The sequence below is a fragment of the Bacillus sp. FSL W8-0848 genome, from assembly GCF_038007805.1.
GTDB lineage: Bacteria > Bacillota > Bacilli > Bacillales > Bacillaceae > Bacillus > Bacillus glycinifermentans.
This window is the reverse complement of record NZ_JBBOYB010000001.1, coordinates 1259115-1374457: the sequence shown is the minus strand read 5'-3', so window position 1 is coordinate 1374457 and position 115343 is coordinate 1259115. Positions and strand designations below refer to the sequence as shown.

Below are 115343 nucleotides of genomic sequence, written 5' to 3'. Positions count from 1 at the left end.
TTCTCCAAAAATCTCAATCTGGCCATGGGTCGGTTTGATCAATCCGAGCAGCATTCTGATCGTCGTCGTCTTGCCGGCTCCGTTTCGTCCTAAGAAACCGTATATATCTCCTTGCTTTACGTGAATGTTAAGGTGATCTACAGATTTCTGCGTCCCGTACATTTTTGTGAGATTCGTCGTTTTTATGATTGTGCTCAATTAGGTTCACTCGCTTTCACTAACCTTATAGCTACATCTTAAACAGAAGGATTTAATTCCTTCTTAATCATTTCTTAATTATTTCTTAAATAAATGAAGATGGTTTTGTTTAGGAAGCGAAAAACCAAAAGTCGTCTTTTCCCAAGGGGTGCTTTCCGCCCAAATGGTTCCGCGGTTTTTTTCAACAAGGGATTTCGCAATGGCAAGTCCCAAGCCGCTGCCTTCACCCAGCTTTCTCGACCGATCTCTTCGATACATTCTTTCGAACACGTTTTCAATATCATGTTCCGGAATGCCCGGTCCCTTGTCCCAGACGAGAAGCTGATATTCACGATCAGTTTCCCTCAGCTCGATTCCCAATATCTTTCCTGCTTTTCCGTAATGAACTCCGTTTTTCACCAGGTTCTCGATGACGCGGATCAGACTCAGCCGGTCCGCCATGATGAAACATTTTTTTTCAGGTATGTGAACATTTAATTCAATATCATGCTTTTTGAGTTCAGGCAAAAAGTTAATCAGCGTCTCACGGACAAGTTCAGCCAGATCAAAAGACTCTATATTCAGCGGAATTTCATTCGCATCAAGCTTTGCCATGTTAAAGATTTCATCGATCAATCGCTTCAAGCTGCTGGATTTTTTAGAAAGAATGTTGAGGTATTCCTGTTTTTCTTTTTCTGAGGATGCGACTCCGTCTTTTAAAGCATCAATATAGCCGATGATAGATGTAAGCGGCGTCCTGATATCATGGGATATATTGGACAATAGCCTCTTTCTCGCCATTTCCGATTGTGCGGCGTCGATTTGGACCTTTTCCAGCTGTTCAATCAATTCATTAATCGAAAAAATGATTTCATTGAATAAAGGGTCGTCATTCGCAAGCAATCTTCTTCTTAAATTCCCGCTTGCCATGCGTTTCAGCTCGATATCCATCAGCTCCAGATGCTTGTTAAAGCGAAGCCTTGAAAGAAAGAGAACAGCCGTTGTTCCAAGCAGCAAAACGTACAGCATGATACTGAATACGCCTAAAGAACCGGTATTCATATTGATGAATAAAAGCCCGGCAATCGCTGCAAATTGGAGGATAAACAGCGGCAGCTTATGATCATTCAGCATCTTTCTCACCTGCAAACTTATAGCCGATTCCCCACACAGTCTGAATAAATTGCGGATTCGACGGATCGGCCTCTATTTTTTTTCTGAGCTTCCTGATGTGAACCATCACGGTATTATCGTCTTCTATGTATTGATCGCCCCATACGTTCCGAAACAGCTGCGTCTTCGTAAATACCTGGCCGGGATTGGAGGCGAAAAACTTCAGCAGTTCGAATTCCTTCGCCGTCAAAACGATTTCGCGTCCCCCTGCCGTGACGGAATATGTTTTCAGATCGATGGTTAATCCTTTGAATGCCATGAGCGACTTTTCATCAGTGCGGGACTCGCTGCTGCCCAGTATTAAAAACCGCCTCAGCAGGGCTTTGATTCGCGCAAGCACTTCGTTTATGCTGAAAGGCTTTGTAATATAATCATCAGCTCCCATCGACAATCCTAAAATCTTATCGCCTTCAAGATCCTTTGCCGTCAGCATCAGTATCGGAACATTCGTATGACTCCTTATTCTTCGGCAGACCTCCATGCCGTCGATTTTCGGCATCATCAAATCCAATACGATCAGGTGATAATGGTTTTGTTCAAATAATCGAAGAGCTTCCTCTCCATCAGCTGCCGCATCTACCTCATACCACTCTCTTTCTAAATATGTTTTCAATAAATCTCTGATTTCTTTTTCATCATCGGCTATGAGCACTCGAATGGGTTCCATCGCTTCACCTGCTTTATGTTTTTATTCTTTTAATCCATCTATATGTATATCCCCTTTTTATAGATGTAATCCCAGTGCTGCTTGTTTTTTGCAATGCTTCCTCTCTTTTCTTTGCTTTTCATTATAGCAGAGAGCCGAATTCTTCGTGAATGCACAAAAAAGGCATCCCTTTTCAGAAGGATGCCTTTTCTGCTTAAATTCTTACAGTCTTATTGACGATGTCATGAATCAATTTAGCGTTTTGTTCGAGAATATCAGGATGGGATTTAGAAATCATTTGCATATGTTCCCCAGCGCCTTGGATCACTGTAAACGCCTTGTTCGTTGCGTTTTTCCACATCATGAAATCGTCATTCCGAGGTTCTTTCACTGACTTGATATAGCTTATATCACCGTCAATTGTACCGGACGTTATCGTGTTCTGGACATATACATAAGACTTCATAATTAATTCAACCAAATAGTCTCTCATGAGCTTTTCTAAATCTTTATATTTCTCAAGATCAAATGTTTTATCGATCTCCTTCCTGTATTCCTCCTCTGTGAACTGATCTTTCTCCGTTTCTGTACGGTATCTTGAATCGATGATAATCAGATCTTCCACTTCATATCCTAGGCGGTTCAATTCTTTTGCCACATCAAATGCGAGCACGCCTCCCGACGAATATCCTATGAGCGTGTATGGCCCTTCCGCCTGAATATTTCTGATGATGTTCACGTATTTTTCAATCCGATTTTCAGATTGGATGAAGTTGAAGCTGTATACGGAATACTGATCCAAATGCTCGGCCAAGCCCATGTAGGCAATGCCCATTGAAGCCGCCGGCGGAAAGCAGAACAACGTTTTGCTGTTTTCTGCCGCGCTGCTCAGCTGTATGCAATCATCTGTATAGTCTTTTAACAATTGCTGCGCATTTTTTAAGAAGCCCGCCAGTTTTTGGATCGTCGGCTTCGCAAAAATGTCCTTAAACGGAACTCTAAAGCCCAGCTCTGTATAGAGTCTTGACACAAATGACATGACGTGTAAAGAGTTTGCCCCGATATCGAATAAGTTGGCGCTTATGCTGATCGGTTTGATGTTTAAGATGTCTTCCCATATGGCAGCAATTTTTTCTTCAAGCTCACTTGCCGGAGGCACGTAATCCGTTTCCGCTGCTGCATTTCGGTCTGGCTCAGGAAGTGCCTTCAAATCAACTTTTCCGTTTGGCGTGAGCGGCAATGTATCAAGCGTCAGCAAATAGGACGGAACCATGTAATCCGGAAGCTCTTTTGACAAAAACTCTTTTATTTCCGCTTGGCTGATTTCTTTTCTGCCTTTTTCCAAAACGACGTATGCGCAAAGGTACTGATTGTTGCTGTGATCCGTTTTTGCGGCAACAGCCGTTTCCTTTATATCCTTATGCCATAATAATCGGTTCTCTATTTCTCCAAGCTCGATGCGATACCCGCGGATTTTTACCTGGTGGTCGATCCGTCCTAAAAATTCGATATTTCCATCCGGCCGCAGCCTTGCGAGATCTCCCGTCCGGTACATCCTTTCGCCGGGCAAAAACGGGTTCGGCAGGAACCTTTCGGCCGTCAGCTCCGGCTTGTTCAGATAGCCTTTCGCCACTCCGTCTCCGCTAATATACAGCTCTCCGGCGATGCCGATCGGCTGAACTTCTTGTTGATCATCCAAAATGTAAAGCTGGACATTCCGGCCCGGCTTGCCGATAGGAACTGAAACATGGCGGTCCCGTTCGGCATCATATTGATAAATCATGCAGCCGACAACCGTTTCTGTAGGCCCGTACTCATTATAAATCTCAATCTTGGATTGGAACCTTTCAGAGATTTCTTTTGCCAGCTCGGATTTTAAATCTTCCCCGCCTACGATCAGCCGCTTTATGCTTGATCCGCTTCCTTCCAAATCTCTGACAAGGCTTAAATGCGACGGCGTCAATTTGACGATCCCGGCTTTCTTGTCCTTGAACACTTTTCTGATGATCGGTTCCCCGTCATCGCTATGCTGATAGACAATCACTTTATTGCCTGAAATTAACGGCGTAAATATGGATGTCACCGTCAGATCGAACGCAACTGATGAATAGAGGGCAAAATCGAGCTTTTCGCCTTGAACATAAACTTGGTCAGCCCATGTGATATAATTCACCAGTCCTCTTTGCCTGATCATCGTCCCTTTCGGTTTGCCTGTCGAGCCTGACGTATAGATGATATACGCGAGACTGTCGGGATCACCGGCCGGTTCCAGCCGATCGGCGGATAAGCTATCGAAGCCGCCGTCCAGATATACGGCTTCTTGGCGCTGCCCGATGGCGCCCGTCTTTTTGTCCACAAGGATAATTTCCGCTCCGCTGTCGTCAAGCATATACTCGATTCGCTCCTTCGGATATTCGGGATCAATCGGCAAATAGGCTCCTCCGGCCTTCAAAATCCCCATGATTCCGATCATCATTTCCAAGGAACGTTCTGCCATGATGGCAACGATCGTATCTGGTCCTGCCCCTTTTTCCCTGAGATATCTTGCGAGCTGATTGGATTTTTCATTCAGCTCCCGATATGTCAGCTTGTCATCTCCAAACACAACGGCTGTCAGCTCAGGGGTCTTTTCTGCCTGTTCTTCAAATAACTGATGAATCGTCTTGTCTTTCGGATAATCCGCCTTTGTATCATTAAACTGGTACAACAGCATATTTCTTTCTTCTTCCGAAAGGAGCTTGATTTCGCTTATCGTTTGATCTTCATTTTTAACAACCTGCTCCAGCACATGCTGAAGGTGTTTTTTCATGTTGTCGATGACTTGGTCATGATAAACATTTCCGTCATATGTGAATTTGACGGCTAACCGTTCGCCTGGAATTGCCACAATATTAAATCCGTAATTCGTTTGTTCTTCAGCATGAATTTCTTTATAAACAAAATCCATTTTTCCATCAGGCTCAAAGGCGCTCTGATCAATTGCATAATTCTCAAAAATCATCACATGATCCAAGAGATCTCTTTTTAACTCGCTCTGCGACTGTACTTCCGACAGATTCATGTAATTGTATTTGCCGCTTTCTAAAGCATCTGCCTGAACTTTCGTTACCACATCCCTAAAGCTTTGATTTCTGCCGGCTCGGATTCTGGTCGGTATCGTATTGATGAAAAGCCCGACCATTTTCTCTATTCCGTCTACTTGGGCATCCCTTCCCGAGATGACGGTACCGAACACGACGTCTTCGGTTTGGTTGTATCTTGCCAGCATAATCCCCCAAGCACTCTGCAATACCGTATGGACCGTCACGCTGTTCCGATTGGCGAGTTCTGTGATTCGGCGGGTCAATTCTGCCGGGAATTCAGCAACGGTTTCCTTTCTTTGATATTCTCCATTTCCGGTTTGGCTTCCTAAAACCGAAATGTGCGATTTTTCGGCAAATCCCGATAAATAATGCTTCCAATACGCTTTTCCTGCTTCTTTATCCTGTTCCTCGAGCCACTTCATATAATCGCTGTACGGTCTTCCGTCTTCAAGCTGAATCTCTTGACCGGCTGCTTTCTTATGATAGATGTGGAACAGCTCTCCCAAAATAATTCCCCTGCACCAGCCATCCAGCAGGATGTGGTGGTTTGTCCAAATGAACGTATAGGCGTCATCTGCGGTTCTCACAAGCGCCGCTCTGATCAATGTTTCTTTGCTTAAATGAAAACCTTTTTCCCTGTCTGCCTTGAGATACTGTTCAATTGTGAGCTCTTGTTTATCCGGACTTTGATGTCTTATATCAAGATACAGAAGATTTATCTTTCTGTCCTTAATGATCACGTTCCTCGGTTCATCCGTGATGTCGTACTCAACCGAAGCCCTTAATATTTCGTGCCGATTCATGATAGCATTGAAGCTTTCTTCAAACAGCCGTTCATCAATATATCCTTTCATATCGATGGCCATTTGTTCAAAATACGCTTTCGACTCCTTGTCTTCGAGCGCATGGAACAGCATGCCTTTTTGCATGTTGGCAAGCGGATATATTTTTTCGATTTCCATCCCCTTATATTTCCGTTTGATTTCCTCAAGCTGATGTAAGCTGATAGACTTGTCGCCGTAATCAGATGGCGTTTTTTCCGGCTCTTCTTTGGCTGCGCAGTGGCTGATGATGGTTTTAAGAGCTTCTTTATATGTTTCTGCAAAGGTGCTGACGATGTCTTCATCGAATACTTTCGCGTTGTATGTCGTTTGAATGGTCAACCGTCCATTAAACACAAGCGCGTTTATTTCCATCGGATTTTCTCTCGTGATGCCGTTTCCTATCGATTCTCCCGGCGAAAGCCATGATGAAGTAAATTCTTTGCTGTTGATGTCTTCATCAAGCTGCCCCAAATAATTAAACAAAATCGGGGTGTTTGCGCCTTTTATGAGATCTGCGTCCTTTGCTGTATATTTTAATATCCCGTATCCTATTCCTTTGTTTGGTACTTTTCTCAACGTTTCTTTGACTATTTTAATATTGGCGGAGATGCCTTTTTCCTCTCCCAAATCGATGAATACCGGATACTTGGACGTAAACCACCCGATCGTCCGGCTGACGTCGATGCCGCCTATCGCCTTTTCCCTTCCGTGTCCTTCCATGCTGATTCTCAAGCTTGTATGGCCTGTTACATCCCTTGCAGCTACGAGAAGCGCCGTGATCAAAAGATCGTTGATTTCGGTATGATAAGCTTGGTTTGTTTCCCTAAGCAGCTGCCTTGTGTCTTCTTCACCGAGTTCCGTATTTAATGTGCGGCTGTCTTCATATTTGAATACGCCGGCTGCTTCCTTCATTTCCAGGAACTCGATGTTTTCACTTAAGGCTTGACGCCAGTAGTCCTTTTCCTTCAGCAGCTTTTCCGTTCTTGAATAGTCTGCTATTTTCTGTGCAAATTCTTGATAAGAAGCCGTTTTCGGATAGAATTCTATTGTTTTTCCGGCTTCTAATCGGCTGTACCCAAGCGCTAGGTCTTCAAACAATATCCTCCAGGATATTCCATCGATGACGAGGTGATGGATCACGATCAAAAGGTGATCTCCTTCATCCGTTTTAAAGATCGCCGTTTTCACCAAAGGACCCTTTTCGATATCGATGCTTTGCTGGAGCTCCGTTGCCAATTGATGAACCTTTTGGCGCTGGTCTTTTTCGTGTGAGACGTCATATACGCTTAAATCAAACTGATGGCTGTCCGTTCCTCGGTTAAATTGAACGACCTTCCCGTTTTCTTGTTTAAATATCATTCTGAGAGCATCGTGGTGCTTTACTAATTCTTCAAATACCTGTTTGACCAGCCTCACGTTAAATCCGCTTTTTCTAAACAGCATCACCGCATGATTATAATGGTTTCTGCCCTGTTTGTTCTGCGCGAAGAATTCCTGCTGAATCGGCGTTAACAGAACCTCTCCCTCAACCGCTTCATAGGATGCCGTTTTGTCTGTTTCGGCCTTGGCATATTTGCTTAAAAACTTGATTTCCGGATTTGCAAATAAGTCCTTCATGTCAAGCGCAATGCCTTCTCTTGATAATCTCGAAATAATCTGCAGCGCTTTAATGGAGTCTCCGCCCAGCGCAAAGAAGTTATGGGTGATTCCTATCTTTTCAACTCCCAGAACTTCTTGCCAGACCTTGACCAGTGTTTTTTCCGCAGCGTTTCGCGGCGCTTCAAACGCAGCCTCTTGACTCATCTTTGGCTCAGGCAATGCGGCCGTATCGATTTTTCCGTTGGCTGTCAGCGGCATGCTATCAACCTGGACAATATATGACGGAATCATGTAATCAGGGAGTTCACCCTTCAGATAAGTTCTTATGTCTTCGAACGTCATGTTCACGTCTGACGTCACATATGCGCAAAGCTGTCTGACGCCGTTCTGATCCTCTTTGACAGCGATTTGGGCTTCTGTTATCTGTTCGTGTTTCAATATTGTATTTTTGATTTCTTCCGTTTCGATTCTGTAGCCCCTGATCTTAACTTGGCTGTCCATCCGGCCTGAAAGCTCGATGCTGCCGTCGCTTAACCGTCTGGCGAAATCTCCTGTCCGGTACATTCGTTCATTTGGCGCAAACGGATTTTCAACGAATTTTTCTGCCGTCAAATCAGGTCTGTTTAGATAACCGCCTGTCACTCCGTCTCCCGCGATGCACAATTCCCCAAATACGCCTTCCGGAACGGGCTTCATGTTTTGATCCAGTACATATACCTTCGTATTATGAATCGGAGCGCCGATGACCGGACGTTCTTTGAAGGAATGGAGGCGTTTTGAATCGATCATTTGAAAAACCGAGCCGATTGTCGTTTCAGTAGGTCCGTAATGGTTCATGATCATGTGATTCGGATATTGCTTTAAATAAGTTTCTACGTCTTTCGTGTTGATCATCTCTCCGCCCAAGACAACAAGCCTGAGCTTGTCTAAGGCATTTTCGGCGGAAAAGCCGGGATCATTGACCAAAATGTTAAATAGCGACGGTGTCAGCTTCATATAGGTGATTTCATTTTCTTTTATATACTTCAAGGCCCGATGTGCGTTTGTATAGAGCTCTTTCCGCGCGATATGCAGTTCGCTTCCGCTTAAAAGGGATGAGAATATGCTTGTATAGCCCAGATCAAACGCATAGGAAGACACCAGCATCGCTTTATCGTTTTCCTTCAGTTCCGCTTCCTTCATAAACCACGCTGTATAGTTCGCCGCATTGTAATGTTTTGCTAATACCCCTTTCGGTTTTCCGGTAGAGCCTGATGTGTAAATGATATAAGCGCTGCTGTCAGCCGCAGTGCAGGCAGACAAGTTTGACGAAGCATTTGTATAAATCGCGCCGTCATCCACATTGACGACCTCTCCGTTAAAGACGACGTTTTCCTTGACAGAGCCTTTGACAAGCAATATGTCTGCCCCGCTGTCACGCAGAATGTCATTTGTTCTTTTGGCAACCTGCTCCGTATCGATCGGCAGAAATGCAGCTCCGGATTTCAGCACAGCCAGGATGGAAATGATCATCTCAAGCGACGGTTCAACCATGATGCCGACTGCGGCATCTGCACCTGCTCCTTTTTCTCTCAGCAGCCTTGCCAGCTGATTTGATTTTTCGTTCAGTTCCCGGTATGTCAGCTTTTGGTCCTCAAATACCACCGCGGTTTTGTCAGGTGTTTTCTCCGCCTGTTTTTCGAACAGCTCGCTGATCGTCTTATCCTTTGGATAATCAGCTTGTTTTCCGTTGTGTTTATATAAAAGCCGATTCATTTCGTCCTGTGACAGCATATCGACGTCATGCAGCCGAATCTCAGGATCGTTTGTTAGAGCTTTTAAAATATTGGAAAAATGCCGTGCCATTCTTTCAATGGTCGCCCGCTTAAACAGCTTTGTGCAGTAGTTGAGGACGCATTGAATATTTTCGTCTGTTTCGGCCGCTGTCAGCGTCAAATCAAATTTTGATATATGCATGTCCGTTTTGAGCGGTTTAAACTTGAGCCCTTGAATCGCAAATTCATCGCTGTCAAAGTTTTGCAGAACAAGCATCGTATCAAACAGCGCATTTCTGCTCATATCCCGTTTGACATTGAGCTTTTCGACCAGTTCGTCAAATTGATAGTCCTGATTTTCATATGCTTTCAGCGCCGTTCCCTTGACTTCTTGTAAATAATCGGCAAATTTCATGCCGCCTTTTGGATAATTCCTCATGGCAAGCGTATTGAGAAACATTCCGATCACTTGCTTCATATCGCTGTGGTGTCTTCCCGCAATCGGCGAACCAACGACGATATCTTCCTGGCCGGTATATTTTGAAAGCAATGTTGTGTAGCCGGCCAAAAGCAGCATATACATTGTAACGCCGTATTCTTTCGCCAGCTTCCTCAGCTTGCCTGTTGTTTCGCCGTCGATTTCAAACTGAAGGATATCCCCTTCAAATTGGCGCTTTTGCGGCCTTTTATAATCGGTCGGCAAATTCAGAACCGGGACATCGTCTTTAAAGACATTAAGCCAGTATTCTTCCTGCCGTTTCATTTCTTCCTTTTGGTAAAATTGCTTCTGCCACTCGGAAAAGTCTTTATACTGAATCGATAATGGCGGCAATGATTTTCCCTCATACAACTCGGCCAGCTCATTAGTGAAAATGGCCATCGAAACGCCGTCGGAAATGATATGGTGCATATCGAGCATCATAATATGCTCATCATCGTTCACTTTTAATACTTCCGCTCTTAAAAGCGGGGCTTTTGCCATATCGAACGGCCTGATAAACGCTTTGATTTTCTCTTCGAGACGCTCTGTTCCCAATCGGCCGTACTTTACTTTAAAATCGACTTCTTTTTCGATCTTCTGCACAGGTTCACCGTCGGCCATAAAAATCGATGTCCTGAAGGCCTCGTGTCTTTGAATCAGCTGCCGGAAAGCCCCCTCCAGCCGCTGCACATCAAAACGTCCTTCAATTTTCATGACGAAAGGCATGTTATAAGAGATGCCGCCGCCTTCGATTTGGTTGAGGATAAAGAGCCTTCTCTGCGCAGATGACAGTGTGTAATGTTCTTTTTCTTCCGCTTTCGCAATCGATGCATACGGGCTTTCTTTTGTCGATTCGATAAATTCGCCTAAATCCTTTATCGTCGGGGTTTCGAATATTTGCCGCAAAGGGACTTCAACATTCAGTTCTTTATGCATTTTTGCAGCTAAAGCCGCGGCTTTGAGAGAATGTCCGCCAATCTCGAAGAAGTTATGGCTGATTCCGATTTTATCGATTCCTAAAACTTCCTTCCAAATCGAGACAAGCTTTTCTTCCGCTGCATTTCGCGGCGCTTCATACTCCGCTGGCGAGCTGACATAGCCGTCCGGTTCCGGAAGCGCTTTTCGGTCGATTTTCCCGTTTGCCGTAAGCGGCAGCCGGTCAAGCTTGACAAAGTACTGCGGAACCATGTAGTCCGGAAGTTCTTTCAGCAAATATTTTCTGATGTCTGATATGCTCGCTGTTTTTTCTGACGTGATGTACGCGCAAAGATATTTGCTGCCGTCTTGAGATTCTCTGGCAATGACTGCCGCTCTGTCAATGCCTTCATATTTAAGCAATTGATTTTCGATCTCCCCAAGTTCGATTCTGAAGCCGCGTATTTTGACTTGATGATCGATTCTTCCTAAATATTCGATGTTCCCGTCCGGCAGAAGTCTTGCGAGATCTCCGGTGCGGTACATTCTTTCCCCCGGAATAAACGGATTTGACACAAACATTTCGGCGGTGAGGCCCGGGTTGTTTAAATACCCGCGGGCCAGGCCTTCCCCGCTTACACAAAGTTCGCCTGAAGCCCCCAGCGGCATGACCTGCTGTTCGTCATCCAGAATATAAACTTTGTGATTGCTGATCGGCCTTCCAATCAGAACCTTTTGGTCACCTTTTCGCAATTCGCTCCATGTCGAACAAACGCTGTTTTCTGTTGGTCCGTATTCATTAAATAATCGAACGTGCGGAAGCTTTTCAAAATGCTGCTGCACCAGGTGCTCATTAAAGCCTTCCCCTGCAATCGTGACAAACCTCAAATCGTTCAGAGGATGCTCAATCGTATTTAACACATTTTGATAAAAGCTCGGAACGGCCAGCAAATTTGTCACTTTATGAGTCCGCAGCACGCTGATCAATTCATTGACATTCACTTTCAGATCTTTTATTAATACGAGCGTTGCCCCTGATAGAAGCGAGGTGAAAATATCTTCTACAGAGCTGTCAAATGAAAAGGACGGGACTTGCAGCGTCGTATCGGCTGCACTGTAGCCATACGCTTGTTTTCTCCAGCACAACGTGTTTACAATCGATTGATGATTGACCATAACGCCTTTCGGTTTTCCGGTCGATCCCGACGTATAGATGATATAGGCCATATCGGCAGAGCAGGCGGCATGCTGCAAATTCTCTGTGGCGCTGTCTTCTGTCAGCACATCTTTATTCATGTCGATGCAGGTGAAATCAACGTTTATTTGCTTATCCGCCTTTTTCAGCAGGATGTGAATCCCGCTGTCCTCCAGCATGTACTTGATCCGGTCTTCCGGATATTCCGGATCGATCGGCAAGTATGCTCCCCCGGATTTCAGCACCGCAATAATGCCGATGATCATTTCCATTGACCGTTCCGCCATTACACCGACGATCATATTAGGTTTTACGCCTTTTTCCCTTAACATCTTCGCTAATCTGTTCGATTTTACATTGAGCTCCCGGTATGTCAGCTTTTGCTCTTCAAAGACAAGTGCGATATTTTCAGGCGTCCGTTCCGCCTGCTCTTCAAACAGCTGATGGATCGTTTTGTTCTTTGGATAATGAGCGGCCGTATCGTTGAAATCATACAATATCATTTTTCTTTCTTTTTCCGGGAGAATGTCGATTTCGCTTATCTTCCGATTTTCATTCGTCACCACTTGCTCAACGGCTCTTTTGATGTGGCTTTCGATATTGCTGATGATTTCTTCGTCGTAGACATTTCCGTCATATGTTAAGACCAGCGTCAGCTGTTCACCCGGAGTTGCCGACATGCTAAAGCTGTAATTGCTTTGTTCTGCGGCGCTTATCCCTTTCACTTTAAAGCCTGTTTCCGTTAGGTTCTGTTCCAGGAGCTGCTCGTCAACTTCATAATTTTCAAACACAAGAATATGATCGATCAGATCCTTTTTTAAACCGCTCAATGCTTGAACTTCAGCGAGATTCATATAATTGTAGCGATTGCTTTCGATCGCTTCAGCCTGAACCGTTTTTAAGATGTCGTTGATGCCCTTGTTTTTTTCAAATCTGATTCTTGTCGGGATGGTATTGATAAACAGGCCGATCATGTCTTCGATTCCGTCTACTTTTGCTTCCCTTCCCGAAACGACCGTTCCAAACACCACATCTTCTATATTGTTATATTTCGCCAATACAAGGCCCCAAATGGTCTGAAGCACCGTATGAAACGTTACGCTGTTGCTGCCGGCAAATTCCTTGATTTGATGTGTAAGCTGTTTTGAAAAACTGATAACCTTTTCTTGTCTGTCATACCGCCCATTCTTTTTGCCGTTCTTAAATGCAGGAATTTGCGCTTGTTCTTCATACCCTTCTAAATATGTGCTCCAATATTGACGCGCTTCCTCTTTGTCTTGTTTTTCCAGCCATTTAATATAGTCGCTGTACGGCTTCGGTTCTTTTAATCGATATGCTTCTCCTTTTATCATTTTTTCATAGACTGTAAACAGCTCGCCCAGAATGATGCCGAGGCACCAGCCATCCAGCAGGATGTGATGGTGGCTCCATACCAGTTGATATGATTCGCCGTCTGTTTTGATCAAATAAACCCTCATCAGCATATCCTTGCTTAAATCGAAGCCTTTTTCCCGATCTTCAGCAATGTATCTTTCGATTAATCGAGCCTTTTGAGCAGGGCTGCTCTTTTCGATATCGCAATAGTAAAAATCGATTTTCCGATCTTCGATAATGATCTGCCTTGGGTCCTCAACGATTTCGTATTCAAATGAGGCCCTCAATATTTCGTGACGCTTCACGATCTCATTGAAGCTTTTCTCCAAAATATCCGGGTCAACATATCCTTCGATGTGCATAACCGTCTGCTGAAAATATGCGCTTGATGTGTGATCCTCAATGGCATGAAACAGCATTCCCTTTTGCATATTGGCCAGCGGATAGATCTTTTCAATTTTGGCGTCTCCGTATTTCCCTTTTATTTCTTCCAGTTCATCTAAGCTGATGTTCGTATCTCCATAGTCAAACGGCGTGCGTTCGCTTTCCGTTTGACTTGCGCAATGGCTGATGATTTTTTCAAGGCTTTCTTTATAATTTTCATTCAGCCGGTTGATCGTTTCTTTCGTGTATTCTAATTCATTAAAGGTTGTGTGAATCGTTAACTTATGATTAATGATGATGGAATTGATTTCGATTGAGCGGCCCCTTGCAATTTTTCCTCCGATGCTTTCACCCTCAGATAAGTCCGAGCCTGAAAATTCGCCGCGGTTAATGTCAGCATCGATTTCGCCTAAATAGTTGAATGAAATCTGCGCTTTTTCTTCATTGATTAAACCAGGGTCTTGCGCCGCATATTTTAATACCCCGTAGCCCATTCCTTTATTCGGTATTTTTCTCAAAGTCTCTTTGACCATTTTGATATTTTGGGAGATATCCGTTTCTTTGCCCAAATCGATAAATACCGGGTACAGCGTCGTAAACCAGCCGACCGTTCGGCTGATGTCAACGCCGTCCAGGACGCTTTCCCTGCCGTGGCCTTCCATCATGACTTTCAGTTTATTTTCGCCGGTCGTTTCTCTGACTCCTGCTATTAAAGCCGTCAATAAAATATCGTTGATTTCCGTGTTGTAGGCCCTGTTTGTTTTCCTCAGAAGGGCAGAAGTCGTCTCTTTGTCGAGTGTGATGCTTAATGTCGTGCTGTTTTCAAATGTATCCCTTTTTAATGATTTGATTTGCGGAATGAACGAACTTTCAGCCTGTGCAATACCGCGCCAATACTCCGCCTCGTTCAATAATTTGCGGCTCTTGGCGTACGCCTTTAATTGGCGTGCGAATTCTTGATAGGAATCCGTTTTGTATCCGATGCCGAGCGGTTCACCTTTTAATGCCTGATAGTACAATGTTTCAAAGTCTTCGAACAGGATTCTCCACGATACCCCGTCAACGACAAGGTGGTGGATGACAATCAAAAGGTGATCGCCCTCTTCTGTTTGGAAAATGCCGAGGTTCACCAGCTTCCCGTCCTTAATGGAGGATTTCTTTTGTATATCGGTCGCCAGCTCATGAACCCTTTCCGCTGTATTCTCTGTTCCTTTCAGATTGTGAACGTATAAACCGAAAAGATTTTCCTGATATTCTCTGTTATATTGAATGATCTCCCCGCCTTGTTCTTCATAGATCATCCTCAGGGCATCGTGATGCTCCATTATTTTATTAAAGGCTTCTCTCACGCTTTTTACATCAAAGCCGCCCTTTCTAAAGATCATAAACGACTGGTTGAAGTGGTCGATCTCTTCTTTGTTTTTCGCGAAAAACCATTGTTGGATCGGCGTTAATTCCGTTTCTCCTTCAACCGTTTCATAGGCTTTTTTCCGTTCGCTTCCTTTTTTGACGTATTTGCTTACATCTTTTATTTTAGGGTTCGCAAACAAATCCTTGATCTCAAGCTTCAGGTTCAGCCTTGACAGCTTTGATACGATCTGCAGCGCCTTTATCGAATCGCCGCCTGAGGCGAAGAAATGGTGGTTGATCCCGATATCCTGTGCTCCGAGAACCTCTCTCCATATTTCCACAAGTTTTGCCTCTGTTTCATTTCGCGGCGCTTCGTATTCCGCTCCAGTGTCGATGCACATGTCAGGTTCAGGCAGCGCTTTTCGGTCAACTTTATCGTTTGAAGTCAGCGGCAGCTTATCAAGCTTGACAAAATACGCCGGAATCATGTAATGAGGAAGCTCTTTCTCGAGCCATTCACTCACCTCTGTCGCTGTCATTTCTTTTTTGGAAACGAAATAAGCGCATAAATAATCGGTATTGTCTTTATCCGTTCTGGAAATGACAGCCGCTTCATCGATATCGTCATGCTTGAGCAATTGATTCTCGATTTCGCCGAGTTCAATCCGGTAGCCGCGAATTTTCACCTGATGGTCGATTCTTCCTAAAAACTCAAGATTTCCGTCAGGAAGCCATCTGGCCAGGTCTCCTGTTCGATACAGCCTTTCAGCAGGTACAAACGGATTCGGAATAAACTTTTCTGCCGTAAGTTCCGGTTTGTTTACATACCCGCGGGCCAGACCGCTCCCGCCGACACACAGCTCTCCGACGATGCCCGTCGCGACGGGCTGCTGGTTTTGATCCAATACATATACGTTTGTATTGGCGATCGGGCGGCCGATATGCGGGCGGCCATTTCCTTTGTAGACCCCCGCGGTTGCACAGACCGTCGTTTCCGTCGGTCCGTAAGCGTTGATAAACACCCGATTGCCGGACCATCTTTTTGCAAGTTCTTCGCTGCACGCTGAACCGGCGGATACGATGACTTTAAGGTTGTCCAACTGAGATTCATCCAAACTATTGAGAACCGTCGGCGGCAGGGTCGCATGCGTGATTTCATGATGGCGCAAAAAGCTTGTCAGCGGCTGTCCGGGCATCAGATCCTCTTGTCGGCCCAGAACCAAAGCGGCTCCGCCCGCCAGCGCTGAAAATATTTCAAATGCTGAAGCATCAAATGATAGGGAAGCAAATTGAACGACTCTGCTATCCGTCTTTATGTGCATCAATTCAATGACGGCATGAACCAGATTGCACAGGCCTTTTTGTTCGATTAATACGCCCTTCGGCTTCCCGGTAGATCCGGAAGTATAAATGATATATGCCAGGTCCCCGCCGTGATGAACATGAAGCAGACGATCCGCATCCTGCCTCGCGATCCGTTCGTCATGGATGTCTATTTTCATAAGGCTGGCATCTTTTATCAACGCCCGTTCTTTCATAAGCGCATCTTGTGTCAGAAGAACCTTCGTTTGGCTGTCTTCAAGGATATACTTGATCCTGTCTTCCGGGTATGCCGGATCAAGCGGCAGATAACCGGCACCGGCCTTCATAATTCCAAGGATTCCGACGATCATTTCAGGAGAGCGTTCCACCATAATTCCAACTGAGGTGTTCGGTTCTACACCTCTCTCTCTTAAAAATCTGGCCAATTGATTTGATCTTTCATCCAGTTCCCTGTATGTCAGCTTTTGATCGTCAAACACCAGCGCTGTATGGTCCGGCGTTTGTTCAGCCCGTTCCTCAAACAGCTCGCATATCGTTTTGTCTGTTGGAAAATCTGTCTTTGTATCATTAAAGTGATACAATAATTTGTTCCTTTCATCTTCTGACATGATCTCGATCTGATTCAGCTTGATGTCAGTATGATCCGAAATCCCCCTTAAAACGCGGACAAAATGCTTGGACATTCTTTCAATCGTTTCTTTTTTAAACAATTTTGTGCAGTATTCCAAATCAAACTCTATACCGGAGTCTTTCTCTATTGCCGATAATGTAAAATCAAATTTTGAAATATGAATGTCGCTTTCATATGTTTCAAACGTCAGCCCTTTAATATCAGCATCCGCATGATCAAGATTTTGCAGGACGAACATCGTATCAAACAGCGGGTTTCTGCTCATATCCCTGTTGAGATCGAGCTGTTCAACGAGGTCATCAAATTGATAATCCTGATTTTCATACGCTTTCAGCGCAGCTTCTTTTACATCTTTTAAATATTCGGCAAATGTCTTTCCGCCTTTTGGATACGTTCTCATGGCCAGCGTATTGACAAACATTCCGATCACATTCTTCAAATCATGATGCTGTCTGCCCTGAATCGGCGATCCGACGACCACATCTTCTTGTCCCGTATATTTTGAAAGCAATACCGTATACGCAGCCAGAAGAAGCATATACATAGTGGTTCCGTTGTTTTTGGCGATTTGATTAAGCTTCTTCGTCAATTCGGCGTCTATCCTAAAACCGATTCTGTCGCCTTCCACGCTTTGTATTTGCGGTCTCGGGAAGTCAGTCGGCATATTTAGGACAGGGATGTCATCTTTAAAGACATTCAGCCAATATTGTTTTTGTTTTTTGATCTCATCTTTTTGATAAAACGCTTTTTGCCATTCTGAGTAGTCCTTATATTGGATGTTGAGCGGCGCGAGTTCTTTTCCTTCGTACAAATCGCAGATCTCTTTTGTTAACACGCCCATGGAAGCGCCGTCTGAAATGATATGATGCATATCAAACATGATGATATGTTCTTTTTCATCAACCTTTAACACTTCCGCTCGAAAAAGCGGCGCTTTTTCCAAATCAAACGGTCTGACAAAGGCCTTTATTTTGTCTGAAATGCTACCAGATCCCAATTCGCTGTACTTGATACGAAAATCGATATGCTTTTCAATCTTTTGAACAGGCTCGCCATCCGCCATCAAGAAGGAGGTTCTAAACGCTTCGTGCCTTTCCGTTATTTTTTTCAATACATCCTCAAACCGGCGTATATCAAAGCTGCCCTTTACTTTCATTGTAAAAGGTATGTTATAGGACAAGCCGCTCTCTTCGATTTGGTTGAGAATGTATAATCTTTTTTGGGCGGATGAGAGCTGATAATATTCTTTTTCTTTCACCTTTTTGATAGATGAATAAACGCTTTTTTTCGTTGATTGAATAAACTCTCCAAGTCCTTTGATTGTCGGCGTTTTAAATATTTGCCTCAAAGGAACTTCGGTCTTCAGTTCCTTCTGGATTTTAGCCGTCATCGCTGCCGCTTTGAGAGAGTGGCCTCCCATTTCGAAGAAGCGGTCGTTAATTCCAATCTTCTCCACGCCTAAAATGTCACGCCACATCGCTGCCAGTTTTTCTTCCGTTTCATTCCTCGGCGCTTCATACTCCGTTTCCGCTGCGGCCGTTTTGTCAGGCTCCGGCAATGCTTTTCTGTCCACTTTTCCGTTTTTGGTCAGAGGCAGCTTGTCCAGTTTGACAAAATAGGCAGGAATCATGTAGTCCGGCAGTTTGTTTCTTAACCATTCTCTCAGCTCGTCGATCGCGATCTCGCGCTTTACCGTGATATAGGCGCAAATGTACGGGCGGCTCTCCTCGTCTTCCCTGACGGTGACGATCGTTTCACTGATGGCGTCATGCTTCTGAAGCTGGCTTTCGATTTCGCCGAGTTCGATCCGGAAGCCGCGGATTTTCACCTGATGGTCGATCCGGCCGATAAATTCGATGTTTCCGTCAGGCAGCCATTTCGCCAAGTCCCCCGTTTTATACAGCCGCTCGCCCGGGATAAACGGATGCGGGATGAATTTTTCCGCTGTCAGCTCTTCGCGGTTTAAATACCCTTTGCTCAACCCGTCTCCTGATATGCAAAGCTCGCCCGGAACGCCGATCGGCAGGAGACGGCCGCGTTCGTCCATGATCAGTGCCGATGTATTCGCAAGTGGGCTGCCGATCGGAATCGTATCGGCTTCTCCATCAATCTCGTTAATGAAATAATAAGTTGCGTACACCGTGCTTTCCGTCGGGCCGTACACGTGGATCAGCCTGTCTTTTCCGACGCGGTCGAGCACTTTTTTGGCGTGCGGAATCGAGACCCGCTCCCCGCCGAACAATATTTTCCGCAGATTGTCCAGACAGTCGAGATTGATATCGGCGAGTGTATTGAAGAGCGCCGTCGTAATGAACATCACGCTGACCTTCTCTTTGTCGATCACTTCTGCCAGCTCATGGATGTTCAATACCGTTTCTTTCTCAATCAAGACGAGCGATGCGCCGTTTAATAGAGCGCCGAAAATGTCGAACACCGATCCGTCAAACGAGTAGTTCGACAATTGGAGAATGACATCGTCGTGCCGAATGTCAATGTAATTGGTGTTCCGTACGACCCGGACGGCGCTGTAGTGCGGAGTCACCACGCCTTTCGGCATTCCCGTTGACCCTGAAGTGTATATGATATAGGCGGCGTCATCGGAACGATTTTCAAGGCCCAGGTTCTCTTTGCCGAAGCCGCTGAACGCATCCCCGTCCAGACGAATCACTTCAGCCTCACAGTCTATTCCGCAAGCGGCACCGCTGTTTGTCAGGAGGACGCCCGCCTTGGCGTCTTTCAGCATATAGGCGATTCTGTCTTTCGGCGTTTCGGGATCAATCGGCAAATACGCCGCCCCCGCCTTTAAAATCCCCATGATGCCGATAATCATCTCAAAGGAGCGCTCCGCGATGATCGCCGCAACAGAGCCTGCGCCAACGCCTTTTTGCCTGAGCAGTCTCGCTGCCTGGTTCGCTTTTTCATTCAGCTCCTTGTACGTCATGTTTCGGCTGCCGAACACGACGGCTCTGTGATCAGGCATTTTCTCCGCCTGTTCCTCAAATAGCTGATGGAGGGTCTTGTCTTTTGGATAATCGGTCTTCGTGTCGTTGAATTGGTCGAGGAGCATGTGTTTTTCTTCTTCTGACACAAGCTCGATTTCGCTTATTGTTTTCTCATCATGTTCAGCGACTTGTTCGGCGACCGCTATAATATGCTTTTCGATATTATTGATGATTTCTTCGCCGTAAACATTCTCATCGTAGATAAGCAAGAGCTTTAAGCGGCCGTCCAGTCCGGCGGAGATGCTGAAGCTATAGTTTGTTTGTTCTTCCCCGCCGACACTCTCCATTTCAAACCCTAAATCATTTCTTTGTTCAAACGCTTTTTGGTCTACGGCATAGTTTTCAAATACCATGACGTGATCGATCAAATCATGTTTCAATTCGCTCAGCGATTGAACCTCCGCTAAATTCAAATAATTGTAGCGATTGCTTTCCAATGCGTCAGATTGTGTTTTTCTTAACACATCTTTAAAGCTCTTGTCTCTTTCCAGTCTGATTCTGGTCGGGATTGTGTTGATGAAGACGCCAACCATTTTTTCGATCCCTTCTACCTCAGCATCTCTTCCGGAGACAACGGTTCCGAACACCACATCTTCGCTATTGTTGTACACTGCTAAAATTACGCCCCAAATGCTTTGCAAAACGGTATTGATTGTCACACGATTCCGATTTGCCAATTTCAAAAGGCCATTTGTGAGTTCTTCGGAACATTCAATTAATTTTTCTTTTCTTTTGGGCTGAGGTACACCGGAATGCGTGCTCAGCTTGGGAATCATCGTTTTTTGATCACAGCCTTCTAAATATTGCTGCCAATATTCCTTGGCTTCCTCTTTATCCTGGCTTTCAAGCCACTTGATATAGTCGCTGTATGGTCTAGGGTCCTCCAATTGATGCCTTTTGCCTTTTCGTTTCTTTTCGTAAATCGTAAAAAGCTCATCCAATATGATCCCAAGGCACCAGCCATCAAGCAAAATGTGATGATACGTCCAGATCAATTGGTATGAATCCTCATCCCTTCTGATGAGGCAGGCTCTCATCAAAGTTTCTTTGGCCAAGTCAAACCCCTTTTGTTTATCCTCTTGCAAATATCTTCTCAAAACATCGTCCTGATTATGCTGATCGCGGATATCACGGTATTCAAACTTTATTTTCCGATCTTTAATGATGACGTGTAACGGCTCCTCCAATTTGTAGGTAAATGATGCTCGTAATATCTCATGCCTTCCCATGACTTCATTCAGGCTGTCTTCAAATATCTGCTCATCTACATGGCCTTTTAAACCGATGATGAGCTGCTCAAAATATGCAGATGACGATTTGTCTTCCATGGCATGAAACAGCATTCCTTTTTGCATGTTTGATAACGGATATATTTTCTCAACTTTGGTTTTCATATCGCAATCTCAGCTCCTAGAATTCCTTTAGTTTTCGATATGCACATCATCAATGTCAGCGGCTGCTGCCGCGAAAGAAACCGGCAGCAGCACTTTTTTGCAAGGGGTGATGCAGAACCTTTTGTCAGGAAGTTCTAGCTGTCTACAGATTCATATTCATTCAATAATTCCTCAAGGTCTTGTAATGAAATTTTGTCATAACCGTAGTCTGAAGACGTTTTTTCAGTTTCCTGCTTGCTCATGCAATGGTTGATCACCGTCTGAAGACTTTCTTTGTACGTTTGGTTAAAATCACGAATGGTGTGATCGCCGTACTCACTCCGGTTAAACGTCGTGCTGATGATAAGCTGTTGATTGGCAACGACTGAGTCGATCTCAACCGACGCATCTCTTGCGCTTTTTTCCCCGATGCTTTGTCCTTTCGGGAGCTTCGATGATGAAAATTGCCCAGCCGCCGTATCATGATCGATCTCGCCTAAATAATTGAATAATATCGGAGGCCTTTCATCCTTCAAAAGCTCTTCGTCTTTTGACAAAAATTTCAGGATTCCGTACCCGATTCCGTTATTCGGTATTTTCCTCAAGGTTTCTTTCACCATTTTTATGGTCATGGACAATTCTGTTTCGTCTTCTAAATCAATGAATACGGGATATATTGAGGTGAACCAGCCTACCGTTCTGCTGATATCAACGTCCTGCAAAATGTCTTCTCTCCCGTGGCCTTCCATGAGAATTTTGAGCTTGTTTTCTCCCGTCATTTTCCTTGCCGTGATTAACAAAGCCGTTAACAGGATATCGTTGATTTGCGTATTGTATGCTTTGTGTACTTCGCCAAGCAGTTGTTCCGTTTCCGTTTCGCTCAAAAAAACGCTGAGCGTATTGCTGTTTTCATAGTTATCCTCTGCGCGTCTTTGTTTAGGGAGAAATGCCATCGTTCCTTTTGAGATGTCCCGCCAATAGTCTCTTTCTTTGAAAAGCTTTTTGGTTTGTGCATATTCAGCCAGTTTCTCCGAATACGTTTTGTACGAATCGGTTTTATAGCCGAGCTCAATTGTTTTGCCTTGCAATGCTTGACTGTAGGCGGCCTCAAAATCCTCGAATAAGATTCTCCAGGACACTCCATCTACGACAAGGTGATGAATCGCAATCAAAAGATGGTCGCCGTTATTTGTTTTGAAAATGGCCAGCTTCATCATGTTTCCTGCTCGGATTGAGATTTCTTTTTGAACGGCCGTCGCTGTCTGATAAACGATTTCCTCAAGGTTCGCTTCCGTCTTCATATCATAAACATACAAATCGAAGACGCTGTCTTCCAAACCTCGGTTATGCTGAATGATTTCGCCGTTTTTCTCTTTGTATATCATTCTTAATGCATCGTGCTGTTCGACTAGTTTGCGGAAAACCTTTTCGACGGTCTTTTCATCAAAGCCGTTTTTTCTGTACAGCATAAAAGCCTGATTGTAATGGTTCTGCTCTATTTTATTTGCTTCAAAAAACGCCCTTTGGATCGGGGTCAGCGGCGCTTCTCCTTGAACGATTTCGTTGTTTTGGCGCGCTTTCGCCTCTTTTTTTACGTATTTGCTGAGATGTTTGATGACAGGGTTGGTAAACAGATCCTTCACCTGAAGTTTGAGATCGGCTCTCGATAATCTTGAAACGATTTGCAGAGCCTTTATTGAATCTCCGCCGACTTCAAAGAAATTATCATTGATTCCGATTTTGTCCCTGTCGAGCACTTCCTGCCAAACCGCAGCCAGTTTTTCTTCCGTTTCATTTCGCGGCGCTTCGTATTCGATTGCCGATCGATCTTCGTCCGGTTCCGGAAGTGCTTTGCGATCGACCTTGCCGTTTGGTGTAAGAGGCATCCTGCTGATTTGAACAAAATAGGAAGGTATCATATAGTCCGGCAAATGATTGGACAAATATTCCCTTAGTTCATTTGCATGGATGTTCTTTTGGGCGACAATATAGGCGCACAGGTACTTGTGACCTTTGCCGTCTTCCCTGTCAATCACCACTGCTTCGCTTATATCCTGCTTACCAAGCAGCCGGCTTTCAATTTCGCTGATTTCGATTCTAAAGCCGCGGATCTTTACCTGGTGATCGATTCTGCCCAGGAATTCAACATTTCCGTCCGGCAGCCATCTTGCCAGGTCTCCCGTTTTGTACATGTTCCCGCCGTCGTCAAAGCGGTTTGGAACAAATCTCTCCTTCGTGAGTTCAGGGTTGTTAAAATATCCTCTTGCAATCCCCTCGCCCCCGATGTACAGCTCTCCATAAACGCCGACGGGCTGAGGGTTTAATGAGGAATCTAATATATAAAATGCGGTATTGTCCAACGGTTTTCCTATAGGGGTATTCGCTATGTCCGGGATATTCTCCAAGTCTTCCTCATAATAACTTGAATCAACGGAAGCTTCAGTAACACCGTAGCTGTTGATGATTCTCATGCTTTTTCCATACTGTTCGACAAGCCATTTATAATCTTTGATGGCACAGCTGTCTGACCCCATGATCAGCAGTTTCATGCCGGAAATATCCAGATGTTGATGATGGATATATTTCATAAAAGGAATCACAAAGCTTGGCGTCGATTCAAAAATATTAATATGATATTTTTTTATCATTTCGTATAATAGATTCATTTCCAGCTTCGCGTCATTTGGCACGATATACATCGTTCCGCCGTTGAAGAGACTTCTGCATAAGTCTCCGGCAAAAACATCAAACGATATGCTCGCCAGCTGCAGCAGGTTTACTTTAAATGTCTCTAATTCATAGTGCCTTCTCCAGTTGTAATGGGCATGAATAAGATTTCCGTGCTCCACCATAACACCTTTTGGATTTCCCGTCGTACCAGACGTATAGATGACGTATGCCAAATCGCCGGAAGAGTTGATGTGCTCCAGGTTGCTTCGATCAGAGGCATAGGCATCCGGTGAGCTCATATTCACGATTTCGCCTGCAAAGCTGATGCTGCCGATGAGGCGGTCTTGAATCAGCAATATATCAGCACCGCTGTCTTTGAGCATATATTCGATCCGCTCTCTCGGATACTCCGGATCGATCGGCAGATATGCGCCTCCGGCTTTTAAGATCGCCAATACACCCGTCACCATATCCAATGAACGTTCTGCCATCATTCCGACGATAGATTCCCGCCGAACGCCCTTTTTGCGCAAAGTTTTTGCCAGTTGATTCGCTTTTTCGTTTAATTCGCCGTAGGTCAATGTTTGGTCCTTAAAGACCGCTGCCGGAAGATTCGGTGTTTTTTCCGCCTGTTCTTCAAACAGCTTTGGCAAAATCCCTGTCGGATGCCCTGTCTTCGTATCATTAAATTGATAAAGTACGGCGTTCCGTTCTTCTTCTGAAAGCATATTGATTTCGTTTAATGTCTTTTCGGGATGATCTGAAATATCTTTCAATATATGAATGAAGTGCCCAGCTAACGTTTCTGCGGTTTCTTTTTTAAATAATCTCGTGCAATATTCCAGATGGAAGGCTACCCCATCAGCGGTTTCCGCCGCCGCCAAAGACAAATCGAATTTTGAAATATGGAACTCCATGCTGCACGTTTCTACATCGAGCCCTTCTATCTGCGGCTCAGCATCATCCAATGACTGCATGTCAAACATCGTGTCAAATAAAGCATTTCTGCTGATATCCCGTTCCAAATCTAATTTGTCTACGAGCTCATCGAACGGATAGTCTTGATTTTCATAGGCATTTAACGTATGTTCTTTTACTTCTTTTAAGTACTCAATGAATCTGCTGCCGCCCTTTGGATAATTTCGCATCGCAAGCGTGTTGACGAACATTCCGATCGTGTTTTCCACATCCTCATGGGTTCTTCCGGCTATCGGTGAGCCTACGATCACGTCTTCCTGTCCGGTATATTTTGAAAGCAGCACCGTATATCCCGCCAAAAGGAGCATGTACATCGTAACGCCGTTTTCTTTGGCGATTGTTTTCAATTTTTCGGTCAGCTCGCCGCCGATTTTAAATGCGAACCTGTCCCCTTCAAAGCTTTGCATTTGCGGCCTTGGATAATCGGTCGGCATGTTGAGAACGGGAATATCATCTTGAAATGTATGAAGCCAGTATTCTTCCTGTTTTTTGATCCTGTCTTTTTCATATGATTCTCTTTGCCATTCAGAATAATCTTTATACTGGATTTTTAAAGGCGGCAATGGCTTTTCTTCATATAATGCAGCCCATTCCTTCATAAAGATCCCCATTGACATTCCGTCTGAAATGATATGGTGCATATCAATCAGCAGGATATGTTCATCCTCGTTCACCTTGAGAAGCTCTGCTCTTAGAAGGGGCGCTTCTTCAAGGTCAAACGGCTTGATAAATCGATTCATACGTTCCTGTAGGCTTTGTTTCCCCAATTCGGCGGATGTGATTTCAAAGTTGACTTCCTCTTCTACCTTTTGGACGGGTTCGCCGTCCACCGTAACAAAGGATGTCCTGAATCCTTCATGTCTGTCAATTAATGCTTTGAAGGCTTTTTCAAGCTTTTCCTTCTGGAGCCTGCCCTTTAATTTCATTGCAAAAGGCATGTTATAGGCTGTTTGGCTGTCTTCGATCTGATTGAGAATATACAATCTTTTTTGGGCGGATGAAAGAGCGTAGTACGCCTTCTTCTCCGCTTGTTTTATGGCTGAATGAACCGTTTGATGTTTTTGTTTGATATGTGCTGCGATTTCTTTAATCGTCGGATGGCTGAACATTTCCTTCAACGTCACTTCCGCATTCAATTCTTTTTGAATGTTAGCGGCCAGCGAGAAAGCCTTCAGGGAATGTCCGCCTATCTCAAAGAAGTTATCGTTTATGCCGATCTTCTCCGTACCCAATACTTCCTGCCAGATCGATAAAAGCTTTTCTTCCGTCTGATTTCGAGGAGCTTCGTATCGCGCTTGTGCAAGCTCCCTTGCATCAGGCTCCGGCAGTGATTTGATATCCGCCTTTCCATTGATGGTACGCGGGATTTTGTCCAGCTTTACGAAGTGTGACGGCACCATGTAATCTGGAAGATTCTTTGCCAGCGATTTTTTGATCTGGTCGATCGTCGCGTCTTTGTTTTTTAGTGTGATGTAAGCACACAGATATTTATTTTTGCCGCGGTCTTCCCTGGCTATGACGATCGCTTCGTTGATATCGCCGTTCTCCAGCAGTCGGTGTTCGATTTCTTCGAGCTCGATCCGATAGCCGCGGATTTTGACCTGCTGATCGATTCTCCCTAAAAATTCGAGATTGCCGTCAGGGAGCCATCTCGCTAAATCCCCTGTGCGGTATAACCTCTCGCCTGAGGCATCCAATATAAAAGCCGTGTCTGTCAATTTTTTATTGTTTACATATCCACGCGCCAGTCCATCGCCGCCGATCAGCAGTTCGCCCGGAATTCCAACCGGCTGAGGCCGGCCGTATCGATCGGCAATATACACCTTATAATTGCTTAAAGGTCTGCCGATTGGAATGCCCGTTCTGGCGCGGTCTTCGCCGCTTAACTTATAATAAGTTGCGCAAACCGTCGCTTCCGTCGGGCCGTAGGAATTATAAACATCTGCGCCTTTTATGATGTTTTCGACATACTCATATTTTAAAACGTCTCCTCCGCTGATGAATTTCATATTCTGATGAAAGGCCAAATGTTTGTTTTTATCTATTTCATTTAATAACAGCGGGGAGCAGCTCACGAGTGTAACGCGATGCTTGTTGATGTTTTCCACCAGTTCATCTATGCTCGCATCGCCGATTTTTTTGCTGATCACAAGCCGTCCGGAATTTGCCAAAATCGGATAAAGCTCCTCGGAAAATGCATCAAATGAAAATGATACGACCTGGAGTACTGTATCGTTTTCGTGCAATGGAACCCTTTTCGTAAATGAATGAATATAGTTGATGACATTGCGGTGAGTCGTCATCACTCCTTTTGGCCTGCCGGAAGAACCCGAAGTATAAATGACATATGCCAAATCGGCGGCATCGTTTACACGCGGAAGGTTTTCTTTACTGAAAGACCCGGTGTCTTCAACGGTAATCAGCTGAAACCCCTCTGCTTTAGACTTTAAATGCTCCTGTGTGAAGACGGCATCAACGCCGCTGTCTTGAAGCATATACATTATTCTGTCTGCCGGATAGTCCGGATCAATCGGCAGATAGGCTCCCCCCGCTTTTAAGATCCCGATGATCCCGATGATCATCTCAAGGGAACGGTCTGTCATGATGCCCACAACCGTATCGGGTTTTACTCCGTTTTTTCTGAGCAGCCGCGCCAATTGATTCGATTTTTCGTTAAGCTCCCGGTATGTCAGATGCTCATCTCCAAATATGACCGCGGTATGATTCGGCGTTTTTTCAACGCGATCTTCAAACAGCCCGTTTATTGTCTGATGTTTCGGATAGTCCGTTTTCTCATGATTGAATGTATGTAATACCGTATGTTTTTCTTCTACAGACATCATGCTGAGTTCGCATAATGTCCGTTCGGGATGATAGACAGCGTCCTTTAAAAGATGTAAAAAGTGGCTTGCCATTCGTTTGATCGTTTCTTTTTTAAACAGTTTCGTACAATATTGGAAATCCAGCTTGATATGATCCCCGTGATGAACCGCCGTAAGACTTACATCAAATTTTGACACATCAAATGCAAAGCTGTATGGTTCAAAAAGCACTCCGCCGGCATCAAATTTAAAGTCATCAGCATTTTGCAGATCAAACATCGTGTCAAACAGCGGGTTTCTGCTTGTGTCTTTTATCAGGTCCAATTTTTCAACCAATGCATCAAATTGATAATCTTGATTTTCATATGCGTTTAACGTATGTTCTTTTACTTCTTTTAAGTATTCGGTAAATGTCATGTCGCCTTTAGGATAATTTCTCATCGCAAGGGTGTTTACGAACATTCCGATTGTATGTTTCAAATCGGCATGAGATCTGCCCGCAATCGGCGAACCTACAATGATATCTTCCTGTCCCGTGTATTTTGAAAGAAGGATGGTATACACCGTCAAAAGAAGCATATACATCGTAACGCCGTTTTCTGCCGCTAGACTACCCAGTTTTTCGGTCATGTCATGATCCAATTCAAAAACGGTTCTGCCGCCATCAAAGCTTCGGTTTTTTGGCCTCGCGAAATCAAGCGGCATATTCAAAACCGGAATTTCGCCTTGAAAAACATTCAGCCAATAATCTTCCTGCTTCTTCAGCCCGCCTTTTTTCTCGGTTTCTCTTTGCCATTCCGAGTAATCTTTATATTGCGTCACAACCGGGGATAATGGTTTGCCTCCGCAAACATCGGCCAGTTCTTTCATTAAAATTCCAATGGATACGCCGTCTGATATGATATGGTGCATATCAACCATCATCATGTGTTCGGCTTCGTTGACTTTTACGATTTCCGCTCTTAAAAGCGGAGCTTTTTCTAAACGAAAAGGTTTGATAAACCTCCCGATTTTCTCCTGAATGCTTTCTGTTCCCAATTCGCTGTATCGCAAATGAAAATCAACGTCCGGTTCTATTTTTTGCACCGGCTCGCCGTCGACCGTTTCAAAAGAGGTTCTTAACGCTTCATGCCTGCCGATTAACTGCCTCCATGCATGTTCAAGCCGGCTGATTTGAAAATCGCTTCTTATTTTCACCGCAAGCGGCATGTTGTATGCGATTCCGCTTGCGTCAAGCTTATTTAAAATAAACATCCTCTTTTGTTCCCTTGATAAAGGGTAGCATCCGTTTTTGGACAGCGGAGCTTTCGGAATGCCGTGCTCCTTTTTCGCGCCGTCGATTTCAAGAGCAGCTATGATTTCTTCTTTATGCTGCTTTATTTTTCGCTTTAATTCAGGGGTCAATAATTCCTGAGGGCCAATGATTCTGATTTTTCCTTGGTTATGATATAAGAAAATATGTTGCTTTTTTAATTCATTTATGAAGTCGATTATACTCATATCAATCATCACTCCATTCGTCAGACTTACGGTGTAAAATAAGCAGCTGTACAATCTATCGGCTGAGGATAGATTGTACAGTGCGGGTGAATCTCGAAAAAAGGTCCTTATGGTCAGTCTGAATATAATGACTCCATAAGCAAGTTTGCTCAGCAATCCGCCTCTTAAGGCCTATATTTCCTCTTCTGAGAACTCAATCGCATATGCTTCGCTAACCGCGTCGGCTTGTAATACGTAATATGCTAAGTTTTTGGCAGTCGGATTTTTAAAAAATGCACCGACGCTCATATTGATGCCGAAAGCTTTATTAATTGAATTGACCGCATGCATCGCTTTTAGCGAATTGCCGCCTCTTTCGAAGAACTGGCAAGAAATGCCCATCCGTTCTGTTCCCAGAACGTCTTGTAATATAGATAGGATTTGCTCCTCCACAAAGTTTCTCGGTGCTTCATACTCCGTTTCTGCTGCGGCCGTTTTGTCAGGCTCCGGCAATGCTTTTCTGTCCACTTTTCCGTTTTTGGTCAGAGGCAGCTTGTCCAGTTTGACAAAATAGGCGGGAATCATGTAGTCCGGCAGTTTGTTTCTTAAACATTCTCTCAGCTCGTCGATCGCGACATCCCGCTTTACCGTGATATAGGCGCAAATGTACGGGCGGCTCTCCCCGTCTTCCCTGACGGTAACGATCGTTTCACTGATGGCGTCATGCTTCTGAAGCTGGCTTTCGATTTCGCCGAGTTCGATCCGGAAGCCGCGGATTTTCACCTGATGGTCGATCCGGCCGATAAATTCGATGTTTCCGTCAGGCAGCCATTTCGCCAAGTCTCCCGTTTTATACAGCCGCTCACCCGGGATAAACGGATGCGGGATGAATTTTTCCGCTGTCAGCTCTTCGCGGTTTAAATACCCTTTGCTCAACCCGTCTCCTGATATGCAAAGCTCGCCCGGAACGCCGATCGGCAGGAGACGGCCGTGCTCGTCCATGATGAGTGCCGACGTATTCGCAAGCGGGCTGCCGATCGGAATCGTATCGGCTTCTTCATCAATCTCGTTAATGAAATAATAAGTTGCGTACACCGTGCTTTCCGTCGGGCCGTACACGTGGATCAGCCTGTCTTTTCCGACGCGGTCGAGCACTTTTTTGGCGTGCGGAATCGAGACCCGCTCCCCGCCGAACAATATTTTCCGCAGATTGGCCAGACAGTCGAGATTGATATCGGCGAGTGTATTGAACAGCGCCGTCGTAATGAACATCACGCTGACCTTCTCTTTGTCGATCACTTCTGCCAGCTCATGGATGTTCAATACCGTTTCTTTCTCAATCAAGACGAGCGATGCGCCGTTTAATAGAGCGCCGAAAATGTCGAACACCGATCCGTCAAACGAGTAGTTCGACAATTGGAGAATGACGTCGTCGTGCCGAATGTCAATGTAATTGGTGTTCCGTACGACGCGGACGGCGCTGTAGTGCGGAGTCACCACGCCTTTCGGCATTCCCGTTGACCCTGAAGTGTATATGATATAGGCGGCGTCATCGGAACGATTTTCAAGGCCCAGGTTCTCTTTGCCGAAGCCGCTGAACGCATCCCCGTCCAGACGAATCACTTCAGCCTCACAGTCTATTCCGCAAGCGGCACCGCTGTTTGTCAGGAGGACGCCCGCCTTGGCGTCTTTCAGCATATAGGCGATTCTGTCTTTCGGCGTTTCGGGATCAATCGGCAAATACGCCGCCCCCGCCTTTAAAATTCCCATGATGCCGATGATCATCTCAAAGGAGCGCTCCGCGATGATCGCCGCAACAGAGCCTGCGCCAACGCCTTTTTCCCTGAGCAGTCCCGCTGCCTGGTTCGCTTTTTCATTCAGCTCCTTGTATGTCATGTTTCGGCTGCCGAACACGACAGCTCTGTGATCAGGCATTTTCTCCGCCTGTTCCTCAAACAGCTGATGGAGGGTCTTGTCTTTTGGATAATCGGTCTTCGTGTCGTTGAATTGGTCGAGGAGCATGTGTTTTTCTTCTTCTGACACAAGCTCGATTTCGCTTATTGTTTTCTCATCATGTTCAGCGACTTGTTCGGCGACCGCTATAATATGCTTTTCGATGTTGTCGATCATGATTTCATCATAGACATTTCCATCATACGCCATTTTCAGCGCCAGCTTTTCTTCTGCTAGAACCCCTACAATATTAAAATCGTAGTTTGTTCGTTCTTTGCCATAAACGCCCTCTATTTCAAAACCAATTTCATCGATGCCGCTGAACATATGCTGATCAAAGGCGTAATTTTGGAAGACCATGACATGGCTGATCAATTCTCTTTTTAATTCGCTCAGTTCCTGAAGCTCTGACAAGTTCATATAATTGAATCGATTGCTTTCAATAGACTCGGCTTGTGTGGCCCTTAATACTTCTTTGAAGGTTTTGCCGCCTCCAAATCTGATCCGCGTCGGTATTGTATTAATAAACAGCCCGACCATTTCTTCAATACCGTCTACCTGAGCCTCCCGCCCCGATACGACGGTTCCGAATACGACTTCGTCCGCGTTGTTATATTTAGCTAAGACAGCGCCCCAAATGCCCTGAAGAACGGTGTTTATGGTGACGTTGTTTTGATTTGCGATTCTGGCCAGTTTTTTTGTAAGCTCTTTCGACAACGCAATGACTCTTTCTTTCTCGCCATATTCTCCCGAATGTTTGCGGCTTAATTTTGGCAGTTCGGTTCGGGCCTCATATCCCTCTAAATATTCCTTCCAATATTCCGCGGCTTCGTCTTTGTCCTGTTGTTCCAGCCATTTGATATAGTCGCTGTACGGTTTCGGCGTTTCTAACCGAGGGGCTTCGCCTTTCAGCCTTTTTCCGTATATTTTGAACAGCTCGCTTAACAGAATCCCCAGACACCAGCCGTCCAGCAATATGTGATGATGGCTCCAAATGAGTTGATATGAATCCTCATCTGTTCTGATTAGGCACACTCTCATAAGAGAGCCGCCGCTAAGGTCAAACCCTTTTTCTTTGTCTTCTTTCACATATTTTTCTAATAGCAATTGCTTTTGAGCATCTTCTGTTTCTTGAAGATCCCTGTACTCAAAATCTATTTTCCGGTCTGACACAATAACCTGTCTCGGCTCTTCTGCGATGTCGTATTCAAACGATGCTCTTAATATCTCATGTCTCTTGACAAGCTCATGAAAGCTTTCTTCTAACATGTCTTCATTTACATTGCCTTTTAATCCGATGACAATTTGCTGGAAATAGGCGCTTGATGTCTGATCTTCCAAGGCGTGGAACAGCATTCCCTTTTGCATATTGGCCAGCGGATAGATCTTTTCAATTTTGAAAGACCCGTACTTGTCCTCAATCGCCTTCAGTTCTTCAAGGCTCAAAGAGGCATCACCGTAATCGGAAGGCGTCAGCTCTATACTGTCTTTTCCGGCGCAATGTTCAACGATCTTCTCTAAATGTTTCCTATATGTTTGATTGAAATGATGGATTGTGCTTTGTTGATATTGTGCTTGATTGAATGTCGTATAGATCGTCAATTCGCCGTTTAAAACGATCGAATTCATTTCAATGGCTGAGTGCCGCAGGATTTTCCCTCCGACGCTTTCACCGGCGGAAAACGGCGATTCAGTAAATTCCCTTCTATTAATATCCTTGCTCATTTCGCCAAAGTAATTAAAAGAAATCGGCGCCTCGGCTTCATATAAGGCGTTTGGTTCATCGGAAAGATATCGTAATACCCCGTAGCCTATTCCTTTATTCGGTATTTTCCTCAAAGTTTCTTTGACCATTTTGATATTTTGGGAGATGTCCGTCTCTTCTCCCAAATCGATGAAAACCGGATAAACCGTCGTAAACCAGCCGACCGTCCGGCTGATGTCAACGCCGTCCAGGACGCTTTCTCTGCCGTGGCCTTCCATCATGACTTTCAGTTTATTTTCGCCGGTCGTTTCTCTGACTCCGGCTATTAATGCCGTCAATAAAATGTCGTTGATTTCCGTGTTGTAGGCTCTGTTTGTTTTTCTTAGAAGAGCCGAAGTCGTCTCTTTGTCGAGTGTGATGCTTAATGTCGTGCTGTTTTCATACGTATTTTTTTCCGTTTTTTGATTTCCGGGAATACATGGAGCCTCGGCTTTTGCTGCCTTCTGCCAATACTCCCGTTCCTTTGACAGCCTGCGGCTTGCGGCATAACGCTTCAATTGTGCAGCAAACGCTTGATAGGAATCCGTTTTGTATCCGATGTCGAGCGGTTCACCTTTTATTGCTTGCGCGTACAATGTTTCGAAATCCTCGAGTATGATTCTCCACGATACCCCGTCAACGACAAGGTGGTGGATGACAATCAAAAGGTGATCGCCTTCTTCTGTTTGGAAAATGCCGAGGTTCACCAGCTTCCCGTCCTTGATGGAGGATTGCTTTTGAATACCGGTCGCCAGTTCATGAACCCTTTCCGCTGTATTCTCTGTACCTTTCAGATTGTGAACGTATAAACCGAAAAGATTTTCCCGATAGTCTCTGTTATATTGAATGATCTCCCCGCCATGTTCTTCATAGATCATCCTTAGGGCATCGTGATGCTCCATTATTTTATGAAAGGCTTCTCTTACGCTTTTTACATCAAAGCCGCCCTTTCTAAAGATCATAAATGACTGGTTGAAGTGATCGGCTTCCTCTTTGTTTTTTGCAAAATACCGTTTTTGGATTGGAAGCAATTCCGTTTTGCCTGTAACGTTTTCGTTATGTTTATGCTCTCTCGCAATTTTCGTTATCGATTGGCTCAGGTCTTTTATTTTAGGATTTGCAAACAAATCCTTGATCTCAAGCTTCAAGTTCAGCCTTGAGAGCTTTGAAACGATCTGCAGCGCCTTTATTGAATCGCCGCCTGAGGCGAAGAAATGGTGGTTGATCCCGATATCGCCTGCACCGAGAACCTCCCTCCAAATTTGCACCAGCTTGTGTTCGGTTTCATTTCGGGGCGGCTCATACTCCGTTCCTGTGCTTGCATTGCCGTCATGTTCCGGGAGCGCCTTTCTGTCTATTTTGCCGCTTGATGTCCGAGGAAGATGATCAAGCTTGACAAAATATGACGGGATCATATAATCAGGAACCTCCTTTTCAAGGAATTGACGCATCGCCGCAATGGTCAATCCTTTTTGAGATGCAAAATAGGCGCATAAGTAGCTGTTTTGATTGTGATCTTTTCTGGCAATCACCGCTGCTTCTTTTACTGCCTTGTGTCTTAGCAAACGGCTTTCCACTTCACCGAGCTCTATTCTGTAGCCGCGAATTTTCACCTGATGGTCGGCCCTTCCTAAAAACTCAATATTGCCGTCCTGATGCCATATTGCCAAATCTCCGGTTTTATACATTTTTTTGCCCGGCTCAAACGGATGATCGACAAATTTTTCCGCCGTCAGTTCTGGTTTGTTTACGTATCCTCTGGCTACGCCTTCTCCGGAGATGCACAATTCTCCGGCGATTCCGATCGGCTGAGGGTTGTGATTCTTATCGAGAATATATATTTTCGTATTTAAAAGCGGTGTGCCGATCGGGACCGGTTTCGGCGCCGTTTTTCCGAATTCAATTCGGTATGAAGCGGCATCAACGCAACATTCTGTCGGTCCGTATACGTTTGTAATATTGCATTTCAGATTAGGAATCGTTTCATATAAACCATTGATCAGCTCCGGTGTTAGCGAATCTCCGCCTACGATCAATTCGAGAATGTCCAAATCCCGTTCCATCTTGTCCGCATGCGACAACATGTTTACATGGGCGGGTGTCATATCAGATACATGGATTCTGTTTTTCTCGTAAAATTCGATTAACCTCACGGCGTCAAAGCCCGTTTCTCTCGGTACGATGTAGAGAGTATGCCCAAGCAGGAGCGATGCAAAAATTTGTTTGACGGAGGCATCAAATATATATGGCGCGACCAACGCTATATTTAGGCGTGAATGATGACGGCGGTAAATCCTTTCATTCAGCCCCTGCACCAAATTATTGACGCTGTGATGCTCGATCATGACGCCTTTCGGCTGTCCTGTAGAGCCGGATGTATAAATGACATATGCTCCGTGTTGCGGCTTGGCAAGGTGCTTCAAGCCCGGTACAGATTCTTTTTGATTCAATTGATCAAGCCTGATGATGTCTCCATTAAAATCTTCACCCGGATGAGCATTGCCGGCCACGCACACCGTCTTGACGCGGCTGTCTTGCAACATATAGCTCTTTCTTTCCTCCGGGTACTCCGGATCGATTGGCAGATAGGCTCCTCCTGCTTTCAAAATGCCCATGATGCCGATCACCATTTCGATTGACCGTTCTGTGATAATACCCGTCACAACGTCCGGGCCTACTCCCTTTTCACGCAAAATGGAGGCGAGATGATCAGCTCTTTCCTTTAGTTCCCTGAAAGTAATCTTGTCGTCCCCAAAGACTGCCGCCGGATGATCAGGAGTCCTTTCCGCCTGCTCTTCAAACAGTTCCGGTATCGTTTTCTCTTTGCAGAACTCCCCGTCTGTACGGTTAAATTCATAGAGAATTTTGTGTTTTTCAGCCTCTCCCATTACATCCATTTTATTTAATTCAATATCCGGGTTTTCTGCCGCCGCCTTCAGTAAATGGATAAGGTGTTTTGCCAATCTTTCTATTCTTTCTTTTTTGAACAAAGCCGTGCAATATTCGACTTCCAATGTTAATCCGTCTCTTGATTCGCTTGCGTTTACCGTTATATCGAACTTAGAAATGCCGCGCTCGATCTCAAGCATCTCGCTTCTTAGCCCGTCTGCCGCGAACGGCTTCATTCCTGCCGTATGATACACAAGCATCGTATCAAACAGCGGATTTCGCGACATATCCCTTTCGATATTTACCTTTTCAACCAGCTCTTCAAATTGATAATCCTGGTTTTCATAAGCCGAGAGCGTGTTTTCTTTTACTTCGTTTAAGTATTCTCTGAAAGTCTTTTTGCCTTCAGGATGATTTCTTATCGCCAGGGTATTCACGAACATTCCGATAAGATGGTTAAGATCCCCGTGTTTTCGTCCGGCAATCGGCGTACCGACGATGACGTCTTCTTGACCGGTATATTTTGAAAGCAGCGTTGTATACCCCGCCAAAAGAATCATGTACATCGTAACCCCGTTTTCTTTTGCCATGTGCTGAAGCTTGCCGAACGTTTCTTTTTCGATTGTCAGCGTTACGGTGTCTCCTTCAGTACTTTGGGTCAGCGGCCTTTCATAATCTGTCGGCATTTGAAGTACCGGTATGTCGCCTTTAAATATATTCAGCCAGTACACTTCCTGTTTTTTCAGTTCATGGTGCTGAACGAATTCTTTTTCCCATTCAGAGTAGTCTTTATACTGGATATTTAATGGCGGCAGGTCTTTTCCTTCATACAATGCAGACAGTTCTTTCATAAAGATATCCATTGACACGCCGTCTGAAATGATATGGTGCATATCGAACATCATCAGATGCCGATTTTCATTCATTTTGATGACTTCTGCCCTGAAAAGCGGCGCTTCGTCCAAACGAAACGGCCTGATAAAACGGCTTATTTTTTCTTTGACGCTTTCTGTAACGTTAACGCTGTATGCCGTATGGAAATCGATCTCTTTTTCGATTTTTTGCACAGGTTCGCCGTCGGCCATGACAAAGGAAGTTCTAAACGCTTCGTGTCTTTTCACTATTTTTTGCAAAGCACTCTCGAATCGACGGACATCAAAATCGCCTTCAATTGTCATGGCAAAAGGCATGTTGTAGGCGACGCTGCTGCCTTCGATTTGATTGAGGATATACAGCCTTTTTTGCGCCGAAGAGAGACGGTAGTAAGCTTTGTCTTCCGCTTTCGCGATCGATGGATAAGCACTTTCTTTTGCCGAATCGATATATTCTCTAAGCCCTTTAATCGTCGGGGTTTCGAACATTTGTCTTAACGGCACCTTCACCTTCAGTTCTTGATGAATGTTTGCCAATAATGCGGCTGCCTTGAGGGAATGTCCGCCGGCTTCGAAGAAATTCCGGCTGATCCCGATATGTTCGATTCCTAAAGCTTCTCCCCAAATCGAGGCGAGTTTTTCTTCGGTTTTATCCCTTGGCGCTTCGTAGCCTTCATCCAATCCGCCCCTTCGTTCAGGAGCAGGAAGTCTGTTCTTATCCAATTTTCCATTTACGGTAAGCGGAAGCTGTTCAAGCTTGATAAAGTGCGCAGGAATCATATAATCCGGAAGGTCTTTCTTTAAAAAGCGCCTCATTTCTTCCGATGTGATTTCATTTTTGGCTGTTACTACATATGCGCAAAGGTAACTGTCATGACCTCCGTCCTCCCTAGCAATGACAGCTGCTTCATCAATATCTTCATACTTGAGCAGCCGGTTTTCGATCTCGCCGGGTTCAATCCGGTAGCCGCGTATTTTTATCTGCTGGTCAACCCGCCCTAAAAACTGGATGTTTCCATCAGGCAATATTTTGGCAAGATCCCCTGTGCGGTACATTCTTTCTTCAGGGGCAAACGGATTCGGTACGAATTTTTCCGCGGTCAGTTCCGGTCTGTGCAAGTATCCGCGTGCCAATCCTTCTCCGGCCAAGCAAAGCTCGCCGGCAGATCCAAGCGGGGAAAGCTGATTGTCCTGATTCAGGATATACGCTTTGACATTACTGATCGGTTTGCCAATCGGAATATTTTGATACGGCTTGTCTATTGTAAAGCTTGTAGAGACGACGGTATTTTCTGTCGGTCCATAATTGTTTACGATTTGATAGTTCTTTTCTTTAAAAACGTTTAATTTGTCTCCGCCCGTCAACAGCGTTCTTAACGAATGATTATCAAGCGCCGTAAATTGTTCGCAGACTTGAGTTGGCAAAAAGCAAATCGAAATATCGTGTTCATTAAAATATTCATTTAATTGTTGAACATCCAATCTTGTTTCCTGATTCAAGACGTGGACCGATGCTCCCGCCGTGATATAAGGGAAGAGCTCCCACACAAAGGCATCGAAGCTGATGCTTGCATAAATCGAGCTTTTATCGTTTTGAGCGATGTTATAGCATGTTTGATGCCAGCTGCAGAGATTCATGACGGAACGATGTTCGATCATGACTCCTTTTGGCTTCCCGGTTGATCCTGAAGTGTAGATCACATAAGCCAGATCCCCGCTTTTGTTTACATTGGCAATGTCAGCCGGGTCCTGCTCATCAATCATTTGATCCTGAATGTCAATGAACTCGATCGTTTCTGTCTCAAGCTCTTTGCCAGACGGATCATCAGTAAGAATCACGTTGACCTTGCTGTCATCAATCATGTATTTGATCCGGTCAATCGGATATTCGGGATCAATCGGCAAATAGGCCCCGCCGGACTTCAAGATTCCCATAATCGCAACGATCATTTCGGCCGAACGCTCCATCATGATCCCGACGAGCGAATCAGGCTGCACTCCTTTTTCCCTTAACAGACGCGCCAATCGATTTGCTTTTTCATTTAGCTGGCGGTATGTCAGCCGGTGATTTTCAAAAACCACTGCGGTCTGATCAGGCGTCCGTTTCACCTGCTCTTCAAAGAGCCGGTGGATGGTTTCCCCTTTTGGATAATCGGCCTGTGTATTGTTAAACTCCTGTAGGAGACATTGCTTTTCTTGACGTGAGATCATCTCTATTTGGTTCAGCGCTACATCAGGATTTGCCGTAATTTCTTTTAAAATCCCGATGTAATTTTCAGCTATCCTTGAGATCGTTTCTTCCTTGAATAAGTTCGTGGAATATTCAATATTCAAAATGATCTCTTGTTCAAAATCCAAAATGTTAAACGTCATATCAAATTTTGCATTGTCTAATTCAAAAATGATCGGACTGAGTTTTACACCGCCTTTTTGTTTCGTAAACATCCTGGCATCTTCCAGCACAAACATCGTGTCAAATAAAGGATTTCGGTTAGATTCCCTTTTGACTTCGAGCTTGCGGATTAAATCGTCGAACTGATACTCAGAATGTTCAAAGGCCGTAATCGTATGTTCCTTCGTCTGATTCAAAAATTCCGTAAAGCGTTTTGACGTGTCGATCTTGTTGCGCAAAGCGAGCGTATTGACAAAAACGCCGAAGACGTCTTGAAGATCTTGGTGCAATCTGCCAGCGGCAGCCGTTCCTACCACAATGTCCGTCTGACTTGTATATTTATTTAGAAGCACATAATATGCGCTTAACATCACCATATAGAGGGTAGTTCCCTTGTGTTTTGCCAATTCCCTTATCTGTTCAGACAGCTTTTGATCGATATGCAAATATACGTTGCTTCCTTCAAAAGCGTCGATATTCCGCCGTTTAAAATCATACGGAAAATCCAGCTTCGGCGGTAAGTCGCGATAAACATCAAGCCAGTATTCCTCTTGTTTTTTCATCGCGGCTGATTGATGAAATGTATGATGCCATTCTGCATAATCTTTATATTGGACGCCTGGTTCCGGCAGCGGCTCGCCGGCGTAAAGCTCCAATATTTCGTTCATTAGTATGCCTTGGGATGCGCCGTCAGCAACAATGTGGTGAAAATTAATGACCAGTATATGCTTGTCATCGTCGATTGTAATCAGCTTCGCCCTCATCAGAGGCGGCCTGCTAAGATCAAACGGCTTTGTCGATTCTTTGCAGTAAGCGCTTGTTACTTTCATTAAAGCATTTGCATCGGAAATGGCAGTGCCCACGCGTTCGCATTCCATCTTAAATTCGACATGATGATAAACTTTCTGAATCAGTTCATTGTTTTGGATTTCAAATCCGGTCCGCAAAATCTCATGTCTTTGCAAAAATGTGTGGAATGCTTGTTCAAGCTGAACCGGGTTGATCCGTCCTTCGACGAGAAGCGCCATCGGAATATGGTAGGCTCCCCTTTCATTCTCCATCATGGAAAGCATGTACATCCTTTTTTGTGTAGGAGATGCCGCATAATATTGTTTTTCTAAAGCCTTCTTGATAGGGTTTTCAACATGATTGTCTTCCCTCGTTTTCAAATATTGATCCAATGCGATGATCGTGTCATTTTTAAAGATTTCGCCTATCGGCATCTCAACATTCATTCGTTTATTGATTTCCGCAATGATGGATATGGCCTTCAGCGAATCCCCGCCCAGCTCATAATAGCTGACGTCTAGATTGATGCGGTTCAAGCCGAATATATCTTTCCATATCTTAAGGAGCATGGCCTGTGTTTCATTTTCCGGCTGCATCAATCCGTCTGCTGCGCCTTCATCTATCGTTTGCTGCTCTGCCAATTCTTGCAAAATCCGTTTATCGATTTTTCCGTTTACGGTTAACGGAATTTCGTCTATTTTTACGAACTTCGCCGGTATCATATAGTCAGGCAGCGTTTTTTGCAAAAATGCCTTTAGTCCTTTTTGGCTGACCTCTTTTTTTGCTACGACGAAAGCATATAAGTTTTTCACGCCGTCCCGGTTTGTATAGTCGATAACGGTGGTTTTGCTGATATCTTCATGCTTCAGAAGTGTATTTTCAATTTCCCCCAGTTCCACCCTGTATCCTCTGATCTTTACCTGGCTGTCTTTTCTTCCGAGGAATTCTACATAGCCGTCTTCTTTTAATACGCCGTGGTCGCCCGTTTTATAGATGTAGCCCAATTCCTGATGCCATAGAAATGATTTGTCCGTTTTTTCTTTATCATTAATATATCCCTCTGCCACCCCGGCTCCGCCTATGTACAGCTCTCCTTGTACACCGACAGGGCATAGCTGTTTATGCTGATTTAATACGTATATTTTTTGATTGGCTAAAGGCTTTCCATAAGGGATGCTTTTCCAGTCTTCTTTGATTTCATGAATGGGATAGTATATGGACCAGATGGATCCTTCTGTTGCCCCTCCTAAACTAATGACTTCTGTATTTTTATAAATTTTCTTTATTTTCCCGGGAAGCTGAAGCGGGATCCAGTCTCCGCTGAGCAGCACGAGTCTTAGATGATGGTTGCGTTCATCTTCACGATATAGATCAGCCGTCATTCCCATAATCGCCGGAACCGAGTTCCAAATCGTGATCTCCTCTTGTTCCACAGTCTCTTTCAAGCGGAAGACATCCCTCTGATCGTCAATGATGACAAGAGCAGCTCCGCTGGATAATGCGCCAAAAACATCGTAAACAGACAAATCGAAACATAATGAGGAAATGCCCATGATTTTATCTTTTTCTGTGACGCCGAATTTTTCATTGATATCGATAATGGTATTCGCTGCGGCTCCATGAGTGATCTGAACGCCTTTTGGCTTGCCTGTGCTCCCGGAGGTAAATATGACATATGCCACATCTTCCAGATCGACTTTCACTTCGACTGATTCCTTAGAGTATGATTGAACATCTTCGTGTTGATGCATGTCAGGATTGATAAAGAATTTGCATTTGCTTTTTAATTTAATATACTCTTTTCTTTCTTCCGGATAATCCGGATCAAGCGGAATGTATGCCGCACCTGCCTTTAATACGGCAAACAGATTGACGATCGTGCCTATGCTTCTTTTGCCGATAACCCCTATATAATCGCCTTTGCCTACGCCTTTTTCCAGCAGGTACCTGGCGACTTGATTTGATTTTTCGTCTAATTCCTGATATGTCATCAACTCATCATGATGCTTCAACGCAACGCGGCCAGGCCCTTGTTTAACCTGATCGGTAAACAGCTCGTGCAGCGTTCGCGCATTGAAAAGTTGATCTGTATCATTGTATTCCCGTATCAAGCGGAGGCTCTTTTCATCGATTTGGATATTTGATACTTCCCCATCGGATACGACTTGATCGATGACGTCTATATACTGGTTAAACATCGATTCAATCACGTCATGTTCAAAAATCTGCTCAACATAGTCCCAGGTGATGTACAAACCGCCGTTGATTTCATACACCTGGTTGTCAATATATACTTGAGATGTTCTTGTGCTAAAGAAATGTACTTTATCAAAATCCACCAATTGATCAAAGGAGTCTTCAGGGTTTTCGCTCAGTACGCTTGTGAACACGATCGGCATGACAGCCTTTTTATTCATGGCATTTTTTCTGGCGATGTGTCTGATCACATCAACGCCGTCATAATGTCTGTGTTCGAGAGCTTCCAGGAGCGTATCCTGAACTTTTAAAGCAAAGTTCCAAAAAGACTTCATGGCCCCTTCTGCATTAATGTCCAGCAGCATTAAGGTCGTAAAATCCCCGATCATTTTTTTCACGTCAGGATGAAACGGGATTCTGTTAAATACGGTTAAGTTAATGGCAAAATGGTTCTGATGGCTCCAGTATGCCAGTATATAAGCGTAAGCTGCACAAAGGACCGATGTCGGCGTAAGATTTTTATTTCTTGCTTTCTTCTTTAATTGATTCCATGTATGCTCATTTAAAAACGTTGAAAATTTCTTGAATGTAGGCTTCGTCACATTAGCAGGATCATATTTTAAAGGCAGTTCAGGCGCGCTAGGAAAATGCTCAAGTTTATCCATCCAATATTTTTCGTCCTTTTTATATCTGCTCGTCTGTTTAAACTCAATCGTTGCCAACACATAATCTCTGAAGGTGTATTCTAAAGAAGGGATCTGAAGGCTTGGGTTTTCATAAAATTGTTTAAACTCTCTGATTAATATTTTCATGCTGCTATCATCGCAAATGAGCGGATCTGCATTAAGGAAAAAATATTTTTTCCCTTCCGGCAATATAAACGTTTTGATTTCAAACAAAGGCCATGTGCTTGGATCGATTATTTTTGACGTCATTTCCGCTCGCTGCTGCAAAATTCTTTCCTTTGTTTCTTCTATTGTTAAATGACGTAAATCCAAGGTTTCTATCGCATAGTATTGTTCTCCTTCAAGAATTTTCTGTGTTCCATTTTCAAATACGATTGTGCGTAGAATCGGATGCCTGTTAATCAATTTTTGCAATGCCGCTTGAAAACGGTTCAAGTCGACATCAGCTTCAAATTCAACTGTCAGGTTGGTTGCCACTCCGCCGATTTCAAACGTTTCATCCCTTCCGACCAAATATGCCAATTGAATCCCTGTGAGAGGAAAGCTTTCATGCATATTTTCCGGATCGGCCGTTCTGTCTATACCGTTGTCAGTACCGGACTCTTCTTGATTCGCTTCAATAAAAGCGCTCAATTCCTTTATGGTACCCAGCTTAAATAATTGATGCAGCGGTACTTCCACGTGCAGTTCCTCTTTTATTTTTGCGATGAGCTCCATTGCATTTAATGAATGTCCGCCCATCACTGTAAAAGGATCGTTTATTCCCGGTTTATCCATATGTAATATATCTCGCCACATGAACGCCAGCTTTTCTTCCGTTTCATTCCTCGGCGCTTCATACTCCGTTTCTGATGCGGCTGTTTTGTCGGGCTCAGGCAATGCTTTTCTGTCCACTTTTCCGTTTTTGGTCAGAGGAAGCTTGTCCAGTTTGACAAAATAGGCGGGGATCATGTATTCCGGCAGTTTGCTTCTCAACCATTCCCTCAGCTCGCCGATCGCGATCTCGCGCTTTGCCGTGATATAGGCGCAAATGTACGGGCGGCTCTCCCCGTCTTCCCTGACGGTGACGATCGTGTCACTGATGGCGTCATGCTTCTGAAGCTGGCTTTCGATTTCGCCGAGTTCGATCCGGAAGCCCCGGATTTTCACCTGATGGTCGATCCGGCCGATAAATTCGATGTTTCCGTCAGGCAGCCATTTCGCCAGGTCTCCCGTTTTATACAGACGCTCACCCGGGATAAACGGATGCGGGATAAACTTTTCCGCTGTCAGCTCTTCGCGGTTTAAATACCCTTTGCTTAACCCGTCTCCTGATATGCAAAGCTCGCCCGGAACGCCGATCGGCAGGAGACGGCCGTGTTCGTCCATGATCAGTGCCGTCGTATTCGCAAGCGGGCTGCCGATCGGAATCGTATCGGCTTCTTCATCAATTTCGTTAATGGCATAATATGTTGCGTACACCGTGCTTTCCGTCGGGCCGTACACGTGAATCAGCCTGTCTTTTCCGACGCGGTCGAGCACTTTTTTGGCGTGCGGAATCGAGACCCGCTCCCCGCCGAACAATATTTTCCGCAGATTGGCCAGACAGTCGAGATGAATGTCTGCAAGCATATTGAACAGCGCCGTCGTAATGAACATCACGCTGACTTTTTCTTCTTTGATAACGCTTCCGAGTCTATCGATGTTTAATACCGTTTCTTTTTCAATCAAGACGAGTGTTGCGCCGTTTAATAGAGCGCCGAAAATGTCGAACACCGATCCGTCAAACGAGTAGTTCGACAATTGAAGAATGACGTCGTCGTGCCGAATGTCAATGTAATTGGTGTTCCGTACGACGCGGACGGCGCTGTAGTGCGGAGTCACCACGCCTTTCGGCATTCCCGTTGACCCTGAAGTGTATATGATATAGGCGGCGTCACCGGAACGATTTTCAAGGCCCAGATTCTCTTTGCCAAAGCCGCTGAACGCATCCCCGTCCAAACGAATCACTTCTGCCTCACAGTCTATTCCGCAAGCGGCACCGCTGTTTGTCAGGAGGACGCCCGCCTTGGCGTCTTTCAGCATATAGGCGATTCGGTCTTTCGGCGTTTCGGGATCAATCGGCAAATACGCCGCCCCCGCCTTTAAAATTCCCATGATGCCGATGATCATCTCAATGGAGCGCTCCGCGAGGATCGCCGCAACAGAGCCTGCGCCAACGCCTTTTTCCCTGAGCAGTCTCGCTGTCTGGTTCGCTTTTTCATTCAGCTCCTTGTACGTCAGGCTTCGGCTGCCGAACACGGCGGCCCTGTGATCAGGGTTTTTCTCCGCCTGTTCCTCAAACAGCTGATGGAGGGTCTTGTCTTTTGGGTAATCGGTTTTCGTTTTATTAAAATGATGTACGATTAACTCTTTTTCATTCTCTGTAACTTTGCTGAATACCCCATTTTTCAATGATTGTTTAGCAACCATACATTATTCTCCTTTTTGATATTTTTTCTAATATTGGTCCGTAGTTGCCCTTTTGCTGATTTTTTATTGAACCTCCGTCTTGTGAAAACAGATTATCAAAAAAAATCATTATTTTCCATGGGAATATTGTTTAATAATGGTTAATTTTTTATTAATTGGTTATCCGGTATTTTACATATAGGAAAAATATATTTATCAGTTGGGATTGAAAAATGATGGTTAAAAAGAACTAAATCCATAATCTGCTGAAAGGTATATATCCTTAAGATGTGAATCGTATTTAAAAAGTAGCTATGGTTAGTGACGCAGACGAGATGCTCAGCATAATCGTTTAAAAAGAAAAGTTCCCTTCATATATTAGACCCGGAAGTTTTAAAGAGCATGGGTTTGCAGGTTAACTACACCTAATGCATGGTCATTTTGTCGGTTCATTTTTATAAATATAGCTTTCTGCCATTTTGAAATCTCTTTTTAATACAGTTCAATCAAACCCTTCATCGTTTACCGGCTCTTCCGGCGCGTTCCACGAGTTCACTGTTTTTTTCTTCAACACGCCGTTTTCCAAAGGTATCCGGCTTGTTCAGACGCCGAAAGAATTGCCATTCTGTTCCTGAAAACAGGCATCACATCGTCCTTTATCATGCCGCTGACTTGCTCAGAAATGTCTTGAACCGCTTCCTCCGGACAATGGCCTGTTGCTGCTCATCTGTACCCATTGGCTTCCGTCCCGGCGGCATATGGCGTACGATTCGCTCTATTTCACATCAATCTGTCTATCAATCAATGGTTGCATCAGCGCCCTGATGAATCTGCATAAACTTCGGAAGAATGATCATGTAAAATAGGGCGACGGCAATGAGGCTGCCTCCGACGAGCCAATAAAGGCTTTCAAGCGCGATAAAAGCGGGATAAAGCCACGCGATGAAAAGAAGTGTCAGCGACTGTGAAAGCATCATGATCGGGTTAATCCAGCCCTGTACTCTCCCCATCATTTTCGGGTTAACGATACTCGGTATCCATCCGCCAATTGCGACATTGATACTAGGAAGCGAAAGGGCTATAAAGCCGGAGGCGATCATATACAGCCAAATCTCTCCGGCCAAGGAGGCAAAAATCGTGGCGCTGCCGGAAACAATCAGCGCCAACATCAACAAATGGTGAAGCTTCAGTTTTTGAGAAAGAATAGCGGCGGTTATGCTGCCGAGCAAAAAACCTGCACCGAAAACGATGCCGAGCAAAATCGACATTTCCTCATAGTTTCGCGGGGCAAGCTTATATTTTAAGATAAACACCTGCATGACTGAAAGGCCTCCGTTTACGACCCCGAAAAGGCTGAACCCGGAAACGAGGGCAAAGAGCAATTTATGGCCTACAATATAGCTGAAGCCGACCTTAAAATCTTTCCATACACCTCTGACATTTAAGTCTCTGATCGAATGCTTTCCGTTCGGCATGCGTACTTCCTTGGATATCCGGCAGGCTTGAATGAGCAGCCCGCTAATCACAAAGCTGGCGGTATCAACGAGAACAGCGCCTTCTACTCCAAGCGTCCAATAGCAAAAGACGCCAAGCCCGTTGCCGAACAGCATAAATAAACTGGCAACCATCTGATTCAGGCCGACGGCCACCGAATATTCATTTTCGGTTAGTATTCCTTGTATAAGGGAAGTTTGAGCAGGATTGAAAAAGCTCTTTACAGCGTTTCTGAAAAATAAGACAGCAAATATAAGCGGCATCCATTCAACATAGAGGGATAACAATAATAAAAATGACAATCCGGCACAGATCCAGTCGCAGCTCTTGGCGATTTTTTGCCGGTCAAACTTATCGGCGAAAACACCTACAAGAAAAAATACGGCCAAAGTCGGCAAAGACAGCATAAGCTCGGTAATTGTCGCATATGCCGGCTGCTGCGAAAAACGGTCAAGGAGGTAGAACAGGAGTGCAGTCAGCCCAATGATTCCTCCCATTTGCGAGGTGAAAGATGCCAAAAACAGCAGTGCATAATTTTTATTTTGAAAGATGGAAAACATTTTTTGCATAGAGGCCCCCTAATAGTATGTAAATTTTTTCAGACAGGCGGAACTGATTGTTATTTCAAAAAAAATTTCGTGCATCGATTTGCCGTTTCATTTCTACTTACCGAGGCTTTTCTTCTACTGTTTTAAACATACGGCATCCCCGCTTTCCATTTTCTTTCCCAAGCAAAATGAAAGCGGCGTTGTTGCATATCCCCTCCCCGATTTACAAAGTATTTAAAAAAATGAAAATAATTCTAGGTTTTTAGATTCGTTTCAATTCAACAATATCCTCTCTTAGATTTGATTTTTTACAAAATGCTATAAATTAAAAAGCTTCCGGCATGCATTCTGTCCTGCGTCAGGTGTTTCTCCTGACGCAGGACATGTGGGCATTCCGAAAGCTGATAGACTAGTCGGTAAAACCGTTATCAAGCACTTCAATTAAAGAAGACGTCATTTTGGCGTGATTTTTTGTGCGCTCTACCAATTTGATGACGTTTTGATAGGATTGCTGTGCACCGAGCACCAATAAAGGGACCCCGATGAAATCGATCTTCAGTCTCCTTGAGAACAAGCCCCCGAAGGTCATGGTCACCGGCACGGTAGGGGATGTGTTTGAAAAGATCACTTTCTCGTTTAGCGTCCCGTTTTTTTCAAACATCTTCAGAATTCCGAGCATTGCCGGAATAACGGCTTTTGATGACCCCCTGCCGATGGTGTATACTTTGCTGCCTTCTTCATCAAGGCCGTGAAAAACGAGTTTTCCCATTTCTTTTGGACTTAATTGATTAAAGGCATCGGTATTTAAAATTTCGTCTTTGGTCGGCTTTCTGCCGAACGGAAGTTTTTTAAGATGATAGGCGGCTGCGAGGGCTGATGAATGGGTGCCGCCGTAGCAATTATAAATATAGATCAACAACTTCACCTCTAACCTGACGTCTTTCTTTTAATGTGCGACAAACATTCCGTTCTTATTTATATCTTTCATTCAGCACCTCTTTTATGGCATCGACATATTTAGTAAACACTTTATTGTAGGATTTTGCCCTCGTCACCAGTCCGAATCGCGAAAAAAAAGCCTCCCGTTGAGGGGTGCTGATCTCCAATTGAATGCTCTTGCCTGTTTTGCACAGATTATTCAGATTATCCGGGTCCGTTCCTGAAAGACGGTGGCTTTGATCCACCAGTTCAGCAGAAAACCCTTGCTCAGACAGCACATCGACGATCGCTTGTCCGACTTCTGTGTCCGTTCCTCCCACAATCGTGTGCTTTTCGGTATCACTATACCCATGAATCGCTAACACATAGCTGTGCTCACTGATTTTTTCCAATGCTGTCGGTTCATCAAAATGACTGCTTGTAATGTGCAGATCCCAATTATTCGAGGGTTTAATTCCTTCGAACAAATACGTTGAATACTCTTCGCCGAAGGCGCGCACCAGTTCGCTGACTCCCCCTTCGATGCCGCCGCCGTGCGGAGATAAGACCAGAAGATCAGTGCCCATGTCCGTATATTCAATCCTGTAATCCTCGCCTTCCACTTCGTTCTCTGCCAACTCCGCAAAATTCGCGTACTTATCGCCTGAAGCCATGATCGGACATTGCCATAAGACTGCAATATACACTGCCGTGATCAACGATATGATACATCGTTTTTTCATCAACTGGTTCCCTTCTTCCTGTTCCTTCGCGTTAATATGCTGCCCATCATCCTCTTTATTTAATTGGTAAAAAATTACTTTTTCTATTCACTCATCTGCTATTTTATATAACAAGAACTATAGCGTGAAAGCGACCTTTACCTTATTTTTCACAGGGTTCCCTCACGTGTTTCCAGAGGCACGGAAACTCGCTTTGAATATTGTTTTTATAACGATCGCCTTACACTGCCCAAGTGCCTTCAGATCACGGGAAGGTAAAAGTATGAACAAGACCTTGAGGCCAAAATTTCCAAGAGGGACAAAGTCTCCCTGCTTTTATATGAATTTTTACGCCGTCGATTTTGTAAAAGCGGGAATAGCTGACCATACAAAAGAAGAATAGAAAGCGTTATCAAAAAAAAAGAACAGACTCGCTTTAAGCAAATCTATTCCTTTTCGTAAAAAACCGGTCTTCCTTATTTTTTATAAAAAGCACCGCGGCCTATTTTTTCGACAATGGCCGGACACAGCTGATAGAGCTTGCTGACTCCGCTCATCCAGACGGGCAGATTGATTTCGCGCTTGTTCGTCAGCATAATGGAGACGATTTTCTTTGCCACTTGATCAGGATCGAGCATCCATTTGCCGATGCTTTTGACGTAATCTCCCGTTTTATCGGCGGCATTGAAAAAATCGGTTTTGATCGGTCCGGGATTTACCGTTGTCACATTGACTCCTGTTTCGGCAAGCTCCATTCTCAGACTGTTGGAAAACCCGAGAACGGCATGCTTTGTGGCGGCATACAGGCTCGACTTCGGCGTTGAAATTTTGCCGGCTTGTGAAGCAATGTTGATAATGTGGCCGCTGTTTTGCGCGGTCATATGGGGCAGCGCCATTTTCGTGCAGGCGATCAGCCCGAAGACATTGACTTCAAACATCGATTTCATGTCTTCAAGAGACGCTTCAAGGGCAGACTCAAAAATTCCAAAACCTGCATTGTTGACAAGAACGTCGATCGGCCCGGCCGCTTTAAAAACCGATTCGATTTCCTCTGTCCGGCTGACATCCAATACAAAAGTGCGGCACGATGCCCCAAGATCGGAAATGATTTTTTCCCGCACCGTCTGAAGGCGTGCTTTACTGCGGGCAGCGAGAATCACCTGGGCCCCCTCTGCTGCCGAAAAATAAGCGATCCGTTCGCCGAGCCCTCCGGATGCACCTGTAATGAAAATATTTTTGCCTTTCAATCTGTCTGTCATTTTTCCACCTGCTTTATTGTATAGTAAACGATGCCGTCAGTTTCGCCGCTTGTAATGACTCCGCGCGTTTCCAAATCATCGAGTTGCCCGACAGTTTCAGACATTGTCAAAAACAGCTCTTTTTCGTATACGGCGGGAAACAGCTTCCTGCATATTTCAAATGCGGTGTGAGGGCTATCCGCTATCATGCGGTGCACCTCGCTTGCCCTGTTCCGCTGTTTTTCCAGGCGTCTTTTGATCAGCTCCCGTATGGCGGTTATGCTTTCGCCGTGACCCGGAAAGACAACCGAGAGCGGCAGATCAAGCAGCCGTTCAAGTGAAGCAAGATAATCGAGCAGCGGAGCAGGACGCTTTTCCCCTTTTTGCGGCATTTCCAATAAAGGATTTGAGGAAGACGGCTTTAAGAGTAAATCTCCGCCGAGCATCCTTCCGCTTTTTTCATGATAAAGCGCGATATGTGACGAAGCATGTCCAGGCGTCTCAAGCACCTTCCACCCTTCAAGTCCGTCGATCCGGCTGCCTTCTGTCACCGCCTTTGTCAATGAACGTTTGCATGACAGGCGATAAGACCGCTTTACCGTAAGACTTACCGATTCCATGTCGGCGGGGACGCCGAACCGTTTGAACAAATATGTAAAAAACGTTTGCTGTTTTTCGATAAAAACAGGGTCCTGGCTGATATACGGCTCATTGAACGGATGGCCGATAACGGCTGTATCTTTAGGAAATTCATCAAGCAATCCGGCATGGTCTGCATGATGGTGAGTCAGAACAACCTGGTCAATATCCTCCAGGGTCAGGTTCAATACAAGAAGCTTGCGTTTTAAAACAGCGGCTGCTTCCCTTGTTTTCGGACCGGCATCGATCAATGTCAGCGCTTCTCCTTTTAGCAAATAAACATTGACGTCTCCGACCGCAAACGGAGTCGGTATCGAAATGGGAATGATCTTTTCATCTTTCATTACGTTTTTCTCCTCATCCAGCAAAATAATGTTGATCATATTTTACCGTTTTCTCCGGTGCGTGTCATTTTTGCCAAAATGCCTGTTGACACAGGCTTGTTCTCCGTAGCATAATGAACAACAAATAAATGATCGATCATTTTAAATGATTAAAGACGCGATGAAGAGGAATAGTAAACAGGTAATGGCGAAAAGAGAGTGAAATTCCAGGCTGAAAAATTTCACAGCCCGCTTTCCTGTTGAACCTGCCCTCAGAGCGCTTAGGCAAACCTAACGTTTCCCTCGTTACGGGTCAAGAGCTGAGCATGCTGAATGCTAATGTAGGTGGTACCGCGAAACCTTTTCGTCCTATAAGATGACGGAAGGTTTTTTTGTTTTTCTAGAAGGAGGAATGATGAAATGAAACATATAGGCTTTATCGGAGCCGGTTCAATGGCGGAGGCGATGATCAAGGGACTTGTCAAAAGCGGTGAGGTTGAACCCGGACAAATTATCGCGACAAATCACTCCAACAGAGCCCGGCTCAAGGAGCTTCAAGAAGCATACGGGATTCGCACCGAACCTGATACGGAGAAGGTCGCGGAAGCGTCCGACACGATCGTTTTAGCGATAAAACCGAAAGATGCCCAAACCGTCATCACTGAAATCGGGCCTTATTTACAAAAGGAGAAGCTTGTGGTTTCGATACTTGCCGGCATTCCGATCGATACGATTCAACACTACGCCGGAGGGGAATTGCCTGTTGTCAGAGCGATGCCGAATACGTCCGCTTCGATCCAAAAATCGGCGACAGCCTTTGCGGCCGGGCGGCTCGTGACAGAAGCCCAGATTCGTGAAGTGACCGGCCTTTTTCAAACGATCGGCAGCGTCACGGCTGTTGAAGAATCCGCGCTTGATGCCGTGACAGCGGTGGCGGGCAGCGGCCCGGCATTTGTGTATCGGTTTGTCGAGGCGCTCCATGCATCAGCCCTTGAATTGGGTCTCGACGAATCAACGGCGAAACGGCTGATCACCGATATGATGTCGGGTGCTGCGAAAATGCTTGAAACCGGAAAGGATCCATCTTTGATGAGAAGGGAAATCACAAGCCCGAACGGCACGACCGAAGCCGGACTCCGCGTTCTCGATAAGCTTGAATTTGAAAAAACGGTAGCCGCCTGTGTCAAAGAAGCGGCAAAACGGTCCGCTGAGATCAGAGACGAATTTACTGCCAATGTATAAAAGCCGGAGGCCGATGTGATCTGCACCCTGTCAAGTAGACAGTGGAAATAACTAAAACACACTAGACGGCTTTAGCCCTGTATTCCACTGGGCTGAGGCCGTTTAGTTTTTCTTGTAGACGATCGTGGTTGTAAAAGTGGATATATTCATCAATTGCGCTTTGAAGTGCCTCAAATGTCTCGTACGAATTCCGTCTGTATTTCTCGCATTTTAATTTCCCCCAAAACGACTCAATGGGGCCGTTATCAATACAGCGGCCGACGCGGGACATACTCTGTGTCATATTTGCGTTTTCAATCATCCTTCTAAACTGGTGGGACGTGTATTGAAAACCTCTGTCGCTGTGAAGGAGAGGACGTGCGTTTGGGGCTGCCTCAAGCGCTTGGTTCAAGGTTTTAAACACAAGGGCGTTATTATTGGATTTCCCCAGCACATAAGACACGACCATTCCCTCATGAAGATCTAAAATGGCACTGAGGTACGCTTTCCGATGGCCGTATTTTAGCTCTGTCACATCAGTCACCCATTTTTGATTTGGTTTGTCCGCTTTAAACTCTCGATTCAGGATATTTTCGGACACATGTTGAGGCGTCGCTTTGCCGTAACGTTTTTTCTTCCGCCGAATGACACACTCCAGCTTGGCAATTTTCATCAGCCGATAGATGCGCTTATGATTGAGGCGCTCTTTAAAGCGGCGGTTCATGTTTAAGGTCATTCTGCGGTATCCGTAGATACCGCCAATTTGTTCGTGAAGTAGCGCCATTTTGGCGATAATCTTTTCATTCTGTTTTTCTCTCGCTGAAGGTACTCGGCTCCTCCATTTGTAATACCCCTGGCGCGAAACTTCGGCAATCTCACATAACATTTGGACAGAAAAGCCTTCTTTTCGATTCAGCTCTAAAATGGCGAGATATCGATCTTCGTACCGAACCTGACTTAGAACCGCCTCCTTTTGATCTCTTCCAACTTTTTTAAGAACGCATTCTCTGCGCGCAAACGCTCATTTTCCTGTTCCAGCCGTTTGTTTTCCCGTTGAATTTTTTCTTCAGGTGTCAGTTCTTCTTCGGTTTTGCGTTTCCCTCGGTTGTCTTTTAAGGCCTCTTCTCCGCCTTCTTGATACTTTTTCACCCATTGATACACCTGTTGGTAGGAGACTTGATGAATCTCCATTGATCTGGCGTAGTCCTTTCCATGAGCTAGACAATCCTTCGCAATCTCAATCCGTTCTTCCAATGAAACGTTCTTCCGTTTGGTCATCAAACGATTCCTTCCTCTCCCGCTGTCTTTTAACGTTTTATGACCATTATAAAGCTCAACCCACTTCATGAGTACGGATTTACTGGAAATCTTATATTTTCTCGAGATTTCTCTTTGAGAGTAGCGTCCGGATAAGAAGTCTTTCACGGCATTGTATTTTAATTCTGCGGGATAGAACTTATGGCGCTTTGAACGTTCCAAACTCTCCACACCCGCCATATCATGCGATGTTCTCCATTCACGAATTGTTTCGGCATGAATGTCATATTTTTCTGCGATCTCATTCACCGAATTATTCTCCTGATCACATTCTGATAGAATATTCAATTTTTCCTTTTTTGAAAACCATTTTCCAGCCATGAAAAAACTCCCCCAAGGCAAACAGATTTTTTTATTTCATCTGTCTACCTTTAGGGGAGCATATCAATGGTCGGTCCGGCTTTTTTGCCTTCCTGCGCTTTTTTATGCCAGCAATCTGCGAATCGCAAACTGGAGCAAATCCGGCAGCGTTCCGAATGAAAACGGAACATGAAGGCGCTCCGTCCACTTATGGGGATCTTTTCCGACAGGTCCGATATTGATAACAGGTACATAAAGCGTGTTTTCCGCACCGCTTGGAAGAAAATAGCCCTTGTCAAAAAGCGGCATGTTGGCTGTAAAAGCATCGACCGACTGCTTTTGCAGCTGAAGATAGCTTAAATCGGAGAGACCGGGAAAATACTGAATTTCTTCAAACTCGAGACCGTTCCGGCTGCCGGCATACTGTGCCACATCGCTGACCGTCTTCCGAATGAGCGGTTCGTCTTTTGAAGAGACGGCCGGATAAAAAGGAGGACTGTAAAACAGGACGATCACCGGTGCGTCTTCTTTGCAAAGCGAGGCCAGTTCAGACACGATTTTTGTTGAAAAATCACGGTCTTCCATCTCTCCCCTGTTTGCTAACGCAAAGTTGAGGATACGCTCCGCTTCCTCTTTTCCGGCTTTTTCTTTCGCCCTGTTCCACAGTTCCTCAAAGGTCAGGACACTGATGTTGCGCTCAATTGGCGTGAAGGCATCAAAACGCTGATAATCACGGGTTTTATATTCAATATTGATTTTAATGTTGACAGCCGCTTTTTTCGCGGTGTCCAGCAGCATGCTGTGCAGCTCTGCCGCAGATCTCTTCATCATCAGAACGTTAAACATCGAAACCGCGGCATGCGGAGTCTGCACGGAGTAGGCTTCCTTCAAATCCTTTTGCATCAGATTGACCGGCGGCGGCGTGACCTCTCCGTCAACCTCCTCGCAATAGCCGACATTCAATTCGAGGAGCCGGTTGATTTCCGACACCATGAGGTTCGCGTTCAAACCGGAAAACGGCTCGCCCACATGAGTCTCAATCCCTTTGCAGAAAAAGCCGGCAAGCGCTTTGCCGATGCTGCCCGAATATACGTACAGCTTCGAATCCCCGGGGTATTTTTCAAACATCGGTTCGCAATTTAAACAGGCTGTAAATTCGAGATCGAACTCCTTTTCCCACGCTTTTAAGGCCGGAACCGCTTCAATCATTCCCTGTGAATTGACTTCTTCATCAGGTACTGAGACCAAAAGAAGATTCCCGTCAAATTCGCCGTTCATCGCCCGTTCAAGCATCGAAAATTGAACCGCAAGGCCCGCTTTCATGTCCATGCTGCCCCTTCCGAACACCCATTCGCCGCTTTCCAAATCCTGTTTTGCCCGATCAGGCAGCAGCTCTTTTTTGGCAGCTAAGGAATCCATCAGTTCAAGCGGTCTGCACGCCAGTTGTTTAAATTCGCCGTAGTCTGCTGTATCTACGACATCAAAATGGCTGAGCAGCAGCACCGTCTTTTTTGCCGCGGGCTTTTGAACGAGCGCCATCACAACATAACGGCCGTCTTTCATCTCATGAAGCTTCACATGTTCGGGATGCTTTTGAAAATAGGAGCGGTCTTTTAGTAAATGGTACATATATTCAGCAAGCGCCACTTCCCCGCCCGTACCTGATATGCTTTCGTATTGAATGAAGGAAATCAGCAGCTGTTTCAATTCTTCCTCGGTCTGCCATGTCACAACGTAGCCCCCTTGATTATGTATTGTGCAACGCGATTTTACAAAAAAACGAATATAACTTCATTTTACTGAAGATTTTATATTTGAAAACAGCTTGAGCAGTTTATATGACGAGAATGGTCATAATTGGTATAATCGATTCGAAAACTTACGGGAGGCGAAAAAAATTGAGTAATCGAAAATTGTTTACACCCTGGAGCTTAAAAGGAGTTACACTAAAAAACCGCATTGTCATGTCACCGATGTGCATGTACTCCTCCCATGAAAAGGATGGAAAGGTTCAGCCTTTTCATATGACCCATTACGTATCCCGCGCTGTCGGACAAGTCGGGCTGATTATGGTCGAAGCAACGGCCGTCACGCCGCAGGGAAGAATTTCCGATCAGGATTTGGGAATTTGGGATGACGCACACGTCGAAGGCCTGGCGGCTTTAACGTCGCAAATTAAGCCTTACGGCAGCAAAACGGCCATTCAATTGGCGCATGCCGGAAGAAAAGCCGAAGTAGAAGGCACGATCTACGGCCCTTCAGCGGTTCCTTTTGACGAAAATTCACGGACGCCCGCCGAAATGACAAAAGAAGACATCAAAGAAACGGTACAGGCTTTCAAAAAAGGCGCTGAGCGGGCAAAAGCAGCCGGCTTTGACATCATCGAAATTCACGGTGCCCACGGCTATTTGATCAACGAATTTTTATCACCGCTTTCCAACCGCCGCGAAGATGAGTACGGCGGATCGCCGGAAAACCGCTACCGCCTGCTCCGCGAAGTGATCGACGCAGTAAAAGAAGTGTGGGACGGTCCTTTATTCGTGCGGGTTTCGGCTTCTGATTATACAGAAAACGGACTCGATGTCTCTGACTATGTCGTGTTTGCCAAATGGATGAAAGAGCAAGGCGTTGACTTGATTGACGTCAGCTCAGGTGCAGTCGTACCCGCTGACATCAAAGTCTTCCCTGGCTACCAAGTAAGCTTTGCCGATACGATCCGTGCTCAAGCCGATATCCAAACAGGTGCGGTCGGATTAATTACAAACGGCTTGCAGGCTGAGGAAATCCTTCAAAACGGAAGGGCCGATTTGATCTTTGTCGCAAGAGAGCTGCTGAGAGATCCATACTGGCCAAAAACGGCTGCAAAACAGCTGAATACAACAATCGAAGGCCCTGTTCAATACGATAGAGCCTGGTAAGTTTCAGAAATCCCCCTCATGTTCGGGGGTATTTCTTTTTTTTTCGAGAAACGTTCCCCCGTATTCATCCGTCTTCCCTAATAGAACACCATATATAGAGAGAGGATGACCTCCATGAGTTCAGATATTGCAGAAAGAACATATACGGTTGAAGGGTGTACGTTTTATACGAAACATAGACAAGGAAAGACAGACGCAACGATTATTTTTGAAGCCGGCTACGGTTTTTCTTCAGATACGTGGGAGCCGATTTTGCCCGATATAGACGAAGAGCTGGGCCTTTTTGTATACGACCGCGCCGGTCTCGGAAAAAGCGGGCCCGCCCGAGAAACAAGAACGGCTGACCAGATAGTGAAGGAATTAAAAGCGCTTCTTCAGGCAGCCGGTGTAAAACCGCCTTATGTCTTCGTCGCTCACTCGTTCGGCGCCGTCATTGCCAGGTTGTTTGCAAGCCGGTACAAAGGCGACATCATCGGCATGGTGCTGCTTGACCCCGCTTGTGAAGACCAGGAGCAAAATGTGCTCCCGCTTTTGCCGAAGGATGCGCAGGACGACTATTTCAGTCAGTTTTCACTCGAGGCTTCCCACGGAGAGTTTATCCAAAGCCTGAATATGCTGAAACAGGAGCAAAAACATTTAGGGGCAGTTCCTTTACTTGTGCTCTCCTCGGGAAAATGCTCGGAATCTTTCAAAAAAGCGCATCATGAATGGCTGAAGCTTCACGGCAGACTGCTTTCTTTATCACGTCAAAGCGGCTGGATTCAGGCCAAAAACAGCTCCCACCTGATCCACCATGATGAACCGCATATCGTCCAGCTTGCGATATATGATGTATGGTATGCCGCCCGAAAGCAGCACAGCTATGCATATCAAACCGCCAACTAAAGAAAAACCAGCAAGCCTTAACGGCCTGCTGGTTTATTTTGTTTCGCGGTGAATCGTGTATTTTTTCAGGCGCGGAGAATATTTTTTCAATTCAAGCCGGTCCGGATTCGTCCGTTTGTTCTTTGTTGTGATATAGTTTCGATCACCTGTTTCGGTGCAAGCAAGCGTGATTTTCACTCTCATATTGATCCTCCTTATAAATCGAAATAATTACGTTTTATTATACAGCATCTTTCATCCGTGTCAACAAAAAGCTTCCCGCGCCTCGTTGGACCGGGAAGCTTTTTGTTATCTCCGCTTCACTTCATATTCGTAAAAATCATAGGCTGCCGTGCTGTTCGGGAAGATTTCCTTCGCTTCGTTTATCAATTCATTCACGCTCTCGCCTTGATACCGTGCGCTGATATGGGTTAAAATCAGCTTCTCCGCCCCGGCTTCTTTCGCCGTTTCAGCAGCTTGTTCAGTCGTGCTGTGGTAATAATCGCCGGCAAGCTCCCGGTCGCCTCCTGCAAATGTCGCTTCATGAACGAGGACATCTGCATTTTCCGCCAGCACCTTCACGTTCTCGCATTTCCTCGTATCACCGGAAATGGCAATAATCCGCCCCTTTTTCGGAGGGCCGATAAAGTCGGAACCATTGACCGTACGGCCGTCTTCCAATGTCACCGTTTCCCCGTTTTTCAGCTTTTGATAAACAGGTCCGGGTGAAATTCCGATCTCTTTTAAAGCCTCTGCATCGAGCGCTCCCTGAACATCCTTCTCCTCCACCCTGTAGCCGAAAGCCGGAATTCCGTGAACAACGCGTTTAGCCATGACGATGAACTGGTCATCCTCGAATACCGTCCCCTCTTCGATCTCTTCAATGACTAAAGGATACGTCAAATGCGTTCCTGTTGCCTCAAGCGCGGTTTCGAGGAATGCTTTGATTCCTTTTGGCCCGTAGACGGTGAGACAGCTTTCCCCGCCTTGAAAAGAGCGGCTGCTGACGAGCCCTGGAAGGCCGTATACATGGTCTCCGTGCAGGTGGGTGATAAAGATTTTTTCGATTTTTCCGGGTTTAATCGATGTATGTAAAATTTGATGCTGTGTGGCTTCCCCGCAATCAAACAGCCAGACAGACCGCCTTTCTTCTAAAAGCTTGAGCGCAATGGACGTAACATTCCGCGTTTTCGCCGGAATGCCTGCTCCCGTTCCTAAAAATAATAATTCCAATGTCGTTCCTCCTGTAACTGATCAAACATGATATATGTACAAGCATACAGGAAGTCTGAAAAAAAAGAAATGGAGGCGTTTATGATATGGTGTAAGGAAAATTTCCCGGCTTTTCGAAAGCAAATGGTCTCAAATGTTTGCTTTAAGGAACTATTAGCTTTAAAATGAAGAAAATAAACTTATGCTTCGAGTAAAGTGAGGTACGTTTAGTTGAAAAAAGAACACATTGAACCAAAAGCTGTAATCGTTATATTTGGCGCAACAGGGGATTTGGCAAAACGAAAGCTTTACCCGTCTATTCACAGGCTTTACGAAAACGGCCAAATCGGCCGCGAATTCGCTGTCGTCGGGGTAGGCAGACGGCCTTGGACAAACGAGGACTTGCGGAGCACCGTCCAGCAATCGATTTCAAAATTTCCGTTAAATGAGAAGGATGTTGAGGAGTTTACGTCCCACTTTTACTATCATCCGTTCGATGTCACAAATCCAGGCTCATACAGAGAGCTGAACGGGCTGATCGAAAAGCTTGAGCATACATATGATATCCCGAATAACCGGATGTTTTATTTGGCGATGGCTCCCGAATTTTTCGGAACGATTGCCAAGTTTTTAAAATCGGAGGGCGTCACATCGACAAACGGCTGGTCCCGGCTCGTCATCGAGAAGCCGTTCGGCCATGATCTGCCGAGTGCAAAAGCGCTCAACCAGGAGATTCGAGAAGCCTTTTCAGAGGATCAAATCTATCGGATCGACCACTATTTAGGAAAGCAGATGGTCCAAAATATCGAGGTTATCCGGTTTGCCAACGCGATATTTGAACCGCTTTGGACAAACCGCTACATCTCCAACATTCAAATCACCTCAAGCGAGGAATTAGGCGTTGAAGACCGCGCAAGGTATTACGAAACGTCGGGCGCCCTTAGGGACATGGTTCAAAACCATATTCTGCAAATGGTCGCATTGCTTGCGATGGAGCCGCCGATCAAGCTGAACACCGAGGAGATCCGCAGTGAAAAGGTCAAGGTGCTCAGAGCGATGCGGCCGATTCAAAAAGACGAAGTCGACCAATATTTTGTCCGCGGTCAATACGACGCCGGCGTCATTGATGATCAGCCGGTTCCCGCCTATCGGGATGAGCAGAACGTTGCGGAAGATTCGAACACGGAAACATTCGTTGCCGGAAAACTTTTGATCGACAACTTCCGCTGGGCCGGAGTACCGTTTTATATCAGGACGGGCAAACGGATGAAGAAAAAATCGACACAGATCGTCGTCCAATTTAAAGACATTCCGATGAATCTGTATTACGGAAACGGCAATACGATGCATCCGAACCTTCTGGTGATTCACATCCAGCCTGATGAAGGGATCACCCTTCACCTAAACGCGAGAAAACTCGGCGGCGGCACATTTGCCCAACCGATCAAGCTGGACTATTGCCACAACTGCGGCGACGGCATCAACACGCCTGAAGCTTACGAAAAGCTGATTCTCGACTGCCTGCACGGTGACGCGACAAACTTTGCCCACTGGGATGAAGTGGCTCTTTCCTGGAGCTTTGTCGACGAGATTTCGCGATACTGGGAAGAGAACAAAACATTGTCACCGAACTATGAAGCGGGCTCAATGGGACCGAAAGCCGCTGACGACCTGCTCGCAAAAGACGGTTTTCATTGGTGGCCGATCTAATATTCATGAAAAACCAGCCTTCAAAGTTCGAAGGCTGGTTTTTTGCGGAATGGATGACCAATACTGCTACTTTCGAATATGGACGCTGGAAAACACAAATTTATCGTAACGGTGCCGCGCAAACGAATATTCGAACGGCTCCCCGGTATTTAAAAAAGCGACCTGTTCGACTTCAAGCACCGGGTCGTCACTGGCGCACTCCAAATACTTTCTGTCCAGCTCGTTCGATTTATCGGCCCTGATTTTCCGGTGGGAGCCGGCGATGGTCAGTTTCAGCGTTTCGGTAATATGCCGATAAACTGAGCCGTGCAGCACCTCTTCATTCAATTCCGAAATCAGGTTTGAAGGCATATACGTTTCCTCAATAACATACGGTTCGCCTTCCACTTTCCGCAGCCGGATGATATGGTATACCGGAACGCTTTTTTCGATGGATAATTGCTTTGCCACTTCATCTTCCGGAAATTCGACATCGAATTGAATGACGGTGCTTTCGATTTGTTTGTTGGCGAGAAGTTTTGTCAAGCCGAGGTTTTCGCGATCCGTCACACTGACGGGAAGGTCTTGAATGGACGATTTGATGATGAAGGTGCCGTGTCCCCGTTTGCGGTACAGCATGCCTTCTGACACGAGGATGTCGAGCGCTCTTTTCATCGTCATTCTGCTGCAGGAAAATTCTCTGGCAAGGGACAGCTCGTCAGGTATCGGCTGATCGTCCGGGTAATATCCTTCCCGGATTCTTTTCCTCATTTCATTTGAAATATATTCGTATTTTCTCATGTTTTAACCACCAGTACTAAGGATTCTGTTTGATATGAAGCGCCTTCTTTATCATTATATCGATTTCCTCAGGGAAATAAAAAGATGGCCGAAAAGACCATCTCCTTTATATTCGTTTTGCCTCCAAAACCCTTAGCAGCCGAATGCTAAAAACCGCCCATCTCTGTCATGCGTTTGAACCAGTATCCGCTTTTTTTAATCGTCCGTTCGCCGTTTTTGTCAAGGTTGACTGATACAAAGCCGTAGCGGTTTTTATAAGCGTTCGTCCATGACCAGTTGTCCATAAAGGTCCACAGGTGATATCCCTTTACATTTGAACCTTCCTGAATGGCCTGGTGAACCCATTTTAAGTGATCTTTTATAAATTCAATCCGGTAGTCATCATGAATCATTCCGTCTTCGCCGCGGAAGCGTTCCTCCCCTTCGACACCCATGCCGTTCTCCGAAACAAAGCATTCAATATTGCCGTAATTGTCTTTGAGATTCATCAAAATATCATATATGCCTTTTTCATAGATTTCCCATCCGCGGTGGCGGTTCATTTTTCTGCCCGGCATTTCATAATGGTCAAAGAAGCGCTCAGGCGTAAAAGGCGCGTTCGGATTTGGCAGATGTTCCTTCGCCTTCACCCGTCTCGGCTGATAATAGTTGATCCCGAGCAAATCAACCGTATTGGCTTTGATCAGCTCTAAATCGCCGGGCTTCACGTCGGGAAGGAAGCCATCCTCTTTTAATATATCAATTAAAAGTGAAGGAAACTCTCCTTTAACCGCAGGATCGAGAAATGATCGATTAAAGAAGGCGTCTGCTATTTCAGATGCTTTCACATCCTCGGGATGCCGGCTTCGCGGATAAGACGGCGTTACATTCAGGATGATGCCGATTTTTCCGTCTCCGCCGAGCCTGCGGTAAGCCTCAACCGCTTTGGCATTCGATAAAATCTCATGATAGGCGACCTGAACCGCTTTTTGAAAATCGATTTCGTTAGGATAATGAAAATCGTATAGATAGCCGCCTTCCACCGGAACAATCGGCTCATTATGCGTAAACCATGTCTTGACCCGGTCTCCGTACAGACGGAAGCAGGTTTCCGCATAGGAGACGAAATGGCTGACGACTTCCCGGTTTTCCCAGCCGCCGATGTCCTGAAGGGCGAGCGGCATGTCGAAATGGTAAAGGTTGACGAAAGGCTCGATCCCCGCCGCTGTCAGTTCATCGATTACGTTATGATAAAAGGAAGCGCCTTCCTGATTTAATTCGCCTTTTCCCTCGGGAAAAAGCCTTGACCAAGAAATCGAAAAACGGAACGAATGGTGTCCAAGCTCCTTCATCAGCTGGATGTCTTCTTTATACGTCTCATAAAAACGCGATGTCTCCTGAGGACCCACACCGTCAAAAAAGCGGTTCGGCTCTGCTTCGTACCAGTGATCCCAAATGTTCTTCCCTTTTCCTCCTTCATCCGCCGCCCCTTCAATTTGGGTGGCGGAGGCTGCCGATCCCCACCAAAAGCCTTTTGGAAAACGGTATTGGACCGGCTCTGTTTTTGCTTCTGTCTTTGACATGTGATCAATCTCCTTTTACAATCCTATCGTCTTGTTTTGATCGGGAACGTTGATTTCCTGTTCTTTCTTCAGATTCATGCGGTCGATGAATTTGAGGAACGGAAACCATATCGCAAAGACGACGGCTAAATTGACGATTTGCAGGATGCCGCCTGCAAGGGAATTGGTCGCCATCATGCCGCTGATAAAAATCGGGACCGTCCAAGGAATCGTAACGCCTGTAGGCGGAGGTACAAGGCCCGAGGCCATGGCAAAATACGTAATCAGCGTGACGACCATCGGTGATACGACCCACGGAATGATAATCAGCGGATTCATGACGATCGGCAGCCCGAAAATAATCGGCTCATTGACGTTGAATATCCCCGGAGCTGCTCCGAGCTTAGCCACCTGCTTCATCTGCTTGCTTCTCATAAAGAGCAAAATCGCGATGATGACGGCTAAAGTCATGCCGGTTCCGCCCATTCCGACGGTATACACTTCCATAAACTGCTTATTGATAATGTGCGGCACTTCCCCCGTCGCCGTATAACTATTCAAATTTTCCAATGAAAGCGTGTTCCAAATCGGGTCCATGACAGAGTTGATGATGATTTGGCCGTGCAGCCCGAAAAACCAAAGCAGCTGGGTAAAAAATATCGCGATCAAAGTCGGAATAATGCCGCTTCCCAGACCGACAAGCGGAGCCTGAACAAGATTGTAGATCAAATCGTGCATATTCGTGCTGAACGCCTGAGTGATCATGATATTGATAATTAAATAGACCGACAGCGTCATCACGGCCGGAATGAGCGCCGCGAATGATTTTGATACGGCTGGCGGAACGCCTGCAGGCATTTTGATCGTATAATTTTTTTGGACAAAAAATCTGAAAATCTTGGCTGATGTAAACGCGGTGATCATTCCGAGAAACATCCCTTTTGCGCCAAGCCTGTCGACCGGGATGACATTGGCAATCGTTTCTCCGCCTTCACTGTTTAACATAAACGGCGTCAAAACGAGGAAAGATGCCAATGCGACGACTCCCCCGAATACGGCCTCAACCTCATAGCTTTTCGACAGGTAGTAGCCGATGCCGAAGACGACGAAAACGGACATTATGTTAATCGTCGCACTCGGCGCGATGCTTAGGGCAGATTGAAACGCTTCAAGCGCAGATTTGCTCATCATTTTATCGAGGAACGGCAAATTGGTTAATACGACGATGATCGACCCGAAAATCGTAAGCGGAAAAGCCAGCATGAACGCGTCCCTAAGCACGCCTAAATATCTGTTGTTATTGAGCTTTCCGGCAATCGGAACCAAAATATTGCTCAGTTTTTCAAACACGGCCTTCTCTCCCCTTCTATTTCTTTGATTCTGACATTTTGTCTTTAAAGATTTCCAGCAGCTCATAAACGAGCTCCTTCATCGACAGCGTCGACATGAAATGGTCCTCAGCATGCATGAGAAGCAGGGAGACATCCTGCTTTTCTCCGCCTGCTTCCTGCTGAACCATTTGGAAATGGATGTCGTGGGACTGCTGCAGATCGTCACCGGCCTGAACGAGCAGCTCATCCGCTTTCTCGATGTTTCCTTCTTTATATTCCCTCAAGGACTGGATGATTTTGCTGCGTGCGTTTCCGCTGTGAAGAATCAGCTGAAAGCAAATTTGCTCATGCGTTAATTCGCCGAATGTTGTTTTTTCCATTACATTCAATCTCCTATCAGGCTTATGGCCTGTTCATACGCTTTTTTTCCGTCCGCCATTCCATAAGCCGCCATATCGATCACATCGACCCGAATTCCATATTTGTCCGCTTCTTTTTGAAGCTCGTTTTTTAAAAAGCTCATCTGCGGCCCGATTAGCACAACATGTGCCTGGTCCATTTCTTTTTTCGCCTGATCCTGTCCGACCGCCCATATTTTCGCCTCGTCTCCGATTGATCTTGCATATTCCTCCATTTTGGTGACGAGAAGGCTGGTCGACATTCCTGAACTGCATGCCAGCAGAATTTTCTTCATGTTTGATCCCCTTTCTTTATTTAAAAGCGCTTTCATTATCTATTATTATATCTTTTTATTTTTAAATGTCTATACATTTAAAAATAAATGTTTGTATTTATTTTGACGAATAAAAAGCCCTCTCATCTGAGAGGGCTTTTGCATCATGTTTACCGCGCTTTTTTTTGAAAGAGGCGGACCGCCTCTTTCGGCACATAGAACGAGCCGTCGCTTTCTACGATCACGCTGTCTAATTCGTATTCTTTGCCTTTGATCCTGATGATGTTTTTGTTGACCGGCATTTCTGCTTTGACGTTTTTGCGCTCTGCGATAACAACCGGATTTGCAGGATCTTTTTTATCAACTGTGACTCGCGCTCCGGCTTTCTTAAACGCCTGGCGTGCTTCGCTGAAGATGTCGTTTGTCAATCTGTCCAAATCGAAGCCCATCGCTTTCGCCATCGTTTTGGCTATGTCGGTATTCTCGAGAAGCCCCTGCGGTTTTTGGGGTCCGTAGGAATAAAGGAAGACGTCTTCCCCTGTATGGCCTCCTGTCGTAAAGCCGAGGTTCGCCCGGTTTGCCAGCAGCTTAACAAAAACCGAGGCAGCCGCTTTTTTGTCTTTTGCCCCTTTCAGCTGTTCTTTTTCAGATGCCGTTAAATTGTCGAGGCCGTAAAGCTGTGCGGCTTCTTCGATGTTTGATAAATCGTCTTTTAATTTGCCCGTTGCACCCTCAACCGTCATTTTTGCTTTTTTCAAAGGATCGATGTATGCCGACACAGGCGTTGAATCATAGCCTTTCGTCGTATTGCTGTTGCCGATCGATATCCCGCTGTTTCCATGGTCGGTGACGGCGATGACCATCGTATGTTTATCTTTTTCGGCGAATTTCAGCGCCTCTTTGACAGCATGATCAAATGCGAGCACATCGCTTATAATGCCGATCGGATCATTCTGGTGCGCTGCCCAGTCCGGCTTGCTTCCTTCAACAAATAAGAAGAAGCCGTCTTTATCCTTTGATAGCGTCTGAATCGACTTTTTCGTCATCTCGGCAAGCGTCGGCTGCTCGGGATGCGTCGTGCTTCTATCCATGTCATAAGCCAGATCGCGCTGGGAGAAAGCTCCCCAGATTTTTTTCGATTTTGAACGGAGGAGCTCATCCTTCGTTTCAACAAAATCGTATTTTTTATCTTTAATCACGTTCACTAAGTCTTCATTGTCCTTGCGGCTCTTTTCCTTCGTTCCCGGCTGAAGCGATTCCTTTCCTCCCCCGAGGGCGACGTCGATATTTTGGTAAACCTGCTGTTCGCCGAGCACTTCGAAGTTATTGCGGTTCAAATGGTGTGCGGAGTAAGAAGCCGGTGTGGCGTGCTGAATTTCAGATGTGGCGATAATTCCGGTTGCTCTTCCGGTCTGCTTCGCCCCTTCCAATACATTTGCTAATGGCCGGAAATGATCTTTCTCGCTGATGGGTTCTGCGCCCGGCGAATTTACTACTGAAGGCAGCACGCCGACATATGAGGAGTTTGACTTGTGCCCTGTTGCCATCGCCGTTCCTGCCGGTGCTGAATCCGTAATCGCCGATTCTGCTGAATATGTTCTGACCCCGCCGGTGACGATTTTGTCAAGCGCAAGAGGCTCACCTTTATACCAGCGGGCCAAGGTTGTCGCCGTAGAGCTCGTTCCATCCATCACCATCATTATGACGTTTTTGACTTTGCGATCTTCCTTTTTTTTCGCTGTTTCCATCGCTGCACTGCCTGTACCCGCAGAACCTAACGCCACGGCACCCGCCAATGTGATGCCTGCGATCCTGTTTCGTAAAGAACCCATATGTACTCCCTCCATTACTGCTTTATTTCCTGACAAGCCTACACTATCAAACGATTGTAAACAGATTTTATGTTTTCTATTAATCTTATGTTTACTTTTTTGCGTTATGATAAAAGAAGACTTGCCGCCTTCTTTTTGTTTTACCCTTTTCCAGCTTGAAACCCGGGATATTTCGTCATTCCGCCGTCAACATACAGCGTCAGCCCCGTAACATAGCTCGCTTCATCTGACGCAAGCCAGGCGGCGCACGCCGCGACTTCTTCCGGCTTTCCGATATAGCCGATCGGGATCAGTTCGATGACCCCTTTTTTCAATTCCGGATCAGCGAATTTTTCGGCGTTGATCGGCGTGTCGATCGCGCCGGGCCCGATGGCGTTTACACGGATGCCTTTCGGAGCGTATTCGAGAGCGAGCGTTTCTGTAAGCAGTTTGGCTCCCCCTTTGCTTGCCGCATAATGGACGAAGTGAGGCCACGGGATCTGCTGGTGGACGGACGACATATTGATGACCGATCCTTTGATTCCATTATCAAGCATATATTTGAGGGCTTCCCGGCACCCTAAAAACATTCCCGTCAAATTTGTTGAAATGACGCGGTTCCAGTCTTCCAGCGACAAGTCTTCCGAAGGGACTTCGTTTTCAACCCCCGCGTTATTCACCATGATATCAACGGAGCCGAACGAATCAACCGCTTTTTGGATCAGCGCTTTGACGTCTTCTTCTTTTGAGACGTCTCCTCTGAGAGCGACTGCCTTTGAACCGCTTTTTTCAATTTCTTTCACCGTTTCCTCAGGATTTTCTTCTTCTTTAAAATAGTTGATGACGACATTTGCCTTTTCCATACCGAACCGCAATGCCATCGCTTTCCCAAGGCCTGTCCCGGCACCTGTGATCACAACCGTTTTTCCGCTTAGACTCGGATACATGTTATCGATTACCTCCTTAATTTAAAACGCTGTGTGTTGATAGGTTGCCACAGAACAGCTGAAAGAATGCATGAAAAAACCGCAAGCCATAGGCTTGCGGTTTTCGTTTATATACGCTTATTTCATCCACTCAGTATGGAAGATGCCTTCTTTGTCTGTACGCTCATACGTATGGGCACCGAAGTAGTCGCGCTGAGCCTGAATAAGGTTGGCAGGCAGCGTCGCTGTGCGGTAGCTGTCAAAATAAGCGAGTGCGCTTGAGAAGCACGGCACCGGAATTCCTTGTTCAACCGCAAGGGAAATCGTTTTCCGGAGCGCTCCTTGATAGCTTTCCACAATATCTTTGAAGTAAGGGTCGAGCAGGAGATTGTCAAGCTCTGGGTTACGATCATACGCATCTTTGATTTTTTGCAGGAAGGCCGCACGGATGATGCATCCTCCGCGGAAAATCATCGCGATATCGCCGTATTTCAAATCCCAGCCGTATTCTTCTGAAGCGGCTTTCATTTGGGCAAAGCCCTGCGCATAAGAACAGATTTTACTCATGAAGAGGGCTTTTCTGACCGCTTCAATTAATTCTTCTTTGTTTTCAGTTACCGGTTTCGCTTCAGGACCTGTAAGCAGCTTGCTCGCTTTGACGCGCTCTTCTTTCATTGCCGAGATAAAACGGGCAAACACGGATTCCGTAATGATCGGAAGGGGCACGCCAAGGTCGAGCGCGCTTTGGCTTGTCCATTTACCTGTGCCTTTTTGGCCTGCTTTGTCCAAAATCACATCAACAAGCGGTTTGCCTGTTTCTTCGTCTTTTTTCGTAAAAATATCGGCGGTGATCTCGATCAGGTAACTGTCAAGCTCTCCTTTGTTCCACTCTGAGAACACTTCGTGCAGCTCATCAGACGATAAACCGACAAGGTGTTTCAGAATAAAGTAAGACTCGGAAATCAGCTGCATGTCACCGTACTCGATGCCGTTGTGGACCATTTTGACATAATGGCCTGCACCGTCAGGTCCGATATACGTTGTGCAAGGTTCACCGTCAACTTTTGCCGAAATCGCTTCAAGAATCGGTTTGACGAGCTCGTGGGCTTCTTTTTGTCCGCCCGGCATGATAGACGGGCCTTTCAGCGCGCCTTCTTCACCGCCGGAAACGCCTGTGCCGATAAAGTGAATGCCGCTTTCGGCAAGCTCTTGGTTGCGTCTTTGCGTATCTTTATAGTATGTATTTCCGCCGTCGATCAGGATATCGCCTTTTTCAAGATGAGGAAGAAGCGACTGGATCGTAGCGTCCGTCGGCGTTCCCGCTTTGACCATCAAAAGGATTTTGCGAGGTTTTTCAAGAGACTCGACAAACTCTTCAATGCTGAATGTGCCGACGACATTTTTGCCTTTGGCTTCTTCTAAAAACTCCTCCGTTTTCGCGCTTGATCTGTTGTATACAGAAACCGAAAATCCGCGGCTTTCAATATTTAAAGCCAAGTTTTTTCCCATTACCGCTAAACCAACTACACCTATTTGCTGTTTTGCCATGTCTAACGTCCCTTCTAAAGCGCTTTGCATATACTTTTTAATTTGTGTTTGTAAGATGAAAATACCATACTTTGACCCATCTTTTCAAGCTATTGATCCTTTCTCTGTTCCTGGAAAAAATCTTTATTGAAGCTTGTTCCGCTTGTGTTGCTCTCTTTTTTGACGACTCTGACCCCTTTTTTGATGAGATCAGTACCGTACTTTTCGTTCAGCTTGTTCATCAGCTTTTGAATCGGTTCGTCTTTGGCATCCTCCTGAAATGAAAACAAATCGAGCTGTTTGAAGGCTTCATCCCGTCTCACGAGTCCTGTGCCCGTCACGCCGAGCAGCCTGACCGCATTTCCCTGCCAGTGCTGATGAAAAAGCGCTTTAGCTGCGCCGGCAATCTCATCGGCCCGATCTGTCGGGTTTTGAAGAGTCTTGCTCCTTGTGATGTTCGTCCAGTCGGCATAGCGGATCATGATAAAGATTTTCGAAGCCATGACGTCCTTTCGCCTCAGCCTGTCGCTGACCGAGCCGGCCAGTTTGTCAAACAGCCTGCCCAGCTCCTTTTCATCCGTGCTGTCGTGCGGAAGGGTCGACGAATTGCCGACGCTTTTAAATTCGTATATTCTGTCTGGATTGACCTCGCCGTTATCGATTCCGTTCGCCCTTCTTTTCAGCCTCGGGCCGTTGATGCCTAAAAGCCGCTTTAATGCGAATTCATCCGCGGCTGCCAGATCCCCGATCTTTTCGATGTTCAGCGTTCTTAGCTTTTCAGCGGTTTTTTGGCCGATTCCGTACATTTCGCCGATATCCATCGGCCAGAGTACATCAGGCACCTCCCGTTTTCGCAAAATGGTAATGCCGAGCGGTTTTTTCATATCCGATGCCATTTTGGCCAAAAATTTATTCGGCGCAATTCCGATGCTTGACGGAAGCAGAAGTTCCTCCTGCAGACGCTTTTGAATCTCTAAGGCGGTTTCGTACGCTTTTTCCCGATACGGCGTATCAGTAAGATCCATATATCCTTCATCAATCGAGACGGGCTCGACGAGATCGGTGTATTCCCTTAAGACTTCAAACATTTCCTTCGAGGAGCTTCTGTAGCGGCCGAAGTTCGGCGGTTTGACAATCAGGTCCGGACAGATGCGCTTCGCCTCCCAGAGCGGCATGGGCGGTTTTACGCCGCGGGCTCTCGCCTCATAGCTGCAAGTCACGACAATCCCCTTTCTTTCTTTCGCATTGCCGGCGATGGCGAGGGGCTTTCCGCTCAAGGAGGGATCGAATGCCGTTTCAACAGACGCGTAGAAGCTGTTCATATCGATGTGAAAAATGATTCTTCCTTTTTTCAAAACGGCTCCCTCCCTTGCTCTGATTAGACATACGACCGTACATATAGTAAGATGTTATTGAAACGGAAGTGATAATCGTGATTCTCGAATCCTTTAACGATGCTTTTTTTCTGTTTGAGTTTTTCACAATCATTCTGCCCGCGCTGACGGCGATCGGAATCGCCCTTCTGCTCAAGCATTGCAGCACGGGGGAAAATTGGAAAACGAAACGGATTGAAGAATATAAAACGATTCATTTCATTTATCGAATCGATTTTCTCGTTATCCTATATCATCGCATTACCTTATGGATTAGTAAAGTCATTCGCATGAAGGCTTCGTCGAATGATGATGAAGACCATCGTTTCCTTCTTCTTGCCATTTAAATAGCGACAGGGCTCTAAAAAGCCCTCAAATGAAGAAGGAGGAAACACATGTTGAACAAGAAATTAACGCGACTAGTTACGATTGCAATGTTTTTGATGATGACCTTATTTGTAGGAGAGCACGCTTCTGCCGCCGGAACAGCCGCAGCAGACAACGGAAATATATTCCAACATTATATCGTGCTGCCTTTTTCAAATCTGATTAAAGGAATCGCCGGTTTTTTCCACGGTAGCTATGGACTTTCCATTATCGTCGTGACGATCATCGTCCGCTTCCTCGTGATGCCTTTGTTTGCCAATCAATACAAAAAACAGCGGGTCATGCAGGAAAAAATGGCGCTGGTCAAGCCTGAAATGGATGCCATTCAAAGCAAACTGAAAAAGACGAAAGACCCTGTTAAACAAAGGGAAATTCAGCAGGAAATGATGCAGCTCTACCAAAAGCATAACATCAATCCGCTGGCGATGGGCTGTCTGCCGATGCTGATCCAATTTCCGATTTTGATCGGTTTTTATTACGCCATCCGGTCGACGCCTGAAATCGCATCGCACACTTTCCTTTGGTTCAACCTGGGACATTCGGACATCTTCATGTCTTTATGCGCCGGCTTTATGTATTTTATCCAGTTCTACGTATCGCAAAAATTAAACGCCCAAAACGCGGCGCAGTCCAACCCGGCGGCACAGCAGTCGGCAAAAATCATGGGCTTCTTTTTCCCGGTGATGATGACGGTCTTTTCAATCAACGTACCGGCTGCCCTCCCGCTCTACTGGATGACGAGCGGATTGTTCCTGACGGTTCAGAACGTTGTCTTTCATCAAATGTACAAAAAGAATAAAGGAATCGAACCGGCGGGTTCGGCTTCAAAATAAAAAGGTTGCGCCAAATGCGGCGCAGCCTTTTTTGTTGTGTTTATCATCCGGCTGCCGTTTCCTCGCGTTCAAAGCTTTCGGAAATCGCCCCAAAGCCTTCGATTTTTTCCACGATGGCGTCTGGATCTAATTGAATGATCAGTTCGCCGTTCCGTTCGAGAACGCCTGTGAAGCAATCGGCCTGCATGTGAAACGGCTTGATGTCGCCGTCATTGATCGGAATCATCTCTTTTGCATCGGAGACAAGCAAGCCGGCGGGTCCTGTTTGTGATGAAAAAATCAGCAGCTTGCTTTTGTCATCGATCGAAAGCGGCTTATGATGCAGGATGACGCCCGTGTCTATGACCGGAACGATCTCATCCCTGATCCTGGTGATCCCGCGGACTTCGGGAGGAAGCCCGTTGATCTCTTTCAGATGTCCTATCCGTTCAATCCCCAAGATGTGACGGATGTCTGCCCCATAATCTTCCTGATTCACTTGAAAAAGAATGGCATGTTGATTTTCCACGTAAAACCCCTGCCTTTATGATGGATTTGCAACTTCCTCAATAATCGCAATGACCATTTCTGCGGTCTTGACAAGCTCCTCAACCGGCATTTTTTCGTTTTTCGTATGGATCTCTTCATAACCTACGGCAAGGTTGACCGTCGGAATGCCGTGTCCTGCGATGACGTTGGCATCGCTTCCCCCTCCGCTCGTCAGCAGTTTATGCGGGCGTCCGATCTTTTCGGCTGCTTTTTTCGCGACTTCCACTACGAGGTCGCCGTCCTTGTATTTAAAGCCGGGATACATGACTGCAATCTCAACTTCGGCGCGGCCTCCCATTTCAGCGGCTGCCGTTTCAAAAGCCGCTTTCATTTTCTCTGTCTGCTGTTTCATTTTTTCGGGAACGAGCGAGCGGGCTTCGGCTAATATTTCAACCTGGTCGCAGACGATATTTGTTTGGGTTCCGCCTTCAAAGCGGCCGATATTTGCCGTCGTCTCCTCGTCAATGCGGCCGAGCGGCATTTTGGCAATCGCTTTTGATGCGATCGTAATGGCGGAAACGCCTTTTTCCGGTTCTACCCCTGCGTGCGCTGTTTTTCCGAAGATCGACGCTTTTATTTTCGCCTGCGTCGGCGCGGCCACGATGATGTCTCCGACCTTGCCGTCTGAATCAAGGGCATAGCCGTATTTAGCCGTAATGAGCGAACGGTCCAGAGCCTTCGCTCCGACAAGTCCGGATTCTTCGCCGGCGGTAATGATAAATTGGATCGTTCCGTGCGGAATGTTCTTCTCTTTCAGAACTTTGACCGCTTCAAGCATAGCCGCAAGCCCAGCTTTATCATCTGCTCCCAGAATCGTCGTGCCGTCTGTTTTCACGTAGCCGTTTTCAACGACGGGCTTTACACCGTTTCCGGGAACGACGGTATCCATATGTGACGTAAAATAGATGGCATCGGCTTCTTTGGTTCCGTGAAGCGTACATATGAGATTGCCGGCGCCGTGTCCGGTTTTTTCCGCGCTGTCGTCCTCAATGACATCCAGTCCGAGAGCGGTGAATTTTTCTTTCAGCACTTTGCAGATGGCTGCTTCGTGTTTTGTTTCAGAATCGATTTGCACAAGTTCCAGAAACTCTTCCAACAGGCGTTTTTCATTCATGGTAGTTCCCCTCCATTTTTATAGCGGTATGTTTCCGTGTTTTCTTTTCGGCCGGATGTCCCGTTTGCTCTTCAGCATGTCAAATGTCTGAATCAGCCTCTTCCGCGTCTCTTTCGGATCGATGATATCATCGATCATCCCATGCCGGGCCGCCGTAAAGGGACTTGCGGCTTTCATGCACTCCGCGATAAGCCGCTTTCTGTCGGCTTCCTCTGTTTTTTTACCCTTTGCCAGCAGAATATCGGTTGCTTCTTCGGCTCCCATGACTGCGATTTCAGCGTTCGGCCAGGCAAATACGGCATCAGCTCCGAGCGCCTTGCTGTTTAAAGCGACATATGCACCGCCGTATGCTTTTCTTAAAATAACCGTCACCTTCGGAACTGCCGCTTCAGCGAAAGCATAAAGGATTTTGGCGCCGTGCCTGATCACTCCGCCGTGCTCTTCTCGTATTCCCGGAAGGAAACCCGGCACATCCACAAGCGTCAAAATCGGAATTTGAAACGAATCACAAAAACGGATAAATCGGGACATTTTATCAGATGCATCAATATTCAAGCTGCCTGCCAAATACTTCGGCTGGTTGGCGACGATCCCCGTCACCTCTCCTGCAATCCTCGCAAAACCGATCACGGCGTTTTTCGCAAAATGCTGCTGCACCTCAAAAAATGTACCGCTGTCAGCAATTTCGCGAATGATGTTTTTCACGTCATACGGCCGTTGGCCGTCTTCGGGCAATAAGGTTAAGAGATGCGGCCTCATATCATCGTCTTTCACAGGTTTCGGCCCGGCAGGAGGCTTCTCTTCATGATGCTGGGGGAGATAGGATAAAAGCTTCCGCACCTCTTGAAGAACGGCCTCATCCGAATCCCCGGAAAAATGAGCATTGCCGCTGATTGAATTATGTATGGACGCACCGCCCAATTCGCCGGGGGTGACATTCTCTCCCGTTGCCGTTTTTATGACTTTTGGACCTGTGATGAACATCTGCCCCGTTTTTTCGCTCATAAAGACAAAGTCTGTCAAAGCCGGCGAATAAACGGCACCGCCGGCACAAGGACCGAGAATGACAGAAATCTGCGGAATGATGCCGGAGCAAAGGACATTTCGAAAAAAAACGTGGCCGTACCCATCTAATGATAGCACACCCTCTTGAATTCTCGCACCACCTGAGTCATTAAGACCTATGAAAGGCGTCTTATTTTTCAGGGCAAGATCCATGACGGCCGCGATCTTTTTCGCATGCATCTCTCCGAGCGTGCCGCCTGTGACGGTAAAGTCCTGGGAAAATAAATAGACCGGCCTTCCATGAATTTTTCCAAATCCGGTGACGACGCCATCGCCTAAGGGACCTCCAGGCTGCCTGCTCCTCACAAAAGCGTTCAGCTCGACGAAGCTTCCCTGATCAAGCAAAAGCCCGATCCGCTCCCTGGCAGTCAGCTTTCCTTTTCGTTTTTGTTTGTCGATCTTTTCCGTTCCCCCGCCAAGCGCGGCGGCTTGGCGGCTTTTATATAAATCATCGACTTTTTCAAACATATTCATCATTTTTTAGCCCCTTCGTTTACGAAATGGTGTTCCCCCGTAAAACTTGTCCGCTGATCAAAAGCAGGATAAAATGGAAGGAGATCAATCGAAACAGAGGTGAAAAGCTTGTCTCAAAAAATGATTAAAATCATGGTTATTCTAATGATCGGCGTCATGGTGCTGACGAGCCTGCTGACGGGAATCAGCATGATTTTCTAATACAGATGCGGTGCTTGCTATGACCGGAAACGGCCTGTTTTCATAAAAAAATAGCATGAGCTCCTCCCTTTTCATTAGACTGACCAATGAAGGGGGAACTCATGCGATCAGGCAGGAGATTTAATCCCTTTAAAATAACTTTTAATCACCAAATATTGCTCCATCTCACCGAGAAAATAGAAGAGGGCTGCGCGCGCTTCAAATTCTTCGCGCGTCGTCGGCAGCTCCATCTCTTCGATCTCCTCTCTCATTTTCACGAGGCGCTTTAAAAATTTATGAGCCGTATTCCCCGGGTGGATGGCTCCTCTCAAATCATGAATAAACGCTGCGATCATATGCCCCTGTTCCACCGTCATCGAAATCGACGTAATCTTCGGAAGAGCCCGTTCAATGATTTCAAACTGTTTTTCCCGCATTTTAAAATAGTGGTAATAAAGGTTTTCATGGCGCAAAAAGTGATTTTCCACATCGCGGTATGCCAATGTTTTTGCTTCATTGATCAGGCGGTGCGTCTCAGGAATTTCCTTTCCCGTCCAGTCCTGCTCCCCTGTCAGCAAATAGCGCTCGATCTCTTCGAAGATTTTGGCGAAATTGTCTTCGATTTTCTGCTGGTACTGTTTGAGCTGCTTGTCCAGGCTCGGCATGTACAAGTTCATGAGGAGCGCAACCCCGATGCCTGTAATGATAATGAGGAATTCATTCCAAACGAGAGGCAGCGTGATTCCTTCAGACATGTAGAGATGAAGGATGATAACCGAGCTTGTGACGACTCCTTCTTTGATTTTCAGAATAACGGTTGTCGGAATGAAAAATAAAAGCATGAGACCGATGACAGCCGGATGATAGCCGATCAATTCAAAGAAAATATACGAAAACCCAATCGCAAGGCAACATGCGGCAAAACGGGCCCATGACGCCAGGAGAGACCGCTTTTGCGTCACTTGAATGCAAAGGATGGTAATAATGCCTGTTGACACAAAATTGTGCAGGCCCAAAAGCTGGGCGATATAGATCGATAGTGCCGTTCCGAGTGCTGTTTTTAATGTGCGATAACCTATTTTAAACATCGTAAACCCCAATCTTTTTTTCTATCGTTGGATTAAATGAACCAAAAAAGAAGAAGATCTATGTCTTCTTCCGCTTATTTTATAGTATTTTCTCCAAAAAGTCTTGAGCTCTTTGCGATTTTGGTGAAGAAAAAAATGATGACGGGTCGGCGTCTTCGACGATCGTTCCTCCGTCCATAAACAGCACTCTGTCGGCGACTTCTTTCGCAAATCCCATTTCGTGCGTGACGATCACCATCGTCATTCCCGTTTTCGCCAGGTCCTGCATGACCTGAAGCACTTCCTTCACCATCTCGGGGTCGAGCGCCGACGTCGGTTCGTCAAACAGCATGATCTCCGGATTCATCGCCAAGGCCCGGGCGATGGCCACCCGCTGCTTTTGCCCGCCTGACAAACGGTTCGGATAATCGTCTTTTTTATTGAGAAGCCCGACTTTTTCGAGCAGCTCTTCCGCTTTTTTGACAGCCGCTTCCCTGCTTTCTTTTTTGACTTTAACAGGCGCATATACGATGTTTTCCAAAACAGTCTTATGCGGAAACAAATGAAAATGCTGAAAGACCATTCCGATGTTCTCTCTGATTTTCAGCACGTTTGTTTTCTTGTTCGTAATCTCCTGATCCTTGATGAAAATGCTTCCGTCCGTCGGCTTTTCGAGCAGGTTCAGGCAGCGCAAAAACGTCGATTTCCCTGAACCGGACGGACCGATAACAGCCGCTACTTCTCCTTTTTCAAAGGAAACGGAAATATTTTTGAGCACCTCAAGTTTTCCGAAAGATTTTGAGAGATTGCTAACATTAATCATTTGCATTCAGCTTCCTTTCAATCGCTTTGCCGGCAAACGTCAGTATCAGAACGAGCACATAGTAAATCAAACCGGCAAACAGCATCGGTTCAAGAGGGCTGTAGATCGCCGCTCCCGCCTGATAGCTCCGTCTCATAATATCGCCGAGCCCGATGACCGTCACAACCGCTGACTCCTTCGTCAGCGTAACCGATTCGTTGACAAGGGCAGGCATAATGTTTTTGAAGGCCTGAGGCAGCAAGAGATCCTTCATCATTTTCCAGTATGGCACGCCAAGAGCCATCGCTGCTTCTTTTTGGCCTTTATCGATGGCATTGATGCCGGCTCTGATGATTTCCGATACATAGGCGGCCGAGTTTAACCCGAACGCGACCACCGCTGCCCAATAGGCGTCAATATCAAAACCCAGAACCTGCGGCAGGCCGTAATACACGATCATTAACTGCAGAACGAGCGGCGTTCCCCTGAATATTGAGGTATAAAAATCAGCGATCCATGAAAGAACCTTGATCGAGCTGATTTTCAGGAGGGTGATGAAAACCCCCAGCACAAATCCAAACACCGCCGCAGCGACGACTACTTTTAATGTAACGCCGAGACCTTCCAGAATAAAAGGCATTTCAGGTATCGTACTTGAAAAATCAAGAAAATTCATAATGACTCTCCTTCTCCCGCCTCAAGTAAGTGAGGCGTCCAATCACTTTTAGCAAAAAAAGTTCAACAAAAAAGTTGAACTTTTCGTGCTTACTTTTGTGTTTCTCCGCTAAACCATTTTTCTTTCAATTTGTCCAACTCTCCGCTTTTCTCCATTTCTTTAAGCGCCTTGTTGAACTTCTCCGTCAGGTCGCTTCCTTTTTTGAAAGCAATCGCCGATCCGGCTTGATCGTCAGGGTCTTTCGGAAGATTGAAAGCGGTGAGTTCTTTGTTTTTATTTAAATATTTTTCAGCAACGATGTCTTCGATAATTGCTGCTTCGAAACGGCCAGCTTTAATCTCTTCGGTCAAATCGGAAATGCGGTTGCGGTTTTCAACCTTCAAATCGTACTTTGAAGTCAGTTCCTTCGCTTTTTCTTCCTGGATGGAACCGAGCTGCACGCCGACTGTTTTTCCATTCAGGTCATCAAGCGATTTGATGCCGCTCGATTTCTTCGTCACGATCATGTTGTGAGCCGTATAATAAACGTTTGAAAAATCGACTTGTTTTTTGCGCTGAGGAGTCGGCGTCATGCCTGACAAGACGATGTCTACTTTATTTGTTTTAAGGGCTGTCACCAATCCGTTAAAATCCATATCCTGGACTTCGAGTTCATGGCCCGTCTTTTTGGCTAGCGCTTTGGCCAGATCAACGTCAAAACCGACGATATTGTCTCCGTCCTTCGATTCAAAAGGCGGGTAGTCTGCAGAAGTTCCCATCACCAATGTTTTTTTATCGCTTGAGCTGCTCGTCCCGCAAGCGGCCAAAGAAAATGCGGCACAAACCGTCACTAACAGTAAAAGCCATTTTTTCATGTTGTATCCCCCTGAATCCATTTGAATATTTATTCGTTGATATGTATTTTAAACATTTTCTCATAATGATGCAATACTATTTTAAAAAAATACATGAAAAACCTTTAGAAAAGCTTGTATAAAATAATAGAATCCTGTCATTTTTACCCTTCGAATTGCATATTTATTAAATTAATATACAAAAAGCCTGCCGTTCATTGATCTGCACCCTGTCAAGTAGACAGTGGAAATAACTAAAACACACTAGACGGCTTTAGCCCTGTATTCCACTGGGCTGAGGCCGTTTAGTTTTTCTTGTAGACGATCGTGGTTGTAAAAGTGGATATATTCATCAATTGCGCTTTGAAGTGCCTCAAATGTCTCGTACGAATTCCGTCTGTATTTCTCGCATTTTAATTTCCCCCAAAACGACTCAATGGGGCCGTTATCAATACAGCGGCCGACGCGGGACATACTCTGTGTCATATTTGCGTTTTCAATCATCCTTCTAAACTGGTGGGACGTGTATTGAAAACCTCTGTCGCTGTGAAGGAGAGGACGTGCGTTTGGGGCTGCCTCAAGCGCTTGGTTCAAGGTTTTAAACACAAGGGCGTTATTATTGGATTTCCCCAGCACATAAGACACGACCATTCCCTCATGAAGATCTAAAATGGCACTGAGGTACGCTTTCCGATGGCCGTATTTTAGCTCTGTCACATCAGTCACCCATTTTTGATTTGGTTTGTCCGCTTTAAACTCTCGATTCAGGATATTTTCGGACACATGTTGAGGCGTCGCTTTGCCGTAACGTTTTTTCTTCCGCCGAATGACACACTCCAGCTTGGCAATTTTCATCAGCCGATAGATGCGCTTATGATTGAGGCGCTCTTTAAAGCGGCGGTTCATGTTTAAGGTCATTCTGCGGTATCCGTAGATACCGCCAATTTGTTCGTGAAGTAGCGCCATTTTGGCGATAATCTTTTCATTCTGTTTTTCTCTCGCTGAAGGTACTCGGCTCCTCCATTTGTAATACCCCTGGCGCGAAACTTCGGCAATCTCACATAACATTTGGACAGAAAAGCCTTCTTTTCGATTCAGCTCTAAAATGGCGAGATATCGATCTTCGTACCGAACCTGACTTAGAACCGCCTCCTTTTGATCTCTTCCAACTTTTTTAAGAACGCATTCTCTGCGCGCAAACGCTCATTTTCCTGTTCCAGCCGTTTGTTTTCCCGTTGAATTTTTTCTTCAGGTGTCAGTTCTTCTTCGGTTTTGCGTTTCCCTCGGTTGTCTTTTAAGGCCTCTTCTCCGCCTTCTTGATACTTTTTCACCCATTGATACACCTGTTGGTAGGAGACTTGATGAATCTCCATTGATCTGGCGTAGTCCTTTCCATGAGCTAGACAATCCTTCGCAATCTCAATCCGTTCTTCCAATGAAACGTTCTTCCGTTTGGTCATCAAACGATTCCTTCCTCTCCCGCTGTCTTTTAACGTTTTATGACCATTATAAAGCTCAACCCACTTCATGAGTACGGATTTACTGGAAATCTTATATTTTCTCGAGATTTCTCTTTGAGAGTAGCGTCCGGATAAGAAGTCTTTCACGGCATTGTATTTTAATTCTGCGGGATAGAACTTATGGCGCTTTGAACGTTCCAAACTCTCCACACCCGCCATATCATGCGATGTTCTCCATTCACGAATTGTTTCGGCATGAATGTCATATTTTTCTGCAATCTCCTTCACCGAATTATTGCCCTGATCACATTCTGATAGAATATTCAATTTTTCTTCTTTTGAAAACCATTTTCCAGCCATGAAAAAACTCCCCCAAGGCAAACAGATTTTTTTATTTCATCTGTCTACCTTTAGGGGAGCATATCACATGCCGGCAGGCTTTTGTTCATTATACTTCTTCGCAGTACTCCTCAAACAATCCCTGAAGCTTCGTGATGACGGCCATCGGTTCATAGCCCTCAATCTCATGGCGCTCGACCATTTTTACAATCTTGCCGTCCTTCAGCAATGCAAATGACGGGGAAGACGGCGGATATCCTTCAAAATATTCGCGCGCCCTTGCCGTGGCCTCTTTGTCCTGGCCCGCAAACACCGTCACGAGATGATCCGGCCGCTTATCATAGTGGACGGCGTGATAGGCGGCAGGCCTTGCAATTCCTCCGGCACAGCCGCAGACGGAGTTCACCATCACGAGCGTGGTCCCTTTTTTCGCCAATGCTTCGTCTACTTCTTCAGCCGTTTTTAATTCCTTGTATCCGGCCGCTGTGATCTCCTGCCTGGCCTGGCGCACAACATCGTTCATAAACAAATTAAAATCCATGTTCACTTTGAGTCCTCTCCTTTTTCATCGTCTTTTTTAATGATACTTTGAAACCGTTCATACCGCAAATCACGCGTCTTAAAGGTTTAGTGCGGGGAACAATCGGGGAAACCTATAAAAAGAGACGAAAGAGACAGGTGAGCCATATGAACAAAAGGAAAGCCATGCTGATTTACAACGGCAATGCCGGACAAAAAAACATCAAAAAAACGCTCGGCACAGCCGTTCCGATCCTTTCCGAATACATAGATGAGCTGATCATCAACCCGACGAGGCAAAAGGGAGATGCTTTCCGCCTATGCCGGCATATCGGAGAAGGCGTTGACGAATTATATATTTTAGGCGGGGACGGCACAGTCCACGAATGCATAAATGGCATCAGCCCGCTTTAGTCGAAACCCGCGATCGGGATATTGCCCGGCGGGACCTGCAACGATTTTTCAAGAACGCTTGAAATTCCGCAAAACATCGAAAAAGCGGCCGAAGCGCTGGTACACGGGGATAAAGCCGCCGTAGATGTGCTGAAAGCAAATAATCATTATTGTTTAAATTTTTGGGGCGTGGGCTTTATTACAGAGGCTTCAAGCCACATCAATCAAACCGAAAAGGCGCTCCTCGGAAGAATCAGCTATTTTACGAGCGCATTGCGGACGATCCCGAAGCTCAAGCCTTTCCCATGCAAACTGACCATCGACGGAGAGGAACTGACAGATGAAGCCGTGATGGTGTTGGTGCTGAACGGGCAGTTTATCGGAACGAACCGTCTGCCCCTCCCCAAAGCCACAGCTACTGACGGAAAGGCGGATGTACTCGTTTGCCGGAATACCAGCCTCTCGGCATTAAAGGAACTTCTCTCCATGGATCAGCCTGAATGGGAAACGTTCGAAGGAGATCTGTCTTATTTTCAGGGAAAAACGATCAAAGTGGAAACCGCTGAAGAAATGGACGCCGATACAGACGGTGAAATTTATTCCAAGGCGCCGGCGGACATTAACGTGCTGAACGGCCATCTCCGCATGCTCGTTCCGGGCGTCAACAGAAAAAGCTGACCGGAAAGGGTCAGCTTTTTTATATTCAATAAACGGATGTATGTTCATCGATGTGTTCAAGGATGTCTTTCACACGGGCAAGAAATCTTCCGCAAATAAGACCGTCAAGCACTCTATGGTCAAGCGATAAGCATAAATTGACCATATCCCTGACGGCGATCATACCGTGGTCCATCACAACGGGACGCTTGACGATCGATTCCACCTGCAAAATCGCCGCCTGCGGATGATTGATGATGCCCATCGACTGGACAGAGCCGAAAGAACCCGTATTGTTAACGGTAAACGTTCCGCCGGTCATATCATCGCTTGTCAGCTTGCCGCTCCGCACCTTATGGGCCAAGTCCGCGATTTCTCTTGCAATGCCTTTAATCGTTTTTTCATCGGCATGCTTAATAACCGGCACATACAATGCATCTTCCGTCGCCACGGCAATCGAAATGTTGATGTCCTTTTTCTGAATGATTTTATCGCCGGCCCACATGCTGTTCATTTGCGGGAATTCTTTCAGCGCTTGGGCAACCGCTTTGACGAAGAAAGCAAAAAAGGTTAAATTGAAGCCTTCTTTCTTTTTAAATTCGTCTTTGATGTGATTGCGGTAGCTGACAAGGTTTGTGACATCGACTTCCATCATCGTCCAGGCATGAGGGATTTCATGCTTGCTTCTGACCATATTGGAAGCAATCGCATTGCGGATGCCTGTGACAGGTATTTCAATGTCGCCTGCTGCCGTTTCCGGAGCCTTTGTTTCAGCAGCTTTCGGCGCGCGGGCCGCAGCCGTTTTCTGCGGTTCTGCCGGCTGTTTTTCCGCTGCCGCGCCTTGAACCGGAATGCCGCCTGATGCAATGATGCGCTGGAGGTCTTTGCGGGTGATCCGCCCGCCGGCTCCTGTTCCTTCCACTTGTTCCAAATCGATGTTATGCTCTCCCGCCAGGCGCAAAACTGCCGGTGAATAGCGCTTTTTGTTCGGCGCGTCTTGCGGCTCTGCTTTTGGCAGTGCCTCTGTATTATGTTCCTCTGTATCCTGAGGGGTTTCCGGCTTTGATTCTTCATTTGTTTCGACGTTGCAAATGACATCTCCGACCTGCAAGGTCTCTCCTTCTTCTGCGACAAGCTCTTTGATCGTTCCCGTAAAAGAGGAAGGCACTTCAGCGTTGACTTTGTCCGTCATAACTTCAGCGATCGGGTCATATTTATTGACGCGATCCCCGACGCTGACAAGCCATTTGCTGATCGTTCCCTCGGTTACGCTCTCTCCGAGCTTGGGCATTGTCATCTGTTCCACTGCCATACGATTGTCCTCCTTTTCTTAGCTTTAAAACTCTGCGAGTTCTCTCATCGCTGCTTCTGCTTTTTCCGGATTGACCATAAAATATTTTTCCATCGACGGCGCATACGGCATTGCCGGCACATCAGGCCCTGCCAGCCGCTTGATCGGCGCATCCAGATCAAAGAGACAGTGCTCAGAAATGATCGCGGCGACTTCGCTCATTACGCTGCCTTCTTTCGTATCTTCAGTCATAAGGAGCACCTTGCCCGTTTTGGAAGCTGCTTCAATAATCGCTTCCTTATCGAGCGGATATACCGTTCTTAAATCGAGGATATGAGCGGAAATTCCGTCCTTCGCAAGCCGCTCAGCCGCCTGAAGAGCAAAGTGAACGCACAATCCATAAGTAATGACTGTGATGTCTTCGCCTTCCCGTTTGACGTCAGCTTTGCCGATCGGCAGTACGTAATCGTCATTCGGCACCTCGCCTTTTATAAGGCGGTAGGCTCTTTTATGCTCAAAAAACAGCACTGGATCCTCATCGCGAATGGCCGCTTTTAAAAGCCCTTTTACATCATAAGGCGTGGAAGGCATGACGATTTTCAGTCCAGGCTGATTGGCAAACACGGCCTCTACGGACTGAGAATGGTACAGCGCTCCGTGAATGCCTCCTCCGTACGGCGCCCTGATGACGATCGGACAGTTCCAGTCATTATTCGACCTGTAGCGGATTTTTGCCGCTTCCGAAATAATTTGGTTGACAGCGGGCATGATAAAATCAGCAAACTGCATTTCCGCTACCGGTCTCATGCCATACATGGCGGCACCGATTCCGACCCCGGCAATCGCCGATTCGGCGAGCGGCGTGTCCATGACCCGCTCTTCCCCAAACTGATCATATAGGCCGGCTGTCGCTTTGAAGACTCCGCCTTTTTTTCCGACGTCCTCGCCGAGAATAAAGACGCGCGGGTCTTTTTCCATTTCCTCTTTTAAAGCCAATGTAACAGCATCTATATACGACATTACAGGCATTGGTTTTCCCCCCTACTCCGCATAAACATGCCGCAGCGCCTCTTCAGGATCGGCATACGGAGCATGCTCAGCATAATCTGTTGCTTCATTGACGATATTCGCAATCTCGTCTGCTATCGCTTTTTCTGACTCTTCGGTAAGAAGTCCGGCTTCTATTAAATACTGCGCGTATGTTATGATCGGATCCTTTTTCTTCGCTTCAGCCACTTCTTCCTGGCCTCTGTAGCTTCTGTCGTCATCATCGCTGGAGTGAGGGGTCAGCCGGTATGAAATCGTTTCGATCAATGTCGGGCCTTCGCCTCTTCCAGCCCGCTCCCTCGCTTCTTTGACCACCTTATACACCTCGAGCGGGTCGTTTCCGTCAACCGTAATCCCGGGCATTCCATAGCCTACGGCACGGTCGGAAATCTTCTCGCATGCGACCTGCTTTTCGTACGGAACGGAAATAGCGTATTTATTGTTCTCGCACATGAAAATGACAGGAAGCTTATGAACCGCGGCAAAGTTTGCCCCTTCATGAAAATCGCCCTGATTTGAAGAGCCTTCGCCAAATGTCACAAATGTAGCGATATTCTTGTTGTCCAGCCTTCCTGCGAGAGCGACGCCGACGGCGTGCGGAACTTGTGTCGTCACCGGAGAAGAGCCCGTGACGATCCGGTTTTTCTTTTGCCCGAAGTGGCTGGGCATTTGTTTTCCTCCAGAGTTTGGGTCTTCCGCTTTCGCGAAAGCGGAAAGCATTAAATCCTTTGCCGTCATTCCAAACGCGAGCACGACGCCCATGTCTCTGTAATAAGGCAAAACATAGTCATTGTCGCGGTCTAAAGCGAAAGCAGCGCCGACTTGGGCCGCTTCCTGACCTTGGCAAGAGATCACGAAAGGGATTTTGCCTGATCTGTTCAGCAGCCACATCCGCTCATCGAGCTTTCTTGCCAAAAGCATGGTTTTGTACATATCGATTGCCTGTTCATCTGTTAATCCCACTGCTTCGTGACGATTATTGCTCATTTTTTTCACTCCTTTATGCTTTTTAAAAATGAATCGCTTTTCCATCAACCGCAAGGGCGGCTTCTCCGATGGCTTCAGAAAGCGTCGGATGCGGATGGATCGTCTGGCCGATTTCCCACGGCGTCGCATCAAGCACCTTTGCAAGCCCCGCTTCGGAAATCATGTCCGTCACATGCGGGCCGATCATATGGATCCCTAAAATATCGTCAGTATCCTTGTCAGCGACGATTTTTACGAAGCCTTCCGTTTCTCCGTAAACGAGCGCTTTTCCGATCGCCTGAAACGGGAATTTGCCGACTTTCATATTTCGTCCCTCAGCCTTCGCTTCTTCTTCCGTTAAACCGACCGACGCCGCTTCAGGACTTGAGTATATGCATTTTGAAACTAGAGAGTAGTCCATCTGATGAGGCTCTTCGCCGGCGATATGTTCGACGGCGGTTATGCCTTCATGGGAAGCGACATGGGCAAGTTGCAAACCGCCGATGACATCGCCGATCGCATAAATATGGGACTCTTTCGTCTGGTACATGCTGTTTGTCGAGATAAACCCGTTTTCGACTTCAATATCCGTGTTTTCAAGTCCGATCCCTTCGATATTGGCCTGCCGGCCGACTGAAATGAGCATTTTTTCAGCCGAAAACGCAAGCGTTTCACCGTCTTTTTCGGCTTGTATGCTGATTCCCTCTCCCTTTTCGAGGCTGTCAGGCAGCACTTTTGCTCCCGTGATGATCTTGATGCCCTTTTTCGTCAGGCGGGTTTGCATTTCTTTTGATATGTCCGCGTCCTCGGTCGGCAAAATCCGCTTCGCGTATTCAATGACCGTGACATCAACGCCGAAGTCGTTGAGCATGGAAGCCCACTCGATGCCGATGACACCGCCGCCGACAATCACGATGGACGCCGGCAGCTTCTCGAGTTCAAGGGCTTCGTCAGAAGAGAGGACGCGTTCGCCGTCCGGCTCGAGTCCTGGAAGCGGGCGCGGCCTTGAACCGGTGGCGATGATGACGTTTTTCGGAACGAGCATTTCGTTTTCGCCCCCGTTTGCCATCTCAACTGACACTGTTCCCGGCATCGGGGAAAAGATCGACGGTCCGAGAATCCGTCCGATTCCTTCGTATACATCGATTTTCCCTTTTTTCATCAAATGCTTCACACCGTTGTAGAGCTGGTCGACAACCTTTTGCTTCCGGTTTTGAACCCGGGAAAATTGAAGATTAACTTCGGGAATCATCACCCCGAATTCTTCCGCTTTTTTCGCGGTTCGGTAAACCTCTGCGCTTCTCAAGAGCGCCTTGGACGGAATACAGCCTTTGTGAAGGCATGTGCCGCCAAGCTTTTGTTTTTCAACAACCGCTGTTTTCAATCCGAGCTGTGAAGCTCTGATTGCGGCTACATATCCGCCCGTTCCGCCTCCGAGAATCACGAGATCATATTCTGTTGCCATGACTTTCCCTCCTCTGGTTCGGATACTCTTTCGCTTCTTCTTCCCCGTTTAGCACCCGAAAAGCGCCTTCGGCCAGAGCTTGAAGCTCGTTTTCGCCGGGGTAAACGACGACATCCGAAATCCAGTCTATGTATTTTCTGATCGAGGAAACAAATGTTTTTCCGTAAGCCAGTCCGCCCGTCAGAATGATAACGTCTACTTCCCCTCTTAATACGGCGCTGGCCGCGCCGATTTCTTTCGCAATTTGATACGCCATCGCTTCATAGATAAGCGCCGCTTTTTGGTCGCCTTCCTGAATCATTTTTTCGACTTTCACAGCGTCGGTCGTGCCGAGATAGCCGGAAAGTCCACCGCCGCCGACGAGCATTTTCATCAGCTCATCGCGCGTATATTCGCCGGAAAAGCACAAATCGATAAGGTCCCCGGCCGGAATGGTGCCGGCCCGCTCAGGGCTGAGCGGACCTTCACCGTGGAGGCCGTTGTTGACGTCGATGACCCGACCATGGCAATGGACGCCGATCGTAATGCCGCCTCCCATGTGCGTAATGATCATTTTCATGTCTTCATAGCGCTTGCCAAACTGCCAAGCCGCTTTTCGGGCCACCGCTTTTTGGTTGAGGGCATGAAAGATGCTCCTTCTTTCAATAAGCGGAGTGCCGGAAATTTTAGCGACATCCGTCATTTCATCGACGACAACGGGATCGACGATAAAAGCCGGAATATTAAGGCCGTCGGCTATTTCTCTGGCGATGATCCCTCCGAGGTTTGAGGCGTGCTCGCCGGCATAGCCGTTTTTTAAATCCTCAATCATCGCATCATTCACTTCGTATGTCCCGCCTTTGATCGGCCGGAGCAGGCCGCCCCTTGCGCATACGGCATTCAGCTTCGAAATATTGATGCCCTGTTCGTGCAGCGTTTCTAAAACGGCCTGTTTTCTTAATGAATATTGGTCAGAAATCGTCTCATACTGTTTCAGCTTTGCCTCGTCATGGCGGATTGATTTTTCAAAAATGGAACGGTCATCGTGAAAAACGCCGATCTTGGTAGATGTTGATCCCGGGTTAATGACGAGAATACGTTTTTCCTGTGCCTGCATTTTTTTGACCTCCAGTGATAAGGGGTAGTGATATTAGCGTCTGCTTAAAATGTGCTGCCCGTTTTGCAAAAATTGGCTTCTTGAACGGCGCATCCGCTCAATCCGCTCTTCGGCAAGCCTGTCTGCCGCCAAGTAAGTTGGAATGCCGTCCCGTTTTGAAATGTCAAGGACCCTTTCGATGTTAGCGTAAATTCCTTCGACTTTTTTGAGGGCGCGCTCCGCATTGTAGCCGTAAAGTTCATCTGCGACGTTGATGACGCCGCCGGCATTGATGACATAATCCGGCGCATAGACGATGCCCATGTCGTGAATCAAATCGCCGTGGCGGGTTTCTTTCAGCTGATTGTTGGCCGCCCCAGCTATCACTTTTGCTTTGAACTGCGGAATCGTATCATCGTTGATGGTCGCTCCAAGGGCGCATGGCGCATAGATATCGCAATCCTGTGAATAAATATCGTCAGGATCGACGGCCCTGGCGCCAAAGTCAGCGACGGCCCGCTCAACCGCTTCTTTGTTAATGTCTGTCACGATCAGGCTTGCGCCTTCTTCATGAAGGTGGCGGCAAAGATTGTACGCCACATTTCCGACGCCTTGGACGGCAACTGTTCTGCCTTCAAGGGAATCCGTTCCGAACGCTTCCTTCGCCGCGGCTTTCATGCCCTTATATACACCGTACGCTGTGACTGGGGAAGGGTTACCCGAAGAGCCGAAGGCAGGGGAAATTCCCGTTACAAAATCCGTCTCATCATGGATGATATCCATGTCTTCAACTGTCGTCCCCACGTCTTCAGCTGTAATGTATCTGCCGTTCAACCCTTGAATGTAGCGGCCGAAAGCACGGAACATTTCCTCATTTTTATCTTTGCGCGGATCTCCGATAATGACCGTTTTGCCCCCGCCGAGGTTCAATCCGGCAGCTGCGTTTTTGTAGGTCATCCCCCTTGCAAGGCGAAGCGCGTCTTCGATAGCGGCCTCTTCGCTTTCGTATGTCCACATTCTCGTACCGCCCAAAGCCGGCCCGAGCGTCGTGTCGTGGATCGCGATAATCGCTTTTAACCCGGATTCTTTATCCTGGCAAAACACCAATTGTTCATAATCGTACTGTTCCATATATCGAAATAGTTCCATGTATTATTCCTCCTCTTGTCGTGCTTCAGACGTACACAGCGCCAAAGCGATTGAATACAATTTGTTTTCCGCGGAATCGGCCCTGCTTGTTAAAGCGATGGGCGCTTTTGCACCTGCCAAAATAGCTCCCACTTTTGCACCCGCAAAATGAATCAGCGATTTGTAAAGCACATTGCCTGTTTCTATGGAAGGAACGAGCAGGATGTCAGCCTGGCCGGCCACGATTCCGGAAATGTTTTTGTGCCTGGCGGCAAGCTCGGAAATCGCATTGTCCAAAGCAAGGGGCCCATCGACGAAGCAGTCTTTAATTTGGCCCCGCTGATTCATCTGCGTTAAAGCAGCCGCATGTAATGTGGCTTCCATCGCGGGATTCACCGTTTCAACAGCGGCAAGACAGGCGGCTTTCGGCGTTTGTACACCGACCGCTCTAGCCACGCGAACCGCATTTTCTAAAATCTGTTTCAATTCTTCAAGCTTCGGATGGATGTTCATCGCCGCGTCTGTTACATATATCAGCCTGTCAAAGCCTTCCACTTCAAACGCCGCGACATGTGACAGCACATGTGAGGAACGCAAGCCGTATTCCTTATTCAAAACGGCTTTCAGAAGAACTGCAGTCGGAACGTGCCCTTTCATCAGGACATCTGCATTGCCGTTCTTTACGGATTGGACCGCAATTTTCGAGGAAGCTTCCGGCGTTTCCGAATGGATGATATCGACGTGCCGTTTTGGAATATCCAGCTCTTTCATCATATGCCTGATCTTTTCTCTGTGCCCGATCAGCAAAAACCTGGCAAATTGCTTGTCAACCGCAAGTTTGACGGCTTGCAGCACTTCGTCATCTTCTGCATGTGCGACGGCAACTGTTTTATTTTCCAGTTCCGCCGCTTTTTGAAATAGTTGTGTCAGCTTCATAGTACCCACCTTTCTAAGCAAACATCCGCCCTCTTATTCATGCAAGTTTCGTGCCAGTCAGAAAAAATGATCAGACTGGCGTTCCCGCCTAAAACCCTGCACAAATTTGCAGTGAGAGATGCAGATCATTGCATGCTGTCTTTTGCAAGATGGTATTTATCCATTTTGTAATAAAGGTTGCGGATGCTGATGCCCAGCGCTTTTGCCGTTTTCGTTCGATTGTATTGATGTTTTTCCAGCGTCTCTTTGATCACATGCGCTTCAAAACGTTCAACAGCATCCGAAAGCTTCTCGTTTTCGATGTCGGCAAAAGCCGGGCCGGTTTCAGCCTTTTTCCTCGGACTGTCTGCTTCAGGGAGATGTTCAAGGTCAATCCACTCCATCTGCGGTTTTAAAAAGATCATCGCCCGCTCGAGGACGTTTTCAAGCTCCCTGACATTTCCCGGCCATTTTCTTGCAGTTAGCGATTTAAGAGCTTTTTTCGTAAGTCCCTTTACATTGCGGCCGTATTCCTGATTGATTTTTCCGATTAAATGGCGGCTTAGGGCTTCAATATCCTCTTTTCTCTGCCTAAGCGGCGGAATCGAAATCGGATAGCGATTGATGCGGTAATATAAATCTTCGCGGAATCTGCCTTCGGCCAGCGCTTTTTCAATATTGACGTTGGTCGCGGCAATAATTCTGACGTTCACGGAGATCGGCTTTGTCCCGCCGACCCTGACGATTTCTTTTTCCTGAAGAACGCGGAGCAGCTTCGCCTGCGTACTCGGGGACAGTTCGCCGATCTCGTCGAGAAAAATGCTTCCGTTATTAGCCTCTTCAAAAAACCCTTTTTTCCCGCCGCGCTTTGCGCCGGAAAAAGCGCCTTCTTCATAGCCGAACAGCTCTGATTCAAGCAAAGATTCCGAAATAGCCGCACAGTTTACCCGGACAAACTTATTATACTTTCGGTCACTTTCGTTATGTATCGCATGGGCGAAAAGCTCCTTCCCCGTTCCCGATTCACCCCTGAGCAAAATCGTGGCAGGCGTTTTCGCCCCCAATTTCGCCTGCTCAAGAGCCACAAGCATTTGCTCGCTGGACCCGATAATGTCGGCAAATGTGTATTTCGCTTCAAGCGTGCGGATGATCTGGCGCGCTCTGTTCAATTCCTTCGTCAGCAACTGGATTTCGGACACGTCCTGTATGACGCCGACGCTGCCTTTTAAAATCCCGTCGACGATAATCGGCGCAACGTTGACGATCACTTCTTTCTTATTCGGGCCGACCTTCATTCTGGCGCCTCTGACAGGCCGCCTTGTTTCGAGCACTTTCAAATGCATGCTTTCGCCTTCGGATATATCGGTATTGGCTGGCTTTCCGATGACCTCATCTTTTGTCAGGCCGGTCATTTTTGTATACGCCCTGTTGATCATCATCCCGATTCCGTTCTCATCGACGACGGAAATCGCTTCATCAGACGACTGAATGATCGCTTCAAGCATCGTTCTGACTTCCTTCAGGTTTGTCACCTCTTCAGCCAGTTCAACCGCGTCCGTAATATCTTTAAAAATGCTGAGCGCGCCTAACAGCGTGCCGCCGTCATCAATAATCGGAATCCTCGTCGTTACAATCTGCCTGTTCGGCTTTAAAAACTGTTTTTGATTGTATTCCGGCTCTCTCGTGTTGAGAATGCGCGGAAGCTTCGTCGTCGGGATGACCTTTTGAATGTGCTGGCCGATCGCTTCCTCCCGTTTTGTACCTGTCATTTCCTCGGCCATTTTGTTAAACAGGATAATTTCTTCATTGATATCGATAAAAATCATGCCGTCATTCATCGAATTAAAAATCCGGTCGTGTTTGTATGTCTGTTCTTTTAGCATTTGGATCAGCTGCTGCTTTTCATTCATCAATTGAGAAATGATATAAGCGAGCGAACCCGGCACAACGATCGTTCTTTCCGGTTTTTTGCGGACTAGCTGCTTCAATACGCCGGGATCTCCGGTCGTTTCAATAATGATATCGATCTGCTGATCGATGTAAGGCAGCCAGTCCAGAGCGGTTTCAATACCGTTTTTTTCGGCAATGAGCAGTCCCGGCGCCTTCGGATTTTTGTCGATGACGGCCGCGATATGCATCGTTTTCGTCTTCAGCAGCAAGTCTAAGAGAGCACTTCCCCCTTTTCCAGCACCTACAATCAGTACCTTTTGCTTCATCCCTTTACCCCTTTGTATGAAAAATTTTGCACACTTAAACGTTCTCTTGCAACAATTTGCACAACACCTATGTTATCACGTTTTCCTTTCTTGACAAACTTTTTTTTCAAATAGACAATAAAGGAAAATGATTGGTAAGGGGATTGGGTGTATGGGGAGACTGGTCGCACTGCTGATTTTGCTGATTCCGGGCTGCTTGGCAGCGCTGGGGATTAAATTGATGCGAGACACTGTATTCGGCGTACTCATCGGCCCGTTTCAAATTCTTTGGCTCCAGGGGCTGACAGGACTAATATGCTTCTGTATAGGGCTTTACCTGTTAGGAGGCTTCATCCTGTACAGAGACAGAAAACGAAACCAGGTAAGTGCGCGCTTTAGAAAAAAACAAAACGGCCCCGGGGCATAAAAAAGCCGCAGATCAACATCTGCGGCTTTTTTCATCACATGCTTTCCTTCAGTTTCATCGCTTTTTCGGGAAAATCGGTAAAAAATCCGTCTGCCCCGGCAGCAATCAGCTCCTTCATATCCTCCTCGCGATTGACGGTAAACGGCCTGACCGCTTTGTTCTGTTTATGAGCATTTGCGATCGTATCCGGCGACATCGAGCGGAGATACGGATGGAACCCGGATGCCGGAATCATGTCTACGTATTGTTCAGGCTTATAAATGACATCCATGTAAAGCGCAGCCAATTCGATCTCCGGGTTCAGCTTCCGGCAATGGGCGAGACTTTCATGGTTAAAAGAAGAGATGATGATGCGGTCCCCGAGCTTATAGTCAGAAATAAGCGCCATCACTTTTTCTTCCATCCCATCATAGCGGACAATGCTGTTTTTCAGCTCCACATTGACGAGAAAATCGCCTTTTGCCGCCCAGTCAAACACCTCTTCAAGGGTCGGCACCGTGACAAAGCCGGTCTTTTCGGAAAAGCGGAAACTTGCATCCCCCTGCCTGATCTCATCGTATGTAAAATCTTTAATATAACCCTTTAAAGAAGTCGTCCTGTCGAGCTTCTCATCGTGAATGACGACAAGACGCCCGTCTTTCGACATCTGTACGTCAAGCTCGATCCCGTCGGCGCCAGATGCAGCCGCGCGTTCAAATGCAGTCATCGTATTTTCAGGGTATGTCCCTGAAGCGCCTCTGTGCGCAAATATTTTCGTCATGTAAGTTCACCTCTGAATGAATTAACGATCCACCCTCATTATGAAGGTCTTATGATGTTCTTTCCACACTTAGGCCTTTTTTTAACATAAACATTACAAAAATACAAAGACGGTTCCTTTTTTCAAGACGGACTCAAATACCGCCAAACAGGCGTTTTTCAGATTGACGCTTTCATTTTGAAGCAGGCAGTTTGCTGGATTCAGCAAAAGAAAAATAATCCCTTATATTCCCTTTACAAAAAAATTTATTTATGCTATAATTTACTATTATAATATTTCTGTATATAATAAGATTCTCCTGGCCGGGGGAATCTTATTTTTTATGCAGGAGGAGCAGGAATGAAGCCAAACGAGTCAAGTTTAACTTCCCTAATATCAGCATTTGGAAGAGCCTATCACAGTCAATTTGATGCACCGAAAATTTTCGATGATTTCATTGCAAAAGATCTCATTTCCGAAAAAGAGTTTTTAGACATCAGCGAGAATATGATTCAAGGAATACAGTTTTTCAACAGAGACATTGCCCAAGAATTTCAGGACGACCGAGAAAAAATATTAAAATGGATTACACAAGTCCAGCTTTCGCCGACGCCATTGGCACGTGCAGCGTATTGCGAAAGCGTGCTGCTTCATGAAGCCACGCTGGGACTAACACAGTACGTCATCCTCGGAGCCGGGCTGGATACGTTTTGTTTCCGGCATCCAGAGCTGAAAAACAGCTTCCAAGTCTTCGAGGTGGATCATCCATCCACACAGGAATTCAAAAAGAAACGGCTGGAAAATACCGAATATGACATTCCGGATCATCTTCATTTTGTTCCGATGGACTTTACCCGGGAGTTTTCGTATCAAAGTCTGATAGATGAAGGATTCGAAAACGAAAAAACCTTCTTCAGCCTTTTAGGTGTTTCTTATTATTTAACGAAAGAGGAAAATGCAAACTTGATCAGCCGCTTATTTTCTAAAGTCCCATCAGGCAGTTCCATCGTATTTGATTATGCGGACGAACGGCTCTATGAAGAAAAAGGAATATCCAACAGAGTTGAAAATATGGTGAAAATGGCTGCAGCAAGCGGAGAACCGATGAAATCGTGTTTCTCTTATGAAGAAATCGAGAAGCTGCTGGAAGCCTCAAGCTTGCTCATTTATGAGCATCTAACGCCTGACGCGATAAACGACCGTTTCTTTCGCAATCGAACGGATGATTTATCTGCTTTCGAGACGATTCATTACATTCATGCCGTAAAAAAATAATGTTTTGGTTTTGCTGCCGCTCAATGATGCATTGAGCGGCAGTTTTTTGGCGCGAATTTTATTTGATAGACAAGAGATTATTTACAGACTTCGAAGAGCTACGTCCCGGCGAACCATTAACATCGAAGTAGAGACTTTTTTTATTTGGATGTTTTTCTAGAGTCTTCAAAGGAGAATGTTTTTATCTCCGCCGGTTACATAATGGAAACTAAATTCTACGACACCCGGCTTTCGCATCAATTGTGAAATTATTTCTTCCCACCTTAAAATGCCAAAAACTGTAACCTCTCCGTTTTTAATGCGGAACTTATGATTGATATCCTCTTCATCACAGTCCTTAATTATTGGAAAATCAGCTATTGCCTCTGTACAAGCTATACTTTTTCTCGTCATCTGTGGGCTCCCCATCAAAATAACCTTTCCACTTTAGCGTTTCATTTTCTAACTTTACTGCGGGCCCCCTTAATTTGTTTGGCATTGCCCCCAATAAAGCGTAATGGCAACTGATTATTAGGTTATTCATTGTTGGTTCCGTATTTCACCTCAATAACAACAAGCTGTAATAAAAGGATGTCATTTCGTACTGGCCACTAAAAGGCGCAAAAAAATACCCCGTCTAAAAAGACGAGGTTAAAAACCCTCTGTTACATTCATTGCAATTACAACGAATTAGCCATCAGAAACAAGGGCGGCAATTATCCACAATCCCCGCGCCACAACACGCTTAAGAAGCCTTATGCTCCAACCGCAGCTTATCTGCGACCATCGCGATGAATTCGCTGTTCGTCGGCTTTGCTTTTGACATGCTGACGGTGTAGCCGAACAGAGAAGAAATGGAGTCGATGTTGCCTCTGCTCCATGCGACTTCGATGGCGTGGCGAATCGCCCGTTCGACCCGGCTTGCGGTCGTGTTGAATTTTTTGGCGATGTCCGGATACAGCACTTTCGTAATGCTGCCGAGCAGTTCAATATCGTTATACACCATGGAGATGGCTTCTCTTAAGTATAAGTACCCTTTAATATGGGCGGGAACGCCGATTTCGTGGATGATGCTCGTGATGCTGGCGTCCAGGTTTTTCTTTGGCGATTCAGGCTGCGGACGGAGGACGCTGCTTTGAACCGAAGGGGCGCGGTGCGTCATTTGAGAACCGTTTCCGCTGACTTGGCGGATGTGGCCGACGAGATTCTCCATATCAAACGGCTTCAGAATAAAGTACGATGCGCCTAAATCCACGGCTTTTTTCGTCACGTCTTCCTGACCGAAAGCAGTCAGCATGATGACGTTCGGCTGTTTTTTCAGCTGGGATTCCCGCAGCCTTTCCAAAACTGCCAGTCCGTCGAGATGAGGCATGATAATGTCCAGCACGAGCACGTCAGGCTCCTTGTCTTTAAACAGAGAAAGACATTCTTGTCCGTTATATGCCACGCCGATCACTTCCATGTCATTCTGACCCTCGATATATTCACTTAATAGGCCGACAAGCTCCCTGTTATCATCAGCAACACATACTTTAATTTTCTCCACGTTTCTTCCTCCCCAATGTGTATGTTGATAAAATTCATCAATCTTTTTCTAATATGTTTAATTCGACAGCGCCACATTATTCCCTTTTAAAAAAAATGATTTTTCCAATATTAGTGGGATATCTTGCTTTTTTTCGGTTTTTTTCAGATTTTCTCGTTTTTTCGACTTGAAATGCAGCTTGACAAACAGAGGAACGTGAATTTGTCGAAAAATCTTTTCATCCCTATTTTAACGCACGATGATGAAGAATGAAAGGTGTAATCAAAAACTGCCGGGGATCCCGGCAGTTCAGCTCGCTTTATCCTTTTTGTAAATATCGATTCCCGCTTCAGAAAGCATCCATTCGATGTGAACGCCGTAGCCGCTTGTCGGATCATTGACGAAAACGTGGGTGACCGCCCCGATGATTTTCCCGTTTTGTATAATCGGGCTGCCGCTCATTCCTTGAACGATGCCCCCTGTTTTATTGATCAGTCTCGGATCGGTAATTTTCAGCACCATTCCCTTAGTGGCGGGAAATTTTTGCGGAGTTGTGCTGACGATTTGGATATCGAATTTCTCGACTTTGTCGTTTTCGATGACCGTCAAAATCTGTGCCGGCCCTTCTTTGACTTCGTTTGAAAATGCAATCGGAATGGCTTTGTCTGAAATGCGGTTTTTGATTGACTGATGAAGCGTCCCGAATATTCCAAAAGGACTGTTTCTGTTAATGTCGCCGATGACTTTTCGTTCTGATGCAAAACGGGCCAGTTTTTCTCCCGGATTTCCGCCTGTTCCTTTTTCGATTGATGTGACGGTTGATTTTACGATCTGGCCGTTTTCAACGACGATCGGCTTTTTTGTATCCATGTCGGAAATGACGTGGCCCAATGCCCCGTATTTTTTCGATTTCGGCTCATAAAAGGTCATCGTGCCGATTCCAGCGGCTGAGTCCCTGATGTATAAGCCGATTCTGTATTTGTCTTCAGCCTGATCCTTTTCCGGAACAAGCTTTGTCTTGATCTCCTGTTTATCCCTTTTAATCAACAGGTTCAAGGTCTCTCCTGTTTTCCCCGCCTTTTGAATAAAAGGGGTGATGTCATTCATTTTTTCGATTTTCGTTCCGTTGATTTCGGTGATTATGTCGCCTACCGCGATTCCGGCTGCTTCACCGGGTGATTTTTTTCCGTCATTTGTATTGATTTGGTGAAAGCCGACAACCAATACCCCCACAGAGTGAAGCTTGACGCCGATCGACTGCCCGCCGGGCACGACTTTAAGCTCGGGCAGAACATTCACTTTCGTTTTTTTGACAGGAAATCCGGCAAAGTCATAAACAAGCTCAGCCTTTCCGTTTTGTTCGCCTTTTATTTCCACTTCGCCTTTATTTTCTTTTAAAGTAAATGCTTCTGATGATTCGTCTTCGGGTATGCTGACGGACAGGCCTGTCTGAACGGCACGCGAATCCGTCTCAAAAATGTTCATGTTTTTTGGTATTTCAATGTATTCTTTCACCGGTTTGTAAAATCCTACACTTATTAAAGAAACAAGGAGAATTATACCCACAGCTTTTCTGATTTTTTCAACATCCACCTTTTCACTCTCCTCGCACCTAACCCACACCATAAAAATTTCTTTCGCTACATCCATTACTTTTGCCTTCCTGACGGTGATTTATAACCGTGAACGCAAGAAAAACATTGGATAAAATGATAAAGAAACGTTTGTATAAGAAAAATGCGGATCAAGTCAGGCAAACATGGAAAGATAAAAAATAAGCTGTTCGTGTTGAACAGCTTATCCGGTCGTTTTGACGAGTTTGGCCTGCTGCAAAAGCTCTTTTGCATGGCGTTTCGTCAGATCGGTGACTTCGACGCCGGCGATCATCCGGCCGATTTCCGATATTTTTTCCTGTTTTGACAAAGGGGTAACGCTTGTCGTCGTTCTCCCGTCTTTGGACTGCTTTGTAATCAAAAGGTGCGTGTCCGCCATTGCGGCGACTTGCGGCAAATGGGTGATGCACAGCACCTGTGAACCAATCGATACGCGGTGGATTTTCTCGGCGATCGCCTGCGCCACCCTTCCGCTTACGCCTGTATCCACTTCGTCAAAAATGATCGATGTGACGTCCTGCTGTGCGGAGAAAATGCTTTTCATCGCCAGCATAATCCTTGACAATTCGCCGCCTGAAGCGACTTTTGACAACGATTTCAGCGGTTCTCCCGTATTGGTCGAAATCAAAAAGCGGACGGTGTCAATGCCCTGCTTTGTCAGGTGAACGGGCGTTCCGTTGACAACAGGCGCGTCTTCTCGGGCATCGCCCGTTTTGATCTCAAATTCGGTATCGAACGTTGATTTTTCCATGTACAGCTCTTTTAGTTCGCGGTGAATATCTTTGGCGAGTTTTTTCGCCCATGCTTTTCTGATCTCTGACACATTCATCGCTTCGATCGCGACATCCTGGCCGACCGATTCAAGCTCCTCTTTTAAAGCCTGCAGGTGGCTGTCCCGGTTTTGAATGCGGTCGATTTCTTCCTCGATTTTAGCCGAATAGGCTTGAATATCTTCAACTGTGGCGCCGTATTTCCGCTTCAGCTGTTTAATTTCGTTCAAGCGTGATTCAATGAAGTCGAGGCGCGCAGGGTCGTATTCCAATTCGTCGAGCATGTTTCTGATTTGAAACGTCGAGTCTTCCAGCGTGTAGTAGGCGTTTGCGACGGATTCGGATATTCTCTTCAGTCCGTCATTGATGCCTGACACATTCTCAAGCTCGCTGGAAGCCATGCCGACCCAATCGAGGCCCGCCTGTTCATTTCGAAGCGCATTGTAGGCATTTTGCAAAGCTTCGTATATTTTCTCAAAGTTGGAAATCTGCCGGCGCTCTTCTTCTAAAAGCTCGTCCTCTTTCGGCTCGAGATTTGCAGATTCGATTTCGTCAAGCTGAAACTGGATCAAGTCGAGTCTGTGAGCCATTTCCTGCTCGCTTTCAGAAAGCTGCTTGACCTTTTTCATGACGTTCATATATCGGCCGTACACTTCCTGATATGCTTTCAGCGCTTTTTCGATTTCCTCCCCGGCATAGCGGTCCAAAAGCTCGAGGTGATGATCGTCTTCCATCAAAAGCTGGTTATCGTGCTGGCCGTGGATGTCCAACAAAAGCCTGCCGACTTCCCGCAAAGCGGCGATCGTTACGAGCTTTCCGTTGACACGGCAGATGCTTTTGCCGTTGGCGTTAATGTCACGCCTCATCACGATCATGCCGTCTGATGCTTCGATGCCGAGCTCTCTGCACATATCAAAAACCGGATGTCCCTCGTCAAGCAGAAAAAGCCCTTCCAATTCCGCCCTTTTTTCTCCGTACCTGACAAATTCTGATGATCCTCTGCCGCCGACGAGCAGCGAAATCGCATCGATGATGATTGATTTTCCGGCGCCGGTTTCACCGGTCAAAACCGTCAGTCCTTTTTCAAAAGAAATCGTTAGTTCTTCGATAATCGCAAAGTTCTTGATCGATAATTCAGCTAACAAGCTTTTATCGCACCTCTTTTCAGGCTTTCATTATAAAAGCTCCAATATTTTTTTCTGCACGGTCTCCGTATCGTCCGGCGTCCGGCATATGATCAAAATGGTGTCATCCCCGCAGATCGTCCCGAGGATTTCCTCCCAATCCAAGTTGTCCATCAGCGCGCCGATCGCCTGGGCGTTGCCCGGCATTGTCTTGAGGACGATCATATGGCTGGCCGAATCGATTTTGACAAACGCATCCATCAATGCCCTTTTTAATTTGGAAAGGGGGTTAAAGCGCTGATCGGCAGGCAGGCTGTATTTATACGTGCCGTTGTTTGTCGGAACCTTGACCAAATGGAGTTCTTTAATATCGCGGGATACGGTGGCTTGTGTCACATTATAGCCGTCTTTCTTTAAAATATCGACGAGCTCGTCCTGCGTCTCGATTTCGTTTGCTGTAATAATCTCCCTGATTTTAATATGCCTTTGACCTTTGTTCATTTTGCACCTCTGTTTATACAGGTATTGTGTATGTTTATACAAATATGTTATCTGATTTTAAAGAAAAAGTACACGATTACGATAAAAAAGGAATAATAGCCCGCTATTATTCCTTTTCGTCCGACTTTTTCGCTTTTAGTGTCTTGTGGGCTTCTTCGACAATTTGATTGACCATCCCTTCCGGAATCGCCGCTCCGGGCTTGTCCTGCCCCGCCCACTGTAAATGAAGGAGAAATTCGATATTGCCGTCACCGCCTGTAATCGGGGAAAACGATGCATTTTTGCAGTCGTATCCTTCCTGCGCGGCAAACCGGCTAATGTCATTCAGCACAGCCTTATGAACGAGCGGGTCGCGGACGATGCCCTTTTTACCCACGGATTCGCGACCTGCTTCGAATTGCGGTTTGACGAGCGCCACGCAATCGCTTCCGGGAACTAAAATCGTCTTCAAGACCGGCAAGATGATTTTCAGCGAAATGAACGAAACGTCTATCGTCGCAAATTCCGGCAGGCCTTCCGTAAAATCGGCAGGCGTACAATACCGGAAATTGGTGCGTTCCATGACGATGACCCGTTCATCCTGTCTCAACTTCCATGCGAGCTGGTTATAGCCCACATCAACGGCATACGAGCGTGCGGCGCCGTTTTGCAGGGCGCAGTCCGTAAAACCGCCGGTTGATGAACCGATGTCAATCATCGTTTTGCCGCGTACAGACAGATGGAATTGCTTGAGCGCTTTTTCGAGCTTTAAACCGCCTCTGCTGACGTATTGCAATGCCTTTCCTTTAATCGTCAGCGGAATGGTGCGGTCAACCTTCTCGCCCGGTTTGTCCAGCCTGTTTTCATTCGTATAGACGATTCCGGCCATAATCGCCCTTTTCGCTTTTTCGCGGGTTTCGATTAACCCTCTTTCTACAAGTAATACGTCTAGCCGTTCTTTTTTTGCTGTCATGATCCAATTCCTTTATGAGTCTTTACGGGTGTCAGCAGTCTGATTCGTCTGATGACATCTTCCTTCGTCAAGCCGATCTCTTCAAGAAGCTTTGCAACGCTTCCGTGCTCGATGAAGCGATCAGGTATCCCCATCCTGTCAATCATCGGACTGTATGATTGATGGTCATGGGCAAATTCAAGGATCGAGCTGCCGAATCCGCCTTGAAGAACGGCTTCTTCGATCGTTAAAATCGGAAGACCTTCGTTCAAGATGCCCTTGAGCATGGCTTCGTCAAGCGGTTTGATAAAGCGGGCATTCACCACTCTGACGGAGCGGCCTTCTTTTTGAAGGTCTTCTGCGGCATCGAGCGCCATTTGAATGGTCGTGCCGAATGTTAAAATCACCGCGTCTGTTCCTGGTCTCAGAACTTCCCACGTTCCGATCGGAATCGTCTTCAGCTCTTTATCCATTTTGACGCCGAGACCGTTTCCGCGCGGGAAGCGCATGGCGATCGGGCCGTCATCGTAGCGGACCGCCGTGTTGACCATGTGCTGGCCTTCATTTTCGTCTTTCGGCATCATCAGCACAAGGTTTGGAATATGCCTCAAAAAAGCGATATCAAATACGCCTTGATGGGTTTCGCCGTCAGCGCCGACGAGCCCCGCCCTGTCAATGCCGATAAACACGTTTAAGTTTTGCCGGCAAATATCGTGGACGACCTGGTCATAAGCGCGCTGAAGAAATGTCGAATAAATCGCGAGAAACGGCTTCATATTCTGTGTCGCAAGGCCGGCCGCCATCGTTGCGGCATGCTGTTCGGCTATCCCGACGTCAAACATTCTGTCGGGAAATTCGCTTGCGAATCCTTCAAGCTTGGAACCGACCGGCATGGCCGGGGTGATGGCGACGATTCGTTCGTCTTCCCTGGCAAGCTTCCGGACCGTTTCGCTGACAAGGGCGCTCCACGAGGGAGCGGCGGCCTTCGGTTTGACAAAATCTCCCGTATCGATTTTATATGGTCCCGTACCGTGCCATGTTCCGGTTTTGTCCGCTTCGGCAGGCTTATAGCCCTTCCCTTTCTTCGTAATGACGTGAAGGAGTACAGGCCCCTTCGTTTTCTTCGCATACTGCATATTTTCAAACAGCTCTTCATAGGAATGGCCGTCCACAGGCCCCAGATACGTAAAACCGAGCTCTTCAAAAAACATCCCGGACACTAAAAGGTATTTCAGGCTGTCTTTGACGCGCTCAGCCGTCGCGGCGAGCTTTCCGCCAACGGCCGGTATGCGCTTGAACAAGTATTCAAGCTCATCTTTCACCCATTGGTATTTTCCCGCCGTGCGCAGTCTTCCGAGCATGGAATGAATCGCTCCGACGTTCGGGGCGATGCTCATCTCATTGTCATTTAAAATGACGATCATATCTTTTTGTTCATGTCCGATGTGGTTCAGCGCTTCAAGCGCCATGCCGCCCGTAAGAGCCCCGTCGCCGATGATCGGGATGATGTACTCGTCCGTACCTTTTAAATCCCTGGCAACCGCCATTCCCATCGCTCCGGAAAGAGAAGTTGAGCTGTGGCCCGTTTCCCAGACATCGTGTTCGCTCTCGTTCCGCTTCGGAAAGCCGCACAGACCTTTATGCTGGCGCAATGTCGAAAATTCCTTTCCGCGGCCGGTCAAAAGCTTGTGAACATACGATTGATGCCCGACATCCCATAAAAATTTGTCTTTCGGGCTGTTAAATTCCCGATGAAGAGCGATCGTAAGCTCGACAACGCCAAGATTCGGACCGATGTGGCCTCCCGATTCAGAAAGCGTTTCAATTAAAAAGCGGCGAATCTCAGCGCTCAAGCTTTCCAGTTCCTGAATGGAAAGATGTTTTAAAAACGTAGGGTCTTTTATAGATAACAGATCCAATCGGATCAACTCACTTTCAGATGATTTCTGCAAGTATGCGCCTTGCTTCATTGATTGCATTTTATTTTAAAAAGGATACCATCCATTTTTATCAGCTTGCATTATTATATGATGAACCCACCCTCATGCGCAAACTTGCATATGCGGACGCTTCAGTCTGAAAAAACAGCCGCTAACACATCGTGATAACGGCGCGGCGTTTTAAAGTTCAACTGTTAACATTTTATCATAACCACTCTTTTATACTCAAATGGGAACCGCAGCATCAATGGTCGCGGTCTGCAATCATATCGCACAGTTCATACAGCAGCTTTTTTTCAAGCGAGAGCTCTGAGATCAGCCGCTTCGCCTTTTCGATATGCTCGTTGAGCTTTTGTTTGGCCCCTTCCACCGACAGAAGCGACGGATAGGTCGATTTTCCGTTCGTCGTATCAGATCCGATCCGCTTGCCGATTTTATCCTCTGAGCCTTCTAGATCCAAAATGTCGTCCCTGATTTGAAAGCCGATCCCGATATGATGCCCGAATTCGCGAAGCTTTTCAATCTCTTCTTCCGGCGCGTCCGCAAGAATCGCTCCCGCAATTACGCTGAAGCTGAGGAGTTTGGCCGTTTTTCCTTCATGAATCGATTGAAGCTCTTGTAATGACACGGGTTTTGACTCCGCTTCCATATCCAAAATTTGGCCGCCGACCATGCCTTCCGCACCCGCAGCAGAGACGAGCTCATTCACAATCCTGAGCCGCTTTTCAGCCGGGACGTTAAATGAGACGTGTGTGGTAATCATTTTAAAGCTTTCCGTCAGCAGAGCATCGCCTGCAAGCACTGCCGTCGCTTCGCCGTATATTTTATGGTTTGTCGGTTTTCCTCTTCTTAAATCATCGTCGTCCATGCAAGGAAGGTCATCATGGATCAGCGAATACGTATGGATCATTTCAACCGCACAGCCGACCGGTATGCCGTCCTCTTCATGCTTTCCGTATGCATGAAGAAGAGCAAGCACCAAAATCGGCCTCAGCCTTTTTCCTCCAGCTTCCAGAGAGTAAAGCATGGATTGTTTAAGGGTTGCCGGCGCTTGTAGCTCTTGAATATATAAAGGAAGACGCTGTTCGATTAACGCTTTTCTCGTTTTTAAAAATCCTTCTAGCTTACTGGTCACCTTTTTCCTCCTCCCGAACGCTGAAAGGAGCCAATTCCCCGTTTTCCCGCAAAATGTAGTCCATCTGCTTCTCTACATGTTGCAGCTTTTCGTGGCACATCTTCGAAAGAAGCATGCCTTCCTGGAAATAATCGATCGCTTTTTCCAAAGGCACGTCCCCTTCCTCCAGTTTTGATACGATTTGTTCAAGACCTTTCATGGCCTCTTCAAACGTTATTTCTTCCTGATTATTTTTCTTTTCTTCAGCCATTTGTTTCGCCTCTCTTCTGACGTACTTCACAGGCCAGCGTCCCGTCTTTTAATTTGACTTGGATCTCGTCATTTTCCTGCACCTGTTCGATACTTTTGATCAATTCGTCTTCTTTATATGTCAGACTGTACCCTCTTTCCATGACTTGAAGAGGGCTCAATGCATTCAGTTTACCAAGAACCGTCTGAAACTGCGAATGAATCTGCTTGAGCTGCACGCTCATATTCCGTTTCAGCCGTTCTGTCTGTTCCCCGTGCCGTCTTCTCGCCTGCCTGAGCTGTTCTTCCGGATGGCGCATCTGCAATTTGTACGACTGCTCGCTCAGCTTCTGCTTTTTCCGGTCCAAGGTCAGGACGATCTGCTTTTGAAAACGGTCGAATATAAGGTCAAACTCCTGTTCCTTTTGGGCGTACAGCCTTTTCGGATAACGAAAAGCATATGAGGATTGAAGGTAATTCAAAAGCTCCTGCCGCTTTCGCAAACCCTGCTGCATCGCTTTTGTCATTCGGACATCCAGTGTTTTCAGACGCTCCATCAAATCAAGCATATTCGGGACGGCAAGCTCGGCGGCTCCCGTAGGGGTTGCTGCGCGCAGATCGGCAGTAAAATCGCTGATCGTAAAGTCGGTTTCGTGTCCGACGGCTGATATGATCGGGATGTCGGATGCAAAAATCGCCCTTGCAACGATTTCTTCATTAAAAGCCCACAGCTCTTCTATCGATCCCCCTCCGCGCCCGACGATCAGCACATCGCACAGCTGTCTGCGGTTGGCCTCTTCGATGCTTCTGACGATGGATTCACTGGCGTTTGTTCCCTGAACAAGGGTTGGGAGGACAATCACTTTTACGAGGGGATATCTTCTTTTAATAGTGGTGATGACGTCCCGTACAGCCGCTCCTGTAGGGGACGTGACGACACCGATGACTGACGGAAAAGCGGGGATGGGCTTTTTGTGCGCTTCGTCAAACAGCCCTTCTTGCGACAGCTTTTTCTTTAGTTCTTCATATGCCAAATGAAGCGCCCCGATTCCGTCGGGCTGCATTTCTTTAGCGTAAAGCTGATAATTGCCGCTCGGTTCATACACCGTAATGCCGCCTCTTACCAGCACCTTCATTCCGTTTTCGGGAGTAAAGCCGAGGCTTTTGTTTTGTCTGGCGAACATGACGGCCTGTATGCGGGCGTTGTCATCTTTCAGCGTAAAATAAATATGGCCCCTGCTATGTATTTTTACATTTGACAGCTCACCCTTGATCCAAAGGTCATCTAGATGGGGATCGACGTCAAATTTGCGTTTAATGTATTTTGTCAATGCGGTAACCGTGACAAATGCTACTTCATCCATGGCGAGAGCCTCCTTTCCAGCCGGCATCAAAAATGTTCATCCGCCAGGGTTTCTGACGGATGAACGGCTGTCCGTTACAACGAACGTTTCGCTGATTTAACCGTATTATGGGCAAGCATGGTGATGGTCATCGGACCGACTCCGCCCGGTACAGGCGTGATGTAGGAAGCTTTCTCTTTCGCCTCTTCGAACGCCACGTCCCCAACAAGTTTTCCGTTTTCAAGGCGGTTGACGCCGACATCGATGACGACGGCTCCTTCTTTAATTTGATCCGCTTTGATAAAATTAGCTTTCCCTACTGCTACGATGAGAACATCGGCTTTTTTCGTATGCGCCGTAATATCGGCCGTTCTTGAATGGCAATATGTGACGGTTGCGTTTTCGTTCAGAAGAAGCTGCCCTACAGGCTTTCCGACAATATTGCTTCTGCCGACGACAACAACCTCTTTTCCTGACAAATCGACGCCGGTTTTTTTCAATAGCTCGATGATGCCCGCAGGTGTGCAAGGCAGAAATGTATCTTCGCCGAGCAGCATCTTCCCGACGTTCAACGGATGAAACCCGTCGACATCTTTGTCAGGGGAAATTTTTTCGATCACCGCTTGTTCGGAAATATGCTCCGGAAGAGGCAGCTGGACAAGAATTCCGTGAAAGTCGTCATTATTGTTGTATTGATCGATCACCTCAAGCAGCTGCTGTTCGGTGAAGCTTGAGTCGAAATGATCCAATTGAAAACGAATCCCCATAGCCTCAGCCGCTTTTTTCTTGCCGCGCACATATGAAAGAGACGCCGGATCATCGCCGATTAAAATAACGGCCAGTCCCGGGGTAACTCCTTGTTTTTTCAGTTCTTCAACTTCCTTGGCCAGCTGCCCGCGCTTTTCTTTTGCTGTTTCTTTCCCGTCGATGATGGTTGCTGTCATTTGCTCTCCTCCTAAATTATTCAAGATCGGACTTAATGTTAGAAAGAACACCGTTTATAAACTTCGCCGACTTGTCATCCCCAAATTGCTTTGCCAGCTCAATCGCTTCATTCATAGAGACGCTGGCCGGTATATCGTCTACAAACGCCATTTCATATGCTGATAAGCGCAAAATGGCGCGGTCGACATTTGCCAGTCTGTCAAGCTTCCAATTGACGAGATGGCGCGTGATCATCTCATCGATTTTTTCCTTATTCTCTAAGACCCCGTAGACAAGCTGTTCGAAAAAAGCGTCGCTTTCCATGCCGTCCAGGGCATGGGCCATCGCTTCTTTCGGTTCAATATCGCTGACGTCAATTTGGAATAATGACTGCAAAGCCTTTTCTCTTGCTGTTCTTCTTTTCATTCTTTCTTTTTCTCCTTTAACCCTCTTTGCTGCTAACCGGTTAAGCCACAAAGAGATCATATCATATTTTTAGTCTTTTCGCATGCAAAAATCGAGGTTTTATCGGTTATAACCGAATAATAAATGAAATCCCCCGGAAATCATTCGTTTTCTGTGTACTTTCTCTTGCATCCTTTTTATTTTTCATCGCAATGGTCAGAATGATGCTTTTTAAAAAGCATTTTTTAAAGGCTGGACACGAAAAAACCAAAGGGCCGTCGGGTCCCCTTGGTTCTTCCATTCAACCGCGCTACATCTCTTGATCAATTTCAACTTCATGCGTTTTTGAATCAAATTGAATTCCAACGATGTGAATATTAATTTCATTAATCGAAAGAGCAGTCATATTGAGGAGCGTCTGGCGGATGTTGTCCTGGACAGCACTTGCGACCTTCGGAATCGACACGCCGAATAACATGACGCAGAATACGTCAATCGTAATCCCGTCATCAGACAGATCGACTTTAACGCCTTTGCCGTGGTTCTTTTTGCCGAAGCGCTCCACAACGCCCGTTGCAAAATTGCCGCGCATTTCGGCAACGCCTTCGACTTCGGATGCCGCGATTCCAGCGATTACCTCAATGACTTCGGGAGCGATTTCCACTCTCCCCAAATGGTTTTCTTCATGGCTCATGTCCAATAAGCTGTTATCGTCTTTCAACAGATTCACCTCCGTAATAATTACGATCCCATGACATCATATATTTCTAAAAACTTCGTGTTGAATTCCCCGCTTACAAATGTTTCATGATCCAATAACTTCAAATGGAACGGGATTGTCGTGTGAATGCCTTCGATCACGAATTCGCTCAAGGCCCGCTTCATTCTTGAAACAGCTTCATCCCTCGTCTTTCCGTAGGTGATCACTTTGGCGATCATGCTGTCATAATACGGCGGAATCGAGTATCCGGGATATACGGCCGATTCGACTCTGACGCCAAGGCCTCCCGGAGGAAGATACATTTCGATTTTCCCGGGTGACGGCATGAAGTTTTTCTCAGGATTTTCGGCGTTAATCCGGCATTCGATCGCCCATCCGTCAAATGTGACCTCTTCTTGTGTAAGGCTCAATTTCTCGCCTGATGCCACTTTGATCTGTTCTTTGATCAAATCGACGCCTGTCACCATTTCCGTCACGGGATGTTCAACCTGAATCCGCGTGTTCATTTCCATGAAGTAAAATTTCTGTTCGCGGTAATCGTAAATGAACTCAACCGTTCCTGCGCCCGTATATTGAACCGCTTCAGCCGCTTTTACAGCTGCTTGGCCCATCTGCTCCCTTACAGATTCATCCAGAGCAGGTGAAGGCGTTTCTTCAAGAAGCTTTTGCAGCCTTCTTTGGATCGAACAGTCGCGCTCTCCCAGATGAATCGTGTTTCCGTGCGTGTCGGCAAGCACTTGAATTTCCACGTGTCTGAAATCTTCGATGTACTTTTCAATATACACGCCTGGATTTCCGAATGCTGTGGCCGCCTCCTGCTGTGTGATCTTGATGCCGTTGATCAATTCTTCTTCCGTGCGGGCGACGCGGATTCCTTTTCCGCCTCCGCCTGCGGTTGCCTTGATAATCACAGGATACCCGATATCGCGCGCCAATGAAACCGCATCTTCGACATTTTCGATAATTCCTTGTGATCCCGGCACGATCGGAACGCCTGCCTTCTGCATCGTTTCCCGCGCGACGTCTTTCGTCCCCATCTTAGAAATGGCATCTGCTGTGGGTCCGACGAAGGTTACGTTTACCTCTTCGCAAAGCTCGGCAAAATCCGCATTTTCCGCAAGAAAGCCGTAGCCCGGATGAATCGCGTCTGCGCCGGTCATCTTGGCGACGGTGACGATGTTGGTGATGTTCAGGTAGCTGTCTTTTGAAAGCTTCGGCCCGATGCAGAATGCTTCGTCTGCCATCTGAACATGGAGCGCCTCTCTATCTGCTTCCGAATAGATGGCCACCGTTTCGATCCCCATTTCCTTACAAGCTCTGATAATTCTGACGGCAATTTCTCCCCGGTTCGCAATTAATAGCTTTTTAATCATCTTACTGCTCCTTACTCTGCTCTTACTAAAAAGAGAGGTTGTCCGTATTCAACAAGCTGTCCGTTTTCTACTAAAACTTCAACGATTTCGCCTTTTACTTCGGCTTCGATTTCATTGAAGAGCTTCATCGCTTCGACGATGCAGACGACGGATGATTCTGTAACCTTTGATCCAACGGTTACATATGGATCAGCTTCAGGCGAAGACGATGCATAAAACGTTCCGACCATCGGAGACGTGATTTTATGCAGGTTGCCGTTATCTTTCTCTTCCTTTGCCGGCGCCTCCTGAACAGGAGCCTGCTGCTGCGCGGCTTGAGCGGCCGGAGCTTGAACAGGCGCGGCAGGAACCTGCTGAACCATCTGCACGGAGCCGCCGGCATTCTTCTTAAGCTCGACCTTCGATCCTTCGTTTTCGTATGTAAATTCATTTATCGAAGATTCATCAATTAGTTTTATAAGCTGTCTGATTTCATCAATATTTAACATGCTATCGCACCCCTAATGAATAGATTTCTCATGATTATCAGTTAGTACTAAAAGTACATACTATATATCATCTTACAGGAGAGGGGTACCGAATTCAACTCCTATCATAAAGCCGCTGAACACGACCGCTTCTTCGGTTACGAAAAAATCCCGCTTTATTCCAAGCGGGAAACGTTTTATTCGGAAGGTTCAAATGTAACAGCCACATCGTTTAAGTTTTTTACTTCTTTTTCGACGAGGTCGATGATATCGATAGCAGCGGCTTTTGAATGGTCTTTCGATTTAACCGTGATATTGACTTTATCTCCTTCGGCATTGACTAATGCATCTTTGTACCCTTTTGTTTTAATCAGCGTTTCAAGCGTTTTCTCCGTTCCTTCCGCATCGCTAAGCTCTGTCATCTTATCGTAGGCTTCGCTTTTTTCTTTTGCGGTCGCTTTGTCGCTCATAACGATCTCGTTTAATTCTTCCCTCATTTTGCTGCGCTGATCGTCCATCTCCATCCGGTATGTCGTGAAGTCGTCTCCCTCAGACGTTTCCTCTGTCACAACCTCTCCTTTTTCAGCGCTTTGTTCGCTGGCTGACGTTTCTTTATCTTCCCTTTCCTTTCCATCGGTTTTGCCTTTTTCAGATTCTGTGCTTTTTTCTTTTGCAGGCTCCTCTTTCATCGGCTGTTCTTTAGTCGGCTGTTCTTTTTCAGCAGCGACTTGTCCTTCGTCATTTACCGACACGACATTTTCTCCTTCAGGCGACATGATATAGTAGACACTCAGCACAACGACAAGACTTAACATGGTTAAAAGCCAGACCGTTTGTTTTTTCAGCATCATTTATGAATCCTCCTTCATTTTTTTAGGGGCAACAGCGACGCGGTGGCTCGGAACGTCAAGAACCCTTGTCACTGCTTCAATGATGGTTTGTTTTATTTGAACGTTGTCGACTCCCTGAGCGACAACGAGAACGCCTCTGATCTCGGGCTTTTTCGTCTGGACGACGACCGGCGTTTCTTCCTCGCCGTGCTTGATCATGACAATTTCTTCATCGGAAGATGTTTCGGTGACGGTCCGTTTTCCGCCCTGTTTGTCCGTTTCATCAGTTGATGTCTCTTGCGTTTTCTGATTTTTTTCAAACACCTTCAGGGAAGTCGCATCAACATTGACGACGATCGATACATCCTCAACGCCGATGATCGTTTCCAAAATCTCCTTGAGCTGGTTCTCGTAATCCCTTTCATAGTCCTGGATCGAATCCTTTGGTTTGTCGCTCCCGGCCGGCTTAAACACTTCCTTGTCACGGCTTTGTTCCTGGTTTTCTGATGTCGATTTCTCAGATGATGCGGGGACGTCCGCCTTCTGCTGCGACGGTTCGGAAGAAAAAATCTGGCTCACCAGCATGAAAGAGACGCCGAGAACGAACAAAAGCAGAAAATAGTGGTATTTCGTCAGCTTCGCTTTTCCTTCTTTCCCTTCTTTCGGGACCAAATGACCGATCAGCTTCTCGATCCAGCTTCTTTTATTCATTGCCGCTTTGTTCTCCCCCTTCGATATGGACTGTGATCTTGTCGGGGTTCATGTCCCATATGCCTGCCAGCTGTTCTTTGATTTTCTCGGCTTCCTGATGATCTCTTGTTCGTTCTGTCTGATAGGCTTCCCCTGTATTGATGTCGACAGGTTTGACGGCTTGGACCGTTTTTTCGGAAGCTGTCTCCAAATAAACGGACGCTTCGATATGCCGGGCGACATCCTTTTCGGATTGCAGGCGGCCCGCAGAAGAGATTTCTACTTTAGCTATCTTGTATTTGTCATGACTCAACCTCTCCTCTGCACTCTTTTTTAATTGAGCAGCCATCTGTTCTAAAATATATGCTTGTTGTGAGGCTTGTATTTCTTTTTTTTCTGAATTCAGCTGATTTTTTATTTCTTCATGCCGGACTTGTCCGTTTTTGGTCAGCTGCTCGATGATAGCATCCGGATCGGCACGGAACAGCGTAAAAATCGGATTCAGTATGACAACGATCAATAGAAGGCTGATCACCATTTTTGCGTACTTCTGCATGCTCGAGTTCGGCAAAAGCATGTCGATGATGATCGCAAGCAGAATAAACAAAATGATGTTTGTCAGCCACTCTGTCAAAAAAGCCATATCAGACCCTCCCCTACTTCATCATCATGGTCAGGTTCCCCGCTGTAATAATGACGGTTAAGCTTAGAAAAAACATGAGCGAGACGATCGCCATCGCAGCGAAAATGTAGATGACGCTTTTGCTGATTACATCAAGGCAGCTGATGACAGGGCCTCCCCCCAAAGGCTGCAAAACAGCGGCGGCAATTTTGTAAATCAGCGCAAGGGAGAGGATTTTGACTGCCGGGAATGCGGCGATGCAAATCAGGATGGCCACCCCGAGAATCCCGACGGTGTTTTTGAGCAGGAGGGAAGCGCTGATCACCGTGTCCGTCGCCTCCGTAAACATCCGGCCTAATACGGGAATGAAATTGCCCGTGATGAATTTGGCCGTCCTTAACGTGATGCCGTCGGTGACGGCGGCTGATGCGCCCTGAACCGAAATGACGCCGAGAAATACGGTTAAAAAGGCGGCCAGCGTTCCGATCGCTGCATTGCGAAGGAGCTGGGCAAGCTGGGTGACTTTGTACTGTTCGGTCATCGTGCTGACGATGCTTAAGATCGCTGATAAAAATAAAAGCGGCATCACGATATACTGGATAAACAGGCCGCTCGTGTTCATTAAGAAGAGAATCACAGGATGAAAGAAAGCTGCTGAAACGGCTCCCCCCGAGGTCGCCATCAGCGCGAGGAGCAGGGGGACGAGCGACAGGATGAAGCTTGTCATCGACTGGATCGCTTCATTCGCGTAGGTGACGGCGACCCGAAAGCTGTTAAGCGCGAGGATGATCAGCACCATGTAAACGATCGCATAGGCTACTTTGCTGACGGTGCTTTGCTGGAACGCATTTTGCAGGAGCTGGAGCAGGACGCAAAATATCGTCAAAAGAATCAGGGTTCCCAATAGTTTCCCGTTTGCCAGCACTTCATGAAACAAATAAGAAAAAAGCGCTTTGGCCCACTCTTCCGGCGAAAAATGCTTCTCTCCCTTGATGAACTCCAATAAGCTGCCTTTTTGGCTCTCCGGAAGATGGCCTCCGTATTCCGTCATAATGTTGTTCCAAAACTCGCCGACCTTGTCGATCTCCAGCGATTCGGCCTGCTGATCGGCCATCGCTTCCGCCGATGTTGCGGCAGTACCTGCTTCCCCTTCTTTTTCAGAGGCTTGTACCTCCCGAGCCCCCGCGAAAACAAAGCCGATGACCAGGAGCCAAAACAGTAAACGCTTCACACCAAAAATCCTCCTTTCTGACTAAGACATGGAAGGGATCAGCCCGATGATGGTCTCGATTATGACGGTTAAAATCGGAACGGCCATGACTAAAATGAGGATTTTGCCTGCCAGCTCGATTTTCGAGGCAATCGCCCCCTGTCCGGCATCCTTTGTCAGCTGTGCACCAAACTCCGCAATATATGCGATCCCGATGATTTTCAATATCGTTTCGACGTACATCATGTTGATATTTGCATTAACGGCGATCTTTTCGATCATGCGGATGATTTCGTACACCTGGTCGACCAGGAATAAAAAAATCGTGCAGCCGGTAAATACGATGATCAAAAATGCAAATGTCGGCTTTTGCTCTTTGACAATCAAGCTGAGAAAGGTTGCAATCATTCCTAATCCTACGATTTGAACGATTTCAATGAGTAAGCCCCCCTATCCCTGGAATAGAAAGACAGCTTTTATCTTTTGGAAGAGATCATCGACGACAGTTGCAACCATGAATAAAATATAAATAAATCCTAAAAGCGTGACCCATTGGGCATATTCTTTCTTTCCCATTTGATCAAGTATGGTGTGAAGAAATGCGACGACGATTCCGACGCCGGCGATTTGAAAAATAATATTTACGTCTACTCCCATTTCTTTTGCGCTCCCCTCTTCATTACATCAATAGAAGAACCAGTAACAGTCCCGCCAAAAATCCAAGGCTTTTTACCATTTTTTCGTTTTTCGCCTGGGCGAGGTTCGCTTCAGCTTCCTCTGTTTCCAAATGGGTCAGCGCCAGCTTGATATGCTTCTGCTGCGAAACGAGGTCATGCCTGCCAAGCGTTTCTCCAAATTGCCTCAAAATATCAAATTCCTTTGTTTTGAGAGCCGTTTCGGGCCACACTTTCCTCAGGCTGTCCTCCCAGGCTGCTCCGGCTGAAGCGGTGCCTTCTCCAAGCTTATGCGAGAACGTCTCAAACAGGGAAGAAACGGGTTCAGAAAGCTGTTCGGCGATATGTTTTGACGCCAGGCGGAGCGGGGTATGCCCATACATAATTTCAGCCTCCAGCGACTGCAGAGCTGCCAAAAGCTGCCGGATTTGCTTCGGCCTTTCGCTGAAGGGTTTTGCCATCTCAAAACCTGTCCAAGTGGCAGCCGCCAAAATCAGCACAGCCCCGAAAAGCTTCAGCATGATAACACCTTCCCAGCCGCTGTGAGCGGCTCCCCGTCACCGCCGCAGATCCGGCTTATCGTGCCCGGTCCGTTTTTCCGCGACAGCTCAACGATTCGCTGAAAAACGCCGTATTCCCGAAGCCGCTTCAAGGAAGGCCGCTTCATAACGTCTCTAAACGAAAACCCGTGGGCTGACACAATAACCGACACCCCTGCATGCACCGCTTCCAACAGGGCTTCTGCGTCTTCTGTTCTGCCAATCTCATCGGCGATCACCACATCCGGGCTCATTGACCTGATCATCATCATCATCCCTTCCGCCTTTGGGCAGGCGTCGAGAATATCAATGCGCTTCCCGAACTTGTACTGTGGAATGCCGTTTACACATCCGGCAATCTCAGACCTTTCGTCAACAACGGCGACCTTTTTCGCGGGAATGTTGCCGCTTCCCGTGCTGATCAGCCTGCCAAGATCCCTGAGCAAAGTCGTCTTGCCTGTTTGCGGGGGACCGATGATCAATGTGTTCAGCCAGGCGTTTTTAAAGAGATAAGGCACATATGGCTGCGATATGCCGATCTTTTCTTTGGCGATGCGAATGTTGAAGGAGGAGATGTCCCTGATTCCCTTGACCGTTCCGTTTTCGATGACGACCCGGCCGGCAAGGCCGACGCGGTGGCCGCCTTTTATCGTGATATACCCTTTTTTCAGTTCCTCTTCGAGCGTGTACATGCTGTAATTGCCGAGCCTGTTCAAAAATATCGCTGAATCCTCCGGCGTTGCCGCATAATCCAAAAAAAGCGGCTGGCCTTTTTGAACCAATTCAAGCGGACGACTTGTCCTGATCCGAATTTCTTCGATCTGGTTCATGTCGTGTTCAGCAAGCCCGGCAAGCGCCAGTTTAATCGTGTCAGGGAGAATCTCTGTGATGTGCTGCAAAAACGCTCCCTCCTCTTTTAGCTTGTCTTCTATAAAAATGTATGTTCAAAGAAAGACTTTATGACAAGAGAGCCTGCTTCGTTATTTATAGATTCCTGCAATAATGAAAACGACGCCCATGAAGATAAGGATGAGCTTCGCATAGGAGAGCTGGCCCGCGATCTGATATATTCCGATCGTCATCGTGATAATAAAAATAAACGGTCCGACCATGGCAAGCACGCTGTTTACGGCAACCGCCTTGCGGACGTCGTTCAAAAGAAGCATCACGATCGCGGCCGTCAGCTCGATTAAAGAGGAAACAACTCTTAAAGCCGCCATTGTCAAAACAGTCGGATTGACTTGTCCAAAGAAAAACTTCATATCATAAACCTCCATTAACGCTTTCCGGCTTTTTTTACAATCTATGCTCTCTCTTGAAAAAGTAGTCTTCTGATTTTCTACTTAAAACTTGCAAAACAAAAAAAGAGCCGGCTTCAT

Annotated in this window: 75 protein-coding genes, 1 pseudogene and 1 other annotated feature (1 of these 77 only partly in view); of the genes and pseudogenes, 10 read left to right on the top strand and 66 right to left on the bottom strand. The window is 46.4% G+C overall.

Annotation, left to right across the window (positions count from 1 at the left end; genetic code table 11):
- From bcrA to NSQ39_RS07065, 11 genes are all read right to left on the bottom strand, one after another.
- Window positions 1-198 carry the start of a bacitracin resistance ABC transporter ATP-binding subunit BcrA gene (gene bcrA, locus NSQ39_RS07115; protein WP_175077041.1) on the bottom strand. 723 nt of this gene lie to the left of the window's left edge, so only the first 198 of its 921 coding nucleotides appear in the window; its start codon is at window positions 196-198; its stop codon lies off the left edge, out of view.
- A 78-nt stretch (window positions 199-276) separates the two neighbouring features.
- Window positions 277-1311 carry a sensor histidine kinase gene (locus tag NSQ39_RS07110; RefSeq protein WP_341014427.1) on the bottom strand — a complete coding sequence of 345 codons (1035 nt, stop codon included), beginning with the start codon at window positions 1309-1311 and terminating at the stop codon, window positions 277-279.
- The gene (locus NSQ39_RS07105; protein WP_341014426.1) at window positions 1301-2017 is read right to left on the bottom strand and encodes a response regulator transcription factor; all 717 of its coding nucleotides are present in this window, start codon (window positions 2015-2017) and stop codon (window positions 1301-1303) included. Before NSQ39_RS07105 ends, NSQ39_RS07110 begins: the two co-directional genes overlap by 11 nt.
- A gap of 193 nt (window positions 2018-2210) precedes the next feature.
- Window positions 2211-21305, bottom strand: a complete 19095-nt coding sequence (locus tag NSQ39_RS07100) for a non-ribosomal peptide synthetase (protein ID WP_341014425.1) — start codon at window positions 21303-21305, stop codon at window positions 2211-2213.
- 134 nt (window positions 21306-21439) lie between these two features.
- On the bottom strand, window positions 21440-29254 hold the full coding sequence (locus tag NSQ39_RS07095) for an amino acid adenylation domain-containing protein (RefSeq protein ID WP_341014424.1): 7815 nt from the start codon (window positions 29252-29254) through the stop codon (window positions 21440-21442).
- 171 nt (window positions 29255-29425) lie between these two features.
- A complete protein-coding gene (locus NSQ39_RS07090) occupies window positions 29426-45205 on the bottom strand; it encodes an amino acid adenylation domain-containing protein (RefSeq protein WP_341014423.1) in 15780 nt (5259 codons plus the stop codon).
- 776 nt (window positions 45206-45981) lie between these two features.
- The gene (locus NSQ39_RS07085; protein WP_046132401.1) at window positions 45982-47247 is read right to left on the bottom strand and encodes an MFS transporter; all 1266 of its coding nucleotides are present in this window, start codon (window positions 47245-47247) and stop codon (window positions 45982-45984) included.
- 388 nt (window positions 47248-47635) lie between these two features.
- Window positions 47636-48142, bottom strand: a complete 507-nt coding sequence (locus tag NSQ39_RS07080) for a DUF3189 family protein (protein ID WP_046132402.1) — start codon at window positions 48140-48142, stop codon at window positions 47636-47638.
- Between the two features lie 55 nt (window positions 48143-48197).
- Entirely contained in the window at window positions 48198-48887 is a 690-nt protein-coding gene (locus tag NSQ39_RS07075) for a poly-gamma-glutamate hydrolase family protein (RefSeq protein ID WP_175077645.1), read from the bottom strand.
- Window positions 48888-49342: 455 nt separating this feature from the next.
- Window positions 49343-50125 carry an SDR family NAD(P)-dependent oxidoreductase gene (locus tag NSQ39_RS07070; protein WP_175077644.1) on the bottom strand — a complete coding sequence of 261 codons (783 nt, stop codon included), beginning with the start codon at window positions 50123-50125 and terminating at the stop codon, window positions 49343-49345.
- Window positions 50122-51087, bottom strand: a complete 966-nt coding sequence (locus NSQ39_RS07065; RefSeq protein ID WP_216899722.1) for an MBL fold metallo-hydrolase — start codon at window positions 51085-51087, stop codon at window positions 50122-50124. Before NSQ39_RS07065 ends, NSQ39_RS07070 begins: the two co-directional genes overlap by 4 nt.
- Before the next feature lie 151 nt (window positions 51088-51238).
- Window positions 51239-51441: a binding site (T-box leader), on the top strand.
- A gap of 45 nt (window positions 51442-51486) precedes the next feature.
- Between NSQ39_RS07065 and proC the strand changes: the two genes are divergently transcribed.
- Window positions 51487-52308, top strand: a complete 822-nt coding sequence (proC, locus tag NSQ39_RS07060; protein ID WP_175077642.1) for a pyrroline-5-carboxylate reductase — start codon at window positions 51487-51489, stop codon at window positions 52306-52308.
- Between the two features lie 61 nt (window positions 52309-52369).
- On the opposite strand, the gene NSQ39_RS07055 is transcribed toward proC, so the two are convergent.
- Both NSQ39_RS07055 and NSQ39_RS07050 read right to left on the bottom strand, forming a co-directional pair.
- Window positions 52370-53925, bottom strand: a protein-coding gene (locus NSQ39_RS07055) for an IS3 family transposase (RefSeq protein ID WP_340033966.1) whose coding sequence is annotated in 2 segments (ribosomal slippage) — window positions 52370-53268 and window positions 53268-53925 — 1557 coding nt in all. Because the reading frame shifts where the segments join, the coding sequence is not laid out codon by codon here.
- 102 nt (window positions 53926-54027) lie between these two features.
- Window positions 54028-55635: a M20/M25/M40 family metallo-hydrolase gene (locus NSQ39_RS07050; protein WP_175077475.1), complete on the bottom strand. Its 1608-nt coding sequence runs from the start codon at window positions 55633-55635 to the stop codon at window positions 54028-54030.
- Window positions 55636-55751: 116 nt separating this feature from the next.
- Between NSQ39_RS07050 and namA the strand changes: the two genes are divergently transcribed.
- On the top strand, window positions 55752-56822 hold the full coding sequence (gene namA, locus NSQ39_RS07045; RefSeq protein WP_099047112.1) for an NADPH dehydrogenase NamA: 1071 nt from the start codon (window positions 55752-55754) through the stop codon (window positions 56820-56822).
- 114 nt (window positions 56823-56936) lie between these two features.
- Window positions 56937-57707, top strand: coding sequence for an alpha/beta fold hydrolase (locus NSQ39_RS07040; protein ID WP_046132370.1), 771 nt, complete (start codon window positions 56937-56939; stop codon window positions 57705-57707).
- Between the two features lie 33 nt (window positions 57708-57740).
- Here NSQ39_RS07040 and rpmG read toward each other — a convergent pair whose 3' ends face one another.
- Window positions 57741-57890 (bottom strand): 50S ribosomal protein L33, encoded by a 150-nt coding sequence (rpmG, locus tag NSQ39_RS07035; protein ID WP_046132377.1) that lies wholly within the window; start codon window positions 57888-57890, stop codon window positions 57741-57743.
- Between the two features lie 105 nt (window positions 57891-57995).
- Complete coding sequence (gene rnz / locus NSQ39_RS07030; protein WP_175077476.1) at window positions 57996-58919, bottom strand: ribonuclease Z; 924 nt, start codon at window positions 58917-58919, stop codon at window positions 57996-57998.
- Between the two features lie 210 nt (window positions 58920-59129).
- Between rnz and zwf the strand changes: the two genes are divergently transcribed.
- Entirely contained in the window at window positions 59130-60608 is a 1479-nt protein-coding gene (gene zwf / locus NSQ39_RS07025) for a glucose-6-phosphate dehydrogenase (protein WP_046132375.1), read from the top strand.
- Window positions 60609-60674: 66 nt separating this feature from the next.
- Here the strand turns inward: zwf and NSQ39_RS07020 are convergent, their stop codons facing one another.
- From NSQ39_RS07020 to NSQ39_RS06980, 9 genes are all read right to left on the bottom strand, one after another.
- Window positions 60675-61388: a GntR family transcriptional regulator gene (locus NSQ39_RS07020; RefSeq protein WP_046132374.1), complete on the bottom strand. Its 714-nt coding sequence runs from the start codon at window positions 61386-61388 to the stop codon at window positions 60675-60677.
- Window positions 61389-61534: 146 nt separating this feature from the next.
- On the bottom strand, window positions 61535-62950 hold the full coding sequence (locus tag NSQ39_RS07015; protein ID WP_175077477.1) for a glycoside hydrolase family 1 protein: 1416 nt from the start codon (window positions 62948-62950) through the stop codon (window positions 61535-61537).
- A gap of 15 nt (window positions 62951-62965) precedes the next feature.
- The gene (celB, locus tag NSQ39_RS07010) at window positions 62966-64279 is read right to left on the bottom strand and encodes a PTS cellobiose transporter subunit IIC (protein WP_175077478.1); all 1314 of its coding nucleotides are present in this window, start codon (window positions 64277-64279) and stop codon (window positions 62966-62968) included.
- Between the two features lie 16 nt (window positions 64280-64295).
- A complete protein-coding gene (locus NSQ39_RS07005; protein WP_175077479.1) occupies window positions 64296-64640 on the bottom strand; it encodes a PTS lactose/cellobiose transporter subunit IIA in 345 nt (114 codons plus the stop codon).
- A gap of 5 nt (window positions 64641-64645) precedes the next feature.
- Window positions 64646-64954 (bottom strand): PTS sugar transporter subunit IIB, encoded by a 309-nt coding sequence (locus tag NSQ39_RS07000; RefSeq protein ID WP_046132371.1) that lies wholly within the window; start codon window positions 64952-64954, stop codon window positions 64646-64648.
- Between the two features lie 149 nt (window positions 64955-65103).
- Window positions 65104-66765, bottom strand: a complete 1662-nt coding sequence (locus NSQ39_RS06995) for an alkaline phosphatase (protein WP_341014422.1) — start codon at window positions 66763-66765, stop codon at window positions 65104-65106.
- A 140-nt stretch (window positions 66766-66905) separates the two neighbouring features.
- Window positions 66906-67691, bottom strand: a complete 786-nt coding sequence (locus NSQ39_RS06990; protein WP_046131720.1) for an SDR family oxidoreductase — start codon at window positions 67689-67691, stop codon at window positions 66906-66908.
- A 117-nt stretch (window positions 67692-67808) separates the two neighbouring features.
- The gene (gene gndA / locus NSQ39_RS06985) at window positions 67809-69218 is read right to left on the bottom strand and encodes an NADP-dependent phosphogluconate dehydrogenase (protein WP_046131721.1); all 1410 of its coding nucleotides are present in this window, start codon (window positions 69216-69218) and stop codon (window positions 67809-67811) included.
- 89 nt (window positions 69219-69307) lie between these two features.
- The gene (locus tag NSQ39_RS06980; protein WP_272901917.1) at window positions 69308-70552 is read right to left on the bottom strand and encodes a DNA polymerase IV; all 1245 of its coding nucleotides are present in this window, start codon (window positions 70550-70552) and stop codon (window positions 69308-69310) included.
- A 77-nt stretch (window positions 70553-70629) separates the two neighbouring features.
- Between NSQ39_RS06980 and NSQ39_RS06975 the strand changes: the two genes are divergently transcribed.
- Together NSQ39_RS06975 and NSQ39_RS06970 are read left to right on the top strand one after the other, a co-directional pair.
- Window positions 70630-70917, top strand: coding sequence for a hypothetical protein (locus NSQ39_RS06975; RefSeq protein WP_046131722.1), 288 nt, complete (start codon window positions 70630-70632; stop codon window positions 70915-70917).
- 51 nt (window positions 70918-70968) lie between these two features.
- The gene (locus tag NSQ39_RS06970; protein ID WP_373688048.1) at window positions 70969-71790 is read left to right on the top strand and encodes a membrane protein insertase YidC; all 822 of its coding nucleotides are present in this window, start codon (window positions 70969-70971) and stop codon (window positions 71788-71790) included.
- A 43-nt stretch (window positions 71791-71833) separates the two neighbouring features.
- Here NSQ39_RS06970 and NSQ39_RS06965 read toward each other — a convergent pair whose 3' ends face one another.
- Genes NSQ39_RS06965 through NSQ39_RS06955 form a run of 3 tightly spaced genes read right to left on the bottom strand, consistent with a single transcriptional unit; the run spans window position 71834 to window position 74971 of the window.
- Window positions 71834-72298, bottom strand: coding sequence for a chemotaxis protein CheW (locus NSQ39_RS06965; protein ID WP_175077481.1), 465 nt, complete (start codon window positions 72296-72298; stop codon window positions 71834-71836).
- A 15-nt stretch (window positions 72299-72313) separates the two neighbouring features.
- Complete coding sequence (locus NSQ39_RS06960) at window positions 72314-73432, bottom strand: M20/M25/M40 family metallo-hydrolase (RefSeq protein ID WP_175077482.1); 1119 nt, start codon at window positions 73430-73432, stop codon at window positions 72314-72316.
- 18 nt (window positions 73433-73450) lie between these two features.
- Window positions 73451-74971, bottom strand: a complete 1521-nt coding sequence (locus tag NSQ39_RS06955; protein WP_082094132.1) for an acyl-CoA carboxylase subunit beta — start codon at window positions 74969-74971, stop codon at window positions 73451-73453.
- A 108-nt stretch (window positions 74972-75079) separates the two neighbouring features.
- Here NSQ39_RS06955 and prli42 point away from each other — a divergent pair, with 108 nt between their 5' ends.
- Window positions 75080-75172 (top strand): stressosome-associated protein Prli42, encoded by a 93-nt coding sequence (gene prli42, locus NSQ39_RS06950; protein WP_152654489.1) that lies wholly within the window; start codon window positions 75080-75082, stop codon window positions 75170-75172.
- Between the two features lie 107 nt (window positions 75173-75279).
- Here the strand turns inward: prli42 and NSQ39_RS06945 are convergent, their stop codons facing one another.
- From NSQ39_RS06945 to NSQ39_RS06920, 6 genes are all read right to left on the bottom strand, one after another.
- On the bottom strand, window positions 75280-76239 hold the full coding sequence (locus tag NSQ39_RS06945) for an aromatic acid exporter family protein (protein WP_046131727.1): 960 nt from the start codon (window positions 76237-76239) through the stop codon (window positions 75280-75282).
- A gap of 79 nt (window positions 76240-76318) precedes the next feature.
- Window positions 76319-77041 carry an amino acid ABC transporter ATP-binding protein gene (locus NSQ39_RS06940; RefSeq protein ID WP_175077483.1) on the bottom strand — a complete coding sequence of 241 codons (723 nt, stop codon included), beginning with the start codon at window positions 77039-77041 and terminating at the stop codon, window positions 76319-76321.
- Complete coding sequence (locus tag NSQ39_RS06935) at window positions 77034-77696, bottom strand: amino acid ABC transporter permease (protein WP_046131729.1); 663 nt, start codon at window positions 77694-77696, stop codon at window positions 77034-77036. Before NSQ39_RS06935 ends, NSQ39_RS06940 begins: the two co-directional genes overlap by 8 nt.
- An 89-nt stretch (window positions 77697-77785) precedes the next feature.
- Window positions 77786-78550, bottom strand: coding sequence for a transporter substrate-binding domain-containing protein (locus NSQ39_RS06930; protein WP_175077484.1), 765 nt, complete (start codon window positions 78548-78550; stop codon window positions 77786-77788).
- 243 nt (window positions 78551-78793) lie between these two features.
- A protein-coding gene (locus NSQ39_RS06925; protein WP_341014421.1) for an IS3 family transposase occupies window positions 78794-80349 on the bottom strand; the annotation gives its coding sequence in 2 pieces (ribosomal slippage) (window positions 78794-79692 and window positions 79692-80349; 1557 coding nt in all).
- Between the two features lie 88 nt (window positions 80350-80437).
- Entirely contained in the window at window positions 80438-80875 is a 438-nt protein-coding gene (locus NSQ39_RS06920) for a BrxA/BrxB family bacilliredoxin (RefSeq protein ID WP_046133030.1), read from the bottom strand.
- A 140-nt stretch (window positions 80876-81015) separates the two neighbouring features.
- On the opposite strand from NSQ39_RS06920, the pseudogene NSQ39_RS06915 reads away from it, so the two are divergent.
- A pseudogene (locus tag NSQ39_RS06915) lies at window positions 81016-81918 on the top strand (YegS/Rv2252/BmrU family lipid kinase).
- A 25-nt stretch (window positions 81919-81943) separates the two neighbouring features.
- Here the strand turns inward: NSQ39_RS06915 and NSQ39_RS06910 are convergent.
- The 8 genes from NSQ39_RS06910 to NSQ39_RS06875 form a co-directional block, all read right to left on the bottom strand.
- On the bottom strand, window positions 81944-83209 hold the full coding sequence (locus tag NSQ39_RS06910; RefSeq protein ID WP_046131860.1) for a dihydrolipoamide acetyltransferase family protein: 1266 nt from the start codon (window positions 83207-83209) through the stop codon (window positions 81944-81946).
- 24 nt (window positions 83210-83233) lie between these two features.
- A complete protein-coding gene (locus tag NSQ39_RS06905) occupies window positions 83234-84217 on the bottom strand; it encodes an alpha-ketoacid dehydrogenase subunit beta (RefSeq protein WP_046131861.1) in 984 nt (327 codons plus the stop codon).
- Between the two features lie 12 nt (window positions 84218-84229).
- Window positions 84230-85222: a thiamine pyrophosphate-dependent dehydrogenase E1 component subunit alpha gene (locus NSQ39_RS06900; protein ID WP_099047113.1), complete on the bottom strand. Its 993-nt coding sequence runs from the start codon at window positions 85220-85222 to the stop codon at window positions 84230-84232.
- Window positions 85223-85244: 22 nt separating this feature from the next.
- The gene (gene lpdA, locus NSQ39_RS06895) at window positions 85245-86666 is read right to left on the bottom strand and encodes a dihydrolipoyl dehydrogenase (protein ID WP_175077331.1); all 1422 of its coding nucleotides are present in this window, start codon (window positions 86664-86666) and stop codon (window positions 85245-85247) included.
- Window positions 86650-87762, bottom strand: coding sequence for a butyrate kinase (gene buk / locus NSQ39_RS06890; RefSeq protein WP_175077332.1), 1113 nt, complete (start codon window positions 87760-87762; stop codon window positions 86650-86652). Before buk ends, lpdA begins: the two co-directional genes overlap by 17 nt.
- Before the next feature lie 33 nt (window positions 87763-87795).
- Window positions 87796-88890 (bottom strand): branched-chain amino acid dehydrogenase, encoded by a 1095-nt coding sequence (gene bcd, locus NSQ39_RS06885; RefSeq protein WP_046131864.1) that lies wholly within the window; start codon window positions 88888-88890, stop codon window positions 87796-87798.
- A 3-nt stretch (window positions 88891-88893) separates the two neighbouring features.
- Entirely contained in the window at window positions 88894-89805 is a 912-nt protein-coding gene (gene yqiS, locus NSQ39_RS06880; RefSeq protein ID WP_175077333.1) for a phosphate butyryltransferase, read from the bottom strand.
- A gap of 125 nt (window positions 89806-89930) precedes the next feature.
- A complete protein-coding gene (locus NSQ39_RS06875) occupies window positions 89931-92000 on the bottom strand; it encodes a sigma-54 interaction domain-containing protein (RefSeq protein ID WP_175077334.1) in 2070 nt (689 codons plus the stop codon).
- 151 nt (window positions 92001-92151) lie between these two features.
- Between NSQ39_RS06875 and NSQ39_RS06870 the strand changes: the two genes are divergently transcribed.
- A complete protein-coding gene (locus tag NSQ39_RS06870; protein ID WP_175077335.1) occupies window positions 92152-92406 on the top strand; it encodes a DUF2627 domain-containing protein in 255 nt (84 codons plus the stop codon).
- Between the two features lie 34 nt (window positions 92407-92440).
- On the opposite strand, the gene NSQ39_RS06865 is transcribed toward NSQ39_RS06870, so the two are convergent.
- Window positions 92441-93166, bottom strand: a complete 726-nt coding sequence (locus tag NSQ39_RS06865; RefSeq protein WP_046131868.1) for a glycerophosphodiester phosphodiesterase — start codon at window positions 93164-93166, stop codon at window positions 92441-92443.
- Between the two features lie 339 nt (window positions 93167-93505).
- On the opposite strand from NSQ39_RS06865, the gene NSQ39_RS06860 reads away from it, so the two are divergent.
- Window positions 93506-94420 (top strand): class I SAM-dependent methyltransferase, encoded by a 915-nt coding sequence (locus NSQ39_RS06860; protein ID WP_175077336.1) that lies wholly within the window; start codon window positions 93506-93508, stop codon window positions 94418-94420.
- Between the two features lie 165 nt (window positions 94421-94585).
- On the opposite strand, the gene NSQ39_RS06855 is transcribed toward NSQ39_RS06860, so the two are convergent.
- The 24 genes from NSQ39_RS06855 to NSQ39_RS06740 form a co-directional block, all read right to left on the bottom strand.
- Entirely contained in the window at window positions 94586-94813 is a 228-nt protein-coding gene (locus NSQ39_RS06855) for a hypothetical protein (protein ID WP_175077337.1), read from the bottom strand.
- Between the two features lie 331 nt (window positions 94814-95144).
- Entirely contained in the window at window positions 95145-95945 is an 801-nt protein-coding gene (spo0A, locus tag NSQ39_RS06850; RefSeq protein WP_048353339.1) for a sporulation transcription factor Spo0A, read from the bottom strand.
- A 288-nt stretch (window positions 95946-96233) separates the two neighbouring features.
- Window positions 96234-97550 carry a SpoIVB peptidase gene (gene spoIVB, locus NSQ39_RS06845; protein WP_341016881.1) on the bottom strand — a complete coding sequence of 439 codons (1317 nt, stop codon included), beginning with the start codon at window positions 97548-97550 and terminating at the stop codon, window positions 96234-96236.
- Between the two features lie 171 nt (window positions 97551-97721).
- Window positions 97722-99452, bottom strand: a complete 1731-nt coding sequence (gene recN / locus NSQ39_RS06840; RefSeq protein ID WP_341014420.1) for a DNA repair protein RecN — start codon at window positions 99450-99452, stop codon at window positions 97722-97724.
- A 30-nt stretch (window positions 99453-99482) separates the two neighbouring features.
- Window positions 99483-99932, bottom strand: coding sequence for a transcriptional regulator AhrC/ArgR (ahrC, locus tag NSQ39_RS06835; protein WP_341014419.1), 450 nt, complete (start codon window positions 99930-99932; stop codon window positions 99483-99485).
- Window positions 99933-100038: 106 nt separating this feature from the next.
- A complete protein-coding gene (locus NSQ39_RS06830) occupies window positions 100039-100884 on the bottom strand; it encodes a TlyA family RNA methyltransferase (RefSeq protein ID WP_341014418.1) in 846 nt (281 codons plus the stop codon).
- Window positions 100881-102782, bottom strand: coding sequence for a 1-deoxy-D-xylulose-5-phosphate synthase (gene dxs / locus NSQ39_RS06825; RefSeq protein WP_341014417.1), 1902 nt, complete (start codon window positions 102780-102782; stop codon window positions 100881-100883). The genes NSQ39_RS06830 and dxs overlap by 4 nt, the downstream gene beginning before the upstream one ends.
- Window positions 102783-103047: 265 nt before the next feature.
- The gene (locus NSQ39_RS06820) at window positions 103048-103938 is read right to left on the bottom strand and encodes a polyprenyl synthetase family protein (RefSeq protein WP_175077339.1); all 891 of its coding nucleotides are present in this window, start codon (window positions 103936-103938) and stop codon (window positions 103048-103050) included.
- Entirely contained in the window at window positions 103928-104188 is a 261-nt protein-coding gene (locus NSQ39_RS06815; RefSeq protein ID WP_046131877.1) for an exodeoxyribonuclease VII small subunit, read from the bottom strand. The genes NSQ39_RS06820 and NSQ39_RS06815 overlap by 11 nt, the downstream gene beginning before the upstream one ends.
- Window positions 104181-105530: an exodeoxyribonuclease VII large subunit gene (gene xseA / locus NSQ39_RS06810; RefSeq protein WP_175077340.1), complete on the bottom strand. Its 1350-nt coding sequence runs from the start codon at window positions 105528-105530 to the stop codon at window positions 104181-104183. Before xseA ends, NSQ39_RS06815 begins: the two co-directional genes overlap by 8 nt.
- A gap of 74 nt (window positions 105531-105604) precedes the next feature.
- Window positions 105605-106453, bottom strand: a complete 849-nt coding sequence (gene folD, locus NSQ39_RS06805) for a bifunctional methylenetetrahydrofolate dehydrogenase/methenyltetrahydrofolate cyclohydrolase FolD (RefSeq protein WP_175077341.1) — start codon at window positions 106451-106453, stop codon at window positions 105605-105607.
- Between the two features lie 16 nt (window positions 106454-106469).
- The gene (gene nusB, locus NSQ39_RS06800) at window positions 106470-106859 is read right to left on the bottom strand and encodes a transcription antitermination factor NusB (RefSeq protein WP_046131880.1); all 390 of its coding nucleotides are present in this window, start codon (window positions 106857-106859) and stop codon (window positions 106470-106472) included.
- Window positions 106860-107148: 289 nt separating this feature from the next.
- Window positions 107149-107532, bottom strand: coding sequence for an Asp23/Gls24 family envelope stress response protein (locus NSQ39_RS06795; RefSeq protein ID WP_175077349.1), 384 nt, complete (start codon window positions 107530-107532; stop codon window positions 107149-107151).
- 47 nt (window positions 107533-107579) lie between these two features.
- Window positions 107580-108932 (bottom strand): acetyl-CoA carboxylase biotin carboxylase subunit, encoded by a 1353-nt coding sequence (gene accC / locus NSQ39_RS06790; protein ID WP_175077342.1) that lies wholly within the window; start codon window positions 108930-108932, stop codon window positions 107580-107582.
- An 11-nt stretch (window positions 108933-108943) separates the two neighbouring features.
- Window positions 108944-109420, bottom strand: coding sequence for an acetyl-CoA carboxylase biotin carboxyl carrier protein (gene accB, locus NSQ39_RS06785; protein WP_046131882.1), 477 nt, complete (start codon window positions 109418-109420; stop codon window positions 108944-108946).
- A gap of 176 nt (window positions 109421-109596) precedes the next feature.
- On the bottom strand, window positions 109597-110247 hold the full coding sequence (locus NSQ39_RS06780; RefSeq protein WP_046131899.1) for a SpoIIIAH-like family protein: 651 nt from the start codon (window positions 110245-110247) through the stop codon (window positions 109597-109599).
- 3 nt (window positions 110248-110250) lie between these two features.
- Window positions 110251-110940: a stage III sporulation protein AG gene (gene spoIIIAG / locus NSQ39_RS06775; RefSeq protein WP_046131883.1), complete on the bottom strand. Its 690-nt coding sequence runs from the start codon at window positions 110938-110940 to the stop codon at window positions 110251-110253.
- On the bottom strand, window positions 110933-111562 hold the full coding sequence (spoIIIAF, locus tag NSQ39_RS06770) for a stage III sporulation protein AF (protein WP_046131884.1): 630 nt from the start codon (window positions 111560-111562) through the stop codon (window positions 110933-110935). The genes spoIIIAG and spoIIIAF overlap by 8 nt, the downstream gene beginning before the upstream one ends.
- Window positions 111563-111575: 13 nt before the next feature.
- On the bottom strand, window positions 111576-112772 hold the full coding sequence (spoIIIAE, locus tag NSQ39_RS06765) for a stage III sporulation protein AE (protein WP_046131885.1): 1197 nt from the start codon (window positions 112770-112772) through the stop codon (window positions 111576-111578).
- 21 nt (window positions 112773-112793) lie between these two features.
- The gene (spoIIIAD, locus tag NSQ39_RS06760) at window positions 112794-113189 is read right to left on the bottom strand and encodes a stage III sporulation protein AD (protein ID WP_269082048.1); all 396 of its coding nucleotides are present in this window, start codon (window positions 113187-113189) and stop codon (window positions 112794-112796) included.
- 12 nt (window positions 113190-113201) lie between these two features.
- Complete coding sequence (gene spoIIIAC, locus NSQ39_RS06755; protein ID WP_003183409.1) at window positions 113202-113408, bottom strand: stage III sporulation protein AC; 207 nt, start codon at window positions 113406-113408, stop codon at window positions 113202-113204.
- Between the two features lie 22 nt (window positions 113409-113430).
- Complete coding sequence (spoIIIAB, locus tag NSQ39_RS06750) at window positions 113431-113946, bottom strand: stage III sporulation protein SpoIIIAB (RefSeq protein WP_046131887.1); 516 nt, start codon at window positions 113944-113946, stop codon at window positions 113431-113433.
- Window positions 113940-114863 (bottom strand): stage III sporulation protein AA, encoded by a 924-nt coding sequence (gene spoIIIAA, locus NSQ39_RS06745; protein ID WP_175077344.1) that lies wholly within the window; start codon window positions 114861-114863, stop codon window positions 113940-113942. The genes spoIIIAB and spoIIIAA overlap by 7 nt, the downstream gene beginning before the upstream one ends.
- An 81-nt stretch (window positions 114864-114944) precedes the next feature.
- Complete coding sequence (locus tag NSQ39_RS06740) at window positions 114945-115226, bottom strand: YqhV family protein (protein ID WP_046131900.1); 282 nt, start codon at window positions 115224-115226, stop codon at window positions 114945-114947.
- Window positions 115227-115343: the final 117 nt, after the last annotated feature.

Excerpts from the sequence above, each read along its gene's own strand:
- NSQ39_RS07085 (WP_046132401.1), bottom strand. The coding sequence starts at position 47,247 with ATGCAAAAAATGTTTTCCATCTTTCAAAATAAAAATTATGCACTGCTG.
- NSQ39_RS07090 (WP_341014423.1), bottom strand. The coding sequence starts at position 45,205 with ATGGTTGCTAAACAATCATTGAAAAATGGGGTATTCAGCAAAGTTACA.
- accB (WP_046131882.1), bottom strand. The coding sequence starts at position 109,420 with ATGTTAAATATTGATGAAATCAGACAGCTTATAAAACTAATTGATGAA.
- NSQ39_RS06905 (WP_046131861.1), bottom strand. The coding sequence starts at position 84,217 with ATGCCTGTAATGTCGTATATAGATGCTGTTACATTGGCTTTAAAAGAG.
- NSQ39_RS07040 (WP_046132370.1), top strand. The coding sequence starts at position 56,937 with ATGAGTTCAGATATTGCAGAAAGAACATATACGGTTGAAGGGTGTACG.
- NSQ39_RS07065 (WP_216899722.1), bottom strand. The coding sequence starts at position 51,087 with ATGAAAGATGAAAAGATCATTCCCATTTCGATACCGACTCCGTTTGCG.
- spoIVB (WP_341016881.1), bottom strand. The coding sequence starts at position 97,550 with ATGGTGTGGGTTAGGTGCGAGGAGAGTGAAAAGGTGGATGTTGAAAAA.
- NSQ39_RS06830 (WP_341014418.1), bottom strand. The coding sequence starts at position 100,884 with ATGACAGCAAAAAAAGAACGGCTAGACGTATTACTTGTAGAAAGAGGG.
- NSQ39_RS06865 (WP_046131868.1), bottom strand. The coding sequence starts at position 93,166 with ATGACGAAAATATTTGCGCACAGAGGCGCTTCAGGGACATACCCTGAA.
- NSQ39_RS06945 (WP_046131727.1), bottom strand. The coding sequence starts at position 76,239 with ATGTTTAAAATAGGTTATCGCACATTAAAAACAGCACTCGGAACGGCA.
- buk (WP_175077332.1), bottom strand. The coding sequence starts at position 87,762 with ATGCAGGCACAGGAAAAACGTATTCTCGTCATTAACCCGGGATCAACA.
- NSQ39_RS06960 (WP_175077482.1), bottom strand. The coding sequence starts at position 73,432 with ATGAATGAAAAACGCCTGTTGGAAGAGTTTCTGGAACTTGTGCAAATC.
- NSQ39_RS06955 (WP_082094132.1), bottom strand. The coding sequence starts at position 74,971 with ATGAATATGTTTGAAAAAGTCGATGATTTATATAAAAGCCGCCAAGCC.
- NSQ39_RS07105 (WP_341014426.1), bottom strand. The coding sequence starts at position 2,017 with ATGGAACCCATTCGAGTGCTCATAGCCGATGATGAAAAAGAAATCAGA.
- NSQ39_RS06860 (WP_175077336.1), top strand. The coding sequence starts at position 93,506 with ATGAAGCCAAACGAGTCAAGTTTAACTTCCCTAATATCAGCATTTGGA.
- lpdA (WP_175077331.1), bottom strand. The coding sequence starts at position 86,666 with ATGGCAACAGAATATGATCTCGTGATTCTCGGAGGCGGAACGGGCGGA.
- accC (WP_175077342.1), bottom strand. The coding sequence starts at position 108,932 with ATGATTAAAAAGCTATTAATTGCGAACCGGGGAGAAATTGCCGTCAGA.
- NSQ39_RS07095 (WP_341014424.1), bottom strand. The coding sequence starts at position 29,254 with ATGAGTATAATCGACTTCATAAATGAATTAAAAAAGCAACATATTTTC.
- NSQ39_RS06935 (WP_046131729.1), bottom strand. The coding sequence starts at position 77,696 with ATGAATTTTCTTGATTTTTCAAGTACGATACCTGAAATGCCTTTTATT.
- yqiS (WP_175077333.1), bottom strand. The coding sequence starts at position 89,805 with ATGAAGCTGACACAACTATTTCAAAAAGCGGCGGAACTGGAAAATAAA.
- NSQ39_RS07015 (WP_175077477.1), bottom strand. The coding sequence starts at position 62,950 with ATGTCAAAGACAGAAGCAAAAACAGAGCCGGTCCAATACCGTTTTCCA.
- gndA (WP_046131721.1), bottom strand. The coding sequence starts at position 69,218 with ATGGCAAAACAGCAAATAGGTGTAGTTGGTTTAGCGGTAATGGGAAAA.
- NSQ39_RS06995 (WP_341014422.1), bottom strand. The coding sequence starts at position 66,765 with ATGGGTTCTTTACGAAACAGGATCGCAGGCATCACATTGGCGGGTGCC.
- folD (WP_175077341.1), bottom strand. The coding sequence starts at position 106,453 with ATGACAGCAACCATCATCGACGGGAAAGAAACAGCAAAAGAAAAGCGC.
- spoIIIAC (WP_003183409.1), bottom strand. The coding sequence starts at position 113,408 with ATGGGAGTAGACGTAAATATTATTTTTCAAATCGCCGGCGTCGGAATC.
- NSQ39_RS07000 (WP_046132371.1), bottom strand. The coding sequence starts at position 64,954 with ATGAAGAAAATTCTGCTGGCATGCAGTTCAGGAATGTCGACCAGCCTT.
- nusB (WP_046131880.1), bottom strand. The coding sequence starts at position 106,859 with ATGAAAAGAAGAACAGCAAGAGAAAAGGCTTTGCAGTCATTATTCCAA.
- namA (WP_099047112.1), top strand. The coding sequence starts at position 55,752 with ATGGTCATAATTGGTATAATCGATTCGAAAACTTACGGGAGGCGAAAA.
- NSQ39_RS06940 (WP_175077483.1), bottom strand. The coding sequence starts at position 77,041 with ATGATTAATGTTAGCAATCTCTCAAAATCTTTCGGAAAACTTGAGGTG.
- spoIIIAF (WP_046131884.1), bottom strand. The coding sequence starts at position 111,562 with ATGGCTTTTTTGACAGAGTGGCTGACAAACATCATTTTGTTTATTCTG.
- NSQ39_RS06990 (WP_046131720.1), bottom strand. The coding sequence starts at position 67,691 with ATGTATCCGAGTCTAAGCGGAAAAACGGTTGTGATCACAGGTGCCGGG.
- NSQ39_RS06740 (WP_046131900.1), bottom strand. The coding sequence starts at position 115,226 with ATGAAGTTTTTCTTTGGACAAGTCAATCCGACTGTTTTGACAATGGCG.
- NSQ39_RS06930 (WP_175077484.1), bottom strand. The coding sequence starts at position 78,550 with ATGAAAAAATGGCTTTTACTGTTAGTGACGGTTTGTGCCGCATTTTCT.
- NSQ39_RS06795 (WP_175077349.1), bottom strand. The coding sequence starts at position 107,532 with ATGAGCCATGAAGAAAACCATTTGGGGAGAGTGGAAATCGCTCCCGAA.
- NSQ39_RS06815 (WP_046131877.1), bottom strand. The coding sequence starts at position 104,188 with ATGGCTGAAGAAAAGAAAAATAATCAGGAAGAAATAACGTTTGAAGAG.
- NSQ39_RS06900 (WP_099047113.1), bottom strand. The coding sequence starts at position 85,222 with ATGAGCAATAATCGTCACGAAGCAGTGGGATTAACAGATGAACAGGCA.
- spoIIIAB (WP_046131887.1), bottom strand. The coding sequence starts at position 113,946 with ATGCTGAAGCTTTTCGGGGCTGTGCTGATTTTGGCGGCTGCCACTTGG.
- NSQ39_RS07110 (WP_341014427.1), bottom strand. The coding sequence starts at position 1,311 with ATGCTGAATGATCATAAGCTGCCGCTGTTTATCCTCCAATTTGCAGCG.
- NSQ39_RS07005 (WP_175077479.1), bottom strand. The coding sequence starts at position 64,640 with ATGGAAAAAACAACATTCGGCGAATTAACGCATGAGCAAATTTGCTTT.
- NSQ39_RS06875 (WP_175077334.1), bottom strand. The coding sequence starts at position 92,000 with ATGAAGCAAAAGGTACTGATTGTAGGTGCTGGAAAAGGGGGAAGTGCT.
- xseA (WP_175077340.1), bottom strand. The coding sequence starts at position 105,530 with ATGGATGAAGTAGCATTTGTCACGGTTACCGCATTGACAAAATACATT.
- NSQ39_RS06910 (WP_046131860.1), bottom strand. The coding sequence starts at position 83,209 with ATGGCAGTGGAACAGATGACAATGCCCAAGCTCGGAGAGAGCGTAACC.
- NSQ39_RS07020 (WP_046132374.1), bottom strand. The coding sequence starts at position 61,388 with ATGAGAAAATACGAATATATTTCAAATGAAATGAGGAAAAGAATCCGG.
- bcd (WP_046131864.1), bottom strand. The coding sequence starts at position 88,890 with ATGGAACTATTTCGATATATGGAACAGTACGATTATGAACAATTGGTG.
- NSQ39_RS06780 (WP_046131899.1), bottom strand. The coding sequence starts at position 110,247 with ATGCTGAAAAAACAAACGGTCTGGCTTTTAACCATGTTAAGTCTTGTC.
- ahrC (WP_341014419.1), bottom strand. The coding sequence starts at position 99,932 with ATGAACAAAGGTCAAAGGCATATTAAAATCAGGGAGATTATTACAGCA.
- NSQ39_RS07100 (WP_341014425.1), bottom strand. The coding sequence starts at position 21,305 with ATGAAAACCAAAGTTGAGAAAATATATCCGTTATCAAACATGCAAAAA.
- NSQ39_RS07070 (WP_175077644.1), bottom strand. The coding sequence starts at position 50,125 with ATGACAGACAGATTGAAAGGCAAAAATATTTTCATTACAGGTGCATCC.
- proC (WP_175077642.1), top strand. The coding sequence starts at position 51,487 with ATGAAACATATAGGCTTTATCGGAGCCGGTTCAATGGCGGAGGCGATG.
- NSQ39_RS06855 (WP_175077337.1), bottom strand. The coding sequence starts at position 94,813 with ATGACGAGAAAAAGTATAGCTTGTACAGAGGCAATAGCTGATTTTCCA.
- rpmG (WP_046132377.1), bottom strand. The coding sequence starts at position 57,890 with ATGAGAGTGAAAATCACGCTTGCTTGCACCGAAACAGGTGATCGAAAC.
- NSQ39_RS06870 (WP_175077335.1), top strand. The coding sequence starts at position 92,152 with ATGGGGAGACTGGTCGCACTGCTGATTTTGCTGATTCCGGGCTGCTTG.
- NSQ39_RS07075 (WP_175077645.1), bottom strand. The coding sequence starts at position 48,887 with ATGAAAAAACGATGTATCATATCGTTGATCACGGCAGTGTATATTGCA.
- spoIIIAG (WP_046131883.1), bottom strand. The coding sequence starts at position 110,940 with ATGAATAAAAGAAGCTGGATCGAGAAGCTGATCGGTCATTTGGTCCCG.